Annotated in this window: 108 protein-coding genes, 1 tRNA gene and 2 pseudogenes (1 of these 111 only partly in view); 53 read left to right on the top strand and 58 right to left on the bottom strand. The window is 62.7% G+C overall.

Going from position 1 to position 112,941, the window contains the following annotated elements:
- A pseudogene (locus tag GJ654_RS06775) lies at positions 1 to 267 on the bottom strand (ISAs1 family transposase); its annotated part reaches 330 nt to the left of the window's first position; the annotation flags it as partial.
- Between the two features lie 196 nt (positions 268 to 463).
- Here GJ654_RS06775 and rho point away from each other — a divergent pair.
- From rho to GJ654_RS06705, 14 genes are all read left to right on the top strand, one after another.
- Positions 464 to 1,732, top strand: coding sequence for a transcription termination factor Rho (rho, locus tag GJ654_RS06770; protein WP_155445382.1), 1,269 nt, complete (start codon positions 464 to 466; stop codon positions 1,730 to 1,732).
- A 36-nt stretch (positions 1,733 to 1,768) separates the two neighbouring features.
- Positions 1,769 to 3,133, top strand: a complete 1,365-nt coding sequence (gene mnmE, locus GJ654_RS06765; protein WP_319802126.1) for a tRNA uridine-5-carboxymethylaminomethyl(34) synthesis GTPase MnmE — start codon at positions 1,769 to 1,771, stop codon at positions 3,131 to 3,133.
- A 20-nt stretch (positions 3,134 to 3,153) separates the two neighbouring features.
- Positions 3,154 to 5,025, top strand: a complete 1,872-nt coding sequence (gene mnmG / locus GJ654_RS06760; RefSeq protein ID WP_155445380.1) for a tRNA uridine-5-carboxymethylaminomethyl(34) synthesis enzyme MnmG — start codon at positions 3,154 to 3,156, stop codon at positions 5,023 to 5,025.
- A complete protein-coding gene (rsmG, locus tag GJ654_RS06755) occupies positions 5,025 to 5,675 on the top strand; it encodes a 16S rRNA (guanine(527)-N(7))-methyltransferase RsmG (protein ID WP_155445379.1) in 651 nt (216 codons plus the stop codon). Before mnmG ends, rsmG begins: the two co-directional genes overlap by 1 nt.
- Positions 5,676 to 6,494 (top strand): ParA family protein, encoded by an 819-nt coding sequence (locus tag GJ654_RS06750; protein WP_155445378.1) that lies wholly within the window; start codon positions 5,676 to 5,678, stop codon positions 6,492 to 6,494.
- Between the two features lie 27 nt (positions 6,495 to 6,521).
- On the top strand, positions 6,522 to 7,382 hold the full coding sequence (locus GJ654_RS06745; RefSeq protein ID WP_155445377.1) for a ParB/RepB/Spo0J family partition protein: 861 nt from the start codon (positions 6,522 to 6,524) through the stop codon (positions 7,380 to 7,382).
- Between the two features lie 195 nt (positions 7,383 to 7,577).
- Entirely contained in the window at positions 7,578 to 7,853 is a 276-nt protein-coding gene (locus GJ654_RS06740; protein WP_264586162.1) for an acyl carrier protein, read from the top strand.
- Positions 7,850 to 9,064, top strand: coding sequence for a beta-ketoacyl-[acyl-carrier-protein] synthase family protein (locus tag GJ654_RS06735; protein WP_155445376.1), 1,215 nt, complete (start codon positions 7,850 to 7,852; stop codon positions 9,062 to 9,064). The genes GJ654_RS06740 and GJ654_RS06735 overlap by 4 nt, the downstream gene beginning before the upstream one ends.
- A 1-nt stretch (position 9,065) precedes the next feature.
- The gene (locus tag GJ654_RS06730) at positions 9,066 to 9,464 is read left to right on the top strand and encodes a hypothetical protein (RefSeq protein ID WP_155445375.1); all 399 of its coding nucleotides are present in this window, start codon (positions 9,066 to 9,068) and stop codon (positions 9,462 to 9,464) included.
- An 8-nt stretch (positions 9,465 to 9,472) separates the two neighbouring features.
- Entirely contained in the window at positions 9,473 to 9,889 is a 417-nt protein-coding gene (locus tag GJ654_RS06725; protein WP_155445374.1) for a MaoC family dehydratase, read from the top strand.
- A 70-nt stretch (positions 9,890 to 9,959) separates the two neighbouring features.
- Positions 9,960 to 10,973 (top strand): complex I NDUFA9 subunit family protein, encoded by a 1,014-nt coding sequence (locus GJ654_RS06720; protein ID WP_155445373.1) that lies wholly within the window; start codon positions 9,960 to 9,962, stop codon positions 10,971 to 10,973.
- 491 nt (positions 10,974 to 11,464) lie between these two features.
- Positions 11,465 to 12,559, top strand: coding sequence for a response regulator (locus tag GJ654_RS06715; protein ID WP_155445372.1), 1,095 nt, complete (start codon positions 11,465 to 11,467; stop codon positions 12,557 to 12,559).
- A 332-nt stretch (positions 12,560 to 12,891) separates the two neighbouring features.
- The gene (locus tag GJ654_RS06710) at positions 12,892 to 13,320 is read left to right on the top strand and encodes a type II toxin-antitoxin system RatA family toxin (RefSeq protein ID WP_196305459.1); all 429 of its coding nucleotides are present in this window, start codon (positions 12,892 to 12,894) and stop codon (positions 13,318 to 13,320) included.
- Positions 13,320 to 14,222 carry a 1,4-dihydroxy-2-naphthoate polyprenyltransferase gene (locus GJ654_RS06705; protein ID WP_155445370.1) on the top strand — a complete coding sequence of 301 codons (903 nt, stop codon included), beginning with the start codon at positions 13,320 to 13,322 and terminating at the stop codon, positions 14,220 to 14,222. The genes GJ654_RS06710 and GJ654_RS06705 overlap by 1 nt, the downstream gene beginning before the upstream one ends.
- Here GJ654_RS06705 and ubiE read toward each other — a convergent pair whose 3' ends face one another.
- On the bottom strand, positions 14,223 to 14,942 hold the full coding sequence (ubiE, locus tag GJ654_RS06700) for a bifunctional demethylmenaquinone methyltransferase/2-methoxy-6-polyprenyl-1,4-benzoquinol methylase UbiE (protein WP_155445369.1): 720 nt from the start codon (positions 14,940 to 14,942) through the stop codon (positions 14,223 to 14,225).
- Positions 14,943 to 15,145: 203 nt separating this feature from the next.
- Between ubiE and GJ654_RS06695 the strand changes: the two genes are divergently transcribed.
- From GJ654_RS06695 to GJ654_RS06680, 4 genes are read left to right on the top strand one after another with little or no spacing between them, the layout of a single operon-like run.
- The gene (locus GJ654_RS06695; RefSeq protein WP_155445368.1) at positions 15,146 to 16,423 is read left to right on the top strand and encodes an isochorismate synthase; all 1,278 of its coding nucleotides are present in this window, start codon (positions 15,146 to 15,148) and stop codon (positions 16,421 to 16,423) included.
- Positions 16,420 to 18,090, top strand: coding sequence for a 2-succinyl-5-enolpyruvyl-6-hydroxy-3-cyclohexene-1-carboxylic-acid synthase (menD, locus tag GJ654_RS06690; protein ID WP_196305457.1), 1,671 nt, complete (start codon positions 16,420 to 16,422; stop codon positions 18,088 to 18,090). Before GJ654_RS06695 ends, menD begins: the two co-directional genes overlap by 4 nt.
- A complete protein-coding gene (gene menB, locus GJ654_RS06685) occupies positions 18,087 to 18,923 on the top strand; it encodes a 1,4-dihydroxy-2-naphthoyl-CoA synthase (RefSeq protein ID WP_425540375.1) in 837 nt (278 codons plus the stop codon). Before menD ends, menB begins: the two co-directional genes overlap by 4 nt.
- Entirely contained in the window at positions 18,920 to 19,969 is a 1,050-nt protein-coding gene (locus tag GJ654_RS06680) for a mandelate racemase/muconate lactonizing enzyme family protein (protein WP_155445365.1), read from the top strand. The genes menB and GJ654_RS06680 overlap by 4 nt, the downstream gene beginning before the upstream one ends.
- Here GJ654_RS06680 and GJ654_RS06675 read toward each other — a convergent pair.
- Positions 19,913 to 21,232: a class I adenylate-forming enzyme family protein gene (locus tag GJ654_RS06675; protein ID WP_155445364.1), complete on the bottom strand. Its 1,320-nt coding sequence runs from the start codon at positions 21,230 to 21,232 to the stop codon at positions 19,913 to 19,915. The two genes, GJ654_RS06680 and GJ654_RS06675, sit on opposite strands and share 57 nt — an antisense overlap.
- 275 nt (positions 21,233 to 21,507) lie before the next feature.
- Between GJ654_RS06675 and GJ654_RS20755 the strand changes: the two genes are divergently transcribed.
- Both GJ654_RS20755 and GJ654_RS20750 read left to right on the top strand, forming a co-directional pair.
- Positions 21,508 to 21,843 (top strand): hypothetical protein, encoded by a 336-nt coding sequence (locus GJ654_RS20755; RefSeq protein WP_196305456.1) that lies wholly within the window; start codon positions 21,508 to 21,510, stop codon positions 21,841 to 21,843.
- Positions 21,844 to 21,937: 94 nt separating this feature from the next.
- Positions 21,938 to 22,264 carry a copper-binding protein gene (locus GJ654_RS20750; RefSeq protein ID WP_196305455.1) on the top strand — a complete coding sequence of 109 codons (327 nt, stop codon included), beginning with the start codon at positions 21,938 to 21,940 and terminating at the stop codon, positions 22,262 to 22,264.
- 105 nt (positions 22,265 to 22,369) lie between these two features.
- On the opposite strand, the gene GJ654_RS21415 is transcribed toward GJ654_RS20750, so the two are convergent.
- A complete protein-coding gene (locus GJ654_RS21415; RefSeq protein WP_264586161.1) occupies positions 22,370 to 23,005 on the bottom strand; it encodes a TetR/AcrR family transcriptional regulator in 636 nt (211 codons plus the stop codon).
- Between the two features lie 91 nt (positions 23,006 to 23,096).
- Between GJ654_RS21415 and GJ654_RS06660 the strand changes: the two genes are divergently transcribed.
- The 5 genes from GJ654_RS06660 to GJ654_RS06640 are packed head-to-tail and all read left to right on the top strand — an operon-like array spanning position 23,097 to position 29,169.
- On the top strand, positions 23,097 to 24,212 hold the full coding sequence (locus GJ654_RS06660; protein ID WP_155445361.1) for an efflux RND transporter periplasmic adaptor subunit: 1,116 nt from the start codon (positions 23,097 to 23,099) through the stop codon (positions 24,210 to 24,212).
- Complete coding sequence (locus GJ654_RS06655; RefSeq protein ID WP_155445360.1) at positions 24,209 to 25,282, top strand: efflux RND transporter periplasmic adaptor subunit; 1,074 nt, start codon at positions 24,209 to 24,211, stop codon at positions 25,280 to 25,282. The genes GJ654_RS06660 and GJ654_RS06655 overlap by 4 nt, the downstream gene beginning before the upstream one ends.
- On the top strand, positions 25,279 to 28,383 hold the full coding sequence (locus GJ654_RS06650) for an efflux RND transporter permease subunit (protein WP_264586160.1): 3,105 nt from the start codon (positions 25,279 to 25,281) through the stop codon (positions 28,381 to 28,383). The genes GJ654_RS06655 and GJ654_RS06650 overlap by 4 nt, the downstream gene beginning before the upstream one ends.
- Before the next feature lie 37 nt (positions 28,384 to 28,420).
- Complete coding sequence (locus GJ654_RS06645) at positions 28,421 to 28,570, top strand: hypothetical protein (RefSeq protein ID WP_155445359.1); 150 nt, start codon at positions 28,421 to 28,423, stop codon at positions 28,568 to 28,570.
- On the top strand, positions 28,570 to 29,169 hold the full coding sequence (locus GJ654_RS06640; protein WP_155445358.1) for an SCO family protein: 600 nt from the start codon (positions 28,570 to 28,572) through the stop codon (positions 29,167 to 29,169). Before GJ654_RS06645 ends, GJ654_RS06640 begins: the two co-directional genes overlap by 1 nt.
- Here GJ654_RS06640 and GJ654_RS06635 read toward each other — a convergent pair.
- The 5 genes from GJ654_RS06635 to GJ654_RS06615 all read right to left on the bottom strand — a co-directional run bounded on the left by GJ654_RS06635 (position 29,114) and on the right by GJ654_RS06615 (position 32,185).
- A complete protein-coding gene (locus GJ654_RS06635; protein WP_264586159.1) occupies positions 29,114 to 29,812 on the bottom strand; it encodes a DedA family protein in 699 nt (232 codons plus the stop codon). The two genes, GJ654_RS06640 and GJ654_RS06635, sit on opposite strands and share 56 nt — an antisense overlap.
- A 6-nt stretch (positions 29,813 to 29,818) precedes the next feature.
- A complete protein-coding gene (locus GJ654_RS06630; RefSeq protein ID WP_155445357.1) occupies positions 29,819 to 30,469 on the bottom strand; it encodes a DedA family protein in 651 nt (216 codons plus the stop codon).
- 97 nt (positions 30,470 to 30,566) lie between these two features.
- The gene (locus GJ654_RS06625; protein ID WP_155445356.1) at positions 30,567 to 30,953 is read right to left on the bottom strand and encodes a hypothetical protein; all 387 of its coding nucleotides are present in this window, start codon (positions 30,951 to 30,953) and stop codon (positions 30,567 to 30,569) included.
- 138 nt (positions 30,954 to 31,091) lie between these two features.
- Entirely contained in the window at positions 31,092 to 31,745 is a 654-nt protein-coding gene (locus GJ654_RS06620) for a class II aldolase/adducin family protein (RefSeq protein WP_155445355.1), read from the bottom strand.
- Positions 31,745 to 32,185 carry a VOC family protein gene (locus tag GJ654_RS06615; protein WP_155445354.1) on the bottom strand — a complete coding sequence of 147 codons (441 nt, stop codon included), beginning with the start codon at positions 32,183 to 32,185 and terminating at the stop codon, positions 31,745 to 31,747. The genes GJ654_RS06620 and GJ654_RS06615 overlap by 1 nt, the downstream gene beginning before the upstream one ends.
- 216 nt (positions 32,186 to 32,401) lie before the next feature.
- Between GJ654_RS06615 and GJ654_RS06610 the strand changes: the two genes are divergently transcribed.
- The 4 genes from GJ654_RS06610 (at position 32,402) to GJ654_RS06595 (ending at position 37,981) form a co-directional block, all read left to right on the top strand.
- Positions 32,402 to 33,784 (top strand): cation-efflux pump, encoded by a 1,383-nt coding sequence (locus tag GJ654_RS06610; RefSeq protein ID WP_264586158.1) that lies wholly within the window; start codon positions 32,402 to 32,404, stop codon positions 33,782 to 33,784.
- 11 nt (positions 33,785 to 33,795) lie between these two features.
- On the top strand, positions 33,796 to 34,560 hold the full coding sequence (locus tag GJ654_RS06605; RefSeq protein WP_155445353.1) for a TIGR00266 family protein: 765 nt from the start codon (positions 33,796 to 33,798) through the stop codon (positions 34,558 to 34,560).
- A gap of 31 nt (positions 34,561 to 34,591) precedes the next feature.
- Positions 34,592 to 36,361, top strand: a complete 1,770-nt coding sequence (locus GJ654_RS06600; RefSeq protein ID WP_155445352.1) for a glucan ABC transporter ATP-binding protein/ permease — start codon at positions 34,592 to 34,594, stop codon at positions 36,359 to 36,361.
- A gap of 144 nt (positions 36,362 to 36,505) precedes the next feature.
- Positions 36,506 to 37,981 carry a hypothetical protein gene (locus GJ654_RS06595; RefSeq protein ID WP_155445351.1) on the top strand — a complete coding sequence of 492 codons (1,476 nt, stop codon included), beginning with the start codon at positions 36,506 to 36,508 and terminating at the stop codon, positions 37,979 to 37,981.
- On the opposite strand, the gene GJ654_RS06590 is transcribed toward GJ654_RS06595, so the two are convergent.
- Positions 37,974 to 38,507 (bottom strand): isochorismatase family protein, encoded by a 534-nt coding sequence (locus GJ654_RS06590; RefSeq protein ID WP_155445350.1) that lies wholly within the window; start codon positions 38,505 to 38,507, stop codon positions 37,974 to 37,976. The genes GJ654_RS06595 and GJ654_RS06590 overlap by 8 nt on opposite strands.
- An 822-nt stretch (positions 38,508 to 39,329) precedes the next feature.
- Here GJ654_RS06590 and GJ654_RS06585 point away from each other — a divergent pair.
- Positions 39,330 to 40,280, top strand: a complete 951-nt coding sequence (locus tag GJ654_RS06585) for a Tim44 domain-containing protein (protein WP_155445349.1) — start codon at positions 39,330 to 39,332, stop codon at positions 40,278 to 40,280.
- Between the two features lie 632 nt (positions 40,281 to 40,912).
- On the opposite strand, the gene GJ654_RS06580 is transcribed toward GJ654_RS06585, so the two are convergent.
- Both GJ654_RS06580 and aroB read right to left on the bottom strand, forming a co-directional pair.
- Complete coding sequence (locus tag GJ654_RS06580) at positions 40,913 to 42,214, bottom strand: HlyC/CorC family transporter (protein ID WP_155445348.1); 1,302 nt, start codon at positions 42,212 to 42,214, stop codon at positions 40,913 to 40,915.
- Between the two features lie 6 nt (positions 42,215 to 42,220).
- Complete coding sequence (gene aroB, locus GJ654_RS06575) at positions 42,221 to 43,981, bottom strand: 3-dehydroquinate synthase (protein ID WP_155445347.1); 1,761 nt, start codon at positions 43,979 to 43,981, stop codon at positions 42,221 to 42,223.
- A 79-nt stretch (positions 43,982 to 44,060) separates the two neighbouring features.
- On the opposite strand from aroB, the gene GJ654_RS06570 reads away from it, so the two are divergent.
- Together GJ654_RS06570 and GJ654_RS06565 are read left to right on the top strand one after the other, a co-directional pair.
- Positions 44,061 to 44,204, top strand: a complete 144-nt coding sequence (locus GJ654_RS06570; protein WP_155445346.1) for a histidine kinase — start codon at positions 44,061 to 44,063, stop codon at positions 44,202 to 44,204.
- Positions 44,201 to 45,148 carry a tyrosine recombinase gene (locus GJ654_RS06565; protein WP_264586157.1) on the top strand — a complete coding sequence of 316 codons (948 nt, stop codon included), beginning with the start codon at positions 44,201 to 44,203 and terminating at the stop codon, positions 45,146 to 45,148. Before GJ654_RS06570 ends, GJ654_RS06565 begins: the two co-directional genes overlap by 4 nt.
- Before the next feature lie 117 nt (positions 45,149 to 45,265).
- Here GJ654_RS06565 and metW read toward each other — a convergent pair whose 3' ends face one another.
- Both metW and metX read right to left on the bottom strand, forming a co-directional pair.
- Positions 45,266 to 45,889 (bottom strand): methionine biosynthesis protein MetW, encoded by a 624-nt coding sequence (gene metW / locus GJ654_RS06560; RefSeq protein ID WP_155445345.1) that lies wholly within the window; start codon positions 45,887 to 45,889, stop codon positions 45,266 to 45,268.
- Positions 45,886 to 47,049, bottom strand: a complete 1,164-nt coding sequence (gene metX / locus GJ654_RS06555; protein WP_281406390.1) for a homoserine O-acetyltransferase MetX — start codon at positions 47,047 to 47,049, stop codon at positions 45,886 to 45,888. The genes metW and metX overlap by 4 nt, the downstream gene beginning before the upstream one ends.
- Before the next feature lie 154 nt (positions 47,050 to 47,203).
- Between metX and GJ654_RS06550 the strand changes: the two genes are divergently transcribed.
- Positions 47,204 to 48,040, top strand: a complete 837-nt coding sequence (locus GJ654_RS06550) for a chorismate mutase (RefSeq protein WP_155445344.1) — start codon at positions 47,204 to 47,206, stop codon at positions 48,038 to 48,040.
- A 98-nt stretch (positions 48,041 to 48,138) separates the two neighbouring features.
- Here the strand turns inward: GJ654_RS06550 and GJ654_RS06545 are convergent, their stop codons facing one another.
- From GJ654_RS06545 to ftsE, 5 genes are all read right to left on the bottom strand, one after another.
- Complete coding sequence (locus GJ654_RS06545; protein ID WP_155445343.1) at positions 48,139 to 49,164, bottom strand: DUF2125 domain-containing protein; 1,026 nt, start codon at positions 49,162 to 49,164, stop codon at positions 48,139 to 48,141.
- 68 nt (positions 49,165 to 49,232) lie between these two features.
- Positions 49,233 to 49,601, bottom strand: coding sequence for a hypothetical protein (locus GJ654_RS06540; RefSeq protein WP_155445342.1), 369 nt, complete (start codon positions 49,599 to 49,601; stop codon positions 49,233 to 49,235).
- Positions 49,602 to 49,658: 57 nt separating this feature from the next.
- Positions 49,659 to 50,432: a lysophospholipid acyltransferase family protein gene (locus tag GJ654_RS06535; RefSeq protein ID WP_155445341.1), complete on the bottom strand. Its 774-nt coding sequence runs from the start codon at positions 50,430 to 50,432 to the stop codon at positions 49,659 to 49,661.
- Positions 50,433 to 50,486: 54 nt separating this feature from the next.
- Positions 50,487 to 51,431, bottom strand: coding sequence for a cell division protein FtsX (locus GJ654_RS06530; RefSeq protein WP_155445340.1), 945 nt, complete (start codon positions 51,429 to 51,431; stop codon positions 50,487 to 50,489).
- 7 nt (positions 51,432 to 51,438) lie between these two features.
- Positions 51,439 to 52,101, bottom strand: coding sequence for a cell division ATP-binding protein FtsE (gene ftsE, locus GJ654_RS06525; RefSeq protein WP_155445339.1), 663 nt, complete (start codon positions 52,099 to 52,101; stop codon positions 51,439 to 51,441).
- 110 nt (positions 52,102 to 52,211) lie between these two features.
- Between ftsE and GJ654_RS06520 the strand changes: the two genes are divergently transcribed.
- Complete coding sequence (locus GJ654_RS06520) at positions 52,212 to 52,745, top strand: FxLYD domain-containing protein (RefSeq protein WP_196305454.1); 534 nt, start codon at positions 52,212 to 52,214, stop codon at positions 52,743 to 52,745.
- Complete coding sequence (hpt, locus tag GJ654_RS06515) at positions 52,742 to 53,266, top strand: hypoxanthine phosphoribosyltransferase (protein WP_155445337.1); 525 nt, start codon at positions 52,742 to 52,744, stop codon at positions 53,264 to 53,266. The genes GJ654_RS06520 and hpt overlap by 4 nt, the downstream gene beginning before the upstream one ends.
- Before the next feature lies 1 nt (position 53,267).
- On the opposite strand, the gene thpR is transcribed toward hpt, so the two are convergent.
- Both thpR and GJ654_RS06505 read right to left on the bottom strand, forming a co-directional pair.
- Entirely contained in the window at positions 53,268 to 53,813 is a 546-nt protein-coding gene (gene thpR, locus GJ654_RS06510) for an RNA 2',3'-cyclic phosphodiesterase (RefSeq protein ID WP_155445336.1), read from the bottom strand.
- 1 nt (position 53,814) lies between these two features.
- A complete protein-coding gene (locus GJ654_RS06505; protein ID WP_155445335.1) occupies positions 53,815 to 54,417 on the bottom strand; it encodes an arylesterase in 603 nt (200 codons plus the stop codon).
- A gap of 108 nt (positions 54,418 to 54,525) precedes the next feature.
- Between GJ654_RS06505 and GJ654_RS06500 the strand changes: the two genes are divergently transcribed.
- From GJ654_RS06500 to GJ654_RS06490, 3 genes are all read left to right on the top strand, one after another.
- Entirely contained in the window at positions 54,526 to 55,224 is a 699-nt protein-coding gene (locus tag GJ654_RS06500; protein ID WP_155445334.1) for an ABC transporter ATP-binding protein, read from the top strand.
- Positions 55,217 to 57,742, top strand: coding sequence for an ABC transporter permease (locus GJ654_RS06495; RefSeq protein ID WP_246664637.1), 2,526 nt, complete (start codon positions 55,217 to 55,219; stop codon positions 57,740 to 57,742). Before GJ654_RS06500 ends, GJ654_RS06495 begins: the two co-directional genes overlap by 8 nt.
- Positions 57,743 to 57,878: 136 nt before the next feature.
- Positions 57,879 to 58,652 carry a Bax inhibitor-1/YccA family protein gene (locus tag GJ654_RS06490; RefSeq protein WP_155445332.1) on the top strand — a complete coding sequence of 258 codons (774 nt, stop codon included), beginning with the start codon at positions 57,879 to 57,881 and terminating at the stop codon, positions 58,650 to 58,652.
- Between the two features lie 133 nt (positions 58,653 to 58,785).
- On the opposite strand, the gene efp is transcribed toward GJ654_RS06490, so the two are convergent.
- Entirely contained in the window at positions 58,786 to 59,355 is a 570-nt protein-coding gene (gene efp / locus GJ654_RS06485) for an elongation factor P (RefSeq protein ID WP_264586156.1), read from the bottom strand.
- A 143-nt stretch (positions 59,356 to 59,498) separates the two neighbouring features.
- Here efp and epmA point away from each other — a divergent pair, with 143 nt between their 5' ends.
- From epmA to GJ654_RS06465, 4 genes are read left to right on the top strand one after another with little or no spacing between them, the layout of a single operon-like run.
- Complete coding sequence (gene epmA, locus GJ654_RS06480) at positions 59,499 to 60,530, top strand: EF-P lysine aminoacylase EpmA (protein WP_155445330.1); 1,032 nt, start codon at positions 59,499 to 59,501, stop codon at positions 60,528 to 60,530.
- A complete protein-coding gene (locus tag GJ654_RS06475; protein ID WP_155445329.1) occupies positions 60,527 to 61,612 on the top strand; it encodes a lysine-2,3-aminomutase-like protein in 1,086 nt (361 codons plus the stop codon). The genes epmA and GJ654_RS06475 overlap by 4 nt, the downstream gene beginning before the upstream one ends.
- Positions 61,609 to 64,077 carry a DUF3772 domain-containing protein gene (locus GJ654_RS06470; protein WP_155445328.1) on the top strand — a complete coding sequence of 823 codons (2,469 nt, stop codon included), beginning with the start codon at positions 61,609 to 61,611 and terminating at the stop codon, positions 64,075 to 64,077. Before GJ654_RS06475 ends, GJ654_RS06470 begins: the two co-directional genes overlap by 4 nt.
- Before the next feature lie 24 nt (positions 64,078 to 64,101).
- Positions 64,102 to 64,620 (top strand): CAP domain-containing protein, encoded by a 519-nt coding sequence (locus GJ654_RS06465; protein ID WP_155445327.1) that lies wholly within the window; start codon positions 64,102 to 64,104, stop codon positions 64,618 to 64,620.
- On the opposite strand, the gene GJ654_RS06460 is transcribed toward GJ654_RS06465, so the two are convergent.
- From GJ654_RS06460 to GJ654_RS06435, 6 genes are all read right to left on the bottom strand, one after another.
- The gene (locus GJ654_RS06460; protein WP_155445326.1) at positions 64,617 to 65,525 is read right to left on the bottom strand and encodes an alpha/beta fold hydrolase; all 909 of its coding nucleotides are present in this window, start codon (positions 65,523 to 65,525) and stop codon (positions 64,617 to 64,619) included. The two genes, GJ654_RS06465 and GJ654_RS06460, sit on opposite strands and share 4 nt — an antisense overlap.
- A 126-nt stretch (positions 65,526 to 65,651) precedes the next feature.
- On the bottom strand, positions 65,652 to 66,404 hold the full coding sequence (locus tag GJ654_RS06455; protein WP_155445325.1) for a glutamine amidotransferase: 753 nt from the start codon (positions 66,402 to 66,404) through the stop codon (positions 65,652 to 65,654).
- Entirely contained in the window at positions 66,401 to 67,195 is a 795-nt protein-coding gene (locus tag GJ654_RS06450) for an SDR family NAD(P)-dependent oxidoreductase (RefSeq protein WP_155445523.1), read from the bottom strand. The genes GJ654_RS06455 and GJ654_RS06450 overlap by 4 nt, the downstream gene beginning before the upstream one ends.
- A 17-nt stretch (positions 67,196 to 67,212) precedes the next feature.
- Positions 67,213 to 67,725, bottom strand: a complete 513-nt coding sequence (locus GJ654_RS06445) for a TerB family tellurite resistance protein (protein WP_155445324.1) — start codon at positions 67,723 to 67,725, stop codon at positions 67,213 to 67,215.
- 285 nt (positions 67,726 to 68,010) lie between these two features.
- Positions 68,011 to 68,784 (bottom strand): hypothetical protein, encoded by a 774-nt coding sequence (locus tag GJ654_RS06440; protein WP_246664636.1) that lies wholly within the window; start codon positions 68,782 to 68,784, stop codon positions 68,011 to 68,013.
- Between the two features lie 6 nt (positions 68,785 to 68,790).
- On the bottom strand, positions 68,791 to 69,516 hold the full coding sequence (locus GJ654_RS06435; protein WP_155445323.1) for a hypothetical protein: 726 nt from the start codon (positions 69,514 to 69,516) through the stop codon (positions 68,791 to 68,793).
- 225 nt (positions 69,517 to 69,741) lie between these two features.
- On the opposite strand from GJ654_RS06435, the gene GJ654_RS06430 reads away from it, so the two are divergent.
- From GJ654_RS06430 to GJ654_RS06415, 4 genes are all read left to right on the top strand, one after another.
- Positions 69,742 to 71,355 (top strand): AMP-binding protein, encoded by a 1,614-nt coding sequence (locus tag GJ654_RS06430; protein ID WP_155445322.1) that lies wholly within the window; start codon positions 69,742 to 69,744, stop codon positions 71,353 to 71,355.
- 145 nt (positions 71,356 to 71,500) lie between these two features.
- A complete protein-coding gene (locus GJ654_RS06425; RefSeq protein ID WP_155445321.1) occupies positions 71,501 to 72,145 on the top strand; it encodes a hypothetical protein in 645 nt (214 codons plus the stop codon).
- Between the two features lie 654 nt (positions 72,146 to 72,799).
- Positions 72,800 to 74,563, top strand: a complete 1,764-nt coding sequence (locus GJ654_RS06420; RefSeq protein WP_155445320.1) for an SIR2 family protein — start codon at positions 72,800 to 72,802, stop codon at positions 74,561 to 74,563.
- Positions 74,560 to 75,972: an argonaute/piwi family protein gene (locus tag GJ654_RS06415; protein ID WP_155445319.1), complete on the top strand. Its 1,413-nt coding sequence runs from the start codon at positions 74,560 to 74,562 to the stop codon at positions 75,970 to 75,972. Before GJ654_RS06420 ends, GJ654_RS06415 begins: the two co-directional genes overlap by 4 nt.
- Positions 75,973 to 76,080: 108 nt before the next feature.
- Here the strand turns inward: GJ654_RS06415 and GJ654_RS06410 are convergent, their stop codons facing one another.
- The 4 genes from GJ654_RS06410 to GJ654_RS06395 all read right to left on the bottom strand — a co-directional run bounded on the left by GJ654_RS06410 (position 76,081) and on the right by GJ654_RS06395 (position 83,793).
- Entirely contained in the window at positions 76,081 to 77,391 is a 1,311-nt protein-coding gene (locus GJ654_RS06410; protein WP_155445318.1) for an AAA-associated domain-containing protein, read from the bottom strand.
- Between the two features lie 8 nt (positions 77,392 to 77,399).
- Positions 77,400 to 79,160 carry an ABC transporter permease gene (locus tag GJ654_RS06405; RefSeq protein WP_155445317.1) on the bottom strand — a complete coding sequence of 587 codons (1,761 nt, stop codon included), beginning with the start codon at positions 79,158 to 79,160 and terminating at the stop codon, positions 77,400 to 77,402.
- A gap of 131 nt (positions 79,161 to 79,291) precedes the next feature.
- The gene (locus tag GJ654_RS06400) at positions 79,292 to 82,402 is read right to left on the bottom strand and encodes a helicase-related protein (protein WP_196305453.1); all 3,111 of its coding nucleotides are present in this window, start codon (positions 82,400 to 82,402) and stop codon (positions 79,292 to 79,294) included.
- Between the two features lie 590 nt (positions 82,403 to 82,992).
- On the bottom strand, positions 82,993 to 83,793 hold the full coding sequence (locus GJ654_RS06395; RefSeq protein ID WP_155445315.1) for a DUF3108 domain-containing protein: 801 nt from the start codon (positions 83,791 to 83,793) through the stop codon (positions 82,993 to 82,995).
- Positions 83,794 to 83,993: 200 nt separating this feature from the next.
- Here GJ654_RS06395 and GJ654_RS06390 point away from each other — a divergent pair.
- Positions 83,994 to 84,070, top strand: a tRNA-Pro gene (locus tag GJ654_RS06390).
- A gap of 349 nt (positions 84,071 to 84,419) precedes the next feature.
- On the opposite strand, the gene rpoN is transcribed toward GJ654_RS06390, so the two are convergent.
- The 5 genes and pseudogenes from rpoN to GJ654_RS06365 all read right to left on the bottom strand — a co-directional run bounded on the left by rpoN (position 84,420) and on the right by GJ654_RS06365 (position 88,902).
- Complete coding sequence (gene rpoN, locus GJ654_RS06385) at positions 84,420 to 85,988, bottom strand: RNA polymerase factor sigma-54 (RefSeq protein WP_155445314.1); 1,569 nt, start codon at positions 85,986 to 85,988, stop codon at positions 84,420 to 84,422.
- Positions 85,989 to 86,152: 164 nt separating this feature from the next.
- Positions 86,153 to 86,860, bottom strand: a pseudogene (gene lptB, locus GJ654_RS06380) (LPS export ABC transporter ATP-binding protein); the annotation flags it as partial.
- A gap of 19 nt (positions 86,861 to 86,879) precedes the next feature.
- On the bottom strand, positions 86,880 to 87,413 hold the full coding sequence (gene lptA / locus GJ654_RS06375) for a lipopolysaccharide transport periplasmic protein LptA (RefSeq protein WP_155445313.1): 534 nt from the start codon (positions 87,411 to 87,413) through the stop codon (positions 86,880 to 86,882).
- A gap of 60 nt (positions 87,414 to 87,473) precedes the next feature.
- The gene (gene lptC / locus GJ654_RS06370; RefSeq protein WP_155445312.1) at positions 87,474 to 88,160 is read right to left on the bottom strand and encodes an LPS export ABC transporter periplasmic protein LptC; all 687 of its coding nucleotides are present in this window, start codon (positions 88,158 to 88,160) and stop codon (positions 87,474 to 87,476) included.
- 127 nt (positions 88,161 to 88,287) lie between these two features.
- On the bottom strand, positions 88,288 to 88,902 hold the full coding sequence (locus tag GJ654_RS06365) for a ribonuclease D (RefSeq protein WP_155445521.1): 615 nt from the start codon (positions 88,900 to 88,902) through the stop codon (positions 88,288 to 88,290).
- Positions 88,903 to 89,254: 352 nt separating this feature from the next.
- On the opposite strand from GJ654_RS06365, the gene GJ654_RS06360 reads away from it, so the two are divergent.
- Entirely contained in the window at positions 89,255 to 90,322 is a 1,068-nt protein-coding gene (locus tag GJ654_RS06360) for a hypothetical protein (protein WP_155445311.1), read from the top strand.
- A 70-nt stretch (positions 90,323 to 90,392) separates the two neighbouring features.
- Here GJ654_RS06360 and GJ654_RS06355 read toward each other — a convergent pair whose 3' ends face one another.
- A complete protein-coding gene (locus tag GJ654_RS06355) occupies positions 90,393 to 92,198 on the bottom strand; it encodes an ABC-F family ATP-binding cassette domain-containing protein (protein ID WP_155445310.1) in 1,806 nt (601 codons plus the stop codon).
- 100 nt (positions 92,199 to 92,298) lie between these two features.
- Here GJ654_RS06355 and pgi point away from each other — a divergent pair, with 100 nt between their 5' ends.
- Positions 92,299 to 93,942 (top strand): glucose-6-phosphate isomerase, encoded by a 1,644-nt coding sequence (gene pgi / locus GJ654_RS06350; protein ID WP_155445309.1) that lies wholly within the window; start codon positions 92,299 to 92,301, stop codon positions 93,940 to 93,942.
- On the opposite strand, the gene GJ654_RS06345 is transcribed toward pgi, so the two are convergent.
- The 10 genes from GJ654_RS06345 to ccmA all read right to left on the bottom strand — a co-directional run bounded on the left by GJ654_RS06345 (position 93,943) and on the right by ccmA (position 100,257).
- Positions 93,943 to 94,233 carry an HPr family phosphocarrier protein gene (locus GJ654_RS06345; RefSeq protein WP_264586155.1) on the bottom strand — a complete coding sequence of 97 codons (291 nt, stop codon included), beginning with the start codon at positions 94,231 to 94,233 and terminating at the stop codon, positions 93,943 to 93,945.
- A 32-nt stretch (positions 94,234 to 94,265) separates the two neighbouring features.
- Positions 94,266 to 94,667 (bottom strand): PTS sugar transporter subunit IIA, encoded by a 402-nt coding sequence (locus GJ654_RS06340; protein WP_155445307.1) that lies wholly within the window; start codon positions 94,665 to 94,667, stop codon positions 94,266 to 94,268.
- Positions 94,668 to 94,818: 151 nt separating this feature from the next.
- On the bottom strand, positions 94,819 to 95,298 hold the full coding sequence (locus GJ654_RS06335; protein WP_196305452.1) for an HPr kinase/phosphorylase: 480 nt from the start codon (positions 95,296 to 95,298) through the stop codon (positions 94,819 to 94,821).
- Positions 95,299 to 95,351: 53 nt separating this feature from the next.
- Positions 95,352 to 96,011, bottom strand: a complete 660-nt coding sequence (gene cmk / locus GJ654_RS06330) for a (d)CMP kinase (protein ID WP_155445305.1) — start codon at positions 96,009 to 96,011, stop codon at positions 95,352 to 95,354.
- Complete coding sequence (gene aroA, locus GJ654_RS06325) at positions 96,011 to 97,351, bottom strand: 3-phosphoshikimate 1-carboxyvinyltransferase (RefSeq protein ID WP_155445304.1); 1,341 nt, start codon at positions 97,349 to 97,351, stop codon at positions 96,011 to 96,013. Before aroA ends, cmk begins: the two co-directional genes overlap by 1 nt.
- Positions 97,352 to 97,353: 2 nt before the next feature.
- Positions 97,354 to 97,905, bottom strand: a complete 552-nt coding sequence (locus GJ654_RS06320) for a DsbE family thiol:disulfide interchange protein (RefSeq protein WP_319802125.1) — start codon at positions 97,903 to 97,905, stop codon at positions 97,354 to 97,356.
- 26 nt (positions 97,906 to 97,931) lie between these two features.
- The gene (gene ccmD / locus GJ654_RS21130) at positions 97,932 to 98,075 is read right to left on the bottom strand and encodes a heme exporter protein CcmD (protein WP_264586154.1); all 144 of its coding nucleotides are present in this window, start codon (positions 98,073 to 98,075) and stop codon (positions 97,932 to 97,934) included.
- Positions 98,072 to 98,815, bottom strand: a complete 744-nt coding sequence (locus GJ654_RS06310) for a heme ABC transporter permease (RefSeq protein WP_155445302.1) — start codon at positions 98,813 to 98,815, stop codon at positions 98,072 to 98,074. Before GJ654_RS06310 ends, ccmD begins: the two co-directional genes overlap by 4 nt.
- A gap of 60 nt (positions 98,816 to 98,875) precedes the next feature.
- Positions 98,876 to 99,547 carry a heme exporter protein CcmB gene (gene ccmB, locus GJ654_RS06305; protein WP_155445301.1) on the bottom strand — a complete coding sequence of 224 codons (672 nt, stop codon included), beginning with the start codon at positions 99,545 to 99,547 and terminating at the stop codon, positions 98,876 to 98,878.
- Positions 99,547 to 100,257: a heme ABC exporter ATP-binding protein CcmA gene (ccmA, locus tag GJ654_RS06300; protein ID WP_425540374.1), complete on the bottom strand. Its 711-nt coding sequence runs from the start codon at positions 100,255 to 100,257 to the stop codon at positions 99,547 to 99,549. Before ccmA ends, ccmB begins: the two co-directional genes overlap by 1 nt.
- 82 nt (positions 100,258 to 100,339) lie before the next feature.
- Between ccmA and acnA the strand changes: the two genes are divergently transcribed.
- Positions 100,340 to 103,066 (top strand): aconitate hydratase AcnA, encoded by a 2,727-nt coding sequence (acnA, locus tag GJ654_RS06295; RefSeq protein ID WP_155445299.1) that lies wholly within the window; start codon positions 100,340 to 100,342, stop codon positions 103,064 to 103,066.
- A gap of 45 nt (positions 103,067 to 103,111) precedes the next feature.
- Here acnA and mepA read toward each other — a convergent pair whose 3' ends face one another.
- Positions 103,112 to 104,023 (bottom strand): penicillin-insensitive murein endopeptidase, encoded by a 912-nt coding sequence (gene mepA, locus GJ654_RS06290; RefSeq protein ID WP_155445520.1) that lies wholly within the window; start codon positions 104,021 to 104,023, stop codon positions 103,112 to 103,114.
- 120 nt (positions 104,024 to 104,143) lie between these two features.
- On the opposite strand from mepA, the gene GJ654_RS06285 reads away from it, so the two are divergent.
- A complete protein-coding gene (locus GJ654_RS06285; protein ID WP_319802124.1) occupies positions 104,144 to 104,713 on the top strand; it encodes a L,D-transpeptidase in 570 nt (189 codons plus the stop codon).
- A 42-nt stretch (positions 104,714 to 104,755) separates the two neighbouring features.
- Here the strand turns inward: GJ654_RS06285 and GJ654_RS06280 are convergent, their stop codons facing one another.
- The 9 genes from GJ654_RS06280 to hisB are packed head-to-tail and all read right to left on the bottom strand — an operon-like array spanning position 104,756 to position 110,739.
- Positions 104,756 to 105,028: a SemiSWEET family sugar transporter gene (locus tag GJ654_RS06280; RefSeq protein WP_155445298.1), complete on the bottom strand. Its 273-nt coding sequence runs from the start codon at positions 105,026 to 105,028 to the stop codon at positions 104,756 to 104,758.
- Between the two features lie 25 nt (positions 105,029 to 105,053).
- Positions 105,054 to 106,142 carry a heat-inducible transcriptional repressor HrcA gene (gene hrcA / locus GJ654_RS06275; RefSeq protein ID WP_155445297.1) on the bottom strand — a complete coding sequence of 363 codons (1,089 nt, stop codon included), beginning with the start codon at positions 106,140 to 106,142 and terminating at the stop codon, positions 105,054 to 105,056.
- A gap of 28 nt (positions 106,143 to 106,170) precedes the next feature.
- Positions 106,171 to 107,154, bottom strand: coding sequence for a type I pantothenate kinase (gene coaA, locus GJ654_RS06270; RefSeq protein WP_246664634.1), 984 nt, complete (start codon positions 107,152 to 107,154; stop codon positions 106,171 to 106,173).
- Between the two features lie 22 nt (positions 107,155 to 107,176).
- Positions 107,177 to 107,506, bottom strand: a complete 330-nt coding sequence (locus GJ654_RS06265; RefSeq protein ID WP_155445295.1) for a phosphoribosyl-ATP diphosphatase — start codon at positions 107,504 to 107,506, stop codon at positions 107,177 to 107,179.
- Positions 107,503 to 108,285, bottom strand: a complete 783-nt coding sequence (gene hisF / locus GJ654_RS06260) for an imidazole glycerol phosphate synthase subunit HisF (protein ID WP_155445294.1) — start codon at positions 108,283 to 108,285, stop codon at positions 107,503 to 107,505. The genes GJ654_RS06265 and hisF overlap by 4 nt, the downstream gene beginning before the upstream one ends.
- Positions 108,286 to 108,305: 20 nt before the next feature.
- Positions 108,306 to 109,046 carry a 1-(5-phosphoribosyl)-5-[(5-phosphoribosylamino)methylideneamino]imidazole-4-carboxamide isomerase gene (gene hisA, locus GJ654_RS06255; protein WP_264586153.1) on the bottom strand — a complete coding sequence of 247 codons (741 nt, stop codon included), beginning with the start codon at positions 109,044 to 109,046 and terminating at the stop codon, positions 108,306 to 108,308.
- Positions 109,043 to 109,693, bottom strand: coding sequence for an imidazole glycerol phosphate synthase subunit HisH (gene hisH / locus GJ654_RS06250; protein ID WP_264586152.1), 651 nt, complete (start codon positions 109,691 to 109,693; stop codon positions 109,043 to 109,045). The genes hisA and hisH overlap by 4 nt, the downstream gene beginning before the upstream one ends.
- Positions 109,690 to 110,133 carry a DUF2628 domain-containing protein gene (locus tag GJ654_RS06245; protein WP_155445293.1) on the bottom strand — a complete coding sequence of 148 codons (444 nt, stop codon included), beginning with the start codon at positions 110,131 to 110,133 and terminating at the stop codon, positions 109,690 to 109,692. The genes hisH and GJ654_RS06245 overlap by 4 nt, the downstream gene beginning before the upstream one ends.
- A 15-nt stretch (positions 110,134 to 110,148) precedes the next feature.
- Entirely contained in the window at positions 110,149 to 110,739 is a 591-nt protein-coding gene (hisB, locus tag GJ654_RS06240; RefSeq protein WP_155445292.1) for an imidazoleglycerol-phosphate dehydratase HisB, read from the bottom strand.
- Positions 110,740 to 110,879: 140 nt separating this feature from the next.
- Here hisB and hslV point away from each other — a divergent pair, with 140 nt between their 5' ends.
- A complete protein-coding gene (gene hslV, locus GJ654_RS06235) occupies positions 110,880 to 111,449 on the top strand; it encodes an ATP-dependent protease subunit HslV (protein ID WP_155445291.1) in 570 nt (189 codons plus the stop codon).
- Between the two features lie 13 nt (positions 111,450 to 111,462).
- On the top strand, positions 111,463 to 112,764 hold the full coding sequence (gene hslU / locus GJ654_RS06230) for an ATP-dependent protease ATPase subunit HslU (RefSeq protein ID WP_155445290.1): 1,302 nt from the start codon (positions 111,463 to 111,465) through the stop codon (positions 112,762 to 112,764).
- Positions 112,765 to 112,941 lie beyond the last annotated feature (177 nt).

The raw sequence follows: 112,941 nt of genomic DNA, 5'->3' as shown, positions 1-112,941 counted from the left end.
CGCCGGCAAGGCGTTGATGACATCGTTGAGCGCATTGTGCGAGGGAATGCCGTTCTCGAAGGGCAGAAGACGGCGCAAAAAATCCAGCTTTCGCTTGGCCCAGCGCTCGATCTCGCAAAAATCCTCGGCTCCGGCCATCGTTGCGCACAACACGATAAGCAGGATTACCGGCAAGGGATAAATCACCTTCCAGGCTTGGCGCGGGTCTGAAAGTGCGGAAAAGTGGTCGAGAAGCGATGGGCAAGCAAAGTTCGCGCCGAAACCCAACCCCTTTTCAAGTGATTGCCCTGTTGCCCTGCCGTGGAGTTGCTAATCTGGCAATAATCTGCTAACAAGACAGCTTCCCGCCTTAGAGTCGTCGCCTCCTCAAAATATCGCACTGCGGCCGGTTGGTAAGCAACCGGACCCTGTCACTGATGGTATTACGACGGCTACTCATCCCATAGAAGACGATAGAAAGCGCATGCGCGAGATTAAGCTCCAAACGCTCAAGGCGAAGTCGCCAACCGAATTGCTAACCTTTGCAGAAGAACACGAGGTTGAGAACGCCTCGATCATGCGCAAGCAAGAGTTGATGTTTGCCATTTTAAAACAATTGGCGTCGCGGGACGTTGAGATTGTGGGTCAGGGCGTCGTCGAAGTCTTGCCTGATGGCTTCGGTTTCCTGCGCTCGTCGGACGCCAATTACTTGGCCGGGCCCGATGATATATACATTTCTCCGTCGCAGATTCGCCGTTTCGGGCTTAGAACTGGGGACACCGTCGAAGGCCTCATTCGCAGCCCGAAGGAGGGTGAGAGGTATTTTGCGCTCTTAAAGGTAAATTCAATCAATTTCGAGGATCCAGAGAAGGTTCGTCATAAAGTTCATTTCGACAACCTTACGCCGCTTTATCCTAACCAGCGGCTACGGTTAGAAATCGACGATCCGACCAAGAAGGATTTGTCCGCGAGGGTGATAGATATCGTTTCACCGATCGGCAAGGGCCAAAGAGCGTTAATCGTCGCTCCTCCGCGAACGGGCAAGACTGTTATCCTTCAAAACATCGCACAATCGATCACGACCAATCACCCAGAATGCTATTTGATCGTCTTGCTGATTGATGAGCGTCCGGAAGAGGTCACGGATATGCAGCGATCGGTGAAGGGGGAAGTGATTTCCTCGACGTTCGACGAACCTGCGGTTCGGCATGTCCAGGTCGCTGAGATGGTGATCGAGAAGGCTAAAAGGCTGGTTGAGCACGGGCGCGACGTCGTTATTCTCCTGGACTCTATCACGCGCTTGGGCCGTGCATATAACACTGTCGTGCCGTCATCGGGCAAAGTGCTTACGGGCGGCGTCGACGCAAATGCGCTCCAGCGTCCGAAGCGGTTTTTCGGCGCGGCGCGGAACATCGAAGAGGGCGGTTCGCTTACCATTATCGCGACAGCACTTATTGAGACGGGCTCGAGGATGGATGAGGTGATCTTCGAGGAGTTCAAGGGAACCGGAAATTCCGAGATCATTTTGGATCGGAAAGTCGCCGACAAGCGAGTATTCCCCGCTATCGATATCACACGCTCGGGCACGCGGAAGGAGGAGTTGTTGGTGTCACCAGACCTTCTTAAAAAGACATACGTGTTGCGGCGAATTCTAAACCCGATGGGAACTGTCGACGCTGCGGAATTCCTGCTTGGCAAGCTTCGGGAAACCCCGAAGGGGAACGGGTTCTTCTTTGATTCGATGAACACCTGATGAAGGATAGAGCTAGCGGGATGTTTCACGTGAAACATCCCTTGCTGTGGAGTATCTGCGATCCAGAGTCCTGACACCATCTTTGCGCTCGCAACTGCGCCGGGGCGAGCTGCATTGGCCGTGGTTCGACTCTCCGGATCCCGAGCCTCTAACATATTGCGTTCGATGATTGGCGCGCTACCAGAGCCTCGTAAAGCGACTTTAGCGAAAATCCAAGACCCTTGGTCGCATCAGATCATTGACCATGCGCTGGTCTATTGGTTTCCGGGCCCGGCAAGCTTTACAGGGGAAGATTGTATCGAGTTTTCGATTCATGGGTCCCGGGCGGTCTTGGTAAAACTGTATAATGTATTGCGGCAATTCCCTTCGACAAGGATCGCTACGCCTGGCGAATTCAGCCGCAGGGCGCTGATGAATGAAAAATTGAGTCTGCTCGAAGTCGAGTCGCTTGCTGATCTTATATCAGCAGAGACGGAGCAACAAAGATTGCTCGGCATTGACGGGCTCTCGGGAAAGCTTCGAGTCGTTGTCGACGAATGGCGCGAAAAACTCATGGCCGCGCTAGTCCATGTTGAATGCGACTTGGACTTCTCGGACGAAGAGGAGGTGCGGGAGTATGATGGCGATTACGTGGTCGGTGTCTGTCGCTCTGTCTGCGACTCCATCACTGAGTGGTTGGGCCACAAGAACCGCGGGCCTCTCCTGAGGGATGGGTTCACTATCCTGATATCTGGGCCTCCCAATGCGGGAAAGTCGACGCTGCTCAATGAGTTAGCGAGGCGGGACGTCGCGATTATTTCTGAATTGCCCGGCACAACCCGCGACCTTCTCGAAGTGCATCTCGATCTCCAAGGGTATTTTGTCAATTTGGTAGATAGCGCCGGGGTGCGTGAAACGGCGGACCAAATCGAATCGATTGGAATTGACAAGGCTTTTGCGCGCGGCAAAGAGGCCGATTTAATCCTGTGGCTCTGCGATCATCGCGAACGACTCCAGCCGCCTCAAGCATTTGCGGGGCGCCCGATTTGGCGGGTCTTCACCAAATGTGATACGCAAAGCTTTGATGGCGCTATCGACTCATGCTCTCCGGATGATTGCGCTGCTCTCCATATCTCGGCGCGAACTGGACTCAATATCAGGGAGCTATTAGATAGATTGGCAGCGTTTGTGGCGTCTAATCTCGCCGGTCATGGCGACGTCATTGCAATCAACGAGCGGCAGAGCATCGCGCTCGAGAGTGCTAGAGAAGCGCTCCGTCAAGTTGCTGAAGGGATCAGATATCCCGAAGTTGTCGCAGCCAAGTTGCAAGAGGCCGTGTTTGAGATGCAGTTCATCATTGGACGAGTTGCGGCCGAGGAGGTGCTTGACCAAGTTTTCTCACGGTTTTGCATCGGCAAATAGGGCAAAGGTGCACTACGTTGATGAAGCGCGCGTATGACGTCGTTGTGATTGGCGGGGGGCACGCCGGTTGTGAGGCTGCTGCCGCTGCCGCTCGCGTGGGTGCGGCCACGCTGCTGTTGACCCAGAAGATCGCGACAATCGGCGAACTCTCCTGTAATCCGGCGATTGGTGGTTTGGGGAAGGGGCAGCTTGTTCGAGAATTAGATGCTCTCGACGGTTTGATGCCTCGCGCTGCTGATGCGAGCGGGATCCAGTTTCGGCTCCTCAACAGGTCCAAGGGCCCGGCAGTTAGAGGTCCACGCGCGCAGGTGGATCGTAGTTTGTATAAGCGTGCGGTCATTGATCTTCTGCAAGGCACTCCAAATCTTTGCATTTTCGAAGGGATTGCTGCAAATCTGACCCTTTGTTCTCGGTCGGGGCTTGAGATTGAATTGCTCGATGGGTCCGTCTTGGCCGCGGCGGCGGTGGTCATCGCAACGGGGACCTTTCTTAACGGTAAGATTTTTATTGGAAATGAGGTGTGGCCCGCGGGTCGCATCGGTGACGCACCGTCGACTCATCTCAGCCAGACATTGGCAAGTGTCGGTTTTAAGATTGATCGTCTTAAGACCGGAACCCCGGCACGGTTATTGAGGAGTTCAATAGATTGGGCAACTCTGGATCTCCAGCATGGTGACGAGACGCCCGAGTTGTTTTCCGCATATTCCACGAAGGTCGTGAATAGGCAGATGCCATGCGCGATCACATCGACCAATGACGACACGCATCGCGTCATTCTTGAAAACATTGATAGAGCGCCAATCCATTCGGGGCTTATTTCGGGTCGCGGCCCCCGTTACTGTCCTTCGATCGAGGACAAGGTCGTCAGGTTTGCTGACCGCGATAAGCACCAAATATTTCTCGAGCCTGAGGGGCTCGACGACGAGACCATATATCCGAATGGGATCTCCACATCGCTGCCTCGTGACGTCCAAGATCAATTCATTCGAACTATCGCTGGACTTGAACGCGTTAAGATATTGAGGCCGGGCTACGCTGTGGAATACGATTACGTTGACCCGAGGGAACTTAGGCCGACTTTGGAGACAAAAAAGATCGCGAATTTGTATTTCGCAGGCCAAATCAATGGAACTACTGGATACGAAGAGGCGGCGGCCCAGGGTCTGGTCGCTGGACTTAACGCGGCTCTCCGGGCCGGGGGGGCGAAGGAGGTGACCTTTGGTCGATCCGATGCCTATATCGGTGTGATGATCGACGACTTGGTTACACGTGGCGTAACCGAGCCGTATCGCATGTTTACCTCCCGCGCCGAGTTCAGGTTGTCGTTGAGATGCGACAACGCCGACGAGCGACTGACGGAGCGAGGTATTGAAGTTGGATGCGTTTCGCGCGAGAGGCAGAGGATTTTTCGCGAGCGACAAGCCGAGACTTCTCGTCTCGCAAGTGTTTTGCGCGAGAGAAGGCTTACGCCAACCGATGCCCGCCGCCACGGTTTGCCGGTTAATCTTGACGGTAAAACGCGCACAGCCTACGCGATTTTATCTTATCCGCAAATCGGGTTCGGAGACTTAGTCGCCATTTGGCCGGAGCTGGGAAGTTTTGAGCAAAGCGCGATTGATAAAGTCGAAGTCGACGCAAAATACTCCGTTTATCTCGGCAAACAAGAGACAATGGTCGCGAACCTGCGGCGGGACGAGGACGTCCTCCTATCCGCCGATACGGACTATGACATGGTTCGAGGCCTTTCAAACGAAGTTAGAGCGAAATTGAAAGCGACGCGTCCACTGAATCTCGGTCAAGCCAGCCGGATTGAGGGCATGACACCTGCCGCGCTCACTATTTTGCTGGCGCTGAGCAAAAAGCGGTCCAGAGAAGTTGAGGCCGCGTCGTGATGGCAGACGCGGATCGTGCACCTGAACTCGCTTCCATCGAATTGACTGCGGAGCAAATTGCCAAGCTGAAGATCTACGAATCTCTTCTGGCAAAATGGCAGAGACGACTGAACTTGGTGGCGCGGTCAACGATATCTCAAATTTGGCCTCGCCACTTCGAGGACTCTCTTCAGTTGCTTCCTCTAGCCGGCAACTGGCGGAGATGGGTTGATATTGGAAGCGGCGCTGGGTTTCCAGGAATGGTCATAGCCATAATGTCGCCGAGCCAAGAGGTGCATTTGGTCGAATCCGATAGGCGGAAGGCAGCCTTTCTCGGTGAGGTTTCACGTGAAACAGATGCTCGAGCTTACATCCACGTTGATCGGATTGAGCGCGCGCTGCCAGAGTTGGCGACCTCGTTGAACTTCGACATTATTTCCGCGAGAGCTTTGGCCCCAATAGGAGATTTGCTTCGTTATGCGGAGCCAGTCCTTCAGAAGGGCGCACGCGGGCTGTTTTTGAAGGGGAAAGAGCTCGCGCGCGAATTGACCGACTCACCCGTTAACGATACTTTCTCCTACGAACTGGTGAATAGTGCGACTGAGCGCGACGCTAAGATCGTCGTCGTGCATCACCTGAAAATTCCGTCGACGCATCGGTTGGAGCAATAAATGGAAAATCAAGACCGTATGCGAATTCTCGTTCTTGCTAATCAGAAGGGCGGCGTAGGAAAAACGACTACGGCGATCAACCTCGGCACAGCCCTCGCGGCGATAGGTGAGACCGTTTTGATCGTCGATCTTGACCCGCAAGGAAACGCTTCAACCGGCTTGGGAATAGACCCCGCGAGGCGGAAGCTCTCCACCTACGATGTCCTAAGCGGAGAGGCGACTCTGGCTGCCGTCATCCAGTCAACCGTAGTGCCGCGTTTGTACATTTCTCCATCGACGATGGATCTTTTGGGTTTGGAGCTATTGATAGCAGATCAAAAGGATCGTTCGTTTAGGTTGAGGAACGCTCTGACTTCGTTTGCAAAAGACAGCAGGGGGGCATTGTCTGAGAAATTCACGTATGTTCTTATCGACTGCCCTCCATCTTTAAATCTACTGACGATCAACGGGCTTGCCGCAAGTGACAGCGTCTTGGTTCCCTTGCAATGCGAGTTCTTCGCTCTCGAGGGTCTCTCCCAACTGCTTTCAACCGTTGAGCACGTCAAGCGTAGTCTTAATCCGGCCTTGACAATACACGGGGTCGTCTTGACGATGTTTGATGGCCGAAACAATCTGGCGAGCCAGGTCGTCGCAGACGTACGCTCATTTCTCGGCAAGAAGGTTTATGAAACAGTTATCCCGCGAAACGTCCGGGTCTCTGAAGCGCCATCCTATGGGAAACCTGTCCTGTTGTATGATCTAAAGTGCAACGGTTCCCAAGCTTATTTGAAGCTCGCTTCCGAGGTGATTCAGCGGGAACGCGAGTTGCGAGCGGCGTGACGGCGATTTGATACACAGGGTGTCCAGATGATCGATGATGCGCGTCCGCGGCTTGGGAGAGGTCTTGCTGCGTTGATTGGGGAGAATCTCCCAGCAAATTCGCCTGCTGGACCTTCTCCGCAGCGAACCGCGCCGATCGAGTTTTTGCGGCCTAATCCGCGAAACCCTCGTCAGCATTTCTCCGACGAAAGCTTGCATGAACTTGCAGAGTCAATTCGAGAGCGTGGGATCATCCAGCCCATCGTCGTTCGCGAACTGACCGGCGTAAGTAATCTCTATGAAATCATTGCGGGTGAACGACGGTGGCGCGCCGCGCAGCGCGCGGGGTTGCACGAAGTTCCGATTGTACTTATCGAAGCTGATGATCGGCTATCTCTCGAACTTGCGATCATCGAGAATGTGCAACGCGCTGATCTAAACGCAATCGAAGAGGCCAAGGGTTACAATCGGCTGATGGAGGAGTTTTCTTATAGCCAAGCCGACCTCGCTAAAATACTTGGCAAGAGCCGCAGTCACGTCACGAACACTCTTCGGCTGTTGAAGTTGCCGGAGTCGACACAAGCGTTTGTCGTCGATGGCCGAATTTCGGCGGGCCACGCGCGCGCACTTCTCTCGCTAGATGATCCTGCCGCGCTTGCGCGACGAATTGTTGACGACGGGTTAAGCGTACGCGATGTTGAGCGCATGGTTGCTTCGAAGGACGGGGCGCAATCAACTCCGGCGCGGGCGGTAGAGAAAGACGCGAACATAAAGAAGATCGAAGCCGATTTGGGAGATGTCCTGGGGGTGACGGTCAGTGTGAGCGCGCGCGGGGAGGCGGGTGTGATCAGCATCAAGTTCGCGACGACAGACCAGTTCGATCTGATCACTCGGAAGTTACTCAACTAAGATGCGTGAGCTCTCACCTGACGCGCCTTTCAGATTCGCTGGCTTCTTCGGAATTCGTGTGGCGAGAATTCCCTTGGTATGCTCTGCGGGCGTTGGTACATGATAACTATTGCGTTCGAATGCAGGCTTTGCCGGCCTTAGAGGCGCCGGTCGGCCTGACCAGAATAGATCGACGATGCAATCAGAGGTGAGCTTGTGACTTCGAACCCGAATGACCAGCAAACAATGGTCAATGATATCCTCGACGTGATTGCGACCGAGGGCATGATCTCCCGCGAGAAACTTCAGGATGATGCGACAATTGAAAGTCTGGGGTTGAAGTCAATTGATATCGTGATGATCCTTACCGCGATCGAGGAACGGTTCGACGTCTATATTCCGATGGATGGTTCTTTTCAGGACGCAAAGGATCTTAAGGGGCTTGTCGACGCAATCAGCGCGCATATTCTTAAGGAAAAGACCGAGAAATGACCGGTCGTCGCGTCGTCGTCACAGGAATGGGTTCGGTAACAGCGGCCGGCATTGGCGTTGAGGCTCTGTGGGCGGCCGCACGAGACGGACAGTCGTGCGTAGGCCCGCTCGACGTTCGTCAGCCTTACGGCGGCCGCATAAAAATCTCAGCACAAGTTCGTAATTTCGATACCCTGGAGCGGCTCGGCCCGGAAATAGCGCCATTCGCGGATGCTTTCGCCGCCTACGCTTTGGTGGCTGCAGACGAAGCGTTGCTTCAGGCTGGTCTCACCAAATCGGAACGCCAAGGGAACAGGTGCGCGGTCCTGCTGGGGACAGGCATCGGAGGAATGCGGACGATCGATGACGGCATATTCTCGGTCTACTTCGCGAACAAACGGCCGGAAGCGCTGACCGTGCCGAAACTCATTCCGAGCGCAGGTCCGGCATTGCTGTCTATGCGCTACGGGTCTACCGGCCCTTGCTTTGCAGTAGCCAGCGCGTGCTCATCAGGAGCTCAGGCGATCGGACTTGGCATGCAGATGATCCGGTCTGGAATGATCGATCGTGCGATCGTCGGCGGCTCCGAGGCGTGTGCGACAAATGGAACGATGCGTGCCTGGGAGAGCCTGCGGGTTCTCACGCCCGATTTATGTCGCCCGTTCGCCAAGAATCGCAACGGCATGGTTTTGGGAGAAGGTGCGGCGATTTTTGTTCTCGAGTCCGAGGAAACAGCTCTGGCTCGTGGCGCCCAGCCTCTTTGTTACGTCGCTGGTTATGGAACAAACAGTGATGCGCTCGATCCAGTGCGTCCAGACCCCGCGAGCGCGGCCGCATGCATGAATATGGCGCTGCACGATGCTGGGCTGACGGCTAAGGATATCGGGTATGTGAACGCTCACGGGACCGCCACCGTTGCGAATGATGTGAGCGAAGCGGCCGCGCTGAATCGTAGCTTTGGCCCGCTCGCAGGACAATTGCTCGTATCGTCGACCAAGCCAATCCATGGTCATGCGCTTGGCGCAGCGGGAGCTATCGAGCTTGTGATTTCCGTCATGGCTTTGCGTGACCAAATTGCCCCGCCAAATTTGAACGTCGAGGTTCAAGATCCACAATGCGCCATCAGGTTGGTGGGGCCTAACGCGATCGACTGCCCCATGAACGCTGTACTTTCCAATTCTTTTGCGTTTGGAGGCATCAACGCGTCACTGGTCCTCACATCAGTGGCCTAACGTGAGCACTTTGCCCGGCATCCGGCGTGCTGGTCCTGTGCGCGTCACGACCGCAAAGGATGCCGTCCGTGAATTTAGGCGCGAGGCCGGCTGGCGAGAGGAAGAAGGCGATGTTCCGCTGAGTTTCCCGGTAGTTTGGATGAAACATCCTGCGATCGCGGAGCCGATTCGAATCGCCGCTGAAGAGGTGGGCCTTCCCGTTCACGAATCTCAAGAATTTCGGTATGCCCAGCCGCTACAAGTAGATGTCGAGTACAATCTCATGCTGGAGCTGAAATACGAAGCCGATCCCGCGCGACTCGTCGCAACAGCCCAGATTGTTGCTCCTAGCGGAGTAATCATAGGAACAGTCGTTTCGAAACTTCGGTTGATTGCGATGCAGCCTGATCTGCCTTCTTGAGGCCCCCTTTGAATTCTGCGACGCTACTGCAGGGCGAAAAGTTGCCGACCGTGATCATCGGACCGTTCACACATGAGAACCTAGCCGACTACGCTGCAGCTTCCGGCGATTTCAATCCACTGCATCTCGACTCAACAGTTGCCCGTCAATACGGCTTCTCTGCTTGTCCCGTTCATGGCATGCGCATCTTGTCCGCGTTTGAGCAGTTGTTGCGCGATTGGCGTGGCGACCTGATTACACTGAGCTTGAAAGCGCAATTCCTTACACCGGTTCTGGTGGGGGAACGCGCGACCTTATCCGGTCGTGTCGCCAAGGTAGAGAAGAGAGGCGTCGGTTTCTTCGGCGTTGTCAGATTGATGGCTCATACTGAGCAAGGCTCTCCCGCGATCGTCGCCGAGGCTCGGGTAAAACAGCGGGTCAAGTGAGCCAAGCCGAGAGCCGCGCGGACGATGAGTTCCTAGTGAAAACAGTGTCGAACCAATGGCAAAGGCGTGAATGATGAGCGAACTTTCTAGGACCGAGGGTCGGATCGTCACAGTTTTTGGTGGATCGGGTTTCGTCGGCCGTCATCTCGTTCGGGCCTTGGCCAGGGATGGATGGAGGGTTCGCGTTGCGACACGCCGACCCGACTTGGCTTATCATTTGCAGCCTCTCGGAAAAGTGGGGCAGGTACACGCTGTTCAAGCGAACATTAGGTTTCCCGAATCGCTTGCTGCAGCGCTCCGAGGCGCTGATGCCGCTGTCAATCTCGTTGGCATCCTCGCGGAAACCGGGAGGCAAAGTTTTGAGAGTGTGCAGGCCCTGGGAACCGCTGCGGTAGCAGAGGCCGTAAAGAGCGCCAAGATTCACAATTTTGTCCATGTTTCGGCCATCGGCGCTGACCCGAATTCGCGTTCGGCCTATGCTCGAAGCAAGGCCCAGGGCGAAGCGGCGGTTCTTGCGGCGAACCCGCGCGCGCACATATTGCGACCATCGGTCATTTTTGGGCCAGAAGATCAGTTTTTCAATCGGTTCGCATCTATGGCGCGGATTATGCCAGTTTTGCCGCTGATCGGCGGAGGAACGACAAGGCTGCAACCGGTTTACGTCGGTGACGTCGTCGAAGCGATTACCCGCTCATTGGCCGGCTTAGGTGAGGCGGGCGCCGTCTATGAACTCGGTGGGCCAACGGTACGAACCATGCGGGAAATCATGGAATTTGTGCTTTCGATTACACATCGTCGCCGAATCCTAGCGCCAGTCTCGTTTGCCACGGCTTCTAAAATCGGACTAATTTCTGAGGCCGCAAACAGCGTTTTTAGGGGCTTGTTTCCTGCTGAGTTTGCACTAACCCGTGATCAGGTGGAGTTGTTGAAATATGACAACGTCGTTTCGGCCATAGCCGATTCGGAAAGCCGCACCCTACGAGGATTGGGGCTAATGCCCGAGACGATGGAAGCGATCGTCCCCTCCTACCTGTCTAGATTCCGCAGGAGCGGACAGTTCGCAAGTGAGCGTGCCGCCGAATGATCACGAATTGGCATTGCCCCAACTTTCATCCAGCTTCCCTGGCGTTGGAATTGCCTGTTTATGATTGATCGATTTTGTGGCCCGGCGCAAAGCCGGCTAACGCCATGAGGGTCAGACGCTTCGCCTTGATGGTCGGACATCCGCGGGTCGAAGATTATCCGAGAGCGGCGCCGGCCGGGGTCAGGACCGTGCCGTGGATCTTCGTCACCGGGATTGGACAATGAAGAGGCACAAGCCAGAGGCGACCGCGGGCCCAAACGGACCCCTCATCGCGCAACGACCAGCGATCGCGTTGCAGATTGAGCCCTTCGTCAGATGGCGCGGCACACCCCGCCGGAATTCTGGAAATGTTGACCTCACTTTTCCGAGGCGCCACGTTAAAGGGGCGCAGTTAACATTCCCGCGCTTGTAACATACCGCCTGATCACGGATGATTTTCATCGCTGCTGCAGGGGGTGCGGTACGTCGGGCTGACTGAGAAACGAGGCGCGATGACGGGCAAACAGAGATTCACAGTTCTCCTGATCGATGATTCCCCGGAAATTCTGGACACCCTGGGTGCGCTGCTGAGCGACGACTACAAGGTCCTCGCAGCACGGGACGGATTGACAGGGCTCAACATCGCCACCCGACGTCCGCAACCGCATCTCGTCCTGCTGGACGTCATGATGCCGGATGTCGATGGCTACGCTATCCTCGCCCGGATGAAGGAAAGTCCGCTGACCCGTGACATCCCGGTCGTGCTGCTGACGTCGCTGACCGATCCGGCGAGCGAGGAGCATGCTTTTGAAATGGGCGCCTCCGACTACATCGCCAAGCCGATCAAGCCCAATGTGCTCAAGGCGCGGGTGCGCGCGCAGATCGAGGCGTGGCAAGCGCGCGAATTCCTGAGGACGCAGAACGACCAGCTCAGGGCGAATCTTTTGCGTTTCGAGACCGACAACGACCTGACGCACCTCTCCGCCATCCGGATTCTGGCCCTTTTGTCTGGAATGCGGGACAATGCGACGGGTCAACATTGCGAACGCGTCCAAGACTTCGTTTGGCTTCTGGCCCGATTGCTTCGCGAGCACGATCGGTTCAAGGGCACGCTCACCACCGAATTCATTGACTTGCTGGTCCAGTCGGCGCCGCTGCATGACATCGGCAAGGTCGGTGTTCCCGATCGCATCCTGCTCAAGACCGGTCCGCTCGAGGCGGAGGAGTGTGCGGTGATGAGGAGCCATGCGCAGCTTGGCTGGGAAGCGATCGACAAGGTCGAGCGCGAGATCGGGCGCTCGGCGCCCTTTCTGTCCGTGACCAAGGAGATTGCCCGTTCGCATCATGAAAGATGGGACGGCGGCGGTTATCCCGACGGACTCGGCGGAGAGGCAATTCCTGTTTCGGCGCGACTGGTGGCGCTGGCCGACGTGTTCGACGCCCTGATTTCGCGGCGTCCCTACAAGGAGCCTTTTTCTCTCGACGAGGCGCGCGATATCATAGCCGCAGGTCGTGGCCTCCGCTTCGATCCCGATGTGACCGATACGTTCCTCGCCCATTTCGAAGAATTCGTCGAAGTTGTCGAAAAATACCCCGAACGTGGTTGAAGCCGCGCCGCGCGTGCAGTCTTCAATCCTGCTGTCTTGCCACAATTTGTTCGAGCGGACTGTGATTTTCTTGCGGCGGATAGACGCCGCGCGTCGGTCGCCAAATAAATCCTCGTATGATATGGCCCTTCGGACATGAATGCGCCCGCAGGAACGACGGCGGATACCGCGCCGGGCGCAATCCCGAATCAGATTTGTTCAGGGCGCATGCGAGAAACCGCGACTCAAACGCAACACGCCAAATCCGCGCGAAGCGTCTTCTCTCGCGCGCGGGACGCCTGCCCGCGCCGCGGGCGCCTTGATCAACGCCAATGGCCCTGAGGCGCCGGATATTGCGCTTCTATCCGCGCTATTCCCCCGAACAGCTTTTTGCCCTCGCCGCTGACATCGAATCCTACCCGTCCTTCGTGCCGGGATGCCGGGCAGCGCGCATCTTGGACCGCGACGGCGACAGGCTTCGGGTCGAAAATGTTTTTGGATTCGGTCCCTTGCGCCATATCTTCGAGACCCGCGCCGAGTTGAAACCTCCGGGAGAACTCGTCATAGTCTCGCGCGATGGCCCCTGGCGCCACTTTTCCATGAACTGGCGTTTCCTTCCCGATCGGGCGGGGTGCCGCATGTCCTGCGAAGTGGCGCTGGAATTTGAATCGCACATGCTCAACCTCGTGGCCTCCGTCGGGGCCGTAGAGGTCGAACGGCAAGTCCTTGCCGCCTTCGAGCATCGCGCGGCAAAACTGTTCGGGCCTGCGGAGAGTTCTTGATGACCGTCAGCACTCCGGCCACGGCGCCGACCCTGTCCACATGGATCGGCGCGATGCGTCCGCGCACGCTGACCATGGCGCTCGCGCCCGTTCTGGCCGGCGCCGCATTGGCGTGGCGGGTGGAGCACAAGACCCATCTTGCCGCCGTGCTGGTTGCGTCTTTGTCAGCCGCATTCATCCAGATCGCCACAAATCTGTTCAACGACGCGAAGGATTTTGAGCGCGGCGGCGACGGGCCTGATCGACTGGGCCCGGTGCGCGCCGCCGCCAGCGGGCTGCTGACGCCCGACGCGATCAAGCGCGCCGCCTACGGCAGTTTTGCTCTGGCTGCGGTCGGCGGCCTTTTTTTGATAGGCGTCGGTGGCTGGCCGATTTTGGCGCTCGGCCTCGCCTCGATTTTGTGCGGCTGGGCCTATACAGGCGGTCCGAAACCGATCTCCTACTCGCCCTATGGCGAGATTTTTGTTATCGCCTTCTTCGGACTGGGTGCGGTGTGCGGAACCTATTGGTTGTGCGCCGTCACCCTTTCGCAGCCGGCCGTGCTCGCGGGTTTGGCGGTGGGGCTGTTCGCCGCCGGCGTGCTCATGGTCAACAATTTCCGCGATTCGGCTGCGGATGCGCGGGTCGGGCGCCGCACCCTGGCGATTGTCGCGGGGCCGACGCTGTCCCGTTGGCTGTTCGCCGCGATGATGTTTTCGCCTTTTGCGCTGCTCGCGCCACTAGTCCGCGCCACTTCACACGCGCCGCTGCTGCTGGCGCTGGGCGCCGCGCCGCTGGCGTTTATCCAGGTGAAGCGCCTGTTCGTGGAACAGCCGGGCCCCGGCCTGAACGCGGTGCTCGCGCGCACGGCCCAGACCCAGGCGGTGTTTTCACTGCTTCTGTCGGTCGGCGCTCTCGCCTGACTATTTTTCGCCGATGTGCAGGGCGACGATGCCGAAACTGAAATTGCGATAGGTGACGCGGGCAAAACCGGCGTCGCGGAACAGGCTCGCCAGCTCCTCCTGGTCGGGAAAGCGGCGAATCGATTCCACCAGATAAGCATAGGCTTCCGGCTGATTGGCGACCAACGCGCCCAGGCGCGGAATGACCTGGAAGGAAAACAGGTTGTAGAACGGCGCCAGCCAGGCGTGCGGCTTGGAAAACTCCAGGCAAAACAGTTTTCCGCCGGGCTTTAGCACCCGATGCATCTCGGTGAGCGCGTCACGCAGGCGGGTGACGTTGCGGATGCCGAAGGAAATGGTGACGCTGTCGAGAGAATTTTCCGCGAACGGCATGGCCTCGGCCTCGCCCGCCACCCAATCCACATAGGGCAGGACGCGATGACGGCCCGCCAGCATCATGGCGACGCTGGGATCGCAGACCGTGACGCAGCGGTCGGGCGCGGCGAGCGCGACGGCGACATCGCCGGTGCCGCCGGCGAGATCGACAATGGCCTGGCCGGGCTGCGGCGCGACGGCTTCGACCAGCCAACGCTTCCATAGCCGGTGCAGGCCGAAGGACATCAGGTCGTTCATCAGGTCGTAGCGGGGGGCGACGCCGGTGAAGACGCGGCGAATCTGCGCCCGCCGCTCGTCCGGCGCGACGGCGCGAAAGCCAAAACTGTTGTCGGGCGTTCCGGTCATCTCGTTCTCCATGCGCACGGCGGCGCAAACGCAGCTATGCGAGAATGGAAGCGGCGTCTTTGTCACCGATCAAGAAAGAAAGATCGAAATTGGCGCACAATTAGGCTATTCGGATTTGGCATCGCAGGAGCGCCGGCTTGGGAATTGTCGCCCTTCGTTCGAAACCTGAAACCGCTGCGCCCGGCGATTGGCTGGATGCGGCCGTGGGCGGTTGGTTGGAGAAGATGGCGGCGGCGCCGGGGGGCAGCCTGCTGAGTCTGGCCCTGGACCTGCCCGAACCTCTGTTCGATCTCGCCCGCAATGGCCGCGCCGACCGCTTGTGGATCGCGCCCGGCGACGAGATTCTGGGCGCCGGCGCCGTCACGGGGTTCGGCGACATGAGCGTCGAGCGCTGGCGCGCCGCCAGCCGCCGCTGGACACGCCTCGGCGCCGGCGCCCGCCCGCTGGCCTTCTTCACCGCGCCGCCCGCCCCCATCGGCGGCGCGGCGCGCCTCAGCCTTCCCGAACTGGTGTTGCGTCGTGATGCGAGCCGCTGTTCGCTGATCCTCACCGGTTTTCATGATTCCCGGCCGGTGACCGCGCTTGCCCGCCAATGGGCCGAGCGTTTTCACCTGCTCACGGCGCCGGCCGGCAAGGACGCGCACGGCCGGGTGGAGCGCGAGGAGGATTTGCCGGGCCGCGACGAATGGCGCGCCCGCGTCCGCGCCGCGACCCAGGCGATTCGGGCGAAAAAATTCGACAAGGTCGTGTTGGCGCGCAAGCGCGTCGTCGCCCTGCGCGCGCCCGTCGACACCGACGCGCTGGCGCGGCGCATGGCGCAAAACTGCGCCGAGGGCCGGGTCTTGAAACTGCCGAGCCACCGGGGCAGCGTGCTCGCCGCCACGCCGGAACTGCTGGCGGTCAAGCGCGGCGACGCCCTGGTCAGCCATGCGCTCGCGGGCACCGCGCCGCGTTTTCCGGGGCGGGCCGAAGACGACCGGGCCGCGGAGGGCCTGCGCGCCTCGGCCAAGGAGCGCCGCGAACATGCTGTCGTCGTTCAGTCGATCGCCGGCGCCCTGCGCGACCTCTGCGACGAGGTGTTTCACGCGCCAGAGCCCGACCTGATGCGCCTGCGCCGGTTGCAGCATCTGTGGACGCCGGTGACCGGGCGCTTGCGCGAAGGATTCGATCTGCTCGACGCCGTGGCGGCGCTGCATCCCACCCCCGCCGTGCTCGGCTGGCCCAAGGCGCCCGCGCGCGCCTTTCTGCGCGACACCGAGGAGCGCCGGGACGGGTTTTATACCGGCCTCGCCGGCTGGATCGACGCCGAGGGCGACGGCGAAGCGGCCGTCATCCTGCGCTGCGCCGAAATCGAGGGCCGCGAAGCTCGCCTTTGGGCCGGGGCCGGCATTATGGCGGAATCCGATCCCGACGCCGAATGGGCCGAGACCGAACTCAAGCTCACCACCTTCTTGGACATTTTGGGCGACGGCGCCCCATGAGCGAGCCGGCCCGGCTGGGATTCGCGTGGGCGCAGGCCTTGCTCGACGGTTTGGCGCGCGCTGGTCTCCGGCGCGTGGTGGCGTCGCCGGGGTCGCGCTCGACGCCGCTGACGCTCGCCGCCTTGCGCCATCCCGATCTCACCGTCGAACTGGTGGTGGACGAGCGCTCCGCCGGATTTTTCGCGCTCGGCTTGGCCAAGGCCGAAAATTCTCCGGTGGCGCTGATCGCCACCTCCGGCTCCGCCATCGCCAATTGGGCGCCCGCCGTGGTCGAAGCCGATATGGGGCGCGTCCCGCTGATCCTGCTGTCGGCCGACCGGCCCCCGGAGCTGCAAAATTGCGGCGCCAACCAGACCATGGACCAGAGCGCCCTGTTCGGCGTCCATGTCCGCGCCTTCAGGCCATTGCCGCCGCCGGAGACGCAAACCGGCTGGCTGCCCGCCTTCGCCGCGCAGATTTTTGCGGCCAGCCGCTTTCCCTTGCCCGGTCCCGTCCATGTCAACGTCCCGCTGCGCGAGCCGCTGACCCCGTCGGGCGAGACGCCGTTTTCGGGCGCCGCCGGCCCGCTTGTCTGCGCCGGCCGACTTGCGCCCGATCCGGCGGCGATCGCGCGTCTCGACGCGCTTCTGGTCGGCAAGGGCGTGATCGTCTGCGGCCCTGACGCGCTGGGTGTGGACGCGCGCGCCGCGATTTTGGACATTTCGCGCCGGCTCGACGCGCCTGTTTTCGCCGACCTGCTTTCGGGCCTGCGGTTTTTTGGCGCGCAAGACGGCGCCGTCCTCGCCCATCCCGAGGCCGTGGCGCGCCGCGCCCCGCCCTTCGACTGGGCGCTGCGCTTCGGCGGAACCCCCGTCTGCCGCGCCACCGCCGAATGGTTGTCCAAGCGGCGCGGCGTCCCGCAGATCGTGATCGCCGAGCACGGGCGCTTCGCCGATCCCGACCGCGCCGCGACACATTTTGTCCAGGCGGATGCGGCGCTGGTCTGCGCCAGCCTGCGCGGCGCCCCGTCGCCCCCCGAATGGGGGGTGTCCCTCGCCGAAGCCGATGGAATGGCCGCCAACGCCGCCGACGCCGCCTGTTCCGACGCCGTCGCCTTCGAAGGCGGGGTTTTGCGCCTGCTGCTGCAATTGCTGCCGGAGGGCGCGCCGGTGTTTTTGGCGAACTCGCTGACCATCCGCTCGGCCGAATGGTTTTCGGGACGCGGCGCCCATGCCCTGAAAATTTTCGGCAACCGGGGGCTTTCGGGCATTGATGGCAATGTTTCGACCGCGCTCGGCATCGCCAGCGCGCTCGGGCCCGCCGTCGCCGTGGTGGGGGACCTCGCCTTCCTGCACGACGTCAACGCGTTGTCGCTGATGCGCGGCCGGCGCCTGACCGTCCTGCTGCTCGACAATGGCGGGGGCGGCATTTTCGATCATCTTCCCCAGGCCTCGCTGCCGGAATTCGAGCAGGCGTGGATCGCGCCGCAGGCTTACAAGCCGGCGGCGCTGGCCGCCGGGTTCGGTCTGCGCTACATCAGGGCGGAAACCACCAATGCGGCGGTGGCGGCGGTCCTGGAAAATTTTTCTGTCGGCGGCCTGGTCGTCCACGTCGCCATCGACCGCGCCTTCAGCCTCGCGCGCTGCCGCTCGTTCTTCGCGTCCTGCCAACCGGAGTTTTGTTCGTGACTTCTTCGCCCATCGACTGGCGCCCTGCTTCCGATCAGCGTTTTGTGGACATTCTTTACGACAAGGCCGAGGGCGTCGGGCGCATCACCATCAACCGCCCGGAGCGGCACAACGCGTTTCGTCCGGAAACCCTCGACGAGATGATGACGGCGCTGCATCTGGCGCGGCTCGACCCGGAGGTCGGCGTGATCATCCTCACCGGCGCGGGCGAAAAAGCGTTTTGTTCCGGCGGCGACCAGAAAATTCGCGGCGAGGATGGCGGGTATCGTGACTCCCACGGCGTCAACCATTTGAACGCGCTCGACCTGCAACGCATGATCCGCACGCTGCCCAAGCCGGTGGTGGCCATGGTGGCCGGTTGGGCTATCGGCGGCGGCCATGTGCTGCATCTCGTCTGCGATCTGACCATCGCCGCCGAAAACGCTCGCTTCGGCCAGACCGGCCCGAAAGTCGGTAGTTTTGACGCCGGGTTCGGCGCCGGGCTGATGTCGCGCGCCGTCGGGCTGAAAAAGGCGAAGGAAATCTGGTTCTTGTGCCGCCAGTACGACGCTAAGGAGGCGCTGGAGATGGGCCTCGTCAACACCGTCGTGCCGCTGGAGCGGCTCGAGGAAGAGACCATGCAATGGTGCCGCGAGATGCTGCGCCACTCGCCGACCGCTCTGCGCGTGCTGAAGGCCGGGTTCAATGCCGACAGCGACGGGCTCGCCGGCGTGCAGGAACTGGCGGGCAACGCCACCGCCCTGTTCTACATGACGCAGGAGGGGCAGGAGGGCCGCAACGCTTTTGTCGAAAAGCGACCGCCCGATTTTTCCAAGTACACGCGGCGTCCGTGACGCTCGAAAGGGTCGTCCTTCGTCCCTATGCGCTGCCGCTGAAGCAGGCTTGGCGCGCCGCCAGCGCGACTCTGGTGGAGCGCCGGGGGATGCTGATCGGCGTGTTCTCCGAAGGTTTGGCTGGCTGGGGCGATTGCGCGCCGCTGCCGAGTTCGGACGAGCCAGGCTGCGCGTGGGCCTTTGCGGTTTTGGAGCAGGCGGCGGGCGCCTTGCGCGGCATGACGCTCGACGTCGCCCTTGATGGGATTTCGGGGATCGAGAACGCGCAGGCGCGCTGGGCGGTGGAAACCGCCTTGCTCGAATTGTCGGCGCGCCAGCGCGGGCAGCCGCTTCATGAAGCGCTGGGCGCGAAGCCTGTGCCGCGCGTCGCTGTGAACGCAGCCGTGGGCGCGCTTGACGACGGCTGCGATGAGCGCGTCGCGGCGGCCCTGGTTGATGGATTTTCTGTGCTGAAGGTCAAGGTAGGCGTTGGCGACTGGCGCGACGAGGCCCGGCGGCTGCGCGCGCTGGCCTCCGGCGCGGGCCGGTTTCGCCTCGACGCCAACCGCGCCTGGAGCGAGGCGGACGCCGCAATTTTTTTGGATGCGGTCGCGGACTTGCCCATCGACGGCGTCGAAGAGCCGGTTTCGCACCCCACGCTCGAAAAGCTGCGGCGGTTGCAGGATCGCTATCCCTTTGCGCTTGCCGTGGACGAATCGCTGTTCGAACTCGGGCCGAAAAATTTGTTCGCCGCGCGCGCCGTGCGCCGGCTGGTGATGAAACCCGCGCGCATCGGCGGTTTTCGCGAGACGATGCGCTTGGCGGGAAACGCCGCCGCTGCTGGTTTGGAGGTGGTGATCACTTCCGTGGTCGACTCAGCGGTCGGCGTCGCCGCCGCCGCGCACCTCGCCGCCCTCGTCGCTCCCGAGCAGGTCCATGGTCTGGCGACCAGTACGTGGCTCGCGTGCGACGTCGCAACGCCGCTCTCCGTGCGCGACGGCGCGCTCGAGCTAGCCGATGAGCCCGGCCTCGGGCTGGCGCCTTCGGGCGAGTTCGCGCAGTTTTAAGCGGTCGGGCTTGCCGTTGGCGAGCAAGGGCGAGGCATCCAGCCGCACAGCCGCGCGGGGCCGAAAAGGGCTGGCGACATGCTCGCGGCACCAGTTCAGCAGATCTTCGGTCGATGCCGGGCCGGAAAACACCGCCGTGACAATTTCCCCCCAGACGGGATCGGGCCGCCCGGCGACCACGACCGTCTGGACTCCAGGACATTGCGCCAGCAGAAATTCCACCGCTGCGGGATGAATTTTCTTCCCGCCGCTGACGATGGTTTCGTCGGCGCGGCCCAGGATCGTCAGGTCCCCTTCGGGCGAAATCTCGGCGAGATCGTTGGTGACGAACCAGCCGTCGGAAAGCCCGTCGCCGGGCGAAAATTCCGGGTTTGCGTAGCCGTGCATGAGCATGGGGCCGCGCACCTTCAGCCGGCCGTCGTCGGTGAGGGCGATTTCGGCGCCTTCAAGGGGGCGGCCGACCTTTCCCGTGCGCCAGTCGGGCGGCAGGCGCGGCAATGTGGCGATCTGCGCGCAGGTCTCGCTCATCCCGTAGGTCGGCTGGATCGGCCAGCCCGCTTCGGCGGCGCGATGCGCCAGTTCTGTGGGCAAGGCCGCGCCGCCGACGAGAGCGTGGCGCAGCCCGGTCGGCGCAGGTTTTTGCAGCGCCAGCAATTGCGCAAGCATGGTCGGCGTGAGCGACACATGGGTGATGCGCCCCTCGACCAGCGCGCCATGAACCCGCTCGGCGTCGAAACCCCGATGCAGCATGGCCTCCGCGCCGGCGAGGGCGCAGCGGATGAGAATGGAAAAGCCGCCAATGTGAAACAGCGGCAGGCAGGCCAGCCAGCGATCGCCCGCGCGCAGCGACGTGATTTTCGCCGAAGCCGCCGCCGATGCGGCGAGCGCCGCGCCCGTGAGCACGACGGCTTTGGGCCTGCCCGACGAGCCGCTGGTGGCGATCAGAAGGGCAGGGCCGCGTGGCGGTGAAAATTTTGGCGCGGCGGCGGGCTCCGCCGCCAAGATCGCTTCGGTGGATACGCTGCGCCCCTCGCCGATGACAAGACAGTCGCCGATCTGATCGAGCAGGTTTTTCGCGATGGGCTCGGGTAGATGGGGGTCGAGCGGGAAAATGGGCGCGTTCAAGGCGAAAGCCGCGCAAGCCGCCGTCGCCAGGGCCTCCGCCGAGGCCGTGACCGCGACGATGGGGCGGCCCGGCCTCGCGCTTCCCCGCAGCAGATGCGCGAGTCCCGCCGCGCGCTCGAAAAACGCCGGCTTAGCCATGCGCGCCGGCTTGCAGTTCAGCGATCCGCTTGCGCAGGGCGCGCGTCTCCTCGAGGTTCGTCGTTACGTCGCGCACCATCATGATGGTGAAATCGACGGAAATGCGCCGCCCGCTGCGGTCATGGCGGGCGCGGCGAGCAGGTCGCCGGAGCCGTTACGCGTGTGTCCGGTCATCATCACCTTGGCGAAGCTCTCCTTGTGGCGCCGGCGACTTGATGGAACACATCTCCATCGAGAACAACATTCCTTTTCCGCGTTCCGCCGCTTGGCGGAGAATGGACGCGCCGCCGCGCCTTTCAATGCTGGCAAAGCCTTTCCAGAGCCTCGTCGAGCGCGGCGCCGGTGAAATGAAAGGCCAGCAAAGCCTCGTCGCCGGTCTTTTCGACAATGTCGGCGTCGAGAAAGCCAAGCAGGCAGGCCATGCTTTCGGAGGATTCGCCGGAACGGAGCCGGTCGTCGACTTCAATCGCGCTGGCAGGGAGGATGCGTGCGCGCCAGCTTTGTTCGTCGGCCTTGGCGAGAAGAAAGACTTCGATCCTAAAACTCTCGCCTGCGCGAAAGCGAAGGCCGCACAGGCGCAGGTTCCTGATCATGGCGCTCCCGAGGCGTGATCGAAGTCGCAATCTTCAAATATTTTCGGTTGCGCTCTTTGCGCTTCCGCAAGCAGATAACCACTCCGGTGATTCCTCAACAGGCGTTCCCAACATGAAAAAATGCGTGCTTCTCCTTGCCGCATCCGCATTGTCCGCGGTGGCCTTGGTTGTCCCGTCCAGCGCACGGGACCGCATCGTCGTCGCCCAGGCTGCGGCGCAAAAGATCTTTCACGGCAAGGGCAAGATCACCGGTCTGAACGTCGGCGCCGGTTTCGTCACCATCGCGCACGAGGACATCCCCGGCCTGATGGACGCCATGGAAATGCAATTCGAGGCCAAGCCAGCCAGTATCCTCAGGGGTCTGAAGGTTGGCGACAAGGTCGACTTCGCCATCGAGGGCAAGACTTACAAGCTGCTTGAAATTGCGCCCACGAAATAGTGACCGAACTGCGCCTCGGGCGGCTCCCGTCGTGGACAGCCACGGCCGCGGGCTCTCATCCACATTTTTTACGCGTCTTTTTGACGCCAACCTGCATCCGCTTCGCTATGCTCCAAGCGGGTTCGCCAAGAGTCCGTTGAGCGTCAGGTCGATGTGGGCGTCGACATAGGCTTCTTCGTCAACCGGCGGCGCATCTCCAAAAATCAGCCTGAGCACGCCCAGGAAAAGCGTCGGCGCGATCACGATCCTCACGGTTTCGCGGCAGAGATCGGCGCGAAACTGCCCGGTCGCCACCCCTTGTTCCAGCAGGGCCGAGACCATGCTGAGCAGGGGTACGACGAAATCGCGATAATGTTCAGCGACCAGCTGCGGAAAATTTTTGCCCTCCGCAATCATGAAGCGCAAGATCTCCCGTCCGCGCCGGTCCTCGACGCAACGGCCGTAGAGAAAATGCAGCAGCGAGCGTAATTTTTCGCCGCTCGCGCCCTCGATCCCCGCGACAAGCGTGTCGGCGTCCGAAAGCAGGCCGGCCGAATGGCTGCGCACCATGTCCTCGAACAGTTTTTCCTTGGTGGGGAAATAGACGTAGATCGTCCCCTTGGTCACGCCAGCGCGCGCCGCCACATCCTCCAGACGGGTCGCCGCATAGCCGCGTTCCGCGAAGGCCTCGAACGCGGCGTCCAGAATCTCTCCGGGACGCTCCGCCTTTCGTCTGCGGCGGAACCCCTCACATTTGAACACGCGACGCCCCTCACAAATTATTGACTTTCCGGTCAGTCAATAATATTGCATTCAGCGACGAAAATCTCCAGCTCTTTTTCACGGGGTGCTGATGACCCTTGGCCCGCGTATCACTCCTTTGCGCCCCGGACCCTATGCCTCCGCCGGCGCGCTCGCGCTCATGATCGCGCTTTCGGGCTGCGGCGATGACGCGAAGTCCAAAACCCATCCGCCGCTCAATGTCGTGGCGCAAAAAGTTCAGCTCGAAACGCGTGAGCGCGATCTCGTCCTGTCCGGCGCCGTGCGGGCGCGCGTTCAGACCGAGCTTTCATTCCGGACCTCCGGCCGCGTGATCGAACGCACGGGCGACGTCGGGCAGCATGTCGACGCCGACGCCGTGCTGGCCCGGCTCGATCCTTCGGAACAGCAGGCCGATCTCAATTCCGCCAAGGCCGGGCTCGCCGGCGCCGAAGCGAGCTGGCGTCAGGCGAAGGCCACCTACGATCGGCAAAAAAGCCTGCTCGCCAGCGGTTTTACGACGCAAGCCGCCTATGAGCTCGCCGACCAGACCCTGCGGGGCGCGCAAGGGTCGCTCGACGCCGCCAAGGCGCAGGTTGCAACGGCCCAGGACGCGCTCTCCTATACGAACCTGGTCGCCGGCCATGCCGGAATCATTACCGCCCGCCACATCGAGGTCGGGCAGGTGGCGCAGTCGGCCCAGGCGGCCTTCTCTTTTGCCGAGGACGGCCCGCGCGACGCCGTCTTTGCGCTCTACGAGACCCCCTTTTCGCACCCGCCGGACAGCAATCGCGTCGATCTCGCGCTGATCGCCGATCCGGACGTCACCGCGCCCGGCCATATTCGCGAAGTCTCTCCGGTGATCGACGCGAAGACGGGCACGATTCAGGCGAAAGTCCAGATCGACGCCGACCAGACAAAATTTCCTCTGGGCGCCGCCGTCACGGGACGCGCGCGCTGGACCATGGCGAACGTCGTGGTGTTGCCGTGGACGGCGCTCAACAGCGTCGCCGGCAAGCCGGCCGTGTGGATCGTCGATCCGGCCAGCGGACGAACCTCCCTGCGCCCCGTCGTCGTCGCTGTCTATGAAAGCGAGCATGTGGTGTTGAAAGATGGGGTCAAGCCCGGCGAACTCGTCGTCACCGAGGGCGGCAAGTTCTTGCGAGAGGATCAGGTCGTGCGCATCCAGAACGAGGAGGCGCTGAAATGAATTTTTTCCAGACCGCCGCGCTGATCGGCTTGAGCCTGCTCGCCGCCTGCACCAAGCCGGAGGCGCAAAAGGCCGAGCCGCCGCGCCCCGCCATGACCATGATCGCGACGCCGGCGTCGGCGTTCGACACGGCCTTTTCCGGCGTGGTCCAGCCGCAGACCCAGAGTGCGCTCAGCTTTCGCGTCCTCGGCCGGATCATTTCACGTCCGGTGAAAGCGGGCGATCGCGTCGAGGCGGGCCAGATCATAGCGGCCCTGGACCCCACCGCCTATGAGGCCGCCGCGCGCGCCGCCGCCGCGACGCTGGCGAGCGCCCGCGCCCAGTTCGATAACGCTGCCTCGACCGAGGCGCGGCAAAGCGCCCTGCTCGCCAAGAAAACCGCCTCGCAGGCCGCCTTCGACACCGCCGAACAGGCCCGCGCCTCGGCGCAGGCGGCCATGCAGCAGGCCGAGGCGTCTCTGGTCAAGGCCAAGGAACAACTGACTTACACAGTCCTCAAGGCCGAATATTCCGGGATCGTCACGGCGACATCCGCCGAAATCGGCCAGACCGTGGCGCCGGGACAGGCGGTTGTCACCGTCGCCGAACCCACCCGCCGCGATGCGGTGATCGACGCGCCGGAAGCGGTGATCGACGCCTTCTCCCTCGGCGACAAATTCAAGGTCGCGCTGCAGATCGATCCGGCGGTTTCGGCCGCGGGGACACTGCGCGAGATCGCGCCGGAATCCGACGCCGCCACGCGGTCGCGTCGCCTCAAGATCGCGCTGGAGTCGCCGCCCCCCGCCTTCCGGCTCGGTTCGACCATTTCCGCGCGGGTCGCCTCCGACGGGAACCCGCTGATTCGCCTGCCCGCCTCGGCGCTGTTGCAGGAGGGGGACAGAACGAGGGTCTTCATTGTCGATCCCGAGACCATGAAGGTGTCCGCGCAAGACATTGAGGTCGCGCCCGAGCGTGACGGCCGGTTTCTGGTCCGCGGCGGCCTCAAGGGCGGCGAACGGGTGGTCGTCGCCGGGGTGCATCGGCTGAAGGAAGGCCAGCAAGTGAGACTTTTTGGGAGCGTGCAGCCGTGAGCCGTTTCAACCTTTCGGACTGGGCGCTCGATCGGCGCTCGCTCATCTGGTATTTCATGATCGTTTTCCTGATCGCCGGGGCCTTCGCCTATCTGGGCCTGGGCCGCGAGGAAGACCCCAACTTCACCATCAAGACCATGGTGATCCAGGCCAAATGGCCCGGCGCCACAGCCGAGGAGGTCGCCAATCAGGTGACCGAGCGCATCGAGCGCAAGATGGAAGAGCTTGAAACGCTCGACTACACACGCTCGATCACCACCGCCGGCGACACCATCGTTTTCGTCAACCTGCTGCAAACGACAAAGGCAAAAGACGTCGAGCCGACCTGGGTGCGCGTGCGCAACATGGTCGCCGACATCAAGAAGGATTTCCCAAGCGGGGTGCAGGGACCGTTCTTCAATGATCGTTTCGGTGACGTCTACGGCAATATTTTCGCCTTCACCGCCGATGGCCTCACCCACCGGCAGCTGCGCGACCAGGTCGAGGACGCGCGCGCGAAAATCCTGACGACCCCCAACGTCGGCCGCGTCGATCTGATCGGCGCGCGGAACGAGGTGATTTTTCTCGAATTTTCGACCCGGCAGACCGCCGCCATGGGCGTCGATTTCCAGCAAGTCATGGCCACGCTCGCCGCGCAGAACGCGGTCACGCCTTCCGGAGCGGTGCAGGCGGGGCCCGAGCAGATCTTTGTCCGCGTCAGCGGTCAGTTCACCTCGGAGGAGGACCTGCGCGCCATCAACCTGCGCGTCAACGACCGCTATTTCCGCCTGACCGACGTCGCCACCATCCGGCGCGGCTATGTCGATCCGCCGACAAATCTGTTTCGTTTCAATGGCCAGCCCGCCATCGGCCTCGCTATTGGCATGAAGGCGGGGGCCAACCTGCTCGAATTCGGCGCGGCGCTCGACCAGAAGCTCGACAAGATCAAGGCGGACCTGCCCATCGGCGTCGATGTGTTTCGCGTCTCCGACCAGCCCAACGTGGTGGAAGAGGCGGTGTCCGGGTTTACGCGCGGCTTGTTTGAGGCTGTGGTGATCGTGCTCGCCATTTCCTTCGTCAGCTTGGGATGGCGCGCAGGTCTGGTCGTCGCCATCGCCATTCCGCTGGTGCTGGCGATCACCTTTCTCTTCATGCGTGAGACGCATATTTCGTTGCAGCGCATTTCGCTGGGCGCGCTGATCATCGCCCTTGGCCTGCTGGTCGACGACGCCATGATCGCGGTCGAAATGATGGTGGCGCGGCTCGAACTCGGCGACAACCTGCGAAAAGCCGCGACCTACGTCTATACCAGCACGGCCTTTCCCATGCTGACGGGCACGCTGGTCACGGCCGCGGGATTCATTCCCGTGGGCTTGAACGACAGCGCCGCCGGCGAATTCACTTTCACCCTGTTCGTGGTCATTTCGGTGGCGCTGATCGTGTCCTGGCTGGTGGCGGTGCTGTTCACGCCGCTGCTCGGCGTCACGATTCTGCCCAAGACGATGAAAGGCCATCACGAAACCGGCAAGGGTTTTTTCGCACGCGGCTTTGATCGCGCCCTGGACTTCTGCATGCGCCGGCGCTGGCTGACCATCGGAACGACGCTGGCGGTCTTCGCCCTGGCCTTGTTCGGCATGGGCTTTGTGCAACAGCAGTTTTTTCCGTCTTCGGACCGCCCCGAGCTGATCGTCGACTGGAACCTGCCGCAGAATTCCTCGATCGCCGAGACCGATGCGCAAATCAAGCGCTTTGAAGCGGAGATGCTGAACGGCGAGCCGGATATCCTGCTTTATTCCAGCTATATCGGTGAAGGCGCCAAGCGCTTCGTTCTGTCCTTCGACGTCCAGCCCGCCAACGCCGCCTTCGGCCAGACGGTGATTCTCACCAAAAACGTGGAGACGCGCGACCGTCTGATCGGCAAGTACCGCGATTGGCTTCGAAAAACCTTTCCGGGCACCGACGCCTTCATCCATCTGCTCGACATCGGCCCGCCGGTCGGACGGCCGGTGCAATATCGGCTGAGCGGACCGGACATTCAGGGGGTGCGCGAAAAATCCCGCGAACTCGCCAATATCGTGGCGAAAAATCCCAGCCTCGGCGACGTCACCTTCGATTGGGGCGAACCGGCGCGCGTGATCAAGGTCAATGTGCTCCAGGACAAGGCGCGGTCGCTCGGCGTGTCCTCGCAGGACATCGCCTCCACGCTCAACAGCATCGTCAACGGCGCCGTCGTGACCCAGATTCGCGACGACATCTACCTGGTCGACGTCGTCGCCCGCGCCAAGGGCGGCGAGCGCGCCTCCGTCGACACGCTGCAAAACCTGCAATTGCCGGGATCAGGGGGCACGTCGGTGCCGCTCGCCGCTGTGGCCAGCATCGACTTCGCGCTGGAGCAGCCCACGATCTGGCGGCGCGCGCGCCTGCCCACGGTCACGTTGAAAATCAGCGTTCTCGGCGACGTCCAGCCGGCGACCGTGGTGCAGCAGCTCGCTCCGGAGGTGAAGAAATTCGCGGACGCGCTGCCCGCCGGCTATCAGGTCAAGGTCGGCGGCGCCGTCGAGGAAAGCGGGAAGGCGCAGGGTCCGATCAACGCCGTGTTCCCGTTGATGATCTTCATCATGGCGACCATCCTGATGATCCAGTTGCAGAGTTTCAGCCGGCTGTTCCTGGTGTTCGCGGTGGCGCCTCTCGCGATGATCGGCGTGTCCGCGGCCTTGCTCGCCAGCCACAAGCCCATGGGGTTTGTCGCCATCCTCGGCGTGCTCGCCCTGATCGGCATCCTCATCCGCAATTCGGTGATCCTGATTATCCAGATCGAGACCCTGCTCAAGGAGGGGAAGCCCGCCTGGGACGCGGTGCGCGAGGCCACCCAGCACCGCATGCGCCCGATCATGCTCACGGCGGCCGCGGCCACCCTGGCGCTGATCCCGATCTCGCGCGAGATCTTTTGGGGGCCGATGGCCTATGCGATGATGGGCGGCATCATCGTCGGAACGGTTTTGACCTTGCTGTTCCTGCCCGCCCTCTACCTCGCGTGGTTCCGCATCCCCGCGCCGGACGTCAAGGCCAGCGCCGCGCCGCAACGGGCGCAGGCCCCACTCGATCCCGTCGCCATCGAGTGAACTGGACTTTCCACCGGAACAGCGCCATCTCTATCCCATGGCGCAAGCAAGATTTTTGGTCTGGGGCGGCGGCCTGACGGTCGCCGCCCTTTCTGCCGGGCTCGTTCTCCTGGCGCTGGTCTTGTGGGCGCTTTACGGGCCGCTTGTGTTCGTGAACGCGCTTAACGCCGCCTGGACCTGTTTCTGATGGCTTCCGAACCGACTTCCAAAAAATCCCGCATCCTGCCGCTGCTGCTGATCGGCGCTTTCGTCCTGCTGGGACTTTCCGCAATTGGCGTGACCATGTTCGCCCGGCAGTCGGCATCGAATGCGGCGGCCATTGGCGGCCCATTCCGGTTGCACACCGGTGGCGGCAAGACCGTCACCGAGGCCGACCTGCGCGGGACCCCGTTCCTTGTGTTCTTCGGCTACACCCATTGTCCCGATGTCTGCCCGCTCACCCTGACGAAAATCGCGCAAGTCCTGAAGGAGCTTGGGCCGGCGGCTCGGATAAAAATTCTGTTTGTGACTGTTGATCCCGAACGCGACACGCCCGACCGCATGGCGGACTACGCCAGTGATTTCGATCCGCGCGTGATCGGCCTGTCGGGCGACCGTGGGGAAGTGGACGCGATGCTCTCGGCCTATCGCGTCTATGCGCGCAAAGTCCCGACGCCATCGGGCGATTATTCAATGGACCACAGCGCGGTGATCTATCTGATGGATCGCGAAGGGAAATTTTTGCGCAGCGTCAATCTCGACCGGCCGCCGGACCAGGTGGCGAAGGATTTGCGGGCGGCTCTGTAGTCCATTCGTCGCCGCGCAGCGGCCCGGGATAAGCCTCCACCGCGCGCGCGGTCAGCTTTTTTTCCTGCGTATGGATCACCCACCAGAGCGCGCCAAGGCCGACGATGGCGAGGCCCAGCGCGATCCGGCCGATTGGGCCGGCGAAATGCTCGAAAACCTCGCCAAAGGCGTAGCCGCCGAGGCCGAAAACCAGCGCCCAGACGATGCCGCCGCTCGCGTTGTAGAACAGGAATTGGCCCCAGCCGTAGCGGTTCACCCCTGCCAGGAAGGCCGCAAAAATGCGCAACAGGGCGATGAAGCGGCCGAAAAACACGATTTTCGCGCCGTGGTGGGCGAACAGATACTGCCCCAGTTTGATCCGGTCGTCGTGCAGGCCAATCTTGTGGCCATAATTCAGCAGCAGCGGCAGGCCATAGCGCCGCCCCGCCATGAACCCGAGGTTGTCGCCCAGGATTGCGCCCGCCGCCGCCAGCAGGATGACAATTCTGATGTCGATCAGATCGGTTGCGCCGGCGAAAACGGCGGCGAGGACGAGCGCGGTTTCGCCGGGCAGCGGAATGCCGGCGCTCTCCAGCGCCACGATGCAGAAGACAGCGGCATAGGCGTGCTGCGCGATCAGCGGTTTGAGCGTTTCGATCAGCACGGCGCGTCAACGTCCCGCTGTTTGCGTCGCGAGGCCCAAAGGCCCGGGAAGCGCGGCCTTGGCCTCAGCGATCAGCCTCGCCTCGTGCTGGCGCAGATAACGACTGAACAGGAAAAAGCCGGTGACCGCCAGCGCGAGCGCGGCCAGGCCGAACGGTCCGGCGATGCGGTGGAACTCGGCGCCGAGGAAATAGCCGCCCAAGCCGAAGATTGAGGCCCAGGTGATCCCGCCGGCCGCGTTGAAGAGGAAAAAGCGCAGTGGGGACATCTTGTTGGCGCCGGCCAGCACGGCGGCGAAGGCGCGCAGCACCGCGACGAACCGGCCGAAAAACACGATGGCGCCGCCGTAACGCTGGAAGAGATATTGCCCGAGGCGGAGACGGTCCTCGTCAAGTCCGATCTTGGGTCCGTGAGCCAAGAGAAGTCTCAGGCCGAATTCGCGTCCGACCCAAAAACCGATGTTGTCGCCGACGATGGCCCCGGCCGCCGCCAGCGCCACAATTTCCGCGATCGAGCCCTGCTGGCTGCTGCCGACGATCACCGCAGCGGTGACGAGACTGGTTTCTCCCGGCAGCGGAATGCCGGCGCTTTCCACGGCAACCAAAAAAAACACGACCCAGGGACCAAATTGCGTCAACAGTGAATGGAAATCGGGCAAAGGCCTCTCCCTCGCGGGGGCTCGGACCCGCTCTCAAGAAGAGGCCATATGCGCGCGCCAGACCGTGTTTTCAAGTCATGTTGGGCTGGCGCGTCAGTCAGTGCAGCACGCGGCGCAAATCCTCGCGCGCCAGGGACGCGGATTCGGGCGCCCAGTTCAACACCGGAGGACGCCAACGGCAATAAAGCGCCCGGCGCGGCGCGGGTTCGAAGGCGCCCCGCAGCGCGACTTGCAGGACGTGACGCAAACCCGCGAGGAGCGGCATCTGCGCGCGACGCATGGCGCGAACGAGTTGCTTGCGCAGTTCCGGCGAGGCCTTGCGGTCATATTCCGCCACGAGGCTCGCCACGAAGGCGCCGCGCGTCACCCCAACCGGGAGGGCGCCGCGGTCGATCCGCGCAACCAGCGCGCCGCCGATGGACATCAGAGCGGCGGCGGCCACATGTTCGTTGGCGCAGGAGCGGAACAATTCACTGGAGTCCATGAATGTCTCCGTTCAGATTGAGAGAAGCGGCCCGTCTGGAGCGCAGTCGGGCGTCGCACGCTGGGCACGAACATTTTGGATTTCGACCTTAGGATAACCCGCGCCTCCTCCAGCCCCGAATCACATTCCCGTGACCCTTTATCCTTTCGCGCCCGGGCCATAGCCGGCGAATTTTTGCACCAGCCACGCGACATGATCGCTGTCGAGCAGCGCCGGCCCACCCGCCAGCCCGGCGAGATAGTGCAGTTTCGCAAGGGTCTCCAACTCGCCGGCGAGCCCCATGGCCCGGTTAAGGTCTGGCCCCACTGCGATCATGCCGTGGCTGCCCAGCAGCACGCCGAGGCGATTTTCGAGCCCCTTCACCGCGAGGTCGGAGAGCTCCTGAGTCCCGAACGGCGCATAATCCGTGCATGCGATGGTGTCGCCGCCGAAAGCGGCGATCATGTAATGGCTGGCGGGGATCGGCCGGCGCAGCATGGCCATCACGGTCGCGTAGGGCGCGTGGGTGTGCACGACGGCGTTCACGTCGGGCCTTGCGCGAAGAATGTCGCGGTGAAAACGCCATTCGCTCGACGCCTTGATCTTGCCCTCGCGCGCCGGTTCTTCCGCATCGAGCGACTGGACCAGGATCATTTTCGGCGTGAGTTCGTCGTAGTCGACGCCACTTGGCGTGATCAACATTCCCGAGCCGAAGCGCAGCGAAATGTTCCCCGCCGCGCCCTGATTCACCCCCCGGGCGTTCATCGCCCGGCATGCCTTCACGAGCTTTTCGCGCGCCTCGCGTTCGTCCATCACCAGCTTCCCACGTTCGCGGCGCTCACCCACGGCTCCTGCGGCGGCAGCGCCTCGCCTCTCTGAAGCAATTCGATGGAAATGCCGTCGGGCGTCCGGATGAAGGCCATGCGGCCATCGCGCGGCGGACGGTTGATGGTCACGCCGGCGTTGTCCAGCTTTTCGCAAGTGGCGTAGATATTCTCCACCTCATAGGCGAGATGGCCGAAATTGCGCCCGCCCGTGTAGGTTTCCGGGTCCCAGTTGTGCGTCAGCTCCACCAGCGGGGAACTGGCGCCGGCGGCGCGGCCGATGTCCTCGTCGGCGGCGAGGAAGACCAGCGTGAAACGCCCCTGTTCGCTGTTCACGCGGCGGATTTCCACCATGCCCAGCTTTTGGACGAAGAAATCCAGCGCAGCGTTGAGATCGGCGACGCGTATCATGGTGTGCAGGTAACGCATGGCGAATATCCTATTCGTGGCGGCGGCGTTTTGACCTTGACCTGGATTGTCAAGGCCGGGTCACGGAATCAATCCATTCTGAGTTGTGGCTCCGCAATCTCGTCTGTCCTTCGTGTAACATTCGATCGCGCGTTTGGCTGCATCGCCTGAGCGCGCCCTCCTTGCCGCCGCAGCGGCGCTTCTGCTACTTCAGGGGCCAGTCATTCAGGAGGTCACGTGACCGAAAATGCCGCGCTCAAGGAGCGGGTCGCGCTCAGCTCGGTGGCCGTCAGCGCCGTTCTGACGCTTGGCAAGGCGGCGGCCGGGCTGACCTCCGGCTCGCTCGCGCTGCTGTCCGAAGCCGCGCACAACGCCATCGACACCGGCGCAACCATTCTCACCTATTTCGCGGTCCGCCAAGGCAACAAGCCCGCCGACGACAAGCACCATTACGGTCATGGCAAATATGAATCGCTTTCGGCCTTGTTCGAAACCGGTTTGCTGGCGGGGCTCGCGCTCTACGTGCTGTTCACCGCCGCCGCGCGGTTGCGCGAGGGCGGCGAGGCCGTCGAGTCCTCCTGGTGGGTGTTCGGCGTGCTGATCGTCTCCATCGTGGCGGACAGCGGACGCTATCTCACCCTCAGCTCGGTCGCCAAGAAGACGGGCAGCCATGCGCTCGCCGCCGACGCCATGCATTTCGCCAGCGATCTCATCGGCTCCGTGCTGGTGCTGATCGGCCTGATCGCCAATCATTATGGTTTTGTGCAGGGGGACGCGCTCGCCGCCATGGGTGTGGCGCTGTTCATCGGCTACGCCGGGTTCCGGCTCGGCGGCGAAACGCTGGGCACGCTGCTCGATCGCGCGCCGGATGGCCTCGCCGATCAGTTGCGCGGGGAGATTGTCCAGGTTCCCGGCGTGGTGGCGGTCGAAAACATCAAGCTGCGGCCCAACGGGCCGAAAATCCTCGGCGAGGTGTTCATCGCCGTGGCGCGGTCGCTGCCGCTGGAGCGCGTCGCCGAGATCGAGGCGGCGGTGCGGGCAAAGATTTCGGAAGTGTCGCCGGAAACCGAGGCGACCGTTTCATCCTCCCCGCGCGCGCTCGACGACGAGACCCTCGCCGAACGCATCGTGATGATCGCGGCGCGGAAAAAACTGCCGGTCCACCATATTTTTGTTCACCATCTTGGCGACCGCGACTGCATCGCCTTCGATCTGGAAGTGGAGGGATCGCTGCCCATGGCGGAGGCCCACGCCATAGCGACGGCGCTGGAGAACGACATTCGCGACGAGATCGGTCCCTATATCGAGGTCGAGAGCCATATCGAGCCGTTGCAGGCGCACAAGCTGATCGGTCATGAATCCGATCCCGCGACGCTTCAAGCCATCACCGCCGCGCTGAAGGAGGCGGCGGCGGGCAAGGCGGGCGTGACCGACGTGCACGCCGTGCGCGCTCGCGCCACGGCCGAGGGGCTGGTGGTGAATTTTCACGCTCACGTCTGCCCGGCCCTGTCGGTGACCGCCACCCATGAGGCGTTGGAAGAGATCGAACGCGCCTTGCGCGAAAAAATGCCGCATCTGCTGCGCGTCGTCGGCCATGCCGAACCGGTCGGGGAGGCTTGAGGGGAGGGGCCATGCGCTACAAAATTTCGGGAACGATGATGCAGACCGTCGAGATCGACCTCGATCCCGGCGAAACGATCTACAGCCAGACCAGCTGCATGTGCTGGATGAACGATCTCGTCGAGATGGACACCCATACCGGCGGCGGTTTTCTGTCCGGCTTCATGCGGTCGCTGGGTGGCGGATCGTTCTTCATCACCGCGTTCACGTCGCGCGGAAACGGTCACGTCGCCTTCGCCCCGCGCTTTCCCGGCACCATCTTGCCGATCGTTTTGCAGGCCGGGCAGGCGTTGATCTGCCGGAAAGAGACGTTTCTCGTCGCGGAAAAATCCGTGCAGCTCGAAATCGCCTGGCAGCAGCGTTTTGGCGCCGGCCTGTTCGGCGGCGAAGGTTTTGTTCTGCAAAAGGTCACGGGTCCTGGGACCGTGTTCCTCGATCTTTCGGGCGAGGTGGTCGAGCGCGACCTCGCGGCCGGTGAGCGCCTGCTGGTCAACGCCGGTCATGTCGGCATCATGGACCCGACCATCACTTTTGATATCCAGATGGTCAAAGGCTTTCGAAATATCCTGTTCGGCGGCGAGGGGCTGTTTCTCGCGACCCTGACCGGCCCGGGGCATGTCGCCTTGCAGAGCATGCCGATCATGAACCTCGCCGAGGAAATCGCCCGGCACCTGCCTTCGGGCGGCGGCGGAGAGTCCGGCGGCGGCAAGATCACGTCCGGCGTCGTCGGCGGCATTTTGGGGATGCTTGGCGGTTCCGCGCTTTCGAAGGAGTGAGTTTTTCGTCGCCTGCGTTTAAGGTGGCCCGATGTCCATGTTAAAGACCTACGGGCGCATCCTGCGCCAGCTCGCGCCGGAGAAAAATCTGGCGATCATGCTGGTGATCGCCAATTTGGCGCTCGTCGGCGCGCAGTTCGTCGAGCCCGTGCTGTTCGGGCGCATCATCGACGCCATGACCCGGCTCGACACGCTCGGCAAGAATGCCGCCTGGCTGACTCTCCAACCCCTTGTCATCGCCTGGGTCGGTTTCGGGCTGTTTTCCATCATTGCCGCCGTCACCGTGGCGCTGCATTCCGACCGCCTCGCGCATCGCCGGCGCCTCGGCGTGATGGCCGATTTTTTCGACCATATTTTGGAATTGCCGCTGAGTTTTCATACGTCGACCCATTCCGGGCGGCTGTTGAAGGTGATGCTCGACGCGGCCAATGGCATGTTCTTCATCTGGCTGTCGTTTTTTCGCGAGAACTGCGCCTCGATGGTCGCGCTGTTCGTGCTTTTGCCCGGCACCTTGTTCCTCAATTGGCGGCTCGGGCTCATCCTTGTCGTGCTCGTGGCCTTTTTCGGCGTGCTCACCGCTTTCGTCATTCGCCGCACCCACGGTTTGCAGGCCAATGTCGAGGTTTACAACGCCCAGCTCGCCGAGCGGGCGTCGGATGTGCTCGGCAATTTGCCGGTGATCCAGTCGTTCACGCGCATCGAGAATGAGTCGCGTGGGCTTCAGGACATCATCCGTCTGGTGCTGTCCGCGCAAATGCCGGTGCTGTCCTGGTGGGCTCTTGCCGCGGTGGCGACGCGCGCCGCCTCCACCCTGTCGCTGGTGGCGATTTTCCTGGTCGGCGTCTGGCTGCACCTGCACAAACTCGCCAGCATCGGCGAGATCGTCACCTTCATGAATTTCGCCACCATGCTGATCGCCAGGCTCGAAGGCGTGGTCGGCTTCATCAACAGCCTGTTCATGCAGGCGCCCAAAATCCGCGAATTTTTCGATATCATGGACACTTCGCCGGCAATCGCCGACAAGCCGGGCGCGATCGACCCCGGGCGGCTGCGCGGCGAAGTGACGTTTGACCACGTCACCTTCGCCTATGACCAGCGGCGCATCGCGGTCAGCGACGTGTCTTTTGTCGTCAAGCCGGGCGAGACCGTGGCGCTGGTGGGGTCCACGGGCTCGGGGAAATCGACCACGCTCAGCCTGCTGCACCGCGCCATGGACCCCAATTCCGGCGCCATTCGCATCGACGGGATCGATATTCGCGACATGAAACTTTCGGCCTTGCGGCGCAACATCGGCGTGGTGTTCCAGGAGCCCATGCTGTTCGCCCGCACCATCGAGGAAAATTTGAAGGTCGGCAAGATCGACGCCAGCAAGGAGGAGATCGAGCTTGCGCTCGCCCGCGCGCAGGCGAGCGATTTTGTTTTGCGGCAGGTGGACGGGATCAAGACCTTGGTTGGAGAGCGGGGACGGTCCCTGTCGGGCGGCGAGCGTCAGCGCGTCTCCATCGCCCGCGCGCTGCTGAAGGACCCGCCGATCCTGGTGTTCGACGAGGCGACCTCGGCGCTTGACGCCGCGACCGAAAAACAGCTCCAGGCTGCGCTGGAGGCGGCGACGCAGGGGCGCACCACTTTCGTCATCGCCCACCGCCTCGCCACCATCCGCAGCGCCAATCGTATCCTGGTGTTCGAACAGGGTCGGATCGTCGAATCCGGGAGTTTTGACGAACTGGTGGCGCAGGGCGGCCGGTTCGCGGCGCTGGCGAAGGCCCAGTTCATGGCGGGGGAGCACGCGTCGGCGCATTGAGATCGACGGGACAGGAACGAATTGCGCCCGGCAAACAGCGTTCATGTCCGCACCCGCGTCACGCGCAATTCGATCCAGTCCCCGAAACCGTCCCTTCATGATGCTGGGCGTAAATGACGTATCTCAACGTCACGAAGCGCGCACATGACTCGCGAACGCGTTTTTGCTCTCCTGGCCCTCGCCGTCCTCGCCCTGACCCTGGCGACGCCGATCCCGGCGCTGTCGGATTTTTTGAACCATTTGGCGCGCATGCATCTGCTTGTCGCGGAAAGCGCGGGCGACCCCTCACCCTATTACGCCTCCGCCTGGGGCTTTTATCCCAACCTCGCCATGGACCTGATCGTCCCGCCGCTGGCGCGTTTTTTGGACGTCGAGACGGCGGCGCGGCTGTTTGTTGCGGCTTGCCAGGGTCTTATTCTGTCAGGCGCCGTCGCCATTGAGCTCGCGGTGAAGCGGCGGTTTGAATATGCCGGCTTCGTCGCCCTGCTGTTCGCCTTTGCCTTTCCCTTCGCCTGGGGGTTTTTGAATTTTTCCTTTGGCCTCGGGCTCGCCCTGTGGGGGATCGCCTGCTGGATTTTTTGGCGCGAACATTTGGCGCTGCGCTTTGTTGTGCACTGCCTGTTCGTCGCCGCGCTGTTTGTCGCCCACCTTTTCGCCCTTGGGCTCTATGGTTTTACGCTGGGCGTGTACGAGCTTTGGCGTTTTTACGCACGCCGCGCTGTGGGAGAGTTTTTGGGGGCGCTGGCGATGCTGGCGGCGCCCGCGCTGGTCGCCGGCGCCATCCTGATTTTTTCGGGCGGCTCGGTGGGGCAGGCCGGCAATTCCTGGGATTTTGGCTTCAAGCCGCTTTGGCTTCTCGTCGCCGCCAATGGCTACAACACCGCGCTCTCCACGGTGATTGTCGCCTTCCTGGGCTTGGTCGCGCTGCGGCAGCGGCGCACGCATGGGCTCGTTGCGGAACAGGCGGGGGCTTGGCTCGCGGCGGGCTTTGCCCTGCTTTATGTCGCCACGCCGCAAATGCTGTTCGACACGGCTTACGTCGATGTGCGCGTGCTCGTCGCCGCCGCCTTGATCCTGCCCGGTTTTATAAGCTTGCGTTTTCCTGATCGCGTCTGGGAGCGACGGGCGAGCCTCGCCGCCTTGGTTCTCATCTGCGCCAATCTGGGTTGGGTTGGCTGGCTCTGGACCTCTTATCGCGCCGATTACGCGGCGATGATCCAATCCTTTGGTCAGATCGACAGGGGGGCGAAAATTCTGGTCGCGCGCTTGCAGGAGGAATCGCCGTTCAGCGGCCAGACGCTGGAGCCCATGGTGCATGCGCCGACGCTCGCGGCTTTTTACAACAAGGCGCTGGTCTCCTCGGTGATGGCGCTGAAAGGCAAGCAGCCGCTGATGTCGCGGCCCGGGTTCGAAAACCTCAACATTCAGGACGCCGGCAGCGTGACGGTTGATGACCTCGCGCGGATCGCCGCGCGCACGTCCGGCCTGTTCGCGGGGTGGCCACAAAAATTTGATTATCTCTACGTGATTGGCCCGCCCGGCGAAAATCCGCTGCCGGCGCTGGTTGCGCCGCTGCGCGTCGAGCGGCGCTTCGCGCTTTACCGCATCAAACCTATTTGATCAGGGCGCTCACCGCGCGGAAGCGCGGGTTCTCGGCGGTCTGAACCCATTCGAACGCCACCATTTCGGTGGTGACGATCTCCGCGCCGCGGCGCTCCATGCGCGCGATCGCCGCCGCCTTGTCCTCCGGCTTGCGCGAGCCGATGGCGTCGCGGACTACAATAACCTTTCGCGAGGCGGCGATGAGGCCGAGCACGGTTTGCAGGACGCAGACATGCGCCTCGCAGCCGGCGACGACGACTTCGGCGTCCGCGGGGATGTTTTGCAGCATGCTTTCGGCGCGGCAGGCGTCGAACGAAACTTTTGAAATGACCCGATCCCCGTCGACCGGCAGCTCCGGCACGGTCGCGCCCAGACCTTTGGGGTATTGCTCGGTGAACAGGCGGGGGACGTCGAGAAGTTTGGAGATCTCCAACAGTTTGCCGGCGTTGCGGATCGCGGCCTCGCCCTCGTGGATCGCCGGCATCAGCCGCGCCTGGAAATCAATGATGAGGAGGACGGATTTTTGCGGGTCGATGGTGAGCATTGTTCCTCGGCGATGGGCGCGTACACGGAGGCCAGGGGGCCCAGTCGTAGCATGGGAATGCGGCGGGGTCGCCTGGGGAGGGCAGGAAACGGCGGATTGCGGGCGTAACGCTAGAGCTTTTTCACGTTTCATGGAAACATGAAATAGCTCTAGAGTCTTGTTTTGAAACATTTTCTTCACGCGAACCGGCATCCACTTCGCTCGAAAACGCTCTAAGCAGGATTTCCGAAAAGTGGCCGCCGGTTTTCGGGTGAAAATCCTGCGAAAACAAAGAAGCCTAAGCAAACATTCGTTGGGCGACCAACGAATGTTTGCTTAGGGACGGTTGGCGACGCGCTGCCGGGCGTTGGCCCAGCGCAAGCATGCGGCGACCCCGGCGCCATCCCGCGCGCCTCAACCTCGCCGACTGTTTCTCCTGCGCTTGCGCCAAGGCCCTCTGGGCGCCGCTCTTGTCTAAAGGAGGAGAGGATTTCGCGGCGACCGATGTCGATCAGACGCGGGCCTGAATTCATGGCAATTGCGGATCGCCTGGGCCGAACAATTCGTTCCGCCCGCAAACAATACGATCTTCATACTCAAAATTCGTGCGCCGCTCGGACATTTCGTTTTCCTCTCTTGTTCCCGCTCGCAGCCAGGCGCCGGAATTGGGAGGGTGCGGTCTTCCAACACAGGGATTGGCCCCCAGGCGTTTTTCATCGCTGCGGCGCATCAATTTTCATCACCGAAGGACCAGATCCGGCCGCCGCCTTTGCACTTTGACCAAAGATAACCAATATAAGCCATGCGGGCAGCGACACGCTCGCGCAACTTCAGGATACACCCATGGCCGTGCGCCAAAAAACCTTGATTTTCACTCTGGCCGCCCTTGTCGCCCTTGGCTTTTCCGCCGACAGTTTCGCCAAACCGGGAGCTGGCGGCTCCATGGGCAGCCGCGGCGCGCGCACCGACAGCGCCCCGCCCCCCACCGCGACGGCGCCTCGCCCGGCCGCTCCGATCGAGCGTTCGATGACGTCCCCGTCGCCAGGCATGGCGCAGAATGCGGGAGCGCCGGGCATGAAGTCCGGCGGCTTCATGTCCGGCGGTTTCGGGCGCGGCCTGCTGGGCGGCCTTGTCGGCGCGGGGCTCATCGGCCTGCTGCTCGGCAACGGTTTTGGCGGCGGGCTCGGCGGACTCTCGTCCATTCTGGGCCTCGTGCTTCAGATCGGGCTTCTCTTCCTCGTGTTCAAATTGGTCATGGGTTTTCTGCGCAGGCGCCAGCCGGCGCCTCAAGGCGCCGCATTCGAAAACGTCGCCGCGCAAAGCCCGCCCCCCGGTTTTGGCGGTTTCGGAGGCTCCGGCGGCGCGCCTGCGGCGCCTGTGAAGCTCGAAATCGGTCCTGCGGATTTCAATGCTTTCGAACAAAACCTTGGTCTTATCCAAAAAGCTTATGGCGCCGAGGACATGGCCGCTTTGCGCGCTCTGGCGACGCCTGAAATGGCCTCCTATTTCGCCGCGGAGCTCCAAGAGACCGCAAAAATAGGGCAGGTCAACAAAATCTCCGACGTGACTCTTCTGAAGGGTGATCTTGCGGAAGCCTGGCGCGAGCCCGAAAGCGAATATGCGAGCGTCGCGATGCGTTTCTCGCTGATCGACACGATGGTTGATCGCGCGACCGGCAGAATTGTCTCGGGTGATCCCGTGAAGCCGGACGTTGCGACCGAAATCTGGACCTTCGCGCGCCGTCCGGGCGGGGCGACGACGGATTGGAAACTGTCGGCGATTCAGCAAGCCTGACCATTTGCAGGGCCGCGAACCTCGCGGCCCCTTTTGTCGCGTTGTGATACGGTTTCCGCAAGATCGCTTCGCGATCCGCGAAAACGAAATCGCGCGGAAATCCTTCAGGCGAAGGGCGGATTTTCGCGCGAGCGGAATACGATTTCCGAACTGATCGTTCGGAAATCGTATGAAACGTGACCGATCCTCCAGCCGTCCATGAAAAAGCACGGGCGCAGCGGAGGTCAATTCGCCGATCTATCGACGGCTATCCTCTTCATCAGGGACGAACAACGGTCATGTTTCTGGCCGCGTGCGGGCGGTCGATGGCGCTGGCGATGCCACCGCTCGGTTGTGACGCCGTGTTCACGAGCGCGCAAAAACGGTGAATTCTTGCGAATTTCGTGCGAAACTTCTGCAAAAAGCGCGCGATTCTTGCGCGTACAACTTGGCGATTGCGCACGACATCTGCTCTCGGCTGCGGAGGAATGCGAAAGCGGCCGCTTCGTCGCGCTGGCAAATTACGGTTCTGGAACAAGCAATTAGGGTAAGTCTTGCGCACAAAAATGTTTCACGTGGAACCATATGGTGAACAAGATCTTGCGGTCGCTGCGTTTTCACCTTTGATCGTGACATTACAAACTTCGCAGCGCCTACTTCCGCGCCTCCGACGCGGGCGGCGTGAGCCGCATCAGCGTGATCCGGTTCTTCTGCTTGCGCAAAACCTCGAAGCGAAAGCGGTGAAATAAAAACTGCTGGCCCTGGTCGGGAATCGTTCGCGCCTCGTGGATCACCAGGCCGGCGATGGTGGTCGCCTCCTCGTCCGGCAATTCCCAGCCCATGAAGCGGTTGAGGTCGCGGATCGGCACGGAGCCCTCGACCAGCACGGAGCCGTCGGGCTGGCGGCGCACGCCGATCATGGCGACGTCGTGCTCGTCGCGGATGTCGCCTACGATCTCTTCCAAAATGTCTTCGAGGGTCACAAGGCCCTGCACGTCGCCATATTCGTCCACCACCAGGGCGAAATGGGTCTTCCGCTTGCGAAAGGCTTGCAGTTGCTCCTCAAGCTGGGTGGTCTCCGGCACGAACCAGGGCGCGGCGATAATGGGGTCGAGCTTGACCTTGTCGATCTCGCAGCCGGATTCCGCGAGCGCCCGCAGGAAATCGCGGGCGTGCAGCACGCCGACGATATTGTCCGGTTGCTCCCGCCACAGCGGCAGGCGGGTGTAGGGCGAGTTGACCACGTCGTTCAAAATGTCCGCCGGCGCGGCGTCCGCATCGATGGTCAGCATTTTGGTGCGGTGGACCATCACGTCGGAGACGGTCAGCTCCTTGAGGTCGAGCAGGCCGCCGAACATGTCGCGGTCGTCCTTGTCGACGCCGCCTTCCCTGTGCATCAGGTCGACGGCGCTTTTCAGCTCCTCCTGCGGGGTCAGCAGGTTTTTGACGTGCCCGGGCCGCAGCCCCGCAAGATGGAGCACGCCGCGCACGATGAGTTCGACGACGAACAGAACGGGGCCGAAGGCCACGACGAAAAACGCGGTGATCCGCGCCACCGCCAGGGAAAAGGCGTCGGGATAGGTGATCGCCACGGTTTTGGGCATGACTTCGGCGAAGATCAGCAGCAGCACGGTCATCGACGCCGTGGCGTAGATCGCGCCCTCGGGTCCGAACACCGCCACCAGCACCGTGGTGAGAAAGGCGGAGGCGCCGATGTTGACCATCGTGTTGCCGAGCAGCATGGCGCCGATGAGGCGGTCGCGCCCGGAGAGCAGCCGCAGCACGATTTTCGCACGGGCGTCCCCCTGCTTCTCCAGGGCGTGCATGCGAGCGCGCGACGCCGCCGTCATCGCCGTCTCGGAGGCCGCGAACAGCGCCGACAGCAACAGGCAGGCCAAAAGGATCGCGGCGGCGACCCAGATGTTCACCGGCAGGGTTTCGCCCGCGCCATGCATGGAAAATCAGTCTCCGTTTCGCAATTCGTCGTCCAAAAAAACGCGGACTTTCGCCACATCGACATTCTTGGCGATGAAGCTTTGCCCGATGTCCCGGGCGAGGATGAAGGTGAGCGCGCCGCGCTTGACTTTCTTGTCCTGGGCCATGGCGTTGAGGATTTCGTCGACGTCGCAAGGCTCGGACGACAAAGCCTGCGGGATGCGTGTCGGCAGGCCGACGGCGCGCAGGTGCGCCTCGACCCGCTCGGCGGCCTCCGGCGGACAGAAACCTTCGCGCGCCGAAAAGCGGAAGGCGCAGGCCATGCCGACCGCCACGCCCTCGCCATGGACGAGGCGGGTCGAATCATAGCCGACGATCTTTTCGAGCGCGTGACCAAAGGTGTGGCCGAGGTTGAGCAGCGCGCGATCGCCCTGCTCGGTTTCGTCGCGTGCGACCACCGCCGCCTTGGCCTCGCAGGACACGGCGATGGCGTGCTCCAGTTCGGGGCCCCGCGCGAAAACCGCGGGCCAGTGGCGCTCCAGCCAAGCGAAGAAATCGGGGCGGTCGATCAGGCCGTATTTGACCACTTCCGCGTAGCCGGCGGCGAATTCGCGCGGCGGCAGCGTGGCGAGGCTGCCGGTGTCGGCGAGCACCAGCGAGGGCTGGTGGAAGGCGCCGATCAGATTTTTGCCGTGCGCGGAATTGATCCCGGTCTTGCCGCCGACGGACGAATCGACCTGCGACAGCACGGTGGTCGGAATCTGCACGAAATTCATGCCGCGCCGCAGGCTCGCGGCGGCGAAGCCGGTGAGATCGCCCATCACGCCACCGCCGAGCGCGACCAGCAGGTCGCCGCGCTCCATGCGCGCGTCCAGCGCGGCTTCGCAAAGCTGTTGGAAATGCGCAAAATCCTTGGTTGATTCGCCAGGCGTCAGGATCAGGCGGCTGTGGCGCACGCCGGCGGCGTCGAGGCTGGCTTCGAGCGGCGCCAGCCAGAGCGCGCCGACATGGGCGTCGGTGACGATGAACACGCTCGCGCCCGGCGCGAGCTGGGCGATGCGCGCCCCGGCCGTGGCGATCAGGTCGGGACCGATCAGGATGTCGTAGGACCGGTCGCCGAGCGCGACGGGCACGCGCGCCGCCGCAGGTGGAAGAACAAGCGTATTCATGTCGGCTGAAAATTCTCCTTGCCTGGCCAGATGCGCGTCGAGCGCCTGCATGATCTCCTCGACGATGATTTCGTGCGGGGCGTCGCGCGATTGGGCGGCGATGTCGGCTTCAGCGTAAACGGGATAGCGCTGGTCGATGAGACGGCGCATCACGCCCTCGGGATCGTCATTTTGCAGTAGGGGCCGGGTGGGCCGCTTGCGCACGCGGCGCATCAGCACGCCGAATTCGGCCTGCAGCCAGATGGAGACGGCGCGCTCGCGGATCAGTTCGCGGGTTCGCGGGTCGATGAACGCGCCGCCGCCAGTGGCGATGACGCGCTCGCCTTCGCCAATCAGCCGCGCCAGCACGCGCCGCTCGCCGTCGCGAAAATAGGGTTCGCCGTGGGAGGCGAAGATTTCGGAGATGGTGAGGCGGTGGGCCGCCTCGATTTCGTGGTCGGAATCGACGAAGACGAGGTTGAGGCGCTGCGCCAGGCGCTTGCCAATGGAGGTCTTGCCCGAGCCCATCATGCCCACGAGCACGAGAGGACGGCCGGCGAGCGCGGCGACGATTTTTTCCGCAAGCAAATCCCTCGCCGGCGGCGCTTCCGGCGTCGGGGCGATGACTTGATCCGACATAGTCGCTATGTACTATCACGCCACGTCGCTGAAAATAAGCGGCGGCGGCGTGAAATCTTTCTCAGGGATTGCCCGCGACATGCCCAGCCTCATGCGCCTCCTGTTCTTCGTCGGCCTGTTCTGCGGCGTGATTTTCGTCGCTGCGGCGGCCCTCGTCGCCTTCGTCGAGCCGGCCCCGCGCGAAATGAGCCAGCCCGTCAAGCCGGAGCTGTTGAACAAGTGAGGGCGGGGTCCGCCTTGCTCGCGGATTTTTTGGCGTCGCTCGCCGCCGAGCGCGGCGCGGCGAAGAACACGCTGGATGCATACCGCCGCGACCTCGCCGACTATCTGGCGCATCTCGCGGCGCGCAAACGCAATCCGCTGGACGCAACCACGCAGGACATCCGCGACCATCTGGCGGCGCTGGCGCAGGCCGAGTTGACGCCGTCCTCCACCGCGCGCAAACTTTCGGCGATTCGCCAGTTCCACCGTTTCCTCGCCGCCGAGGAACAGCGCGCGGACGACCCCGCCGCCCTGCTCGAAGGGCCGCGCCAGGGGCGCGGCCTGCCCAAAATCTTGAGCGTCGAGCAAGTCGACCGGCTGCTCCGGGTCGCTCGAGAGGGGCTTGAGGATCCCGCGCGCCCCAAACGCGAGGTGTTGCGCGCCCGGCGCGCCGCCTGCTTGTTGGAAGTGCTCTACGCCTCGGGTTTGCGCGTTTCGGAACTGGTGTCGCTGCCGCTGTCCGCCGCCCGGGTGGCGGAGCAGAAAGGCGGCTTTCTCACCATCAAGGGCAAGGGCGGGCGCGAAAGGCTGGCGCCGCTCACGCCCGCCGCATGCGACGCGCTGATCGCCTATCGCAAGCTGCTGCTGGAGCTGCACCCGGGAGCGGCTCAGCAAAAATGGCTGTTCCCGTCCGAAGGCGAGAGCGGCCACCTGACCCGTCAGGTTTTCGCGCGAGAATTGAAATTCCTGGCGGCGGCGGCCGGGTTGCCGACGGCCAAGGTCAGCCCTCACGTGCTGCGTCACGCCTTCGCCAGTCATCTGCTACAAAACGGTGCCGATCTGCGCATCGTGCAGGAACTTCTGGGGCACGCGGACATCGCCACGACGCAGATTTACACCCATTTGCTCGACGAGCGCCTGAACGCGATGGTGCGCGACCTGCACCCCCTGAACGATGGCGGCTAGAGCGTTTTCACGTTTCATGGAAACATGAAAAAGCTCTCGATTTTTGTTTTGACGCATTGTCTTCACGCGAACCGGCATCCACTTCGCTTGAAACTCTAGCGAAAGAACCTGCGCGGCCTAAGCCCGCTTGCGCTCCAGCAGGAACATGGCCTGCTCGCCGAGCAGGTTCCACACCCACCAGGGGCCGTCGAAGCGCATCTGCGCGCCTTCTCGGTCGAGCGCCATCGCCCTGACGATCCGCGCCTCCACCATTTCGGCGAGCGAGACGAAGTCCTGGATCGAGCAGAAGTGGATGTTGGGCGTTTCGTACCAGGCGTAAGTCAGGTTCGAGGTCACCGGCATGCGGCCGCGCGCGGCGATCTGCCAGCGGATGCGCCAATGGCCGAAATTCGGGAAGGAGACGATGGCGCGCTTGCCAATGCGCAGCATTTGTTCGAGCACATGCCTCGGGTTGCGCGTCGCCTGGAGGGTCTGCGAGAGAATCACATAATCAAATCCGTCGGTCGGGTAGTCGGCGAGGTCGATGTCGGCGTCGCCCTGCACCACGGACAGACCTTTGGCGACGCAATCGTTGACGCCCTTCTGGGATATCTCCATCCCCCGCGCGTCGACCCCTCTGGTGTCCGCCAAAAGGCGCAGCAATTCTCCGTCGCCGCAGCCGACGTCGAGCACGCGGGCGCCCGTCTCCACCATACTGGCGACAAGCAGCAGGTCGATGCGGGTCGCAGGCTTCGCATTCATGTGTCCAGCCCCCGGGCGCGCGCCGCCCCCGCCAGAAAGCCGCGCGTGGTGGCGATAAAGTCCGTCTCGTCGAGCAGGAAGGCGTCGTGGCCCTTGTCGGTCTCGATCTCGACGAAGGAAACGGAGGCGGCGGCGGCGTTGAGCGCATGGACGATCACGCGCGATTCCGCCGTTGTGTAGAGCCAGTCCGAGGTGAACGAGACCACGCAGAACCGCGTCGGCGAATTCATGAAGGCCGCCGCGAGAGAGCCGCCGTAATCCTGTGCGAGATCAAAATAGTCGCAGGCGCGGGTGACATAGAGGTAGGAATTGGCGTCGAAGCGGTCGACGAAGGTCGAGCCCTGATGGCGCAGATAGTTTTCCACCTGGAAATCGGCGTCGAACGAAAAGGTTTTTTCCGTACGGTTCTGCAGTTTCCGGCCGAACTTACGCTGCAACGCTTCTTCCGAAAGGTAGGTGATGTGGGCGGCCATGCGCGCCACCGCCAAACCTTTTGCCGGACGCACGCCCTCTTCGAGATAGCGCCCGCCGCGCCAGTCCGGGTCGGCCATCACCGCCTGGCGCCCGACTTCGTGAAAGGCGATGTTTTGCGCGGAATGGCGCGCGGCCGCCGCAATGATCATCACGGAGAAAACTCTGTCCGGGAACAGGGCCGCCCATTGCAACGCCTGCATTCCGCCCATCGAGCCGCCGGCGACACAGAACAGGGTTTCGATACCCAGCCGCTGCACCAGCATGGCCTGAGCGCGAACCATGTCGGCGATGGTCACCACGGGCAGGTCGAGCCCATAGGGTTTTCCGGTTGCCGGGTTCAGCGAAGCCGGTCCTGTCGTGCCCATGCAGCCGCCGAGCACGTTGGAGCAGATGATGAAATATTTATCAGTATCGATGGGCTTGCCGGGACCGACCAGAGCCGACCACCAGCCCGGCTTTCCCGTGATCGGATGGACGCTGGCGACATGCTGGTCGCCGGTCAGCGCGTGGCAAAGCAGGATTGCGTTCGATTTGTCGGCGTTCAGCCGTCCATAGGTTTGGTAAGCGATGCTGAACGGGGCGAGCATCACCCCGGCCGACATGGCGAGCGGCTGCGAAGCGTCGAAATGCGCAATAGGGCTTTGCGGGCTGTGCGCCTCGGCGTGGCTGGTAAAGGTTTCAGTCAAATCGGCCTGCCCTGTTCGCTTTTCCGAACGAACCGTTTTTTATATAGGATAACGACATGACGACGGTCAAGCGAAGCGTCGCGGGCATTTGCCAGAATGGTTTCCCCGCCTATACAGGGATTCGCGCGAGATAAAAGTCGAGGACGCCCTTTCCATGAGCGAGACCAAAGCCGAAGGCCTGTCTGACCTTCGGGCCGAAATCGACCGGATCGACAGAGAAATGCATGCGCTGCTGATGGAGCGCGGCGAGATCATCGACAGACTTATCGCGGTCAAGGCCCAGCAGGGCGGCGGATCCGCGTTCCGGCCCGGGCGCGAGGCCGACATGATGCGCGAGATCGCCTCGCGGCACCACGGCCGGCTGCCGCTCGACACGGTCGAGAGCATCTGGCGCGTGATCATTTCGACCTTCACCTATGTGCAGTCGAATTATTCGGTTCATGCCGACCTCTCCGGCGGCGATTCGGCCATGCGCGATTCCGCGCGCTTCCACTTTGGTTTTACCGTTCCCCTGGTTGGCCATGCGACGCCAGCCGGGGTGATTGCGGCTGTGGCGGGCTCGCAGCGGCCGGACGGCGGCGGCGACCTCGGCATGATCCGCGCCGGTTTTCACGCCGAGGACGACCGATGGTGGGAGCGGCTCGCCGCCGCCGACGCGCCGAAAATCATCGCACGCCTTCCTTTTGTCGAGCGTCCGGGCCATCCCGCGGGCACGCCGGTCTTCATCATTTCCAATCCGCTCGCCGAAGCCGCCGCGACGGACGTCGCGCTGTATTCCGCGCGGGGGAGGGCCGCGCCAGATGTCAGCGGCTGGGGGGGGCTGGGCTGCGAGATTCTTGGCCAGAGCGAGGGAGACGGTTTTTCGCTGCTGCTGTCGGTCCCTGGCGACTGGACCGTTGAGCGCCTGAAAAAGCTGCCGGGCGGCGCTGCGCTGGAAACCATCTCCTGGATCGGCAGCCATGCAGAGCGTTTCGCGCTTTCTCCCGGCTAGAGCTTTTTCACGTTTCATGGAAACATGAAAAAGCTCTCGATTCTTGTTTTGACGCATGTTCTTCACGCGAACCGGCATCCACTTCGCTTGAAAATGCTCTAATAAAGCGGAGCCAAGGCCCCAACCCGCAAGGGTCCGACAAAAACGCCGCCCTGCGCAAGACGCAGGGTCAAGGGGATGCTGTCGTCCTTGGCCTCGGTGGAGGGCGCGGGTCGGCCTCCCAAGAGCGCGCCCAGAAGCGCGCCGGCCGCGTCCGGCGCGAGCGGCAGGCCGAACCTCGCCGCGAGGGCGCCCGCGCCGCGCGCCTTGATGTTGAGCGTTCCCGCCAGCCGGCGCGCGTCGTCGAGCCCGAGCGCGCCGTCGAATTGGGCGCTCAGAGCGCCCCAACGCCATTCGCCCTTGTCGATGCGCGCCGTTCCCTGCGCTTGACGCCAATCCTCAAGGGTTTGCCGCCAATCGTCATTGGGCGGCAGCAGCGGATAAAGGTCGCCGGAGACCGCGATGGCGCTGGGCGCCGAGTTCCCCAGCAGGTTTTGAAGAAGCGGCGCGGTCACGCCATCGACGCTGGCCTCGACCCGCAGCGAATCGACGCCGTCCCGCGAAGAAGGGTGAGCGGAAAAGCGCAGCGCTTGCACGTTGAACGCTGGGCCGGCTTGGAAAACCTCGGGACGCCAGTCGAGCGCGTGGCCGTTCACCGTCGCCTCGGTCAGCCCGCGCGCATCGTCCCAGACAAACTCAAGAGTCGCGCCGTCGTGGCGCAGCTTGGCGACGCCGCCCTTTGCATTGCGCAAGACGGCGGGGCTGGAAAAGCTCAGGGTGATGTGGTCGGGTGACCACAGGTTGGCCACGCCCTTGACCTCGTCATCAACGAAGACCAAGGCGTCCGCGTCCCCCGAAAAGGGCGCCTGGAGAGACTTGCAGGTCAGCTTGAGCCGGAAGGGAAAGCCTCCGATTTCGCTGGCGCCGCAGAAATCCGCGAGCGAGGCGCCATTGAAGGCGGGCTGATGCAAATAGTCGCCGAGCCTCTTGGCCCCGTACAACCATCCGAAGCAGACGCCGAGCGCGACGATGGCGGCGAAGCCGAGCAGAACGCGCAACGCAAGACGTGACAGAACGGCGGCCATGGGTCCCTCGCGGCGGAATCGAACAGCGCTCTTTCTGCCAATTTTGCGCGCAAAAGTCTGCCTGTTTGTCAGATCGTGAAAATCGGCGCCGGCCGCAGGTCGGACGCCGTGGCCGCGCGATCTCCTTCGGTTTCAGCGAGGAGGTGAACGTGAAAAGCGCTCGCGCCGCAGCTGCGCGCCCGCCGCGCCCACAGAGGAAAATCATCGCCGTCGGTGCGTGGCAGAAACACGAAGGCGATCGCCGCCCCCGAAAAACTCGGGCGCACGGCGGCGACCACCGCCCGGCCGCAATCGAACGCCGGTTCTTCCGTGATGGGATGAATCGAACAGATATAGCGTCGTCCGGAACGGCCGCTCCAGGAGCAAAACAAGGATTCCAGCACGGTTGCGCGCAGGGCGGCGAGGGGGCGGCTGGACTGGTGAGCGGCAGGGGTCATTTTGTTCTCATGGGCGATGCGTCATGAGAATAAAAAAAGAACAAAATAGGAATAAAGTCAAGCCACGTTCGGAGCCGCTTCCCTGGGCGCGAGATTGACCGCCAGTCCGGGATTTTCCGCAAGGGCCTCGGCGATCAGACGGTCGCTCGCCTCTTCAATGGCTTGCTGGAGTCTGGGCAGGAACTCTTGGATTGGCAATCCCGGCGGGATCGCCGGCAAAAATTCGATGACGATCGTGCCGGGATACCGCATGAATTTTCTGCGCGGCCAGAACAAGCCGGAATTGAGCGCCACGGGAACGCAGGGCGCGTCTTCCGCTCCGTAGAGATGGGCGACGCCGGCCTTGTAGTGCGGCGGCGCGCCGGCCGGACGGCGCGTGCCCTCCGGGAAGATGAAGATGGCGCGCCCCTCGGCGAGGGCGACGCGCGCATCGGCGACCAGTTGCTTCAGCGCGGCGGAGCGGCTCTTGCGGTCGATGGCGATCTGGTCGGCGCGCACCAGATATTGGCCGAACAGCGGCAGCCAGGTGAGTTCGCGCTTGAGAATGTAGGTAAAGTCGCGCAACTGCGTGCACAGCGCAAAGGTTTCCCAGGCGGACTGGTGCTTGGCGGCGATGATGCAGCCTTCGCGAAGCAGGTTTTCCTTGCCGCGAAATTCCACCTTCGTTCCGCAAATCATTTCCATCAGCCAGAGCGACGACCAGCCCCAGTAATGCGCCAATCGGATGATGCTGAGCCGGCCGAAGAACATTGTGGGCAGCCCGAGGACCAGCAGGACCGCGAGGTTGACGTAGAAAGCGATGTTGAAGACGAGCGAGCGCAGGAAAAGCATGGCGCCTGTTGTGCCGCACCGCATACGGATTGCAAGCGTTTTTCCGAACATGCGTCAATTGAGCTGGCGCAGGCTGCGCAGCACGATGATTCGCGACATCAGCGCCGTCAGCGCCGCCACCCCCAGCGACAGCGCGGCGATGGCCGCCAAGCCGTTCCATCCCAGCGCGAAGGCGCCGAACATGGCCTCGGCCTGCTCGCCCCCCGCCGTGGCGGTCCAATGCCGCGACATCGCGCCGAGCGCCAGAAAAAGGCTTGTCGCAGCGCAACCACCGAGCACGCCGCCGCGCAGGCCAAGGCGGAGAAAGTGACGCTGGAATTCGGCGGCGATGAACGAATCGGCCGCGCCGACGTAATGCAGCGCCTGGATGATTTCCTTCGCGCCGGCCATGGCGCCGCGTGTGGCGAAGCCGACCGCCAGCCCCATGGCGGTGAGCACCAGCGCGAACACGCCGAGCGCGCTCGCCACAACCACATCGGCCATGCTGGTCAGTCGCTGCATCCAGACGCCGTGATTGTCGAGATTGGCGTTGGGCAGGGCGGCGTCCAGCGCCGAGCGCAGGCCGATTTCGTCGAGAGGTTTTGTTTCGTCGCGCCGCAGCGTGATCAGGCGAGGCACGGGCAACTGGCCGAGATCGACGCCGGCGCCGAGCCAGGGCGCGAGCAATTCCTCGGACTGCGATTTGCTGAGCGGCCGCGCGTCGCTCAGGCCGGCAAAATTGCTCGTAATCTCGACCGCCTTGCGCGAATCGGCGTCGAGATCGCGGCCGGGACGCGGCATGATCTGAATGGTCATTTCCACGCCAACCTGCCCACGCCATTCGTGCGAGGCCTGCGTCAGCAGCAAGGCGAAGCCAGCGGTGAGCGCCGCCAGGAACGTCATGATGGCGATGACCACGGCCAGGGCCGCGCCGGCCACCGACGAGGCCGGCACCAGCGGCGTCGCCGCCCAGTTTTCCTCGGGAGCGGCGTCATCGCGGTGGAGCGGGAAACTCACCATGGCCGCCTCAATCGTAGATGTGCAGACGGCCGTCGCCGAGCACGAGCCGGCGCGCTCCGTCGAACTGGTCCATCAGGTTGAGATCGTGGGTGGCGATCACCACGGATGTGCCGGACTTGTGCAATTCCTGGAACAGCCGCAGCAGGCGTCGCGCCATCACCGGATCGACATTGCCGGTCGGTTCGTCGGCGAGCAGCAGTTCCGGCTGCATGATCAGGGCGCGGGCGATGGCCGCGCGCTGCTTCTCGCCGCCTGAAAGCACCGGCGGATAGGCGTGGAGCCGCTCGCCAAGTCCAACCCAGTCCATCAGTTCCAACACCTCCGCGCGGTAGGAGGCCTCGTCCTTGCCGAGCACGCGCAACGGCAGGGCGACGTTTTGGTAGGTGGTGAGATGGTCAAGCAGCCGAAAATCCTGGAACACCACGCCGACCTTGCGCCGCAAACGCGTCACCGCGCTCTTGTCGAGTGCGGCGGAATCCTCGCCGAACAAAGTGATGAGGCCGCGCGTTGGACGCAGCGACAGCAGGATGAGCCGCAAGAGCGTGGTCTTGCCTGCGCCCGACGGCCCCGTGAGGAACTGAAAGGATTGTGGCGCAATGTCGAAGCTGAGGTCGCGTAAAATTTCCGCGCCCATCCCATAGCGGAGACCGACATTTTCGAACCGGACCAAATTTCGCTCCCCGATGGCGCCGCTTGCGCGAATCAGCTCGTTAACGTGCCATTAACCATAGCAGCACAGGAATGACAGACGAGGATTCCCACAAGATAATGGAGCGCGCCATGACTTCCGCCCCGCTTGCGCGTGATTTTCGCCCGGTGGCGCGCGCGCGGGCCGACCGCGCGCCGCGCCCGGCGTTTCCCGCCGCGCCCGTCGACCGGAAACGGCGATTTGGCGTTCTGGGCTGGGGAATAAGCCTGCTCGCGACCTGGGGACTTCTGATTGGCGGACGCGCGCAGATCGTCCGCGTGCTTCCCGCGGCCGCGCCGGTCTATGCGGCGCTGGGCCTGAAGGTCAATCTGCGCCACATGGAGGTGTTCGGGGTCAACGCCAAGCTGGTGGAGGAGGAGGGGCGCAAGATCCTACTGGTCGAAGGCCAGATCAAGAACACGGGCGCGGCCGCGCGGACGCCGCCGCGCATGCGGCTGGCGATCGAGGATGCAAATGGCCGCGAGATCTATTTCTGGACGGCGGCGCCGCCAAAATCCCGGCTCAACCCTGGCGAGAACGCCTATTTTCGCGCCCGTCTCGCCGCGCCGCCCGAGGAAGGGAAGGATGTGCGCGTGCGCTTCGCCCCCGACGCGAGCGCCACATGAGTCTCGACATCCTGTTCAGCGAGGCTGAAATCGGCGCCCGGGTGGAGGCCATGGGCTATGAGGTCGCCGAGGCTTTGCCTGAACGCCTGCTCGCCGTCCCCATCATGACGGGCGCCTTTATCTTCGCCGCCGACCTGCTTCGCGCGCTGTATCGCGCTGGCGTCGAGCCGGAGGTCGATTTCTTCCAGGTCGCCTCCTACGGCAAGGGGACGACATCATCGGGGAAAGTCGAGCTGTTGCGCGAGGTCCAGGCCGACGTGACCGGGCGCGACGTGCTTCTGATCGACGATATTCTGGAGTCCGGCCGCACCCTGACTTACGCGAAAGAAGTCTTGATCGAGCGGGGTGCTCGCCGGGTGTTGATCGCCGTGGCCTTGGAAAAACCGCACAAGCTCGCGGTGGAGATCGCCGCCGATTTTGTCGGCTTTCAGTGTCCTGACAGATTCGTCATCGGCTACGGCATGGATTACGCCGGAAAATATCGGGAATTGCCGTTTATCGGGGCGCTGGATCAGGTTTAATTCAGGCGAACGGATAATCCGCTTCCACCCGGTACGGCCCGCCGCCAACCGAATCGCGCGACGAAAACAAGACAAACCGCTCCGCCTCGAATTTGAGCGCCAGCGGAAAGGCCCTTTCGCTCAGCCACGCGCCGACATCGCGCGCGGAAACGCCGCGCAGCCGCGCCAGCGTCACATGCGGCGCGAATTTGCGCGTTTCCGGTTTTAGGCCATTGCGCCGCGCCAACGATTCATGGGCGCTCGCCAGCCGCCCCAGCAGGGCGTCGCTCTTCACTCTTGCGAACAAGGCGCGCGGAAAATCGTTGCCGAACACGCCGATTTCGTCCAGCTCCAGCGCCAATGGGCGGCCTCCCGAAATCCGTTCGGTCTCCGCCAGATCCTCCACCAAAACTTGCGCCACGTGACGGTCCACATCGCCAAAAAACCGCAGGGTGATGTGGTAGTCAGCTGGCTCGATCCAGCGCGCCCCCGCAAGGCCGCCGCGACAAAAGGCCAGCGCGCTGGCGATGGCGGGCGGGATTTCCAGCCCGCTGAACAAACGCGGCATATCAGGGCGCCAGTTTTTTCAACCAGGTTTCCGTCAGCGGCAGGATGCCGGCGACAATGTGCTCGACGCCGGCCTTGCTGGGGTGCAGTCCGTCCGGCAACTGGTTCGGCGCGACCCCGGCGACTCCCTCGAGAAAGAACGGGTAAAGTGGCGCGCCGTATTTCGCTGCGAGCTGCTGGTAGATAGGCTCGAACTGCGCCGCATAGGTTCCGCCGAGATTGGGCGCCGCCCGCATGCCTGCGATGAGGAACGGGATTTTGCGCTCACGCAGCTGAACGAGAATTTCATCAATGTTTTTCTTCGTTCCCGCGGGCTCAAAGCCGCGCAGCATGTCGTTGGCGCCGATTTCGACAATGGCCGCGTCGGCGCCGTCGCCCAGCGTCCAGTCGAGCCGCGCCAGCAGGCCGGCGGAGGTGTCGCCGGAAACCCCGCCGTTGACGATCTCCACATCAAAGCCTTTTTCACGCAGGGCTTTTTGCAGCACGACCGGAAAGGCCTGGTCCGCGGGAAGCCCGAGCCCTGCGGTCAGGCTGTCGCCCAGCACAATGATTTTCGTCGTCTTCGCCAGGACCGGCGCGGCCAGCCCCAACAGAGAGCCGATCATCAGCGTCGCCACAACCAGAACTGGACGAAGCGGGTTGGAGCGCCCATATGCGCCAGACCCCCAGAATTTCCTTCCATGCAACACGCGCAATCCTTTCCGGACCCCTCAATGCCTCAAAGCGCCATAAGCCTTGTCGATGTCAATTTAACGCTCGGAGACGGTGAAGCCAGGGCCCACATCCTGAAAAACGTCTCTCTTGACGTGGCGCGCGGCGAAACGCTCGCCCTGCTCGGTCCCTCCGGCTCCGGAAAATCCTCGTTGCTGATGGTGATGGCGGGCTTGGAGGGGGTGGATTCCGGCGCTGTCGAAATCGCGGGGCGACGGCTCGACCGCATGGGCGAGGATGATCTGGCGCGGTTTCGCGGCGCGCATATCGGCGTGGTGTTCCAGGCGTTTCATCTGGTGCAGACCCTCACGGCTCTGGAGAACGTCGCCCTGCCCCTCGAATTGGCGGGCGTCGCCAACGCTTTTTCGCGCGCGAAAGAAGCCCTTGCGCAGGTGTCGTTGAGCCATCGCGAAAAGCATTATCCGGCGCAAATGTCGGGCGGCGAGCAGCAGCGCGTGGCGCTGGCCCGCGCGCTGGTCGTCAAGCCCGACATTCTTTTCGCCGATGAGCCGACCGGCAATCTCGATTCCGCCGTTGGCGCCGAGATCGTCGAACTGATGTTCGCGCTCAACCGCGCGCATGGCTCGACGCTGGTGCTCGTGACCCATGACGAACGTCTGGCTGCGCGCTGCACCCGCATCGTCCGGCTGCGCAACGGCGCCGTCGAGACCGACACCCAGCCGGAATTGCAGAATGCCTAAGCTTTTTCGCTTCGCCCTTCGCGACCTGCGCGGCGGCTTGCGTTCGTTCGGCGTGTTCATCGCCTGTATCGCGCTCGGCGTCATGGCGCTGGCCGCCGTCGCCGGCGGGTCGCGCGCCATGCGCGACGGGTTGGCTAACCAGGGCGCGGTGATCATCGGCGGCGATCTCAGTTTTTCGCGGGCGCAAGGGTCGCCGGCTGACGAACACCGCGCCGACCTCGCGGAAAAAGGGCGTTTGAGCGAAATCGTCACGCTACGCTCGATGGCGCGGCGCGCGGACTCCAGCCAGGCGACCTTGGCCGAACTGAAAAGTGTGGACGGCGCTTATCCGCTGGTCGGCGCGTTGCAAACCGAGCCGCAAGCGCCGCTCGCCGAGCTGCTGGCGCGCCGGCAACAAGGGTTTGGCGTCGCCGTCGATCCGCAACTCGGGGCGCGGCTGAAACTTTCGCTCGGCGACACGTTTTTCATTGGCGACGCGCGTTTCGTCGTCGCCGCCTGGCTGCGCCGCGAGCCGGATGCGCTAGGCGCGTTCACCTTCGCGCCGCATGTGCTGCTGTCGCCCGAAGCTTTGGCCGCGAGCGGTCTCATAAAGCCCGGATCACTGACGCGCGCCTCGCTTCGCCTGCTCCTGCCCGGCGCCGATGACGCGCGGGTCGAGGCGGTGAAAAAGGAGTTTTCCGCGCGTTTCCCGGATTCCGGCTACGAAATTCGCAGCCGCGCCGATCCGTCGCCGCAGCTGTCGCGCAACATCGAGCGCTTCGCCCAGTTCATCACCCTGATCGGCTTGACCGCGCTTGTCTGCGGCGGCGTCGGCGTCGCCAATGCGGTGCGCGCGCTCATCGACCGCAAGCGCAATACCCTCGCCATTCTCAAAGCGCTCGGCGCCAGCGGCGGCGAGGCCGCAGGCTTTGTGCTGATCCAGGTCCTGATTGTGGCTTTCGTCGCGGCGCTCGCGGGCGCGGCGGCGGGGCTGGCGCTGCCGGCGCTGCTGCTCAACGTTTTCGGCGACACCCTGCCGTTCCCCATCGCGCCGGCGCTCCATCCCTTCGACGGGCTCTATGCGCTGGGTTTTGGTCTTCTGATCGCGCTGACGTTCGCGGCTGCGCCGCTCCAGGAGGCGCGCGCCCTGCCGGTGACCCAATTGCTGCGCGACAACGCCATGCGAACGGGCGGTTCCAGTCGGCGCGGGCTGGCTTTGGCGGCGCTGGGCGGGGCGACCCTCATCGCCTTCGCCGTGCTGACCTCCGGCGACACAAAGTTGACGTTGCAATTCGGAGCGGGCGTGCTGGCGAGTTTCGGCCTGCTCTATGGCGTCGCCCGTCTGGTGATGGCCCTGGCGCGACGCGCGCCGCATGTCGGACGGATCACCTTGCGGCTGGCCGTGGCCAATCTCCACCGCCCCGGCGCGCTCACCCCCTCATTCCTTTTGTCGCTGGGTCTCGGCGTGACCCTTCTCACCGCCCTTATGGGCATAGAGCACAATTTGCGCGCCGAGATCGGCGAGTCCTTGCCAAAGGACTCGCCAAATTATTTCTTCGTCGACGTGCAGAAGGCAGAAGCCGAGGCGTTTGAGAAATTTCTGCACGCCGAGGCGCCGGACGGACAGATCGCCAGCGCGCCCATGCTGCGGGGCCGCATCACGCGCGTCAAAGGCGTTCCGGCCGAGCAGGTCACGCCCAGCGATAAGGCGCGGTGGGCGCTTGAAGGCGACCGGGGGATCACCTTCGCCAGCACGCTGCCGCAGAACTCGCGGGTGGTCGCCGGCGAATTTTGGCAGGCGGACTATCGCGGCCCGCCGCTGGTGTCGATGGAGGTAGAGGTCGCGCGCGGCCTCGGTCTCGACGTTGGCGACGAAATCGCCGTCAGCGTGCTCGGACGAAACGTCACGGCAAAAATCGCCAACTTGCGAAAAGTGAACTGGCGTTCGTTCGGCATCAATTTCGTCCTGGTGTTTTCCCCGCACGTGTTCGAGGGCGCGCCGTTCACCGCTCTGATGACGCTTACGTCGCCCGAAAAGCCGACCCCGGCGCGCGAGGCGGCGCTTCTGGGGGCGGCGGCGAAGCAATTCCCCTCCGTGGTCGGCGTCTCCCTGCGCGAAACCCTCGCGACGCTCGACGACATTCTGGGAAAACTGGCGATCGCCACTCGCGCCGCCGCCTCGCTCGCCTTCATCGTTTCCGCTCTGGTGCTCGCCGGGGCGCTGGCGGCGGGGCAGCGGGCGCGGCTCTATGAGGCGGTGGTGCTGAAAACGCTGGGCGCGACCCGTGCAAAACTGCTTTCGGCGCTGACGCTGGAATTTTCCCTGCTGGGCTTGGTCACCGCCGTGTTTGGCCTCATGGCGGGCGGGCTTGCGGCCTGGCTGGTGACAACCAAAATGCTCGACGCGCCCTTCGTGCTGTTTCCGATGCAGGCGGCGCTGGTGGCGGGCGGCGCAACGCTGTTCGCCATCGTCGCGGGATTGCTGGGCACGGCCCGCGCGCTGGGGGAAAAACCGGCGCGCTGGCTGCGGCAGGAGTAGCTGGATGAACAAAATGTAATCCGGCTGCGAGACCTTGGGCGCTTGTCTTTTCAGGGGCCTGCGCTCATATTTTTTGCTGAGCCGCGCCGTGTCCGGATTGTCCTGAGACGGCAGAGCGGTGTGTAACGAGGAATTCATGTCAAACTTTGACCGCAACGCCGCTCCGTGGAGCCGGAGCTATGCTCGGACGGGCGCCGACGTCGATCAAGGTCTGCGCGCCTTCATGCTTGGTGTTTACAACAACATGGCGATCGGCCTTGCGCTGACCGGCCTGGTGGCGCTCGGAACAAACATGCTGACCGTCTCGGCGGTCCCCACGGCCTATCACGTCGGCAAGCTCTATCTCACCGACGCGGGCGCCGCGCTTTATCTCTCGCCGCTGCGCTGGGTCGTGATGTTCGCCCCGCTCGCCTTCGTGCTGTTCTTCTCCTTCAAGATCGGCTCGATGGCCGCCAGTTCGGCGCGCACGCTCTTCTTCGCCTTTGCGGCGGTGATGGGCCTGTCGCTGTCGTCGATCCTGCTGGTCTACACGGGCGCCTCCGTGGCGCGCGCCTTCTTCATCACCGCGGCCACCTTCGGCGGTTTGAGCCTTTATGGCTACACCACCAAGAAGGACCTTGGTCCGATGGCCTCGTTCATGATCATGGGCCTGATCGGCGTGCTGATCGCCGGCCTCGTGAACATCTTCGTGCAGAGCGCGGCCTTCCAGTTCGGCCTGTCGATCTTGTCGGTGCTGATCTTTGCCGGCCTGACCGCCTATGACACCCAGGCGATCAAGTCGATGTATTTCGAGAGCGACGGCTACGAAGTCGCCACCAAGAAGTCGATCAATGGCGCGCTCATGCTCTATCTCGACTTCATCAACATCTTCACCTCCCTGATCCAGCTCACGGGCCAGCGGAACGACTGAAGCAGCCAAGACACCCCAACGACACGACAACGAAGCCCCGCCCCGGCGGGGCTTCAATTTTTGAGGCATGACGCCTAATATAAAAGGCCGGGGCGAATGACCCCGGCCTTTTCAGTTCCGAACGTTGCGCGCTTCAGTCTTTGGCGCGCTCGACATAGGTATTGTCCTCGGTGAGGACGACGATGCGGGCGCCGACGCCGATGTGCGGCGGCACCATGACGCGCAGGCCGTTGTTCATCTTCGCCGGCTTGTACGAAGACGAAGCGGTCTGGCCCTTCACCACCGGCTCGGTCTCCATCACTTCGAGCGTGACGCGGGCAGGGAGCTGGATCGCGACGGCCGTTCCGTTGAAGATCGACAGGATGCACTTCATGCCTTCCTGGAGATAGGCGGACTGTTCGCCGATCACGTCCTGCGGCACGATGACCTGCTCGTAATTGTCATCGTTCATGAAAGTGTAGCCGTCGCCGTCGGCGTACAGATACGAATAGTTCATGTCCTCGACATGGGCGCGCTCGACTTGTTCGGTGGTCTTGTAGCGCACGGAGGTCTTGTTGCCGTCGGAGAGGCGGCGCATGTCGATCTGCGTCGTCGGCGTGCCCTTGCCCGGAAAGAAGCTTTCGGCGCTCAGCACGACATAGAGATTGCCGTCCTCGTGCTCGATGATATTGCCCTTGCGGACGTTGCTGGCGATGATCCTCACGTGTGGCTTCCTTGGCGAGCGACGGCGGACCTGCGGTTGATGGAACGGGCCGTCGGGTCTATGGACCTTTGAATAGCGGCGACACCTATACGCATCCCGCGCCGCAATGCCAATCATTTGTCGCAAACGCCAAGGAAAACCGCATGCGCCGGCAGAATCCCTTCTGGGGCGAAGATTTTCACGCCGGCCGCCGGCCTCGACTCCTGCAGCGTGCGCGCATCGTTGCGGCGCTGCGCGCCTTCTTTGCCGAACGCGATTTCTTGGAAATCGAGCCCTCCGCCTTGCAGATCTCGCCCGGCAACGAGACCCACATCGCCGGTTTCGCCACGCAATTTTCCGCGCCCGGCGGCGTCTCGCAAAAACTCTATCTGCATTCGTCGCCGGAATTCGACTGCAAAAAGCTGCTGACCGCCGGCGAAACTCGGATTTTTGCGCTCGCCCATGTCTTTCGCAACGGTGAGCGAACACGACTGCATCATCCCGAATTCACCATGCTCGAATGGTATCGCGCCGGGGCGAATTATCGCGACCTGATCGCCGACTGCGCCGACGTTTTGCAAGTGGCCGCGCGCGCGGCGGGCGCGGAAAAATTCCGGTTCGGCGACAAGACGCTCGATCCTTTCGCGCCGCCGGAGGCTTTGCCGGTGGCCGAAGCGTTTCAAAGCCACGCCGGCATCGACCTGACGAGAGTGTTCGAGGATCGCGACGCTTTTGCCGAGGAAGCGCTGCGGCTGGGCTTGCGCGTCACGCCGGACGACCATTGGTCCGACCTGTTCAGCAAGGTGATGTCCGAAAAAATCGAGCCTCATCTTGGCCAGGGTCGCGCCACGGTCCTCATCGATTATCCCGCGAGCGAGGCGGCGCTGGCGCGCCGAAAACCCTGCGATCCCCGCTTCGCCGAACGCTTCGAGCTTTACGGCTGCGGCGTGGAGCTTGCCAACGCTTTTGGCGAGTTGACCGACGCGGCGGAACAGCGCCGCCGCTTTGCCGCCGACATGGATGAGCGCCGCCGCATCTATGGCGACCCCTATCCGCTCGACGAGGATTTCTTGCAGGCTCTCGCCTTCATGCCGCCCGCGAGCGGCATCGCGCTGGGCCTCGACCGGCTGGTGATGCTGGCCACCCATGCCGAAACCATCGATCAGGTGATTTGGGCGCCGGTGGCGAAGGCATGAGCGACAAGGTTTTCGCGAGGATTGAAGATTTGGTCTCGGCCGGGCTCGTTGAGGCAGGCGATGCGGCCGTCCTGGCGGAGGTCGCGGCGCGCTACAGCGTCGCGCTGCCTGAAACGGTCGCCCGCCTCATCGTGCGCCCAGACGATCCCATCGGCCGCCAGTTCCTGCCTCGCCCCGACGAACTGCGGCTCTTGCCCGAAGAAGACGTCGACCCGATCGGCGATGGCGCCCATCAGGCGGTCAAGGGATTGATCCATCGCTATCCAGACCGCGTGCTCCTCAAACTCACCAGCGTCTGCCCGGTCTATTGCCGCTTCTGTTTTCGCCGCGCCAGCGTCGGCGCGGGAACCGAGGGGGTTTTGGACGACGCGGCGCTCGACGCCGCCTTCGCCTATCTCGCCGAACACAAGGAAATCTGGGAGGTGATTGTCACCGGCGGCGATCCGCTCGCGGTTTCGCCGCGCCGCCTGGCGGCGCTGTCGCGGCGTCTGGCCGCGTTGCCGCACGTCAAAATTCTGCGGTTTCATTCGCGCGTCCCCGTGCTCGCGCCAACGCGGATCACGCCGGAGTTGATCGCGGCGCTCAAGGAGAGCGGCAAGACCGTCTATGTCGCCGTCCACGCCAACCATGTGCGCGAATTCACGCCGGAGGCGCGTGACGCTTGCGCGCGTCTGGCGGATCAGGGCGTCGCGCTGGTGAGCCAGACGGTTTTGCTGCGTGGCGTGAATGACAGTGTGGAAGCCCTTTCAGCGCTGATGCGCGCCTTCGTTGAGATGCGCGTCAAACCGTACTACCTGCATCACGGCGACCTCGCGCCGGGCACATCCCATTTTCGCCTTTCGCTTGAAGAGGGGCAAACGCTGGTTCGGGCTCTGCTGGGGCGCCTGTCAGGCCTTTGCCAGCCGATTTATGTCGTCGACATTCCCGGCGGGCGCGGCAAGGCGCCCGCGGCCTATTTTGAACGCGTGGGTCGCGCCTGGTCGGTCGAAGATTGGCGCGGAATCCGTCATGATTATGCCGATTCGCTCGGGCATGGCGGTGACGCGCCAAAGAACCCGACGCCGCAAGGATCTCAGCTTTGACCCGATGGTTTCTAGCCCTTTTGCTTGTCTTCACCTTGTCAGCGCCCACGCTGGCGGCCCCAAAGCTGCCGGCGCTCTCCGGCAATGCGCCGACTCCCGCTGAAAACGCTCCGCTCGCACCGGCGTCCGAACGGCTCGACGCGGCAAAGGCGGCGCTCGACACGATCACGAAGGCGCTCGCCGCTGACTCGGTTCCCGACGCCGATCTCGCCAGAATGCGCGGGGACATCGATCCGGTGCTGGCGCAAGTGCTCGGCGTCGCCGCCGAGGTCACGCCAAAGCAAGCCGCCGTCAAGCAGAGGCTCGAGCAGCTCGGCCCCGCGCCTGACGCGTCGGACGCCAACGCGCCGTCCGAGGATCCCAAGGTCGCGCAGGACCGCAAGGAGCAGCTCAAACTTCAGTCAACCTTCGACGATCTCGCCAAGCGGGCCAAGCTGCTTCAGGTGCAGGCGGAACAGCTCGCCGAGCAGATTGGCGAACGCCGCCGCGCCCTTTTCGCCAGTTCGGTGTTCCAGGGCGGCGCCAGCATTTTGTCTCCAAGCCTCTGGATCGACGTGGCGAAAGAGGCGCCGGCCGACCTCAGATCGGCCGCTGCGGTCTTCACCGACCTGTTCCACCAGCTTCAACCTGTCATGACCGGCGAGAAGGCGGCGCTCGCGCTCGCCCTGCTGACGCTGATCGTGCTTGCCACCGCCTGGTCCGTTCTCGCTATCGCGCGCCGGTTGCCCAGGGAAACGCCGCACCGCGAACTCAACAATTTGAGGATCAGCGTCGCCGCGCTGTGGAGCGGGCTCGCCATCATGATCCCGCCGCTCGGCGCCGTGGGCGCCCTGATCGCGCTTGTGAATTGGCTGGGGGTCTCGGACCCGCAACTGGTCCCACTCGGCATCGCCGCGCTCGGCGTTGTCATCAAGCTGACGGTGACCGCGGGGATGATCGCGGCGGTCCTCGCGCCGTACCGCGCGGCCTGGCGCCCGATCGACCTGAGCGATCGCGTCGCCCGTCGCCTGTCGCAGCTGATCTTCATCCTGATGGGGGTCGCCGGTTTTGGCAAGCTCGTCGAAGTGCTGGCGGAAACCTCCGGCGCCTCGTTGCAGGTGTCGGTCGCGGCGCGCGGCCTGTTTTCCCTGCTGATCGGACTGATCCTGGCGCGCGGGCTCTATGGGGTCATCCTGTCGCCGGACGCCAGGAACGCGGCCGCCGGCAAGCCTGCGAACATCGCCGAGGAATCGCCGTTCTGGGCGCCGATCCGCTTGTTCTCCTGGTTCGCCACCTTCGCCATCATCGGCGCGGCGCTGCTCGGCTATGTTGCGCTCTCGGCCTTCCTGGTCAATCAGTTGGCCTGGATGGCTTTTGTCGGCGGCGTGCTGTTCCTGTTGCTCAAGCTCACCGACGGCGCCACGGAACAGGCCTTCCGTCCGGCGTCCCGGATGAGCCGCAATCTCACGGCCACGATCGGCATGGGGCGGGAGAGCCTCCAGCAGATCGGCGTCCTGCTCTCGGGACTGTTGACGGTCGCGTTTTCCGCCGCGGCGTTGATTCTGATCATCTTCCCCTGGGGTGTTCAGTCCCATGACATGATCGGCGCCGTGCAATCGGTGTTTTTTGGCGTGAAGATTGGCGATGTCACGATCTCCATGTCGAGCGTCGTGCTGGCGCTGCTGTTCTTCGCCGTGGGTTACGGGCTGACGGGTGCGGTGCGCAACTGGCTGCAAAACCGCTATCTTCCCATCACTCAACTCGACCAGGGCCTGCGCGACGCCATTTCCGCGAGCGTAGGCTATCTCGGCCTCGGCATGTCGCTGGTGCTGTCGCTCGGCTATGTCGGCATCAGCTTCGAAAGACTGGCGTTGGTGGCGGGCGCCCTGTCGGTCGGTATCGGTCTCGGCCTGCAAGGCGTGGTCGCCAATTTCGTCGCGGGCCTGATCATCATGTGGGAGCGGGCCATTCGCGTCGGCGACCTCGTCGTGGTTGGCGGAGAAACGGGCACGGTGCGGCGCATCAACATCCGCGCCACGGAAATCCAGACCCCCGACCGCGCCACCACCATCGTGCCCAACGGCAACATGATCACCGGCGTCGTCAAGAATTTTGTCCGCGAGGATCGTGTCGGCCGGGTGGTGATCCCGGTCCAGGCGGCGTGGGACTCCGATCCGGAACAGGTGCGGGCGCTGCTGGTGGAGACGGCGAAGGAGCACGACGAGGTCGTGCGCTTTCCCGCGCCGCTCGCGCTTTTCGTGAAATTCGGGGCGACGATGCTGGAGTTCGAGCTTTATTGCTTCGTCGAGGATGTCGAACGCGCGGGACGGGTGAAGAGCGACCTGCACTTCGCTATTTTCAAGGCTTTTGCGGAAGCCGGGATCAAGATGACCCCGCCGACGACGCCGGTCCCGCTCGATGTGGCGGCGCTCGAGCCGATTTTGCGCACACTCGCTCCCCCGTCCCGGACGGAAGCGGAAAATTAACGCTTTGCTCGCACACCCTCGACCATGACCCTTTCCAAAATTCCCACGCTCGCCGCGCTGCTGGCCTTCGCCGGTTGCGCCGCCGAAACGTTTGACAAGCCCGCGCCGCCCTCTCCGCCGGCGACGCCAGGTTTCTATGCCTCCATGGCCAAGCCGGGCGCAAAGATCGACGCGCAAGGCGCGGCCGAAATGATCTCGCTCTATCGCGGCAATCACGGACTGGAGCCGTTGACCGTCGATCCCGCGCTGATGGAGGAGGCGCGCCGGCAGGCCGAGGCCATGGCCGGCGCCGACAAGCTCAGCCATGAAGTGCGGGGCTCGCTGACCGAGCGTCTCAACCGCGCCGGATTCGCCAAGTCGAAGGCGGTGGAAAATGTCTCGGCCGGCTATCACACCGTCGCCGAAGCCTTTTCGGGATGGCGGGATTCAAAGCCGCACAATGCCAACATGCTGGCGCCCGGCATGACGCGGATGGGAATCGCGGCCGTCTATAATCCGCACGCGAGATATCAAGTGTTCTGGGCGCTGGTGCTGACGAATTAACCGGTTTTGCCCGCGAGAAAATCCTGCACCGGCGCCAGCGACGCGGCGGGGTTTTCCTCGAACGGCACGTGGCCGAGGTCCGGCAGGCGCACCAGTTTGGCATGCGGCAGATCGCGCAGATAATCGTCCGCATTGCTGATCGGGATCATCGCATCCTTCTCGCCCCAAACCAGCAGGGTGGGAATTTTTATGCGGGCGAGCGTCGGCGCGGGGTCGCGCAGCCTCACCTGCTCCATCCGCGCCAGGATCGCCTCGCGCACGCCGGGCGCCAGCATCAGGTCGTGATAACGCGTCACCGTCTCGTCGCTCAGCGCTTCCGGGCGGGCGTAGGCGGCGGCCAGCGTTTCGCGCAACACGGGGCGCGGCGTGACATAGGGCAGCGCCCGCATGACCAGCGGCGTTTCCGGCGCCTTGTCGTATTCAAAACCGGCGCTGGCAAAACCATCCGGAGAGATCAGCACCATGCGGCTGACGCGGCCCGGATGCTGAGCCGCAAAATTCCAGGCGATGCGCCCGCCGAGCGAATTTCCGATCAGACTGGCGCGGGAGACGCCGAGCTGGTCCATCAGATCGGCGAGAATCTTGATTTCACGCTCGTCGCTGTAGTCGCCTGTCGGGTCCGCGCCGGTCAGTCCGAAACCGGGCAAATCGAAGCGGATGACGCGATAACGCTGCGAAAGTTTTTCGGCCCAGGGCTCCCAGGTGTCGAGACTCGAGCCGAACCCGTGCAGCAGGATCACCACGGGGGCGTTGCGCGGCCCGGTGTCGCGCAGGCGCAGCCGCACGCCGTCGACAGTGCGGTAGACGCCGGGATAGGCGGCCTCAAGCTCGGCGCGGGGCTTGTCGGGAGAATAGACCAGGAGGGACAAGGCGACGCCCGCCACGGCCAGAATGGGCGCGATCATCGTTTTGTCCTCGGCAAGGGCGGCTCCATTGTTGCGGCGGCGTCTCAAGCCTAGATGTTGAGCGCGAACCGCGAGATCAAGCCCCAGCCCTGTTGCAAACGCCCCGGAACAGAAGAGGCGGCCGGGTCATTCCGCCGGCGCCATCCGCTTGAAATCGGGCGCGCCCAGCCAGCGTTTCAAAAACTCTATCGTCCAGCGCGCGATCGATCGGTCGTGCTGGAACCAGCCGTCGATGTGGCGCTGGCGGCTCTGGGCGCCGGGGTGATTCATGCGATCGAGCGACGTGATGGTCCAGCGGCAGATCATTTCGTAGGTCACGTCCGGGTGGAACTGGAGCCCGAACGCCTTTTCGCCCACCCGGATCGCCTGCGCCTCGAAATCCTCGCCCTCGGCGAGCAGAACCGCGCCCTTGGGACAGGCAAAACCTTCGCGGTGCCATTGATAGACCCGGTTGGGAAAAGGGGACTCGCAGAGTCCGCGCCCGTCTTCGGTGGGATGGATCGGATAATAGCCGACTTCCACCTTGCCTTCGGGATGGGCGTCCACCTTCTGGCCGAGTTGGCGCGCCAACAACTGCGCGCCGAGGCAGATGCCGAGATAGGGCTTGTTTTCCTTGAGGGGCGCCGCCAGCCAGTCGATTTCGCGCTTCAGCCAGTCTTCCTCGTCATTGGCGCTCATCGGGCCACCAAAAAACACCGCGCCGGCGTGATCATGAAGGTTTTCCGGCAAGGGGTCGCCGAAGCGCGGGCGGCGGATGTCGAGCGGCGCCCCCAGTTCGCGCAACAGGCGTCCGATGCGCCCCGGAGTCGATTGTTCGCCATGAAGAACGACGAGGACCGGCTTGTATTGCGACCAGGATGGGGAAGCGCAAAAATTCATTCCTTGCCGACCTCCCTCTTGCGGCGCAATTGCACGGCGGCGACATTGTCGAGCAGCAGCGACTTCGGCATGACGGCGATGGCCCCGATCGTGAGCTTTGTGAACAGACCGGGGATTTCGACGCGCTTGCCGGCCATCATCGCGTTGTAACCGGCCTCTGCCACGGCTTCCGGCGAGAGCTGGAAGAATTTGATCCAGTCCATCATGCCACCGAAACCGGCGCGCGCGCCAAAACCGGTGGGCACGGGACCGGGACACAGCGCCGTGACCGTGACCCCGTGCGGCTCCAGCTCCTTCGACAGGGCTTCGGTGAAGGACAGAACATAGGCCTTGCTCGCGTAATAGACCGCCATTCCGGGACCGGGCATGTAGGCCGCGACCGAGGCGACATTGAGGAGCCGGCCCTTGTTGGCGATCAAATCCGCGGAAAAACGCAGGCTGAGCTCCGTCAGCGCCCGGATGTTGAGGTCGATCATGCCGAGTTGCGCGGCGCGGTCGCTCTCCGCCGCCGAACCGATCAGGCCATAGCCGGCGTTGTTGACGAGGATTTCGACGCTCGCGCCGGCCAGCGCCAGCAAATCCTCCACGGCCGCGGGCGCTTCGGGGGCGGCGAGATCGTAGTCCAGAACCAGCGGGCGGGGCGCGGTGCGGCCGGGATAGCGGGCGATCTCGTCGGCGAGCGCGTCGAGAGCCTCCCTGTTGCGGGCGACCAGCGCGAGATCATGCCCCTTCAGTCCGGCATGGCGCGCCAGATCGGCGCCAATGCCGCCTGAAGCGCCGGTGATCAGCATGATTTTTCGTTGCGCGCTCAAGCTTTGCTCTCCCCGGCGTTGATGTCCCAGGGCGCCGGCGCCAGCGGATCCAGGCCGAAATCGCCGCGCACCTTCTGGCGCAGCGCGATGCGGTCCCGCGAGGGGACGCCCAAAAGTTCGGACACGCGCCAGATGACGTTTTCCTCGAATTCCGCGAGTTCGCCGTCGGCATAGGCGACGGTCCACATCATCTCGACCATGCGGCGGCGTTCGGGCAGGCTCAACGCGTCCTTGAGCACGGAGGTGAATCCGTAAAGGTCCACCGCCTCGCGATCGCTCCGGCGCCCGGCCTCCATCAGCTCTTGCGCCTGCGCCTCGCTGACGTCGAATCGCTGCTGCAACAGCAGCAGTAGGGCGCGGCGTTCGGACTCGCTGAAAAACCCGTCGACCTCGGCGACATGCACCAGCAGCGCCGCCGAGGCGACGCGCAGTTCGGTGTCGCCCAACTCACGTTCGCTCGGCTGTGCGCTTGTGAGCTCTTCGACAAACTGCCTGATGCGATCGAACATCGAACCCCACTCCATACGCTCGACGCAATTTTGGACGTTGCACGTTTAATAAAGCATTAACCGTGCCGCGCGGGGCGAAGCAATCGGCGAATTCGACGGATCGTGGCCGCAAAAAAGCAAATTGGGCCCGGACATGGGTCAGGATAGCGTGCGCCTCGCGTCCAAACCATGCGCCAGAGCATTTTCGAGCGAAGCGGATCCCGGTTCGCGTGAAGCCCCGGCGGGCCGCGTCAGCGAAATTGCGTTCAAACAAAAACCAGCGCCCGTCCGGCCACCGGGCGGCCACTAGATCAGCCAGGTCGCCTCTTCCAGCGCGCGGCGCATTTCGAAGGCGCGGAACTGCGAGAAGATCGGCGTCAGCCAGCTCTTCAGGCCGGCGCGCACAACCAGCGACATGTCCGACGGCGGCTCGATCAGCAGCCAGGACAACGAGAGGTCGGGCGGTTGCAAGGCGCGGCTGACCAGCGTGTCCAGCGCGCCGATTTTGATGCGCCGGTGCGGCGGATAGAGCGCGAGCTTGTCGTGCGCGTCGGGGCCGAGCGGCGCCGCGCCTTCATTATAGGTGAGCAAAGTCTCGACCGTCGGCAACGCATTGGCGAGGCTCCAGGCGGCGGACGGCGAGCCTTGCGAGGCATCGGCGTGAAACAGGATGACGGGCTCGACGTTCTTGCTGCGCGCCTCCTCCACAAAGCCGATGTCCTGAACCAGCGTAAAGAAGCGGTCATAGGACCGGCTCCAGAGATCGATGATCTTGGCCTCGCCGTCGGGGACGAGCAGGCGGTCGATCATGGCGATCTGTCCCTGCGTCGAGGCAAGATCGACATTCTGCACCCGTCCGGAGAAGCGCGGGGCGTAATCGGGCTCGTGCGGATCGGCGTCGAACCCGACAAAACCGCGCCGCGAGGCGAGGAAATAATCGGACAACAGCCGCGCCGTTGTGCTGACCCCGACGCGTCCGTGCGGCGCGCAGCAGATGAACACATAGCTCCGCGGCGGCCGCGTCTCTTCGGCGTCATCAGGCGAGCCGTCCGGCCCGCGCCAATCCCGCCCAGCCTGCATGTCACATCACCGTTGAGCGAGCAGGTCGAGCAGCCGCACGCGGTTCAGTTCTTCCGCGATCCGGGCTTGCCAGGTGCGCACGTAGCCGCGCAGCACGAAGGAGGCGTTGGCGGGTTCGCCGCTGGCCGTCTTATTGGCGACGAAGGTCGAAAACGAAGTTCCCGCGATTTCAACCTGCTCGCAGGCCATTTCATCGAGCTTGGGGATGATGATCTCGCCCGAAGGATTCACTTTTTCGAAATATTTGCGGTTGGTGACCGGGTCCCATTCGAAAAATGTCGTGGCGTTGATGTGGTTTTTCACCAGAAAATAATGGGCGCTGTCGATGAACGGCGCGGTCTCCGCGATCTCGTCCAGCGAGGCGATGGAGGGGCCGAGCACATGCATCAGGGTGAAGCTGAATTCGCCCGCCTTGACCGCATCCAGAAAACCCACGTCGCGCAGCGCCCGCAGCGTGGCCCCGAGCGCGCCGGCGCGGGTGTCGATCACGCTCACCTTGATCTGCGCGGAATTCAGCGTGTCGAGAATGCGCATCTGGTCCGACGTCTCGGCGATGTCGACCACTTCCGTCACCGGCCCGTGGAAGCGCTTCAGCGTGCCGCGCGGCGATTCGGTGTCGAAGGCGCGGGTGAGGATGGTGTTGGCGGCCAGATAATCGAGCAGGGCGCGCGAGACGGTGGTCTTGCCCACACCACCCTTGTCGGCGCCCACCAAAATGACGGCTGGCTTCATGTTGTGTCCGGCTCCCGGCCTCGAAACATTCGCATCCGGTTCCGCCGGACGGGTCAAAAACTCTTGCTCTGCGCGGCCGAGCCCTGGGGGGCGGGGAGCCGCTTGTCAGGGGTGCGCGCCATGCCGCCTTATAGCACCGGACTAGTTAAATTGTGAAAAGGTGAAGACAACGTTTAAAAATATGGTCTACCTGCAACAGGTTTCATTTGGGGTTGAGGCGCGAACATGACCGGGAGCAAGGCCTACGAGGCGAACTACAAAAATTTCGCCTGGGCGATTCCGACTCATTACAACATGGGGGTCGATGTCTGCGACCGCTGGGCGGCGGTCGACCCGGAGCGCCCCGCGATCATCGAGATCGACGCCAACGACGAACCGCGCCCCTTCAGTTTTGCCGCCCTGCGCGCCGAATCGAACCGGATCGCCCTGGCGTTGCGCCGGCGCGGGGTCGGGCGCGGCGACATCGTCGCGCTGCTGCTGCCGCAGTCGCGCCATGTCGCGGCGGCGCACATCGCCATCTACAAGCTCGGCGCCATCGCCCTGCCGCTCGCCAGCCTGTTCGGCCCGGACGCGCTGGCCTATCGCCTCGCCGATTCGGGAACGCGCGCGCTGATCTGTGACGCGCCGGGCCTCGCCAAAGTCCAGGACATCCGCGGCAAACTGCCGGACCTGCAAGTGGTCCTGTGCCTCGACGGCGCGGCCCCGGGCGCGGACGATTTCTTCGCCGCCATAGCCGCCGAGTCGGAAAACTTCACCCCGGTCAACACCCTGGCCGAAGACCCGGCGCTGATGATCTACACCTCCGGCACCACCGGGCTCGCCAAGGGCGCCCTGCACGCCCATCGCGTCCTGCTCGGCCACCTGCCGGGCGTGCAGATGCCCCACGACGGCTTTCCCCAGCCCGGCGACCTCATGTGGACGCCCGCCGATTGGGCCTGGGCCGGCGGCCTGCTCAACGTGCTCATGCCCTCGCTGCATTACGGCGTCGCCGTGGTCGCCCGCCATCTCCGCAAATTCGATCCCGAAGCCGCCTTCGCGCTGATGGCGAAACACGGCATTCGCAACTCCTACATCCCGCCGACCGCCCTGCGCATGTTGCGCTCGGTCCCCAACCCCCGCGCGAAATACGGCTTTCCCTTGCGCACCGTGAACACCGGCGGCGAATCGCTGGGCGCCGAAACGTTTCATTGGGGCCGCGAGCAACTCGGCCTGACCATCAACGAATCCTACGGCCAAACCGAGGTGAACCTCGTCCTGGCCTCCTCGGCGCTGTGGGACGTGAACCGCGCCGGCGCCATCGGCAAACCGGTCCCTGGCCACGACACCACGGTGATTCGCCCCGACGGCTCGATATGCGACGACGACGAAGTCGGCGAGATCGCCATCCGCAGCCCCAACCCCGTGATGCTCCTAAACTATTGGAAGCGCCCCGAAGCCACCGCCGAAAAATTTTTAGGCGACTGGATGCTGACCGGCGACCGGGCGCGGCGCGACAGCGACGGCTATGTCTTCTTCCTCGGCCGCGACGACGACGTCATCTCCTCCGCCGGCTACCGGATCGGCCCCAACGAGATCGAGGACGGCCTGTTGCGCCACCCCGCCGTCGCCAATGCGGCGGCGGTGGGCAAGCCCGACGCCTTGCGCGGCGAGATCGTCAAGGCTTTTGTCGTGCTCAATCCCGGCTTCGAGCCGTCGCCGGAACTGGCGAAGGAAATTCAGGACCACGCCAAAACAAGGCTCTCCGCCCACGAATACCCGCGCGAGATCGAATTCGCGGCGGAGCTGCCGCTGACCACCAGCGGAAAGATCATTCGGCGCATCTTGCGCGAGAAGGCGTAAGCCGCCCGCTGTGCGTTACGACAACAAGGCCGAGCCGTCATCCTGGGGAGCCTGCGCAGCAGGCGCGTAGCCCTCATCCTGAGGAAGCCGCGAAGCGGCTGTCTCGAAGGACGAGGGCCAAGGCCGCAGCGAAAAGGGGATTGCGGTGTCACCATCCAAAAAACATTTTTGGCGACGGCTGCGCGGCGGCATCGCCCTCGGCCTCATCCCGGCGCTGTTGGCGACGCCTGCGCGCGCGGGCAATCCGGACTTTCCCTATCCCCCGCCCGTCGCGCCCTATCAGCCGCAAATCCTGCCGCCGCCGCCGCCGCCGACCCTTTATAAGCCGCTGCCGCCGACGAAATACGAACCGAGCCCGTCGCCCGCCCTGCGCGCGCCGAGCGGCGGCGGCGGAGGCGGCGCCACCTATTTTCCCGGCGGCATGACGATGACGGCGACAAAAATCCTGCACGAGGACCGGGACAAGGACGCGGCGCGCTCGAATGCGGTGATCGGCCGCCCGCGTCAAGCGGTGGACCATTTGGCAACCTGCTGGTCGCCGCCGCTGCCGCCCAAGGGCGAGACAGTGGAGATCACCATAAAATTTTCGTTCAACAGCCGCGGCGAGGTTTCGGGGACGCCGCGCACCACCTATGTCAAGGCGAGCGGAAGCAGCCGGGACGCGGTGCGGGCGTCGATCCTCGACGCAATCAAAACCTGTTCGCCGCTGAATTTTTCGAAGAGCATGGCGGCGAGCGCGGCGGGCTATCCGATCACGGTGCGTTTTATCGGCCGCCGCGCTGACGACTGAACGAACTTTTCGCGCGCAGGACGGACCAAAGAGTGCGGAAAACGGTTTTTCGCGAAAAGTGAAAACCGCAAAACGCGGCGAATCCCTAAATATGTCAGAATGATGTTCATATTTTGTTTCACGTGAAACGGAGGGACGAGATCGAGTCGTCCTTCACAACTCTCTATTAAAAAACGATATTTTGTACCCCAAGTCGACAAGGGAGGAGCGCGGCGAGCGACCATCGCCCGCATCGGCGCCAGCACAACCGACAACGTGCAGACCCAAAAATCGCGTGTTTTTCGTCAAAAATCGCGTGTTTCTTTCACAAAATCATCAGTTTTACGCAGTTTTGCGCGGATACGTTTCAACCCTAAATAGAAAATTCCTGAAAAAGCGCACTCGCGCGCCAGTGAAAAGATGCCAGAACAAGACCACGACGCTTTGAGCGGCTTTGTTGGTTAGCGGCTGATTGCTGACCGTCATGCGCAGCATCTAACACGGCAATTTTGCGCCGACGAGCGGACGTCAGAGCCGTGGCGCGCTTTGCCTCCGCGAGGATTCGAACGTGAAGGCCGGACGAAGGGCCCCATCTCGCTAGCGTGACAGCACGTGCCATCTCTGTTCTAAATAGTTCTTGGGCGCGGCGTGCGAGTCACTGCGCTGGAAAGCAATATGACGGACCAATTTGAGCTCACGAGCGTTTTCTGCGCGAAACCCCAGCAGTTTGCCTGGTTCATCGGAGCGGGTACTTCCGCAGTCGCTGGCCTACCGACAGCATGGGACATCATCTGGGACTTGAAGCGGCGACAATATTGCCGCGAGGAGAATCAAGAAATCTCCCGGCAGGATGTACAGATCGGATCGATACGAACTCGTATCCAGAGCTATCTGGAATCCAAAGGCTTTCCGTCGGAGGGCGATCCAACCGAATACACCAAATATTTTGAGAATATATTTGGCGATGACAAGGAGCGGCAGCGCCAGTACCTGGCCGCCATGCTATCCGAAGAAAAGGTAACGCTTTCTGTTGGCAATCGTGTCTTGGGGGCACTCTTGGCTACAGGGCGGACCCGCGCGGTGTTCACCACCAATTTTGATAGTGTCGTCGAACGAGCCGTCGCGGAAGTAAGCGGCAGGTCGATTTCGGCTTACCATCTCGAAGGAGCAGAATCGGCGAACAGCGCCATCAGCAATGAAGAGTTTCCGTTTTACTGCAAGCTGCACGGTGACTTCAGGTACGATAGCATCAAGAATTTGCGAAGCGACCTCGCTACCCAAAACGAGGATTTGTCTAAAGGGCTATTGAATGCGGCAAATCGTTTTGGCTTCATAGTTTCTGGCTATAGCGGGAGGGACGAGAGTGTCATGTCTCTCCTGCATTCCGTGCTTGCAACGCCGAATCCATTTCCTCACGGCCTTTATTGGACGGGCATGAAGAACGCGCCTGTCTTGCCAACTGTCGACCGCTTGCTCGAAGAGGCGGCGCGCATCGGGGTTAAGGCATCGTTCGTTGAAGTGGACACCTTCGATGCTTTGATGCTCCGTCTTTGGCGCAACATGGGCAGCAAGGAGCCGGAGATCAACGCGAAGGTTCAGAAGAGCCAACGTGCGAATGTTGACATCCCTTTGCCAGCTCCGGGCAAAGGGCAAATCATAAGAATGAATGCGCTGCCGATCATCGGCCTGCCGAAGGAATGCCAAGCGGTCGAGTTTGCAAGCCCGAAGGAGTGGAACGACCTGCGCTCCGCGGCGAGCGCGAATGAAGGCAAGCTGATTTTCACCAAATCCGACACGACATTGTGTTGGGGTGAAGAAGCACTCATCCGCGGCCACTTTACGGACGTGGTGTCCGTCTCCGCTTACGATATTTCGGGCAAGACCGCCGATCTGGGTAATCACCTCTATATGAAGCAGTTCCTCGAAGAGGCTATCTGCAAGGCCCTAGCACGCAGGAGGCCGCTGCTCACCCGAACGAACAAGTCGGGCTCAAGTTTGATTGCGGACGCACACAGCGCCGATCAAATTGCGCTGTCGCCGTTGCAAAGCGTTGTCGGAAAGACGACGGGGTCAATTGCTGGTCTGTTCACGCTGACCGACGAGGAGAATCCGCAGCCGGAAAAAGTCTTTTGGGCTGAAGCCCTTCGCATCTCAATTCAGGTGTTAGATGGAAGAAGCTGGCTCCTTCTTGACCCGGACATCTGGATTTGGCCAACCCGCGCCCGTCCACTAGCCGCAGACTTTCTCGATAGGCGGCGCGGGGAGCGATACAATAGACTCTACAATAGCATCCTCGATGGCTGGCTTTCGGTGCTGCTTGGCGACCATGATCGCACGACAGCTTTCACGGTTGCTACACATGAAAGCGGTTCACCCGCCGAAAGGCCGGTCTTCAGCTTGCAGACGCGAACGGCATACACGCGCAGGCTGGCATCATGACGGCGCATTGCAGTGAACTCTCGGGATACGCGACCATTCCCGAGCCAGACCTGATGTTCGCGCAGGGCGGGCTTGACAAGCACCCGCTGCGGGGACTGATCCGCCACGGGCCGTATGGCCTGAAATACGGCACGCCGGCATCCGTTCGCTTCGCCTTGCTCGCGCCGGGCGCGAAAATGCGTCAGTTGCGTGGGCTTGTGGCTGAGCTTGGAATTGGCGCGAAAACGCGTGAAGTGCCCAAGTATTATCCAGACTATCCTGGCTTTGGAAAAGTGTTTCGCGTTCCGATTGCTCCCGTGAGTGACGATCTTGTCTTCGCATTCCCGGACGAACTCGATACTCATGCCCGAGAGCAAGACAAGCGTGCCCTTGCTCGCGGCCTTCTCCAATGTATTGCGAAGCTTCGCCCTGTCCGCTTGCGCTTTGACGTTGCACTAATTTACCTGCCGCCTTCCTGGGCGGCATGCTTCGAGGATAAGGACTTTGACTTCCACGATTACCTGAAGGCGTTCTGCGCGCCCTCCAACATCCCGGTTCAGATTCTGCGTCAGGCAAGTTTTGATCGCGCTTGCCGATCAAACGTGATGTGGGGACTGAGCGTTGCCATCTACGCGAAGGCGGGCGGCGTACCCTGGAAGCTCACAGGCTTGAACCCGGATGAGGCATTCATCGGCATCAGCTACGCCATGAAGCGGCTCGCTTCCGGTACGGAATACAGCACCTGTTGTAGTCAGGTGTTCGACCCTGATGGCACGGGCTTTCAGTTTGTCGCCTACGACGCACGCGAGTTCACACAAGACAGAAGCAAAAATCCTTACCTATCATACTACGAAATGCAGTCAGTGCTCTCGCGCAGTCTCGAAATTTATCAGCGCGGCTATTTTGGCAGGCTACCGAAGAAGATCACCATTCACAAAAATACGGAGTTCAAGGAAGAGGAGATTTTAGGGGCGCTTGACAGCTTCCGCGACGGGACCGAAGTTGAGCTTGTGCAGATCGTCAAGGGCGTAAGCTGGAAGGGCATCAGGTTCAACTCAGCAAGGCCTCCGCTACCATTTGGCTATCCGGTCAGCCGGGGAACTTACATTCCTGTTGAGAAAGACGAGGCGCTTCTGTGGACGCAGGGTAGCGTGCAAGGCGTAAACTTAAAAAATTCCGCGTATGACCTTTATAAGGAGGGGGCGCTAAAGCCAACGCCGTCTCCGGTTCTTGTTCGCAGATTTACTGGCAGCGGAGGATGGCACGATACGTGCGCTGGTATCATCGGCCTTACAAAAATGGATTGGAACAACAACACGCTTTACAAAAAGCTTCCAGTCACACTCGGGTACTCGAAAACATTTGCTGATATCGTTCAGCAGAACCCAGAGATCATAGACAGTATCTACGATTTCCGCAGCTTCATGTAGCTATACTGCAGTCCCTGCCCAACAAGATCGAGCTGCCAAACGCACCCCGATCTCTCGCGTCACGCCCGCTGGCGATCCGCCTCAACCTCTCAAGCGCGGACCGCCCCCCTACTCCCCGCCGGGATTTTCCAAACTAAACGTCTGCGACCCCTCATCGAAGGCAAACAACTCCCCGTAGCGGCCCCAGGTGATGACCCCCTTAAGCGTGTCCTCGGCGCGCTCCTCGGACATATAATCCTCCAGCTCGCTCTGGAAGCGGGTGGCGGGCGCGGTGTGCGAGCGGCGTTCGTCCAGCACTTTTCGAATCCGCGCGGCGAGCGGGACGTAAGCCAGCACATGGTCGCCGAACTGTTTTTTGCGCGCATCGACTTCGGCGTCGGAAAATTTCATCCCGGCATAGGTGAGCCGGATATCGCCTTCCGCCACTTCGGCGAAGCGCAGCAATTGCAGGGTTTCCGCCACGGGAAACAGGTCGTCGATCTCCATGTTCAAACTGTCGGCGAGCGCGGGCAGGTCGGCCTTGCCATTGTAGGGCGGCGCCGCGATCTCCTCGATCATGCCGGCGAGCGTGTTGGTGGAGACATTGTGCAGCGCCATGCCCAGCCCCATGCCGGGAAACACCCCTTCGCGCTCGGGCGCGGCGCGCTTGGTCATCAGCGCGTAAATCCGGTCCACCATCGCCCGGAATTCCGGGTCGAGGCGGTTGCGCGGATGCGGAAAGTCGACCTTGATTTCGGCGGAGATCCGCCCCGGGTTCGAGGACAGCACGACGATACGGTCGCACATCAACACCGCTTCCTCGATGTTGTGGGTGACCATCAAAATGCTCTTGGTCGGCATCCGCCCTTCGACCCAGAGGTCGAGCAGATCGGTGCGCAGGGTTTCGGCGGTGAGCACGTCGAGCGCCGAAAACGGCTCGTCCATGAGCAGAATGTTCGGCTCGACCACCAGCCCGCGCGCAAAACCGACGCGCTGCCGCATGCCGCCGGAAAGCTCTTTCGGAAAGGCGGATTCAAACCCGTCGAGGCCGATCGTGTCGATGGCGGCGAGCGCCCGGCGGCGCGCCTGCTCGGCCGGAACCCCCTTGGTTCGCAGCCCGATCTCCACATTGTCGAGCACGGACAGCCAGGGGAACAGCGCAAAAGACTGGAACACCATGGCGACGCCCTGCACGGGACCGTGCACGGGCGCGCCCAGATAGGACACATCGCCCTTCGACGGCGTCACCAGCCCGGCGACAATGCGCAGCAGCGTGGACTTGCCGCAGCCGGAGCGCCCGAGCAGGCCGACGATCTCGCCGGATTGCAGGGTCAGCGAGACATTGTCGAGCACGAGCGAATCGCGCTCGCCCGAGCCTTTGGTGAAAGACTGGCTGACATTTTTCAGGACCAGCAGGGCGCCTTCGGGACGGTCGAGCATGGCGGACCTCAATTCAAGCGCAGCCTGCGTTCGCCCCAGGCGAACAGCGGCCGCCACAGCAGGCGGTTGAACAGGATGACGAAAATCGACATGACGGCGACGCCGAGCACGATTTTGGGATAATCGCCGGCTTCCGTCGCCTGGGCGATATAGGCGCCGATGCCGTGCGCGGCGACCTTGTCGTCGCCCCATTTCACATATTCGGCGACGATGGCCGCGTTCCACGACCCGCCCGAAGCGGTCAGCGCCCCGGTGACATAATAGGGGAACACGCCGGGCAGAATGACATCCTTCCACCAGATTCGCCCCTTGATGCCGTAATTCACCACGGCCTCGCGCAGATCGTTGGGAAAGGCCATCGCGCCGCCGATGACGTTGAACACAATGTACCATTGCGTCCCGAAAATGATCAGGCCGGAGAGCCAGATGTCCGGGTTCAGCGAGAATTGCACCACCAGCACGACGGCGATGGGAAACACGACATTGGCCGGAAACGCCGCCAAAAACTGCGCCAACGGCTGTATCTTCTCCGCCAGCCGCGGCCTCAAGCCGATGTAAATGGCGATGGGAACCCAGAACAGGCTGGCGAGCACGATGAGCAGGAAAACCCGAATCATCGTGAAAGTCGTAAAGACCAGGGTCTCCTTGAGGTCGTCGACCGTCAGCTTTTGCGAAACGAAGGCATAGACCTGGTCAAGGCAATAGGCGACCATCGCCCCGATCAGGACGAACCAGACGACGTCGAAGGCGCGCGACAGGGCGAGCCGCGCCCGCAACACGCGCTTGGTCACGCGCTGCGGCTCCCCGCCGGCGCCGGGAAAAGCAAACTGCAGACGAAGCAGTGCGACGCTCGCCAGGATGCGCGCGGGAATGGCGATCAGGCCGCGCAAAAAGCGGGTGCGCAGAAAAATCTGCCGAACCCAGCTCTCCTCCTGCACCTCTCCCGCCGACAATTCCACCCGGAATTTTGCGGCGAAGGCGACGATGGGGCGAAACAGCAGCTGGTCGTAAGCGAGAATCACCACGATCACGGCGACCACGGCGGCGAACACCGCGTCGATGCGCTTGGCGTCGATGGCGAGCGCCAGATAGGAGCCGATGCCCGGCAGTTTGATGGTGGTGTCGCCCACCGAAATGGCTTCGGAGGCCACGACAAAAAACCAGCCGCCCGACATGGACATCATCATGTTCCAGATCAGCGCCGGCATGGCGAAGGGGGCCTCAAGCTGCCAGAATTTTTGCCAGGGCGAAAAATGATAGCCGACCGCCACCTCCTCCAGGTCGCGCGGCACGGTGCGCAGCGACTGGTAGAAGGAAAACGCCATGTTCCAGGCCTGGCTGGTGAAAATGGCGAAAATCGCGGCAAGCTCCGCCCCCATCGTCGAGCCGGGGAACAGGCCGAGGAAGAAGGTCACGGTGAAGGACAGAAACCCGAGGATCGGCACGGATTGCAGCACGTCGAGCAGCGGAATCAACACCATTTCGGCGCGGCGGCTCTTCGCGGCTATGGTCGCATAGACGAAGGTGAACAGCAGCGAGGCGGCCATGGCCGCGGACATGCGCAGGGTGGTCCGCAGCGCGTAATAGGGCAGGTTGCTGTAATCGAGCGACAGGTCGACGGTGACAGGCGCCGTGAGCGGCGCGGTCATGCCCAGCGACCCCTTCGCCACCGCGACGAACACGGCGATCACCAGCGCCAGCGAGACGAAATCCCACTGGTTGGGAAGCGCGCGGCGCCCGAGCGAGGCGAAGGCGACGAAGCGTGACATCCGGATCGCTCCACCGGCTGAAAATGAACGAAGGCGTGACGGCGAATGCCGCACACCTTCGTTGTATGACGATGACTACAGAATTACGACGGCGCGCCTCAATCGAAGATGAACGCCCTGCGCCAGCACGCTTATTTCTGGCCCTTGGCTTCCAGTTCGGCCTTGAGCGCCGCGAGTTTGGCGAAGGGCGAATCCGGATCGGCCTTCTTCTCGCGCGGCGGGCGTTTTTCCGCCTGCTGCGGACGCTCGCCGGGCTTTGACTCCTCGCGCCGCTTGCCGTCGAACTTGCCCTCGAATCGGCGCTTGCCCTCGAAACGCGGCTTGCCGCCTTCGGGACGGTCGCGGCGCGGCGCGCCTTCCGCTTGGGCCGGGGCTTCGCCGGTCCCTTCCGCGCGCGCGCCTCGACCCTGACCATGACGCTGGCCGCCGCCATGGCGGCGCTGCTGCTCGCCGCCGGGGCGGCGACCATGACCGTGGTGGTGCTGGCGATGCGGCTTCCACACTTCGATGAGGACGGGTTCGGCGGGCTCCGCCGCAGCTTCCGCCGCGACTTCGACCGTTTCTTGCGTCTCGGCGGTCTCTTCCGCCGCAGGCGCCTCCGCCTCGGCCTGAGCCGGTTCGGCCGGCGCTTCGGCTTCAACCGGCGCCTCCACCGCAGGCGCAGCCTCCGCCTCCGCGGCCTCAGCCGGCGCGTCTTCGGTCGCCGATTCCGTAGTCACGGCTTCGGAGTCCTCGGGCGCGGCCGTTTCGACCTTCACCGGTTCGGTGCTCGCCTTGGGCAGCAGCGCGACGGTGATCGCGGGGCCGGGACGCTGTTCGCTGGCGTAGCCGAGCGATTTCAGAATTCCGGCAAAAGCCTCGCCGGAGCAGCCGGCAAGCGAGGTCATCGCCACGGTCACAACAAAACCGTCGCCGTCGGCGGAGCCGGCCGGCGGTTCGCCGGGGGTGACGCCGGGGCGATAGGCGATGGCCGGACGGATCAGATCGGCGAGCCGTTCCAAAATGTCGACGCGCACGGCGCGCTCGCCGCAGACGCGGAAACCGGCGGCGCGATAGAGGCCGCGGTTGATTTGCTGATCGGCGGCGAAGGAGGTGCGGCCGGAGGAGGCGAGATGCGCGACCTCGTCGATGCCCTTCACCGTCTCCAGGCCGCCATGTTGCAGCGCCCAGAGCTGCGCGGCCAGCGCGCGCGGCGCCGGCTTCAGCAGCGCCGGCAGATAAAGGTGATAGGCGCCGAAGCGCACGCCGAATTTGCGCAGCGAGGCGCGCGCCTCCTGCGAAATGGACTTCATTTCCTCGGTGACCCTGGAGCGCTCCAGCACGCCCAGCGCCTCGCCGATTTGGAAAGCGATGCCGCGCGCCACGCCTTCGAGGCCGTCGCCGATTTCGAGGTCTTCCAGCGGCCCGAGCAGTTTTTTCACATGCTGCGCCAGCCACAGATCGAGCCGCGCCTGAACCTGCTCCAGTTGCGAGCCGCCCAAAAACTCGTCCGCGATCAATTTTACGCGAGGCTTCAGCAGATGGTCGCCGGTGGTGATGCGGCCCACGGGTTCGCCGAGCCAGCGGATCAGACCGTCATTGGCGAGGACGAAGGCGTCGTCCACCGCCTCATGGACGCGGCGCGCCCGCGCCTCGATCTCGGTGGCGAGCGCTTTCTGGGCGGCGGCGTTCAAGGTTTTCGCCTGGTCGCCTCCAGCGGAAGGGTCTGGCGTAAAACAGAATCCCAATAGGGAGCCGACATGGTGCCCTTCGACCATGACCTGACCCGTCGCGGTGATTTCGGCTTCCAACATGGCGTTCTCTCTCAGGCGGCGCATCAAGACGCTGGCGCGCCGGTCGACAAATCTTTGGGTCAGGCGCGCATGAAGGGCGTCGGACAGACTGTCCTCTACCTGACGCGCGACGCCCTGCCAATGCTCTGGATCGTTAAGCCAATCATTTCGATTGGCGATAAAGGCGCAGGTGCGGACAATGCTGATCCGCGCGGACAGCGCGTCGATGTCGCCATCGACCCGGTCGGCCGATGCGACCTGCCGGGAAATCCAGTCGTCCGGGATGCGTCCGGCGCGCACGACATAGCCGAAAACGCTGAGACACAGGTCGGCGTGGGCCGCCGGAGACGTCTTGCGATAATCGGGAATCTGGCAGACGTCCCAAAGTCTTTCGATGTCGGCGCGCGTCTTGGCATGGCGACGAACTGTCGCATCCCGCATCGCGGCTTCGAGCGCGAGCTGGTCGTCCGCCATCGGCGCGCGCGTCAGTCCCGGACGATCCGGCAGCAGGTCGAGCGAGCCGGTCAGAGATTCGAGCGACGAAAAATCCAGCGTAGCGTTGCGCCATTGCAACATGGTGACGGGATCGAAGGCGTGGGCCTCGATCATTCCGGCCAGCTCCTCGTCGAGCGGCGGGCAGCGCCCGGTCGAGCCAAAGGTTCCATCGCGTGTGTGGCGCCCGGCGCGGCCGGCGATCTGGCCGAATTCGGCGGGGTTGAGCCGGCGGAACTGGTAGCCGTCGAATTTGCGATCGGAGGCGAAGGCGACGTGATCGACATCGAGGTTCAACCCCATGCCGATGGCGTCGGTGGCGACGATGTAATCCACCTCGCCATTTTGATACAGATCGATCTGGGCGTTGCGGGTGCGCGGGCTCAAGGCGCCCAAAACCACGGCCGCGCCGCCTTTCGTGCGCCGCAGCCATTCGGCGATCGCATAAACATCTTCCGCGCGAAAGGTGACAATGGCGCTGCGCCGGGGCAGCCGCGCGATTTTGCGGTCGCCGGCGAACAGGAGCTGCGAAAATCGCGGTCGCGACTGGATGCTTATGCCGGGCAACAGCTGTTCCAGCACGGGCTGCATGGTCCCAGCGCCGATGAGCAGGGTTTCGTCGGTCCCGCGCCGGTTGAGAATGCGGTCGGTAAAAACATGGCCGCGATCGAAAGAGGCGGCGAGCTGGATTTCGTCGATGGCGACGAAAGGCAGGCTGAGATCGCGCGGCATGGCCTCGACGGTCGAAACCCAGTAGCGCGGATGGCGCGGCTTGATCTTTTCCTCGCCGGTGACCAGCGCGACGGCCTCAACCCCCGCCTTGGCGACGACGCGGTTATAAACCTCGCGCGCGAGCAGGCGCAGCGGCAGGCCGATCATGCCGGCTTTATGGCTGAGCATCCGCTCGATGGCGAAATGGGTCTTGCCCGTGTTGGTGGGGCCCAGAATCGCGGCGACATGAGAAGAGGCGCGCTTCATCGACGAGCCCCCGTCCGCACGTTCCCCAACGCGGAGCGAAGATGAAGGCGCGCACGCAGCGCGCGGCGCCCGTAAGCAAGCCTCAATGCCATCGCCGTTCTGGATGAACCGAAGCGGCGCCGAATGCAAGGGCCAGGAAATCGCTTCGGCCTTGCGCGCCCGCGCCCCGCAACGCGCGGCTTTGGCCATCAGTGCGACAATTTGCGCCAGTTTTGAACCCGCGAGGCTTGAGTTGGATCAAATCGCCGCTGCTTGGGCCTGGGTATAAAGCTAACGTGACTTCACGTCGCAGATGCCCACTTTCATGGGCGTTTCCTCCCTGACTTGGACCGCTCCGCCCGGGCGGTCCCTTTTCTTTTTGGGGGGGCTTCCCGCCATATCCTGCGTGCTACCGCCCGGTTGAACTTACCGCGAACGAATCGCGGTCGAATCGATGACCGTACGGGAGTCGTGATTTGTTCACGCAATATGTTGGGCTTCTCGCTTGCTCCAGCCCGAAATCCTGAATCGACGCGCGGGCGGTCAACGCGCGACCCTCACCGCCGCGCGGACTCCGAAGGCGTCTTTTGTCAACGGCTTATGGGAAGGGATCAGGGCGACGCGCGCAGTTCCGACGCTTCGACGACGATTCGGCCCACCTGGGTCATCAGCGACACGCGATAGGGGATCACGACGCGGGTGTGGCCGACCGGCGCCAGCCAGACTTCCATGTCCCTGTTCTGCGCCATGAACTGCGTGCCCTTGGCGCTGGTCTTGTGTCCGGCGATCGGCGTATAGCGGGCGGCGCAGACCGTGACCGGCCCGCTATAGCCCTTTTCCCTGACCTCGCGAGTCTCGACATAGGAGAGCGACACGTCGAAGCGCGTGTAGCCGTCATAGACGGGCACGCGCGCACGACACGCGCTCGGCCCCACGGGATTGGCGTTGGGCGGAACGGGCAGAAGGAAAGCCGACAGCGGATCGAGGATGTCGCGCCGGTGCGCGTCGGTCAGCGGCACGTGTTCGGGGCTCCTGTCCTCTTCCCAGAACGGCGAATATTGCACCTGCCGCACCGCGCCGGAAGCGAGCGCCATGCGCAGCGTGCGGGTTTCGCTGGAGTTGGACGCGGTCGTCGCATAGGTCTGCGGCGTGGGCGCGCCACCCTGCACCGCTCCGGTCGAGGCCAGCGCCATTCTCAGGTTGGAGATGAGGCTGGCGACGCCGGTCAGCTTCACATTGAGGTCGACGCGGTAATGTTTGTCGTCGATGGTGCTTGAGGCGTCCGCGGCGCCGATGGGCAGGCCGATCAGCGAAACCCGATAGCGCGCGTGCACGTTTTCGGCCTGAGCGACGCTGGCGATCAGGACCAGCGACAGCCCGAAAAGGAGCGGCTTGGAGGAGGCGACTGACATGCGAAGCGGGTCCTGGCGGCGGAACATCTAGAAGAACTGATTCGTGCGGAATGTTAGTTAACATAATGGCGTGGCCGTGACGTTTCAAAATTCTTGAACGTCTGTGCGCGGAAAGCGGTTTCCCCTCTTGCCCCACGCGCGACTCATGGCTATAAGGCGGGCCTCCAGGGCGCGACGGTTTTGTTCGCTCTGGCAAATGTCGGAGTGTAGCGCAGCCTGGTAGCGCACCTCGTTCGGGACGAGGGGGTCGGAGGTTCGAATCCTCTCACTCCGACCATTATTTCCTTGGGACATACAAGGATTTCAAAAAGCCGCCTCCGGGCGGCTTTTTGCGTTCGGAATGAAACGCCGCTCAATCATCCCGCGGCGATCTTGCGCTTCGGCTGTTTGGCCTGGGCCTTGCGAATGCGTGATACCGTTTCCGCAAGATCGCTTCGCGATCCGCGAAAACGAAATCGCGCGGAAATCCTTCAGGCGAAGGGCGGATTTTCGCGCGTGCGGAAATCGTATGACATGTAATCCGAGGGGTGTTGACGATAACGCCATGCCGCCCGGCACGGCGCAACTGTCCCTGACCGTTTCAGCCCGTCCATGCGTCCCTGCGGATTTTAGGTGCTTAACTCGGGTCAGGCGGAGCGCGCGCCCTGCTTCTCGCGTCGCCGCTCAACCGAGGAGGGAATTTTCAAGCTTTCACGGTATTTGGCGACCGTGCGGCGCGCAATGTCAATGTCGTGCTCCCGCAATTTCTCGACAATTGCGTCGTCGGAAAGCACTGCGCTGGGCGCTTCGGCGTCAATCATTTGCTTGATCTTAAAACGAACGGCTTCGGCGGAATAAGCGTCGCCTCCGCCATGGGCCGCAATCGAAGCCGTAAAGAAATATTTAAGTTCGAACATCCCTCGCGGCGTACTCATATATTTGTTGGAGGTGACCCGCGATACCGTCGATTCGTGCAAGCTGACGGCGTCGGCGATATTTTTGAGATTTAGAGGACGCAGATATTCGACCCCTTGGGAGAGAAAGGCGTCTTGTCGGCGCACGATTTCGGCCGCGACCTTAAGAATTGTGCGCGCGCGCTGTTCGAGGCTTTTGGTGAGCCAGTTGGCTGTCTGCAAACATTGTGAGATGAAATTCCTGTCGTCTTCGCCATTGTTCGAGCGCGACACGCGCGCGGCGTAAGTTTGGTTGACCAGGACGCGCGGCAGGGCTTCGGCGTTCAACTCGATAAGCCAGGAGCCGTCTCGGGCGGCCTTGACGATCACGTCGGGGATGACGAGCGCTGAAGCGGTCGACCCAAACGCCCGGCCCGGTTTCGGATCAAGCCTTCTGATTTCCGCCAGCATGTCGACGATGTCCTCCTCGTCGACTCCGCAAATCTTTTTCAGAGCCGCCAAATCGCGCTTTGCGACCAGATGCAGATTCGCGAGCATCGCCTGCATGGCGGGGTCATATCGATCGAGCTCGCGCAGTTGCAAGGCCAGACATTCCGCGAGATCGCGCGCCGCAATGCCCGTGGGTTCGAAACCCTGCACGAGCGAGAGCGCGTGCTCCACCGATTTGCTTGCTGCGCCGAGGCGATGGGCGATGTCCTCCACCCGTTCGCGAAGGTAGCCTGCTTCATCCAGCGCATCGATGATCGCCAGACCAATCATGCGCTTAACGGGGTCGGCCGTCGCGATCGCCAGTTGCCGAGCGAGATGGGTCGCCAGCGTCGTCTCTTCCGCAATGTAGGCTTCGATATTTCCGGTTTCGCCCGAACCTTCGCCGCCTCCCGAGGTCCCGGACCAGGCTGTCTCCGATATTCCCAGGGATTCAAGTCTGGACTGATCCGCGGCGGGCGACAATTCGCGGTCCGCGTCAAATGCGTTTTCGACATCCGTCCCGAGACTGTCCGCCAGGGCTTGCCCGGAAACCGGCAGCTGATCGCTGGTCCAATCGGTCTCGCGCGGCTCGCCCGACGAAAAATCCGACTGCGCCTCTCTGTCCTGGGATTCCGCCAGCGCATCTATGCCCGTGGTCGGCTGGTCTCGGGTGTCTTCAACGCGCTCAAGCAACGGATTGCGCTCGAGCTCCTCCTCGACAAAGGCCGCCAGTTCGACGCTCGAATATTGCAGGAGTTTGATCGCCTGCAGCAGCTGCGGCGTCATCACCAGCGATTGGCCCTGCCGGAGCAGCATTTTGGCGGATAAAGCCATTGAGACTCACGAACCCGATCAGATAAAACGGCCCGTTTCTTGCGTACACCGTTTTGCCGTGTTCAGCCAAGGAAAAAAATTGCTCGAAAGCTGGAGCTGGACAACAGCGTTAACCAGCACGGGATCAACGATCTCAAAGTTTTTGCGCTTTCAATCCACACGATTCACATGCGGAATCCTTCGCCGAGATAATGTCGACGGACCTCCGGATTGGCCACGATCTCGTCCGGCCCCCCTTCGGTCAAAACATGCCCGGAATGAATGATGTATGCGCGGTCGATCAGTCCCAGGGTCTCACGAACATTGTGATCCGTGATCAGGACGCCGATCCCGCGTCCTTTCAGATGATGGACGAGGTCCTGAATGTCGCCGACCGCAATGGGATCGATGCCGGCGAAAGGTTCGTCAAGCAGCATGAACGATGGATTGCTCGCCAACGCGCGCGCGATTTCGCAACGCCGTCGCTCGCCGCCGGAAAGCGCGATTGATGGTGATTTGCGGAGGCGCTTGATGTCGAATTCCTCCAGCAGGGCTTCCAACTGCTGCGCGCGTTTTTCGCGGTCCGATTCCGCGATTTCAAGGACGGCGCGGATATTCTCCTCGACGGTCAGGCCGCGAAAGATCGAGGCCTCCTGCGGCAGATAACCAATGCCCAGGCGGGCGCGCCTGTACATCGGCAGACCCGTGACATCGTGCCCGTCGAGTTCGATCATGCCCTTGTCCGGCTTCACCAAGCCGGTAATCATGTAAAAGACCGTCGTCTTGCCCGCGCCGTTGGGGCCGAGCAAACCGACGGCCTCGCCGCGCCGCACGTTGAGGCTGACGTCCTCGACGACACGTCGAGATTTGTATGCCTTCCCCAGGTGATGCACGTTCAGCATGGCGCAGGACTCACTGGCCGGCGGACGGTTTTGGCGAAGGGGCGCTTGGTTGTCCCGGCTTGTCGCCTGGAACGATCCGGCTTTTCACGCGCCCTCGCGATGAGACGACAGCCTGACCGGTCTGGAGATCATAAACGAGCTCATCGCCCTTCGTGACGTTTTCGCCCTGCGACAATGTCACGTTTCCGATCAGGGAAAACCTGTTCCTCACCTTGTCGTATTCAAGATTGTCGCCCACCCCGATTTGGTCCTTGTTGACGATCGTGATCGGACCGTTGCCCTTCATCGATTTCAATTGGGAATTGGACGAAGCCTGCCCAGGCTTCTTGCCTGAGTCTGATTTCCGGTCGAACACAATCGTAAGGACCGACGCATTCAGCCGTGTGTCGCCTTGCACGACAACGACGTTGCCCGAATAGACCGCCTTTTGATCCTTGTCGAAATAATCGAGCTTGTCCGCGGCGATGTTGATCGGCTCCTTGCTGCTCGATCCCGGCAGCAGGGAAGCGCCTTGCGGGGTTTGAGCAAGAGCGGAGGTCGCCATAACCAGGCACGCTATGGCGGTTCCAAGGCGATTAAGTGAACTGTTCAAGGACGAGTCCCCTCAGTGTTGGCGCGCGGGGTCGTTATCCGGGTCGACCTGTCGAAACGTTGATTGCACATTGCCCACAAAAGAAAGTTGAGTCCCGTTATCGCTCATGGTCAGGGAATTCGCGCTGATCCAACCGTCGGTGAAAGTCAAAAGCACGGGGTCGGTCGAGTTCATCGCATTGGTCTTGAAATTCATCAAAGCCTGATTCATGGTGAGTTTGTAGGCGCCGCTTGTAATTCGGACATGTCCGGAAAGCAATAAAGTCTGTGCATTGGAATCATAGGAGCCATGATCGCCTACAATTCGGGTGTCGCTCTCTTCGGACAAGCGCATTTTCGCGTCAAGTTCGTTAAGCTCCATCCGGCTGGGATCACGGGGATTTTGAACCCCGGAACGCGCCGTGACCTCAAATGGCCGGCCATCTCGCCTGACCCCTGTCAACTTGGGATTTTCCATCGTGATCTTGTCGCCGGAAATGCCAAGACGGTCGAGTTGAAGGTGTGCGCCGGGTATCTCTGAGGGTCGCAGATAGGAAAACGCGAATAGCACGCACGTCAGCAGGACGGCCAAGCCGATGATCCCGCGGCGGACAAGTTTCACCCGCCCGGAATGGCGCGCGGCGGCCTCAAACGCGTGCTGCCGACGCGCCGGCGCCCTGGGCAGTCCATCACCGAAATGTCCCGGCTGCTCGTCTTGCATGTATCGGCCTTGAGGGATCCTGTGCGAAACGATGTCTGGCTGAGTCTTTGACGAAAGCGCCCAGGTCCATCCCAAGCGTGATGGATGGACCTGGGCTGAATTATGGCGCTGGCTGGCGCCTTTGCTCTCAGCTGTGGGCAAAAATATCAGTCTCGGGCCAACCCATCAAATCCAGTTCGGCGCGCGTCGGTAGAAAATCGAAACATTGACGCGCCATGTCGGTGCGATTTTCGCGCGCCAGCATGACGTCGAGCCTGCCGCGCAACGCGTGCAGGTAAAGGACGTCCGAAGCCGCATAGGCGAGTTGCGCTTCGCTCAGGTCGCTTGCGCCCCAGTCCGACGATTGCTGTTGCTTGGATATGTCAATGCCCAACAGTTCGCGTACCAGATCCTTGAGGCCATGGCGATCCGTGTACGTCCTTGTCAGTTTTGACGCGATTTTTGTGCAATAAACGTTCGTGGCCCGCACACCGAAGGCTTCTTGCAGTTTGGCGAGATCGAAACGCGCGAAGTGAAATATCTTTGTCACTTCCTTATCAGCCAGAATCTTGACGAGATTCGGCGCTTCCGTCTGCCCTTTCTGGATTTGCACGAGGTCTGCGGCGCCATCGCCCGTGGAGATTTGTACGAGACACAGGCGATCGCGATGCAGACTGAGTCCCAGCGTTTCGGTGTCGATGGCGACGGAAGAGCTTGGCGAAAAACTCTCTGGCAAATCGCCCTTGTGCAAGCGGATGGTCATGTTTGATCCTGGATAGCGACGCTGGCGTAGCATCGCGCATGAACGGCGGCAAGCGCCAACCCGCCTTGCTTTCATGCAAGGGCGGCGCTCTCATGGATGGCGCGACCGGGTCGGATGCCAGATCGCCTTTTTCCGCGACTGTCTCTCAATCGCCACAGCAGGCGACGGCCCATTTGTCTAATGTATCGACAGGATCCTTCCGTCCCGTGATGACCTCGTGGCCAAGCTCTCAATCCATAATGCTGATCAAACATCGGCGGACGTCGCTCACCTTTTGGTGAGGATCGGCCTTATCCTGGGTTTTATCATAACTCCAGTGGTGTTTCTCATCTCTCAGCGCGCGATTTTTGTGTTGAGTTCTGTTGCGCTCGCGCTGGTGCTTGCCGCGGGGCCTTTGCTCGCCCAGCGCATGCGGATCAAAGAGGCGTTCGCGTTTCTGGTCTCGCCGGTCGGCATCGGATGCATCTTTGTGACGGTTTGGGCGTCGGCGTCTCTGCTCTGGACGCCATTTCCCGGGGAGGCGGCGCCGCGCCTGTTGAAAATCGTCTCGACGTTTCTCAGCGTGCTGCCGGTGGCTCATGTGCTTCCTGCGCGAAGCCGCGCGGCGAATCTTTACGTTCTGCCCATCGGCGTGCTCACCGCTTCCGCCGGCGCAATCTTGCTGAGCGCAAGCTTGTCCGCGAAACCGCAAGATTCGGTCACGACCCGCACGTTGCTGGATGCCATGACATTCCTGTTGCTGCTGTCATGGCCGGCCATGATGGCCGCCTTCCTGCGGGGTCGCACGAAACTGGCGGCCAGTTTGGCCATTATCGTGATCATCGCCTCTCTTTTCGTTCACTCCACCATCGCGCTGGCTGCGACGGCCGCGGGGGGGCTGGCTTATGTTTTTTCGCGTCGGGACGCCGCCAGGACCGGGCTTTGGATCGGTCGCTTCGGCGCGGCCGGTTTCATGTTGGCGCCGTTCATCCCGCTGGCGCTCGCTCCGCTGTTGGGAGGCTTCACCGGTTTTTCCTGGCTGAAGGTCTGGAACGGCGTGATCTTCGCCGACGGCGTTCGCCTGGTGACGGGCCACGGCTTCAATTATGTGGCCTCGGGCTACGTCCATGGCTACCTCGGAGCTGAAACGCCGAAGAGCTTGCTGTTCGAGATTTGGACCGATCTCGGAGCGCTCGGCGCGCTGTCCAGCGCGGCCGTGTTGTTCTGCGCCTTTCGGCTCGCGGCGGTTCAGACCGCGAACACAGCCCCTTACTGGATCGGCGCCTTGACCTTCGTCGCGACCTTGGGCGTCTTGGGGGGGGCGACATTGCAGCTCTGGTGGATAACGGCGCTCGCCCTGGCGCTTGTCGCGCTCATTCTCGCGACGCGAGGCGATTTCCAGACGGAGCGGCCAACCGCGCCACGCCAGGTTTTGTCTTGAACGCTGCAACAGCCCCTCGAGGGGACGCGCAGGTCATCGACTCCTTCAACCCCGGCGCCTTCGAGCTTGCTCAGGTCTCGAGGGCTTCACGCAGCATTTCGAGTTCGAGCCATCGATCCTCGGACGCAGCGAGTTCCGCCTCAAGCTTGCCGATCAGCGCGGTCGCGTCGGCGAATCGCTTCGGGTCGCGCGCGTAAAGCCCGTGATCGTCAAGAATCTCATGCAGCTTCGCCAGCTTTGCGCGCAATTGCTCCATCTGCGCCGGAAGCGACTCCAGCGCGTGTTTTTCGCTGAAGGATAAACGACGCTTGCTCGCGGTGTTCGGCTGTTGTTCGACCCGCTGCGGCTTTTTCGCTGGCGCTGCTGGCGTTCGCGGCGCCGCCGGGCCGGCGCCGCGTTGGCGCAACATGTCGGAATAGCCGCCCGCATATTCGATCCACACGCCGTCGCCCTCGCTGGCGACGACAGACCCGGCGATGCGATCGAGAAAGTCGCGGTCGTGGCTGACCAACAGCAGCGTGCCCGGATAATCGCTCAGTGTTTCCTGGAGAAGGTCGAGGGTCTCCAAGTCGAGATCGTTGGTCGGCTCGTCGAGGACGAGGAAATTCGAGGGTTGCGCCAGCGCGCGCGCCAGAAGCAGCCGCGCGCGTTCGCCGCCGGAAAGGTTCTTGGTCGGCGTGCGCGCCTGTTCGGGCGGGAACAGGAAATCCTTCATGTAGCCGATCACATGTTTGCGCTCGCCATTGATCTCCACCCATTCGGAGCCGCCGCCCGTGAGCGTGTCCGCAAGCGTCGTGTCGGGATCGAGCGCCGCGCGGCGCTGGTCGAGGCTCGCCATCTGCAAATTGGCGCCGAGCCGGACCGACCCCGAATCCGGAGGTTCGACCCCTGTGAGCATGTTGATCAGCGTGGTCTTGCCGGCGCCGTTGGGGCCGACCAGGGCAAGGCGGTCGCCGCGCAATACCCTCAGCGACAGGCTCTTGACGATGGGGCGATCATCAAACGCCTTGCTGATTTTCTCCGCCTCGACGACCAGCTTTCCGGACACCAGCCCCTCGGCCACCGAAATCTTGACGTCGCCAACGGCGCGTTTGGCGTTCTGCCGCGCCTGACGCAGTCCGCTCAGCTCGTCCATCCTGCGCACATTGCGCTTGCGGCGGGCGGTGACGCCGTAGCGAACCCAGTGCTCTTCGGCCACGATCTTGCGGTCAAGTTTTTGCGCGTCGCGCTCCTCCTGTTCGAGCAGGGCGTCGCGCCATGCTTCGAATTCGGCAAAGCCGCGTTCGAGCCGCCGCGTCGCGCCACGGTCGAGCCAGACGGTTTTTCGCGAAAGGTTTTGCAGGAAACGCCGGTCGTGGCTGATCAAGACCAGCGCGGAGCGCAACTGCCCCAGTTCGCTCTCCAGCCATTCGATCGCGGGCAGATCGAGGTGGTTGGTCGGCTCATCCAGCAGCAGGATGTCGGGTTCGGGGGCCAGCGCGCGCGCCAGCGCCGCCCGCCGCGCTTCGCCGCCCGACAGCGTCTCCGGATTTTCCGATCCGGTCAAACCCAGCGCGTCCAGCAGGTAGTGGGCCCGATAATCGGCGTCGCTCGGACCCAGTCCGGCGACGACATAGGAATAGACGTCCGGAAATCCCGCGAGATTCGGTTCCTGAGGCAGGTAGCGCACCGACGCATCGGGCTGGAGGAACCTTGCGCCTCGATCCGCCTCGATTTCCCCCGCGGCGATTTTCAACAGGGTTGATTTGCCCGAACCATTGCGCCCGACGAGGCAAATGCGGTCGCTGCGTTCGACCGAGAGGTCAGCCGACTCGATCAGGGGCTTGCCGCCAAGGGTCAGCGCGACGTTCTGCAGGGTGAGGAGAGGTGGAGCCATAGTGTCTAGTTAAGGAAAAGTGCGGCACTGGCAAGCCACCCTATTGTTTTTGAGCCCGCGAGGGTAAGCTTTCGCATCGCTCGCCAATTCAGAGGCCGAAATGAATCGCCCGCAAGCCGCCGCTGCTCTCGCTGTTCTCGAAGCGCACCGCGTCGAGGTCGCGAAAAAGCGCACCATGGATTTGTTCGCCGAGGACCCCCGGCGATTTCAGGATTTTTCCGCAGGTCTTGACGACCTCCTCTACGATTATTCGAAGAACCGCCTGACGAGAGCGACGCTCCATCATCTCTTTGACCTTGCGCGCGCTTGCCAGCTTGAAAAGCGCCGCGACGCCCTGTTCGGCGGGGAAAAGGTCAATGTCACCGAAAAGCGCGCGGCGCTTCACATGGCTCTGCGCAATTTTTCCGGCCATGCGATCCACGTGGACGGCAAGGATGTCATGCCGGATGTGCTGGCGGAGCGCGCCAAATTCCTGGCCTTTGCCGAGGCCATACGCTCTGGGCGCTTTGCCGGCGCAACCGGCGAGCGATTCACTGATGTCGTCAACATTGGCATAGGCGGCTCCGACCTTGGGCCGGCCATGGCGGCGCGCGCCTTGTCGCCTTACGCGGCGCCTGGCTTGCGAGCGCATTTCGTCTCCAATGTCGACGGCTCCGATATCGCGGACACGCTGAAACAGCTCGATCCCGCGCGCACGCTGTTCATCGTCTCCTCGAAGACCTTCACCACGCAGGAGACGCTCAAGAACGCCCAGAGCGCGCGCCACTGGCTGGTCACGGCCTTGGGCGAGGCCGCGGTGGCAAGTCATTTCGCGGCGGTTTCGACGCGGCTCGACAAGGTCGCCGCTTTCGGAATCTTGCCGGACCGTGTGTTTGGCTTCTGGGACTGGGTTGGCGGGCGCTATTCCATGTGGTCGGCGATCGGCCTCAGCCTCGCGGTCCTCATCGGACCGAACCATTTCGAGGATTTCTTGCGCGGCGGCTTCGACGTCGACGAACATTTCCGCACCGCGCCGCTCGCGGAGAACATCCCTGTGTTGATGGGGCTGATCGGCGTCTGGCACCGAAATGTCTGGGGTTTTCCCGCACAAGCCGTCATCCCCTACGATCAGCGCCTCGCGCGATTCCCCGCCTATTTGCAGCAACTCGACATGGAGTCGAACGGCAAGGGGGTACAACTGAACGGCGACGCCGTGACCCAGGCGACGGGCCCGATCATTTTCGGCGAACCCGGGACCAATGGCCAGCACGCCTTCTTTCAGCTGCTGCATCAGGGAACCGAGACGACGCCGGTCGACTTCATCGTCGCGGCGGAGCCCAACGAGGCGGACCCCGAGCATCATGTGCTGCTGTTCGCCAACTGCATCGCGCAAAGCGAGGCGCTGATGCGCGGGCGCTCCCTGGAGGAAGTTCAGGAGATTCTGCGGGCGCAAGGTTTGTCGGAGGCCGAGATCGGCGCGCTCGCGCCGCACAAGGTCTTTAGCGGCGACCGCCCCTCCTCCACGCTCCTCTACCGCAAGCTGACGCCCAGGACGCTGGGACGCCTGGTCGCGCTTTACGAGCACAAGGTCTTTGTTCAATCGGTGATCTGGAACATCAACCCCTTCGACCAGTGGGGGGTTGAACTGGGCAAGGAGCTTTGCAACCGCCTGGCGCCTCTGGTTGCGGACGCCAGCGTCGATCTTGCCGGTCTCGATGGCTCCACTGCGGGTCTGATCGCCGCGCGGAGATTTCTACAGGGCTGATTATTCGTCTTCGCCGAACTTGTTGGCGACCAGGGCCGCGAGCGCGTCGACCGCTTGCGTCGCCTGCGGGCCGGTCGCCGACACGACGATGGACGAACCGATGCCGGCGCCGAGCGTCAATATTCCCATGATCGACTGACCGCCAACGGTCTCGCCGCCGCGAGAAACCGTCACTTCCGCGTCGAATTGTTCGACGCAGTGCACGAATTTCGCGGTCGCGCGGGCATGCAGACCCTTGCGATTGACAATCTCAAGTTCCCGGCTGACGGCTCCGACGGAAGACTGAGACACGCCCTGACTGGACTCCGGTTCGGTCAATTGGCTCACTTCCCACACAAAATCTTGCTGGCGATATAGATGTACTTGCGTCCCGCCTCGGCGGCCTGGGTCACCGCTTGATCGAGGGTCGCCTCGCAGCGCACGGAAGCAAGCTTGATCAACATGGGCAAATTGACGCCGGCGACCACCTCGACTTTGGCGCCGTTCATCACCGAGATCGCGAGATTCGAAGGCGTGCCGCCGAACATGTCGGTCAGGATCACCACTCCGGCGCCGGTCTCGACGGTTTTGACGGCCTCGATGATGTCGAGCCGACGCGTTTCCATGTCGTCTTCCGGACCGATTGTAATCGCCGCCAATTGCGATTGCGGACCGCAAACATGTTCCAACGCCGCTTGAAACTCGGTCGCCAGATGGCCATGCGTCACCAGCACCATGCCGATCATTGATGCCAACCGTCCTGTTCCCGTCCAGCCAGAAAAGTGGCGCCGGGCGCCAGACTGCATTTCCGCCGACAGCGATCTGAAAACCGCCGAAATTTAGGAGGGCCATTTTGGTGCTTGCCAACGACTTGGCAAGCAAAATGAGCGCGCGCCGTCATTTTGTCGAAAGGGTGTGCAAAAATGCCATGATTGCAGCAGCGGATCGCCAGGTCTCGCGCGCGGGCAATCGCAAACGCGGCAGGCTTTTCAATGCGTTGAAATCGCAGCATAGCTCGCTTTGGTTCGGCAAACGCGGTTCGCCGCTGTCCGCCGAGCCGATTTCGAGATCGATGATCAGTTTGAGCACCGCTTTGATTTCGTGGGGTTGCGACAACAAACCCAAACCGCGCCATTCGACCAATCCCGCCGTCGCAGGATGTGCGCTCAGCACGGCGCGGCCGTTGACGATTGTATAGGCCACCCGATCATCGCTGACCAAGCTGGAGAATCCGCCACGGATGGTCCACGCATCAACCAACGCAAGAGCAAGACTGGATTTGCCGGTTCCGGAAGCGCCTCGGATGAGCACCCCGGATTCGCCAAGCGCCACGGCGCTGGCATGAATGTAAATTGGCTTCTCGGTGTGTTCGGTCACGCCTTGCTCTGTGGTGGGCCCGCCCAGCGGACGATTCTGTTTGCAGGCGCTGTTCAACACGCTCGCGGCGATTTCGCCGCATGGTCCTGTCGCGTCAGCGCTGCCTCGACGATCGCCAAGGCCGCCACCAAGGCCGCCTCGACATTCATGTCGGTGGTGTCGAGGATTTCTGCATCAAGCGCCGGCTTCAGCGGGGCTTCGCTGCGCTCGCGGTCTCGAGCGTCGCGTTTCCTGATGTCGTCGAGAATGGCATGATAATCGACGATTTCTCCGCGCCCCCGCAATTCGAGCGCGCGCCGCTGCGCCCGCGCCTCGGCGCTCGCGGTCACGAAAATCTTGACGGTCGCATCGGGGGCGATCACGGTGCCGATGTCACGCCCATCCAGGACGGCGCCTTGTGGGCGACGCGCAAATGCGCGCTGCATGTCGATCAGCGCGGCGCGGACCTCCGGAATGGCGGCGACCACCGACGCCGCCTCGCCCATTTCCCGACCGCGCAAGCGATCTTCATCGAAGTCGGTCAACGCCAGGCCGCGCGCGGCGCTCACCGCCTTGGCGACATCGTCCAATCTCGCATCATCGTCCATCAGGGTTCGCGCGGTGGCGCGATACAGCAGTCCCGTGTCGAGATGCGGCAATCCAAAGTGGGCGGCGAGGCGGCGGGCGAGAGTTCCCTTGCCGGACGCGGCAGGTCCGTCGAGCGCGATGATCATCAGGAGAAATCCACGCCGAGTTGCGCCATCAACGGCCTAAATGTGGGGAAAGAGGTGGCGATCATCGTTTCGTCGTCGACAGTCACTGGTTTTTGCGAAGCCAAGCCCATGACCAGAAAACTCATGGCGAGGCGATGATCGAGATGGGTTTCGACCAAGCCGCCGCCCGGGCATGCGCCCGCGCCACCTTCAACGATCAAATCGTCGCCTTCGATGGTCGCCCTGACGCCGTTGGCGAGCAGACCGGCGGCGGTGGCGGCGAGGCGATCCGATTCCTTGACCCGCAATTCCTGCAAGCCGTTCATCCTCGTCACGCCCGTGGCGAAAGCAGCGACCACGGCCAGAATGATGTATTCGTCGATCATTGCGGGCGCCCGGTCGGCGGGAACGTCAACGCCTTTCAATGCGCTGTGACGGACTCGCAGATCGGCGACCTGCTCGCCGCCTTCCTCGCGGGTGTCGACAATCTCGATGTTCGCGCCCATCTCAAGCAAGGTGGTGACAAGGCCGATGCGCAACGGGTTCATCATCACGCCCTCGACCACCACATCCGATCCCTCGACGAGCAAGGCGGCGGCGATCAGAAAAGCGGCCGAGGAGGGATCGACGGGCACGGAAATCGGCCTCGGCGACAGTTCCGGGCGGCCTTCGAGCATGATCTTGCGACCATGATCGCCGAAAGGCTCGGAGCTGACCACGGCGCCGAAATAGGCGAGCATCTTCTCGGTGTGATCGCGGCTGGCTTCGGATTCGATGACGGTCGTGCGTCCCCGGGCGTTCAGTCCGGCGAGCAGGACAGCGGACTTGATCTGCGCCGAAGCCACGGGGGTGCGATATTCGATCGGCGCGGGATCGGGCGTTCCCTTGAGCAGGATCGGACACCGACCGCCCTCGGCCTGCTCCAGGACTTCAGCGCCCATCAGGACCAAGGGGTCGAGAATCCGCCGCATCGGCCGCTTGCGCAGCGACGCGTCGCCATCGAAGCGGGCGGTGATCCCGTGGCCGCCGACGACGCCCATCATCAGGCGCGATCCCGTGCCGGCATTGCCGAAATCGAGCGTATCGGCCGGTTCGAGCAGCGCGCCGACGCCGACGCCGCGAATCGTCCAGCGTCCCTCGCCGACGCGCTCGACCTTGGCGCCGAGTTGTGCGCAGGCCCTGGCCGTGTTGAGGACGTCCTCGCCTTCCAGCAAGCCGGACACGCGGGTCTCGCCGGCGGAAAGCAGACCAAGCAGGAAGGCGCGATGCGAAATGCTCTTGTCTCCCGGCGGCCGGACACGACCTCTCAAGGGGCCGCAGGATTTCGCGCTCAGGGGGCTCGGCGTGCTCGCATGTGACATGATCAGTGAAGCGTCTTTTCGATTTCAGGCAGCACTTTGTCGCGCAACGCCTGTTCGGTGATCGGGCCGGTATATTTGTAGGCGATCGTGCCGTCGCCCCGGACGACAAATGTCTCGGGCACGCCGGTCAGGCCCCAGTCGATCGCCGCGCGGCCCTTGAGGTCCATGCCGATCGCCGCGTAGGGGTCGCCTTCGCTGGACAGAAATTTGAGGGCGTTGGCGGGCTCGTCCTTGTAGGCGACTCCGACCAGTCGGACGCCCTTTTCCTTTAACAATGGGTTGTCGGCGAGCGCGCGCAGGCTGGGGTGCTCGACGCGGCAGGGGCCGCACCAGGAGGCGAAGAGATTGACGATTGTCGTGTGGCCTTGACGGAGATCGGCGTCCGACAGGCCGGGCTTGCCGCTGCCCGGCAACGCTTCCAGGACAAAGGTGGGAGCTGCCCGTCCGATCAGCGGAGAGGGCAGAACGGAGGGGTCGCGACCCTGGCGCCCGACGAACATGTAGAGAAACAGTCCCGCGAGCACCGCGAATCCGATGAGCGGAAGAGCCGACAACAAGCTCCTCTTTGCGGGTTCCTCCGTCATGGCTGGCTGTCCTGATCCTGGAAGCTGGCGAGCTTTCGCTTCAAATCCCTGTAATCAAGCGTGATCTTGGCGATCAGCCCGCTGATCGCGACAGCCGCGAAAGCATAGGCCGCGAAAATGAAGCCGGAATAGTCTTTCACGCCGTCGCCTCCGATTTTTCCTCGGCATGAGCCGCGTCAATGCTCAGGCGGCGAAGCCTGCGGCGCAAAATCTCGTTGCGAATGGCCATGAGATGCAAGGTCAGGAATAGAAAAGTGAAGGCGACCGCCATGATCAGCAGGGGCCAGAGCATGGAGCCGGAGATCGCGGGTCCGCCGATCTTGAAAACGGACGCCGGCTGGTGGAGCGTGTTCCACCAATCGACAGAGAACTTGATGATCGGAATGTTCACGACGCCGACCAGCGTGAGAATGGCGGCGGCGCGCGCGGCTTGGGCGGGCTCCTCAATGGTCTGCCAAAGGCCGATCAGGCCGAGATAGATCAAGAAAAGCACCAGCACCGAGGTCAGGCGCGCGTCCCAGACCCACCAAGTCCCCCACATCGGCTTGCCCCAGAGCGAACCCGTGACCAGACACAACAGGGTGAAGATGGCGCCCAGCGGGGCCGCCGCTTTTTGCGCCGCATCCGCAAGCGGATGGCGCCAGACGATCGTGCCGAGCGCGGCCGAGGTCATGATGACGTAGCACATCATGCTCAGCCAGGCCGAGGGAACGTGAAGATACATGATCTTGACCGAAGATCCCTGCTGGTAGTCGTCGGGCGCGACGAAGAAGGTGAGAAAAAGCCCGGCGCCCAGGGACAGCGCAGTGGCCGCCGCCAGCCAGGGGATGAGCCGCCCGGCAAGCGCGAGGAAGTTCGTCGGATTGGCGTATTTAAGCATCGCAGACCCATGGGATGACGCGATTGATTAGGCTTGGGCGTCGATAAAAGCAATCTCCCTTCAAGCGTCCCGGGCGCGTAATGCGGCCGCGGCGGCGAAAGGCGCGCCCGCCAACGAGGCCAGCGACAAGGCGCTCAGGATCAGCATGGGGATGTGAAACGGCACGGTCCCGCCGCTCGCGGCGGCGGCGCTGGAGACACCGAAGATCAGGACGGGTGTGGTGAGCGGCAGAATCAAGACCGCCATCAGCAAGCCGCCGCGCCGCAGACCGGCGGTGAGCGCCGCGCCGATGGCGCCCAGCATGGTGAGCGCTGGCGTTCCCGCGAGCAGAGACAGGCTGATCCCCGCCAGCGACTCGGGCTCCATGGCGAGCGTCAAGCCCAGCAGCGGCGAGGCGACGACCAAAGGAAGCGCCGTCGCAATCCAGTGGGCGAGGCATTTGACAAGAACAATCAGCTCCAGCGGCGTGGCGGCGGTCAGCAGCAGGTCGAGCGAACCGTCGTCGGCGTCGGCCTGAAACAATCGATCCAGTCCAAGCAAGGTCGCCAGCAAGGCTGCGATCCAGAGAATCGCCGGGCCGATCCGCGACAGGAGATTGAGGTCGGGACCAATGGCGAAGGGCGTGAGACTGACGAGGATGAGGAAGAAAACGACCCCCATCGCGCCGCCGCCGCCCACCGAGCGGGCGATCCGCAATTCGCGCCAGAACAAGGCGGAGAGAGGAGAGCGCATCAGGCGTTTCCTCCAAGGTCGGCCGGCGCGGAACCCAGGTCGAGCGTGGCGGCGTCGACCAATCCGAGCGGGGCATGGGTCGCGGCGAGGATCATGCCCCCGGCTGCGCGGTGCTCCGCGAAAGCCTCCGCGAGAACCTGCTGCGAGGCGATGTCGAGCGCGGTGGCCGGCTCGTCCAGGATCCACAGGGGGCGCGGCGCCATGAAAAGTCGAGCCAGGGCGACGCGCCGCTTCTGTCCGGCGGAAAGGTAGGCCACGGGAAAATCCGCCAAACGTTTTAAACCGACGCGCTGAAGGGCCGATGACGGCGACGGCGTTTCATCCGACCGGGCGAGCATGCGCGCCCAGAACGCCAGATTCTCGGCGGCCGTGAGCGCCGACTTCAAACCGTCCGCATGGCCCACGTAATGGCTAAGTTCCGGCAGCGGTATTTCGGCCTCGGCGCCGGTGTGGCTCAACCGACCACCGCTGAGAGGCAGAAAACCGGCAATCGCGCGCAGGAGCGTCGATTTGCCCGCGCCGTTTCTGCCGAGCGCGACGAGAGCCTCGCCCGCGCGCAAGTCGAAACTGATGTTCTTGACGATGGTGCGTCCGCCGCGATCGACGCATAGATCTCGCGCGAGCAGAGAGGTCAATGTCAAACCTTGATTCAACCCGGTGAATTCCTCTGCCTCGCCCGCCCCACAAGCGGCCTTGAACCGAAACGCCACGATTGGGGTTTGTGTAGCGTGCTCGAGCGGAATTATCTATAAATCTTCACGCTTTTATCCCTCTTTATCGGGACACGCAGCGATGGCCTCAATCGACAGCTTCAAATGCCTCAGGACGCTCAAGGTCGGCGCAAAAGCCTATCGTTACTATTCTCTGAAAGCGGCGGAGAAAAACGGCCTCGAAGGCATTTCAAGACTTCCCTATTCGATGAAGGTGCTGCTGGAAAATCTGCTGCGGCACGAGGATGGCCGCTCCGTCACCAGGGACGACATTCTTGGTGTGGCGGAATGGTTGAAGAACAAGGGGGCTGTTGAAAAGGAAATCGCATTCCGGCCCGCGCGCGTCCTGATGCAGGATTTTACCGGCGTTCCCGCCGTGGTCGATCTCGCCGCGATGCGCGACGGCCTCAAGGCGCTTGGCGGCGATCCCGAAAAGATCAATCCTCTCGTTCCCGTCGATCTCGTGATCGACCATTCCGTCATCGTCGACCGTTTCGGCTCCAGAAGCGCGCTCAAGCAGAACGTCGAGCTTGAATATGCGCGTAATGGCGAGCGCTACACATTTCTGAAATGGGGGCAGGGCGCCTTCTCCAATTTCTCCGTCGTCCCGCCGGGAACCGGCATTTGCCATCAGGTCAACATTGAATATCTCGCCCAGACCGTCTGGACGCGGAAAGAAAGGATTCAACCTGCGCGCGGCAAGGCCGTCACCGTCGAGGTCGCTTATCCCGACACGGTGGTCGGCACGGATTCGCACACCACCATGGTCAACGGCCTCGCGGTGCTCGGCTGGGGCGTCGGCGGCATCGAGGCGGAGGCCGCCATGCTGGGCCAACCGCAATCCATGCTGTTGCCCGAAGTGATCGGTTTCAGGCTGACCGGCAGGCTGAAGGAGGGCGTTACCGCCACCGATCTGGTGCTGACCGTCACGCAGATGCTGCGCAACAAGGGGGTTGTCGGCAAATTCGTGGAGTTTTTCGGACCTGGCCTCGACAACCTGTCGCTCGCGGATCGCGCCACGATCGCGAATATGAGCCCGGAATATGGGGCCACCTGCGGTTTCTTCCCCGTGGATTCGGAAACCATAGACTATCTGGACAAGACCGGCCGCAAGCCGGCGCGGGTGCAACTGGTCGAAAAATACGCCCGCGCCCAGGGTTTGTTTCGGACGCGCGCCGCCGCCGACCCTGTATTCACCGACATGTTGGAGCTCGATCTCGCCTCGGTGACGCCGTCGCTGGCGGGCCCGAAGCGGCCGGAGGGGCGCATGGCGTTGGAGGCCGTCGCTTCCGGGTTTTCGGCTGCGATGGAAACCGAATACAAGAAGATTTCCGCAATTGCCGAACGCTACAAGGTTGAAGGCGAGAGTTTCGACATCGGCCATGGCGATGTCGTCATCGCCGCCATCACCTCCTGCACCAACACGTCCAATCCCAGCGTGATGATCGGCGCCGGCCTGCTGGCGCGAAACGCCGTCGCCGCCGGCCTGAAGGTCAAGCCCTGGGTCAAGACCTCGCTGGCGCCGGGCTCTCAGGTGGTGCGCGATTATCTCGCCAATGCGGGACTGCAAGACTCGCTCGACAAGCTCGGCTTCAATCTCGTCGGCTTCGGCTGCACCACCTGCATCGGAAATTCCGGTCCGCTGCCAGAGAAAATTTCCAAGTCCATCAACGCCAATGGGGTTGTCGCGGCGGCGGTGCTGTCAGGCAACCGCAATTTCGAGGGCCGCGTTTCACCCGACGTCCAGGCGAACTATCTCGCGTCTCCGCCGCTGGTCGTCGCTTATGCGCTGGCCGGTTCCGTCCAGAAGGATCTGACAAAGGAGCCGATCGGTCATACGAAGAAAGGCGAGCCCGTTTTCCTGCGCGATATCTGGCCGACCTCGAAGGAAATCCAGGATTTTGTTCGCAAGAACGTCACCAAGGCGCTGTTCAAGGCGAAATATGCCGACGTCTTCAAGGGCGACGCCAACTGGCGCCGGGTGAAGACGCCGCGCAGCCAGACCTACGCCTGGGACAACAAGTCCACCTATGTGCAGAATCCGCCCTATTTCAGGGGCATCGCCATGCAGCCCAAACCCGTGACAGACATCGAGGGCGCGCGAATTCTGGCGCTGTTCGGCGACAAGATCACCACCGATCACATTTCGCCCGCCGGATCGATCAAGGCGGCGTCCCCTGCGGGCAAATATCTTCAGGCGAACAAAGTCAAGCCGGAGGATTTCAACCAATATGGAACGCGGCGGGGCAATCATGAAGTGATGATGCGCGGCACGTTCGCCAACATCCGAATCAAGAACTTCGTGCTGGCTGGTGAAGACGGCTCCGCGCCGGAAGGGGGCAATACAAAATACTTCCCCGGCGGCGAGGTCATGCCGATTTATGACGCCGCGATGAAATACGCCAAGACAAAGACGCCGCTGATTGTGTTCGCGGGCGTCGAATATGGCAATGGCTCATCGCGCGACTGGGCCGCTAAGGGGACGAATCTGCTTGGCGTCCGCGCGGTGATCGCCGAAAGCTTTGAACGCATTCACCGTTCGAACCTGGTCGGGATGGGCGTGCTGCCCCTGACCTTCGAGGATGGCGTCTCCTGGAAATCGCTTGGCCTGAAGGGGGATGAAATCGTCTCCATCAAGGGCCTGAGCGACTTGAAACCTCGCCAGAAAATAGAAGCCGAAATCACCTATGCCGACGGCGCGGTGAAAACGATCACATTGAACAACAGGATTCTGACCCTGGACGAGGTCGAGTACTACAGGAACGGCGGCATTCTGCACTACGTGCTGCGCCAGCTTGCGGCCGCCTGATTTGGCGGGCCTCCGGATCATACGGATTCCGGAGGCGTGCAAGCCTCAGTCGGCGATCAACACCCTCCGGCATTCGGGCGGCAAGGCCGACATGGTCATCGCCGGTCTTGGTTTGGCGTTGGGATTGGGTTGCGGATGAAGAATTGCGGGCTTGAACCAAAAAGCGAGCGACTCGTCGCAGCCATCGCCGGGCGGGACGGGATCCTGTTCCTTGCAAACCTCGCTGCCGTCGGGGCACGCGATGCGCACATGGAAATGGTAATTGTGCCCGTAGTATGGGCGCACCTTGTTCAGCCACGACCGATTGCCCGTGGCGTCGCGACACAGGGCCTTCTTGATGGCCGCATTGACAAAGATGCGTTCGACCGAGGGATCAAACGCCGCCGCGCGGACGATCGCCATTTGCCCTCGCGTCCAAACGGAACGGTCGACATCGAGTCCGTCGGCGCGGACCATGTTGGTCGCCGACATTTCCTCGCGTTCCCGCCGGGAGAGCTGGCGATCCGGCATCGGGGTCAACCAGATGTCGGCGTCGAGACCGATCTGGTGCGAAGCATGGCCGGTGATCATCGGGCCGCCGCGCGGCTGCGACATGTCGCCGACGAGAATGCCGGGCCAGCCCGCTTCCGAGGGCGCTTTCGCCGAGAGATTTTCAAGGAAACGCACCAAGTTGGGATGGCCCCACATGCGATTGCGCGAGATGCGCATGACCTGCCAGGTTTCGCCGTTCACCGGCAAGGCCTTGGCGCCGGCGAGGCAGCCCCGGGAGTAAAAGCCGATCGCCCGCGCGGAAAGATCGGCGGGCTCGGTCGCGCGTCCGAACAGTTCCTTTGCCGGCGTGCTCGGGTCATTCGGGTGTGCGAGGGGCGGCAACGGCTTGGGATCCACGGAGCCGATGGTTTGGCCGAACACGCCGGTCGAGCATAGCAACCCGAACCCGAATACGAGAAAGAACATTTCACGGCAGCGCAGAGACAAGGCCTTCGAATAATTTCCGTCAACCTTTACGCCAGTTTGACCTTTACCCATGAAGCTCATGCTGCAATCCTGTGGAAACAAAGGCCAAGGCCTGGGTCCGTGGGGGCATTCATGCGTGTTTTCATTCGTTTCTTCGCGCTCATTGCAGCGCTGATTGTTGCGCCAATGGCGGCGCAAGCCAAAGTCCAAATTTCCGTCGATTTGTCTTCCCAGCGCATGGTGGTGAACTCCGGCGGCGGAGCCTCCTATTCCTGGCCGATTTCTTCGGCGCGCGCGGGTTATGTCACCCCTCGAGGCACCTATCATCCCACGAGCCTTCAGACGATGCATCGGTCGAAGAAGTATCACAATTCGCCGATGCCTCATTCCATTTTCTTCCGTGGCGGCTACGCCATCCACGGAACTTATGCGGTTGGCGCGCTCGGCCGCCCCGCTTCCCACGGATGCATTCGCATCTCACCGGCGAACGCCGCGACTCTGTTTTCGCTGGTGCGCCAGGAAGGCGCCGTGATCCACATCCATGGCAGCGCGCCAGTCCGCCATTACGCGCGCGCACACCATCACAGGCATGTCCAGGTCGCCCACCGCTCTTACCATAGGGCGCTTGGCTACGCGCCCGCGCCGAGCCAGCGCGTGGAGAGCATCTTTGGCAGCGTGATCCGGGAGTAATACGATTTCCGAAGGATCAGTTCGGAAACCGTATAACGGGGGTCAGGGGACCGACGGAGGATCGTAACGCAGTTTCAGTCCGATAATCAAAAGATTGAGCAGGATCGTGATCACGTTGAACACGATAATAGAGATGGACTGAATAAGCAGGCCGTAGACCAGCCACAAGCTGCAACCAGCGACGAAAGCGCTCTGCGTCACGAGCGATATCGATCGAGCGTCACGACTCCGCAAGATTTTTACGGCTTGCGGGGTCCAGCACAGGGTGGTCAGGGTTCCGGCGCTGAAGCCGACGATTTCCGTGACGAGATTCAATCGCTGATCCTCACCCTTGCAGGTCTCAGGGTCCGCCGAACAACCGCGCGATCACCCGCGCCGTGTAGTCGACCATCGGCACCACGCGCGCGTAATTCAGACGTGTTGGCCCGATCACGCCCAGCACGCCAACGATCCGCCGCTGCGAATCATGAAACGGCGCGGCGACCATTGACGAACCGGACAGGGAGAACAATTTGTTTTCCGAACCGATGAAAATTCGCACGCCGTCGCCATCCTCGGCGCGCGCCAGCAAATCGATCACGTCGCTCTTGGTTTCGAGATCGTCGAAGAGCAATTTGATGCGCTCGATGTCGGCCGTGGCGCTGACGTCTTCGAGGAGATTGGCTTGACCACGCACAATGAGGTTTTGCGCGGCGCCTTCGGGACCCGCCCAGATGGCGAGCCCCAAGGAGACCAGCCTCGCGGTGAGCACGTCGAGTTCCGACTGGGCGGCTGCGCGCGAGGACTCGATCTCTCCGCGCACCTGCGCCAGGGTCCGGCCCTTGACGCGCGCGTTCAGATAATTTCCGGCTTCCACGAGCGCTGATTGCGGGAGGTCCGGCGGAACCGGAAGAATGCGGTTTTCGACGGACCCATCCTCGGAAACCAGAATGGCCAGCGCCTTTTCGGGCTCCAGTCGAACAAAGTCGACTTGTTTCAGCCTGTTGTTCTCTTTGCTGGTGAGAACCACGGCGGCGCCCCGCGACAAGCCGGACAGCAGGCTTCCGGCCTCGGCCAAGGCCTCGTCTATGGTCCTCGCCCGCGAGGCCGCATGAATTTGCGCCTCGATCTGGCGCCGGTCGACGTCCGTCAGGTCGCCGATTTGCAGGAGCGAATCGACAAAAAACCTCAAGCCCAGTTCGGTCGGGAGACGGCCGGCGCTGGTGTGCGGCGAAAAAATCAGTCCAAGACTTTCCAGGTCTTGCATGACATTGCGGATGGACGCCGCCGAGAGCGGCATCGGCAGAATGCGCGACAGCTGTCGTGAGCCCACGGGATCGCCATTCGCCAGGTAGACTTCGACAATGTTGCGAAAAATCTCGCGCGACCGCTCATTCAGTCGCGACAGCGCGCCGACGCTCGACAAGGGAAAATCCGAATTCGCCGACATACAAGCGTCACTCGTAGAGGCTCGAGGTTCAAAGCTTCCGCAGGGCGACCTCTTCGATGCGATGGCTCGGCCCCTTGGTCAGAATGAGACTTGCTCTCGCGCGGGTTGGCAAGATGTTTTCATGCAGGTTGCGCAAGTTTATCCGTCTCCAGATGTCCCGCGCGATGTCCTCGGCCTCGAGATCACTGATGTCGGAATATCTTTTGAAATAGGATCTGGGGTCGCGAAACATGGTCGACCGCAGCCGCATGAAGCGGGCGATATACCATTTTTCGAGCAGCGCCTCATCCGAGTGCAGGTAAACGGAGAAATCAAAGAAGTCGGAGATAAAAGGCGTTTCCTTGCCGTCGCGCGGCGGACGGCTTGGCAGGAGCACATTGACGCCCTCGACGATCAGAATGTCGGGGCGGTCGACGGTAATGACCTGATCGGCGACGATGTCATAGGTCAGGTGAGAGTAAACGGGCGCTTCGACGCGCCTTTCGCCGGCCTTGACCGCCGAAAGGAACCGAAGCAGGCGGGCGCCGTCGTAGCTTTCCGGAAAACCCTTCCGATCCATCAGCCGTTTGCGCTTCAACTGGGCGTTCGGAAGGAGGAAGCCATCCGTCGTGATCAAATCCACCTTGGGCGTATTCGGCCACCGCGACAACAGGGCTTGCAGGACGCGCGCCGTCGTCGATTTCCCCACGGCGACGGAGCCGGCGACGCCGATGATGTAGGGGACCTTGCCGTCCGCGCCGAGGAACCGTTGCGTCGCCTTGAACAGTCCCTGGGTCGCGGCGACATAGAGCGCCAGTAAGCGCGACAGGGGAAGATAGATCGCGACGACTTCATCCATCGAAATGGGATCGTTGATCGATTGCAACCTGTTCAGGTCGTCAATCGTCAGCGTCATGGGCGTGTCGGCGCGCAGTCCGGCCCATTCGTTGCGCGTGAAGCGACGATAAGGAGAGAGGTTTTGGCGCGGCTGATCCTGCGCTTCCGTTCCGATGTCGCGGACCAACTCGACCAAGGCCATTCTCCGTCTCCGACTTTCACCCCTGGCTGGCGCGGGAGGCCTTTTCCTGATGTCCCGACTGCTGCGTCCGCCGGGCGAGTTCGGCGATCACATCCTGCAACGGAACGCCGCCGTCTTGAAGCAAGACCAATAGATGATACAGCACGTCGGCGGCCTCCATCCGGAGTCCGACCTTGTCGCGCTCGACGGCGGCGATCACCGCCTCCACCGCCTCCTCGCCGAATTTCTTGGCGATGCGGGCGACGCCGGATTCAAGCAACGTCTTGGTGTAGGATTTATCGGCGGACGCCTGGGCGCGGCTGGCGATCAGGCTGGCCAAATCGTCGAGCGTGAAAGTTTCGGTCATGGCGCGCTTGCGGTTTGAGGATCGAGGCGCATGGGCAAGCCGGCTTTCGCCATATGTCTCTTGGCCTCGCCAATGGTGAATTCACCGAAGTGAAAAATGGAGGCGGCGAGGACGGCGCTGGCATGTCCCTCTCGAATGCCGTCGACCAGATGATCCAGCGTGCCCACGCCGCCTGACGCGATGACCGGAATGGAAACGGCGTCGGCGATTGTGCGGGTCAGGTCGAGATCGAATCCGGATTTGGCTCCATCCCGATCCATCGAGGTCAACAGGATTTCGCCGGCGCCGAGCGAAGCCACTTCCTGCGCGTAAGCCACGGCGTCAATGCCGGTGGGCTTGCGACCGCCATGCGTGAAGATTTCCCAGCGGCTGGGTCCGACCTGCTTGGCGTCGATGGCGACGACAATGCACTGGCTGCCGAACTTTTCCGCGCCCTGGCGGACGAAATCGCGATTGTGCACGGCCGCGGTCATGATCGAGGCCTTGTCGGCGCCGGCCAGCAGCAGATTGCGGATGTCGTCGATGGTGCGAACGCCGCCGCCGACGGTCAAGGGCATGAAGCAGGCCTCCGCCGTGCGCCTGACCACGTCGAGCAGAACGCCGCGCTCCTCGTGGCTTGCCGTGATGTCGAGGAAGCAAAGCTCGTCGGCGCCGGCGGCGTCATAGGCGATGGCGCATTCCACGGGGTCGCCGGCGTCGCGCAGATCGACGAAATTCACGCCCTTGACCACGCGGCCGTCTTTGACGTCGAGGCAAGGGATCACGCGAGCTTTAAGCAAGGTCTTGGACTCCGTCCGCGCTACGCGGCTTTGCGGGATTTTATCAGGGCGAGCGCCTGTTTCGGGTCAAGGCGGCCATCGTAGAGCGCGCGTCCCGTGATCGCGCCGGCGAGTTTCGCGCAGTCGGGTTGAAGCAGCCGTTCGATATCCGCGATCGAAGCCAGGCCACCCGAGGCGATGACGGGAATCACAAGCGCCTCGGCCAAGGCCAGGGTCGCCTCGATATTCAAGCCCTTCATGGCGCCGTCGCGGGAAATGTCCGTATAGATGATCGCCGCGACGCCGGCGTCCTCGAACCTCTTGCCCAGTTCGACCGCGGTCAGTTCCGATGATTTCGCCCAGCCGTCCACGGCGACCAGTCCGTCGCGGGCGTCGACGCCGACGGCGATCTTGCCCGGATGCAGACGCGAAGCCTCGCGGACAAAAGCGGGATCGCGGACGGCGGCGGTGCCGATGATCACACGATCAACCCCTTTCTTGAGCCAACCGTCGACCGTGCGCATGTCGCGAATGCCGCCGCCAAGCTGCACCGGCATTTTCTTGAGACGGCCGAGGATCGCATCGACGGCGTTGGCGTTCATCGGCTTGCCGGCGAAGGCGCCGTCGAGATCGACGACGTGGAGATATTCAAAACCCTGGTTTTCGAAATTTTCGGCCTGCGCGGCGGGGTCATCGTTAAAAACCGTGGCCTGCGCCATGTCGCCATGGATCAGGCGCACGCATTGCCCGCCCTTCAGATCAATCGCCGGAAACAGAATCACGGGCGCCACCTCAAAAAGTTGGAAATCAGCCGCAGACCCATGATCTGGCTTTTTTCGGGATGGAATTGCACGCCGACAACATTATCCCGGCCGACGATGGCGGTCAGAGGTTCGCCATAGTCGGTGGTCGCCAGCACATGTGCCGGATTGGCGGCGCGCAGATAGTAGGAGTGGACGAAATAGGCGTGCAAGCCGGATTCGCCGGTCGGGATATCCGCGAGAATCGGGTGCGCAACGTTCACGCTCAAGCTGTTCCAGCCCATGTGCGGGATTTTCAGCGCGGGGTCCCTGGGCTGGATCGGCGCCACTTCGCCGCCGATCCAGCCCAGCCCAGGCGTGACGCCGTGTTCAAGGCCGCGATCCGCCAGCAATTGCATGCCCACGCAGATGCCGAGGAAAGGAGTCCCCCGCCTCTGGACGCATTCGGTCAAGGCGTCGAGCATGCCGTCGATGGCGAGCAGGCCGCGCCGGCAGTCCGCGAAAGCGCCGACACCGGGCAGAACGATGCGATCGGCCGTCTTGACCGCCTCGGGATCGCTGACGATGCTGATCGTGTCTCCCAGGCCGCTTTCCCTCGCGGCGCGCTCAAAAGCCTTGAGCGCGGAATGCAGGTTGCCGGAGCCATAGTCGATGATGGCGACGCTCACAGGCGCTGCTCCTGGCTGGAAGGCGTGTTCGGCGCGGGGGCGAAAGGCATGGGCGCGTCTTGCGTCATCTTGGCGTTGATCCGATCAAAAAACATGCGCTCGGCGTCGCGCGGCGTCTCTCCAAGGCTCAGGCCCTGGAGCAGCATGCCCCTGCGGGACAAAGCCTCCTCGCGGGCGCGGTCGGCTTCGTAGCCGAAGGCCAGCGCGCCCAACGAATAGACAAGCGTCGCGATGGCGGCGTCAAGACGCAGGGTCGAGGCCAGAACGCCCACGATCACAGCCCAAAGCGCCCAGAGCCCGAGCATGCGCCAGAGTCGATGTCTGAGCGCCCAAACCGGGGTCAGCAGGAAGGCCAGGCGATCAAAACCCTGGCGGACGAAAACAGAGCGTTCGGCGGCGTCCGGCGCGCCCGCAGGCTGATAAACCGAGTAGAGAAACAATGGCGCTTCGCTCGCTCAGAGCGCTCCCTTCGTCGAGGGAATACGATCTGCCTGCCGTTCGTCAATGGCGACCGCGCGACCGATCGCCCTTGCGACGCCCTTGAAACAGCTTTCGGCGATGTGGTGGTTGTTCATGCCATAAAGCGTCTCGATGTGCAGGGTGAGCCCGGCGTTCTGGGCGAAGGCCTGAAAGAACTCCCGCACCAGTTCCGTGTCGAATTCGCCGATCTTGGCGTTGCTGAACGCGCTCTTGAACACCAGAAAGGGGCGCCCGGAGACATCGACGGCGACTCGCGTCAGCGTTTCGTCCATGGGAATGAGCGCGTCGGCGTAGCGAACGATCCCGCGAAGCTCGCCCAGCGCCTTCCGAAAAGCTTGGCCCAGCGTTATGCCCACATCCTCCACGGTGTGGTGCTGGTCGATGTGGAGATCGCCCTTTGCCTCAATTTCGAGGTCCATCAAGGAATGGCGGGCCAGTTGATCGAGCATGTGGTCGAAAAAACCGATGCCCGTCGAAATTCTGCTCAGGCCGGCCCCGTCCACGCGAATCTTGACGGAAATCTGCGTTTCCTTGGTTTTCCGCGTGATTTCAGCTTGTCGCGTCATTGTTCCTTCCCGGTCGGAGCAACGTCTCCTTTAGCAAATGGACAGCGCGCGCGCCACACTGACGTGGGAAGGCCTTGCAAGCCTTGCGCGGTAGCAATAGATCCGGCGTGCAGCCGCTGCGGCGTTGCGACGGAGAGCCCATGGCGGACGATTCGAAACCTTCCACGATGCACGCGACCACCATCATTCTGGTGCGCAAGGATGGAAAGACGGTCATCGCCGGCGATGGGCAGGTGAGTCTCGGCCAGACCATCATCAAGGGCAACGCCCGGAAAGTCCGGCGCCTGGGAAAAGGTCAGGTCATCATCGGCTTCGCCGGCGCCACGGCCGACGCGTTCACCCTGTGCGAGCGGCTTGAGGCCAAGCTGGAGCAATATCCCGGTCAGCTGCTGCGAGCGTGTGTCGAATTGGCGAAGGATTGGCGCACCGACCGCTATCTGCGCCGCCTCGAGGCGATGATGCTGGTCGCCGACAAAACCAGCGCTCTGGTCCTGACGGGGTCTGGCGATGTCCTCGAGCCTGAGCCGCACGCGCATGGGTCGGTGATGGGGATCGGCTCCGGCGGCAATTACGCGCTGGCGGCCGGCCGCGCCCTGCTCGACACCGATCTGGACGCGGAAACCATCGCGCGCCGGGCCTTGCTGATCGCTTCGGAAATTTGCGTCTACACCAACAGCAATCTCGTCGTCGAAAGCCTCGACTCGCCGTGAGCAGGATTGAACCATGACCGATTTCTCTCCTCGCGAGATCGTTTCGGAACTCGATCGATTCATTATCGGACAAAAGGACGCCAAGCGCGCCGTGGCCATCGCGTTGCGCAACCGCTGGCGGCGCCTGAAGCTCGAAGGCATGATGCGCGACGAAGTCCTGCCGAAGAACATTCTGATGATCGGTCCGACCGGTTGCGGAAAAACGGAGATCGCGCGCCGGCTGGCGCGACTGGCCAACGCGCCGTTTCTCAAGGTCGAGGCGACGAAATTCACCGAAGTGGGTTACGTCGGCCGCGATGTCGAGCAGATCGTGCGCGATCTCGTCGAAATCGGCATTGCGCTGGTGAAGGAAGGCAAGCGCCGCGAGGTGGCGGCGCGCGCGCAACTGGCTGCCGAAGATCGCATTGTCAGCGCGCTGGTCGGGCCGAACGCGAGTTCGGCGACCAAGGACGCGTTTCGAAAAAAATTGCGCGGCGGCGAGATGGAGGACAAGGAGATCGAGATTGAGTTGACAGCCGCGTCCAATCCCGCGCTGCCGATGTTCGACCTGCCCAACATGCCCGGCGCCTCGGTCGGCGCCATTTCGCTCGGCGACATTTTTGGCCGGGCCTCTCAACCCAAGCGGCAGCGGATGAAGGTCAAGGAAGCCTATGCGCCGTTGCAGGCGGAGGAGGCTGAAAAGCTGCTGGATCAGGAGCAGATCGTGCGGCATGCGCTGCGGGAGGTCGAAAACAGCGGCATCGTCTTTCTCGACGAAATCGACAAGATTTGCGCCCGGGACGGTCGCGGGGCCGATGTCTCGCGCGAGGGCGTTCAACGCGACCTGCTGCCGCTGATCGAGGGCACGACCGTTGCGACCAAGCACGGCGCGGTCAAGACGGACCATATCCTGTTCATCGCCTCCGGCGCCTTCCATGTCGCCAAGCCGTCCGACCTGCTGCCCGAGTTGCAGGGCCGATTGCCGATCCGCGTCGAATTGTCGTCCCTTGACGAAGAGGATTTTAGGCGCATCCTGACCCAGCCCGAAGCGAGCCTTGTCAAACAATATCGCGCGCTGATGGCGACAGAGGGTGTCGATCTCCAATTCACCGACGACGCCATTGACGCCTTGGCGCGCATCGCGGTTCAAGTGAACTCCAGCGTCGAAAACATCGGCGCCCGCCGGTTGCAGACGGTTCTGGAGCGCGTGCTCGACGATGTGAGTTTCTCCGCGAGCGACAATTCCGGACAGACGGTCGTCGTCGACGGCCTCTATGTGGAGGCGCGCGTCGGCGACCTCGCCGCAAACGTCGATCTGAGCCGTTACATTCTCTAAGCAAGCATGCGTTGGTCGCCCAACGCATGCTTGCTTAAGTTCCTTTGTTTTCGCAGGATTTTCATCCGAAAACCGGTGACCACTTTTCGGAAATCCTGCTTAGAGCGCGTTGACATTCATTTTATCCAAATGAACGCGCTGACAAGGGCGAGCATGGACATGAAGGCTCTGGGCGTT

It is taken from the genome of Rhodoblastus acidophilus (genome assembly GCF_009720655.1).
GTDB lineage: Bacteria > Pseudomonadota > Alphaproteobacteria > Rhizobiales > Beijerinckiaceae > Rhodoblastus > Rhodoblastus acidophilus_A.
This window is presented reverse-complemented; position numbering and strand designations above follow the sequence as displayed.

Bases quoted from the DNA above. Each gene is read 5' to 3' on its own strand.
- GJ654_RS06570 (WP_155445346.1), top strand. From the start codon at position 44,061: ATGCCCAGCCTCATGCGCCTCCTGTTCTTCGTCGGCCTGTTCTGCGGC.
- GJ654_RS06735 (WP_155445376.1), top strand. From the start codon at position 7,850: ATGACCGGTCGTCGCGTCGTCGTCACAGGAATGGGTTCGGTAACAGCG.
- GJ654_RS06440 (WP_246664636.1), bottom strand. From the start codon at position 68,784: ATGCAGGCTGGGCGGGATTGGCGCGGGCCGGACGGCTCGCCTGATGAC.
- hslU (WP_155445290.1), top strand. From the start codon at position 111,463: ATGACCGATTTCTCTCCTCGCGAGATCGTTTCGGAACTCGATCGATTC.
- GJ654_RS20755 (WP_196305456.1), top strand. From the start codon at position 21,508: ATGGACGCGCCGCCGCGCCTTTCAATGCTGGCAAAGCCTTTCCAGAGC.
- GJ654_RS06620 (WP_155445355.1), bottom strand. From the start codon at position 31,745: ATGGACGAACGCGAGGCGCGCGAAAAGCTCGTGAAGGCATGCCGGGCG.
- GJ654_RS06580 (WP_155445348.1), bottom strand. From the start codon at position 42,214: ATGCATGGCGCGGGCGAAACCCTGCCGGTGAACATCTGGGTCGCCGCC.
- GJ654_RS06615 (WP_155445354.1), bottom strand. From the start codon at position 32,185: ATGCGTTACCTGCACACCATGATACGCGTCGCCGATCTCAACGCTGCG.
- GJ654_RS06745 (WP_155445377.1), top strand. From the start codon at position 6,522: ATGATCGATGATGCGCGTCCGCGGCTTGGGAGAGGTCTTGCTGCGTTG.
- GJ654_RS06420 (WP_155445320.1), top strand. From the start codon at position 72,800: ATGACGGACCAATTTGAGCTCACGAGCGTTTTCTGCGCGAAACCCCAG.
- GJ654_RS06400 (WP_196305453.1), bottom strand. From the start codon at position 82,402: ATGAAGCGCGCCTCTTCTCATGTCGCCGCGATTCTGGGCCCCACCAAC.
- aroB (WP_155445347.1), bottom strand. From the start codon at position 43,981: ATGTCGGATCAAGTCATCGCCCCGACGCCGGAAGCGCCGCCGGCGAGG.
- GJ654_RS06460 (WP_155445326.1), bottom strand. From the start codon at position 65,525: ATGATCGCGCCCATTCTGGCCGTGGCGGGCGTCGCCTTGTCCCTCCTG.
- GJ654_RS06715 (WP_155445372.1), top strand. From the start codon at position 11,465: ATGACGGGCAAACAGAGATTCACAGTTCTCCTGATCGATGATTCCCCG.
- GJ654_RS06720 (WP_155445373.1), top strand. From the start codon at position 9,960: ATGATGAGCGAACTTTCTAGGACCGAGGGTCGGATCGTCACAGTTTTT.
- thpR (WP_155445336.1), bottom strand. From the start codon at position 53,813: ATGCCGCGTTTGTTCAGCGGGCTGGAAATCCCGCCCGCCATCGCCAGC.
- GJ654_RS06625 (WP_155445356.1), bottom strand. From the start codon at position 30,953: ATGGACTCCAGTGAATTGTTCCGCTCCTGCGCCAACGAACATGTGGCC.
- rho (WP_155445382.1), top strand. From the start codon at position 464: ATGCGCGAGATTAAGCTCCAAACGCTCAAGGCGAAGTCGCCAACCGAA.
- GJ654_RS06495 (WP_246664637.1), top strand. From the start codon at position 55,217: ATGCCTAAGCTTTTTCGCTTCGCCCTTCGCGACCTGCGCGGCGGCTTG.
- GJ654_RS06645 (WP_155445359.1), top strand. From the start codon at position 28,421: ATGGCGCAAGCAAGATTTTTGGTCTGGGGCGGCGGCCTGACGGTCGCC.
- GJ654_RS06605 (WP_155445353.1), top strand. From the start codon at position 33,796: ATGCGCTACAAAATTTCGGGAACGATGATGCAGACCGTCGAGATCGAC.
- GJ654_RS06675 (WP_155445364.1), bottom strand. From the start codon at position 21,232: ATGGCTAAGCCGGCGTTTTTCGAGCGCGCGGCGGGACTCGCGCATCTG.
- GJ654_RS06540 (WP_155445342.1), bottom strand. From the start codon at position 49,601: ATGACCCCTGCCGCTCACCAGTCCAGCCGCCCCCTCGCCGCCCTGCGC.
- GJ654_RS06265 (WP_155445295.1), bottom strand. From the start codon at position 107,506: ATGACCGAAACTTTCACGCTCGACGATTTGGCCAGCCTGATCGCCAGC.
- GJ654_RS06465 (WP_155445327.1), top strand. From the start codon at position 64,102: ATGACCCTTTCCAAAATTCCCACGCTCGCCGCGCTGCTGGCCTTCGCC.
- metW (WP_155445345.1), bottom strand. From the start codon at position 45,889: ATGAATGCGAAGCCTGCGACCCGCATCGACCTGCTGCTTGTCGCCAGT.
- GJ654_RS06430 (WP_155445322.1), top strand. From the start codon at position 69,742: ATGACCGGGAGCAAGGCCTACGAGGCGAACTACAAAAATTTCGCCTGG.
- rsmG (WP_155445379.1), top strand. From the start codon at position 5,025: ATGGCAGACGCGGATCGTGCACCTGAACTCGCTTCCATCGAATTGACT.
- GJ654_RS06405 (WP_155445317.1), bottom strand. From the start codon at position 79,160: ATGTCACGCTTCGTCGCCTTCGCCTCGCTCGGGCGCCGCGCGCTTCCC.
- GJ654_RS06535 (WP_155445341.1), bottom strand. From the start codon at position 50,432: ATGCTTTTCCTGCGCTCGCTCGTCTTCAACATCGCTTTCTACGTCAAC.
- GJ654_RS06660 (WP_155445361.1), top strand. From the start codon at position 23,097: ATGACCCTTGGCCCGCGTATCACTCCTTTGCGCCCCGGACCCTATGCC.
- GJ654_RS06585 (WP_155445349.1), top strand. From the start codon at position 39,330: ATGGCCGTGCGCCAAAAAACCTTGATTTTCACTCTGGCCGCCCTTGTC.
- GJ654_RS06340 (WP_155445307.1), bottom strand. From the start codon at position 94,667: ATGATCGGCATGGTGCTGGTGACGCATGGCCATCTGGCGACCGAGTTT.
- cmk (WP_155445305.1), bottom strand. From the start codon at position 96,011: ATGATCATCGCGCTCGACGGACCTGCCGCGTCCGGCAAGGGAACTCTC.
- GJ654_RS06475 (WP_155445329.1), top strand. From the start codon at position 60,527: ATGAGCGACAAGGTTTTCGCGAGGATTGAAGATTTGGTCTCGGCCGGG.
- hslV (WP_155445291.1), top strand. From the start codon at position 110,880: ATGGCGGACGATTCGAAACCTTCCACGATGCACGCGACCACCATCATT.
- GJ654_RS06595 (WP_155445351.1), top strand. From the start codon at position 36,506: ATGACTCGCGAACGCGTTTTTGCTCTCCTGGCCCTCGCCGTCCTCGCC.
- GJ654_RS06590 (WP_155445350.1), bottom strand. From the start codon at position 38,507: ATGCTCACCATCGACCCGCAAAAATCCGTCCTCCTCATCATTGATTTC.
- ccmB (WP_155445301.1), bottom strand. From the start codon at position 99,547: ATGCGCTCTCCTCTCTCCGCCTTGTTCTGGCGCGAATTGCGGATCGCC.
- GJ654_RS06500 (WP_155445334.1), top strand. From the start codon at position 54,526: ATGCCTCAAAGCGCCATAAGCCTTGTCGATGTCAATTTAACGCTCGGA.
- mnmG (WP_155445380.1), top strand. From the start codon at position 3,154: ATGAAGCGCGCGTATGACGTCGTTGTGATTGGCGGGGGGCACGCCGGT.
- GJ654_RS06655 (WP_155445360.1), top strand. From the start codon at position 24,209: ATGAATTTTTTCCAGACCGCCGCGCTGATCGGCTTGAGCCTGCTCGCC.
- hpt (WP_155445337.1), top strand. From the start codon at position 52,742: ATGAGTCTCGACATCCTGTTCAGCGAGGCTGAAATCGGCGCCCGGGTG.
- menD (WP_196305457.1), top strand. From the start codon at position 16,420: ATGAGCGAGCCGGCCCGGCTGGGATTCGCGTGGGCGCAGGCCTTGCTC.
- GJ654_RS06365 (WP_155445521.1), bottom strand. From the start codon at position 88,902: ATGACCATCCGCTTGCACAAGGGCGATTTGCCAGAGAGTTTTTCGCCA.
- GJ654_RS06415 (WP_155445319.1), top strand. From the start codon at position 74,560: ATGACGGCGCATTGCAGTGAACTCTCGGGATACGCGACCATTCCCGAG.
- GJ654_RS06505 (WP_155445335.1), bottom strand. From the start codon at position 54,417: ATGATCGGCTCTCTGTTGGGGCTGGCCGCGCCGGTCCTGGCGAAGACG.
- GJ654_RS06640 (WP_155445358.1), top strand. From the start codon at position 28,570: ATGGCTTCCGAACCGACTTCCAAAAAATCCCGCATCCTGCCGCTGCTG.
- GJ654_RS06445 (WP_155445324.1), bottom strand. From the start codon at position 67,725: ATGTTCGATCGCATCAGGCAGTTTGTCGAAGAGCTCACAAGCGCACAG.
- ubiE (WP_155445369.1), bottom strand. From the start codon at position 14,942: ATGACCGGAACGCCCGACAACAGTTTTGGCTTTCGCGCCGTCGCGCCG.
- GJ654_RS06355 (WP_155445310.1), bottom strand. From the start codon at position 92,198: ATGGCTCCACCTCTCCTCACCCTGCAGAACGTCGCGCTGACCCTTGGC.
- GJ654_RS06530 (WP_155445340.1), bottom strand. From the start codon at position 51,431: ATGGTGAGTTTCCCGCTCCACCGCGATGACGCCGCTCCCGAGGAAAAC.
- GJ654_RS06520 (WP_196305454.1), top strand. From the start codon at position 52,212: ATGACTTCCGCCCCGCTTGCGCGTGATTTTCGCCCGGTGGCGCGCGCG.
- GJ654_RS20750 (WP_196305455.1), top strand. From the start codon at position 21,938: ATGAAAAAATGCGTGCTTCTCCTTGCCGCATCCGCATTGTCCGCGGTG.
- GJ654_RS06545 (WP_155445343.1), bottom strand. From the start codon at position 49,164: ATGGCCGCCGTTCTGTCACGTCTTGCGTTGCGCGTTCTGCTCGGCTTC.
- GJ654_RS06705 (WP_155445370.1), top strand. From the start codon at position 13,320: ATGACCGTCAGCACTCCGGCCACGGCGCCGACCCTGTCCACATGGATC.
- GJ654_RS06395 (WP_155445315.1), bottom strand. From the start codon at position 83,793: ATGTCAGTCGCCTCCTCCAAGCCGCTCCTTTTCGGGCTGTCGCTGGTC.
- aroA (WP_155445304.1), bottom strand. From the start codon at position 97,351: ATGTCACATGCGAGCACGCCGAGCCCCCTGAGCGCGAAATCCTGCGGC.
- GJ654_RS06750 (WP_155445378.1), top strand. From the start codon at position 5,676: ATGGAAAATCAAGACCGTATGCGAATTCTCGTTCTTGCTAATCAGAAG.
- epmA (WP_155445330.1), top strand. From the start codon at position 59,499: ATGCGCCGGCAGAATCCCTTCTGGGGCGAAGATTTTCACGCCGGCCGC.
- GJ654_RS06410 (WP_155445318.1), bottom strand. From the start codon at position 77,391: ATGCTCGACCGTCCCGAAGGCGCCCTGCTGGTCCTGAAAAATGTCAGC.
- GJ654_RS06490 (WP_155445332.1), top strand. From the start codon at position 57,879: ATGTCAAACTTTGACCGCAACGCCGCTCCGTGGAGCCGGAGCTATGCT.
- acnA (WP_155445299.1), top strand. From the start codon at position 100,340: ATGGCCTCAATCGACAGCTTCAAATGCCTCAGGACGCTCAAGGTCGGC.
- GJ654_RS06550 (WP_155445344.1), top strand. From the start codon at position 47,204: ATGAGCGAGACCAAAGCCGAAGGCCTGTCTGACCTTCGGGCCGAAATC.
- GJ654_RS06435 (WP_155445323.1), bottom strand. From the start codon at position 69,516: ATGAAGCCAGCCGTCATTTTGGTGGGCGCCGACAAGGGTGGTGTGGGC.
- pgi (WP_155445309.1), top strand. From the start codon at position 92,299: ATGAATCGCCCGCAAGCCGCCGCTGCTCTCGCTGTTCTCGAAGCGCAC.
- GJ654_RS06450 (WP_155445523.1), bottom strand. From the start codon at position 67,195: ATGCTGATCACCGGCGCTTCAGGCGGCATTGGCGCCGATCTGGCGCGC.
- GJ654_RS06310 (WP_155445302.1), bottom strand. From the start codon at position 98,815: ATGCTTAAATACGCCAATCCGACGAACTTCCTCGCGCTTGCCGGGCGG.
- lptA (WP_155445313.1), bottom strand. From the start codon at position 87,413: ATGGCGACCTCCGCTCTTGCTCAAACCCCGCAAGGCGCTTCCCTGCTG.
- rpoN (WP_155445314.1), bottom strand. From the start codon at position 85,988: ATGGCTTTATCCGCCAAAATGCTGCTCCGGCAGGGCCAATCGCTGGTG.
- hrcA (WP_155445297.1), bottom strand. From the start codon at position 106,142: ATGTCGGCGAATTCGGATTTTCCCTTGTCGAGCGTCGGCGCGCTGTCG.
- GJ654_RS06455 (WP_155445325.1), bottom strand. From the start codon at position 66,404: ATGAATTTTTGCGCTTCCCCATCCTGGTCGCAATACAAGCCGGTCCTC.
- GJ654_RS06600 (WP_155445352.1), top strand. From the start codon at position 34,592: ATGTCCATGTTAAAGACCTACGGGCGCATCCTGCGCCAGCTCGCGCCG.
- lptC (WP_155445312.1), bottom strand. From the start codon at position 88,160: ATGCAAGACGAGCAGCCGGGACATTTCGGTGATGGACTGCCCAGGGCG.
- mepA (WP_155445520.1), bottom strand. From the start codon at position 104,023: ATGTTCTTTCTCGTATTCGGGTTCGGGTTGCTATGCTCGACCGGCGTG.
- hisB (WP_155445292.1), bottom strand. From the start codon at position 110,739: ATGACGCGACAAGCTGAAATCACGCGGAAAACCAAGGAAACGCAGATT.